Source organism: Gemmatimonadaceae bacterium, from assembly GCA_036496605.1.
In the GTDB taxonomy this organism is placed as follows: domain Bacteria; phylum Gemmatimonadota; class Gemmatimonadetes; order Gemmatimonadales; family Gemmatimonadaceae; genus AG2.
Genome location: DASXKV010000048.1, coordinates 1 through 107844 on the forward strand (window position 1 = coordinate 1; position 107844 = coordinate 107844).

The 107844-nt window shown below is 63.2% G+C and carries 98 protein-coding genes; 50 read left to right on the plus strand and 48 right to left on the minus strand.

Going from position 1 to position 107844, the window contains the following annotated elements; all coding sequences use genetic code 11:
• The first annotated feature begins 43 nt into the window (after positions 1 to 43).
• Positions 44 to 640: a hypothetical protein gene (locus VGH98_17995; GenBank protein HEY2377870.1), complete on the plus strand. Its 597-nt coding sequence runs from the start codon at positions 44 to 46 to the stop codon at positions 638 to 640.
• A 357-nt stretch (positions 641 to 997) separates the two neighbouring features.
• Complete coding sequence (locus tag VGH98_18000; protein HEY2377871.1) at positions 998 to 1789, plus strand: lytic transglycosylase domain-containing protein; 792 nt, start codon at positions 998 to 1000, stop codon at positions 1787 to 1789.
• Between the two features lie 9 nt (positions 1790 to 1798).
• Here the strand turns inward: VGH98_18000 and VGH98_18005 are convergent, their stop codons facing one another.
• A complete protein-coding gene (locus tag VGH98_18005) occupies positions 1799 to 4216 on the minus strand; it encodes an ABC transporter permease (GenBank protein HEY2377872.1) in 2418 nt (805 codons plus the stop codon).
• A gap of 177 nt (positions 4217 to 4393) precedes the next feature.
• Between VGH98_18005 and VGH98_18010 the strand changes: the two genes are divergently transcribed.
• From VGH98_18010 to VGH98_18025, 4 genes are all read left to right on the plus strand, one after another.
• Complete coding sequence (locus VGH98_18010; GenBank protein HEY2377873.1) at positions 4394 to 6922, plus strand: DUF5916 domain-containing protein; 2529 nt, start codon at positions 4394 to 4396, stop codon at positions 6920 to 6922.
• Between the two features lie 85 nt (positions 6923 to 7007).
• Positions 7008 to 7667 (plus strand): DUF305 domain-containing protein, encoded by a 660-nt coding sequence (locus VGH98_18015; GenBank protein ID HEY2377874.1) that lies wholly within the window; start codon positions 7008 to 7010, stop codon positions 7665 to 7667.
• Between the two features lie 153 nt (positions 7668 to 7820).
• Positions 7821 to 9779 carry a hypothetical protein gene (locus VGH98_18020; protein ID HEY2377875.1) on the plus strand — a complete coding sequence of 653 codons (1959 nt, stop codon included), beginning with the start codon at positions 7821 to 7823 and terminating at the stop codon, positions 9777 to 9779.
• A 146-nt stretch (positions 9780 to 9925) separates the two neighbouring features.
• Positions 9926 to 10480 (plus strand): hypothetical protein, encoded by a 555-nt coding sequence (locus tag VGH98_18025; GenBank protein ID HEY2377876.1) that lies wholly within the window; start codon positions 9926 to 9928, stop codon positions 10478 to 10480.
• A gap of 631 nt (positions 10481 to 11111) precedes the next feature.
• Here the strand turns inward: VGH98_18025 and VGH98_18030 are convergent.
• The 3 genes from VGH98_18030 to VGH98_18040 all read right to left on the minus strand — a co-directional run bounded on the left by VGH98_18030 (position 11112) and on the right by VGH98_18040 (position 14434).
• Entirely contained in the window at positions 11112 to 11933 is an 822-nt protein-coding gene (locus VGH98_18030) for a hypothetical protein (protein HEY2377877.1), read from the minus strand.
• A gap of 160 nt (positions 11934 to 12093) precedes the next feature.
• Positions 12094 to 13197 (minus strand): PQQ-binding-like beta-propeller repeat protein, encoded by a 1104-nt coding sequence (locus VGH98_18035; GenBank protein HEY2377878.1) that lies wholly within the window; start codon positions 13195 to 13197, stop codon positions 12094 to 12096.
• Between the two features lie 478 nt (positions 13198 to 13675).
• Positions 13676 to 14434: a CPBP family intramembrane glutamic endopeptidase gene (locus VGH98_18040; protein ID HEY2377879.1), complete on the minus strand. Its 759-nt coding sequence runs from the start codon at positions 14432 to 14434 to the stop codon at positions 13676 to 13678.
• A gap of 78 nt (positions 14435 to 14512) precedes the next feature.
• On the opposite strand from VGH98_18040, the gene VGH98_18045 reads away from it, so the two are divergent.
• The 5 genes from VGH98_18045 (at position 14513) to VGH98_18065 (ending at position 20710) form a co-directional block, all read left to right on the plus strand.
• Positions 14513 to 15124 carry a winged helix-turn-helix domain-containing protein gene (locus VGH98_18045; GenBank protein HEY2377880.1) on the plus strand — a complete coding sequence of 204 codons (612 nt, stop codon included), beginning with the start codon at positions 14513 to 14515 and terminating at the stop codon, positions 15122 to 15124.
• 5 nt (positions 15125 to 15129) lie between these two features.
• Positions 15130 to 16500, plus strand: coding sequence for an ankyrin repeat domain-containing protein (locus VGH98_18050; GenBank protein HEY2377881.1), 1371 nt, complete (start codon positions 15130 to 15132; stop codon positions 16498 to 16500).
• 30 nt (positions 16501 to 16530) lie between these two features.
• Positions 16531 to 17208, plus strand: coding sequence for a sigma-70 family RNA polymerase sigma factor (locus VGH98_18055; GenBank protein HEY2377882.1), 678 nt, complete (start codon positions 16531 to 16533; stop codon positions 17206 to 17208).
• A gap of 23 nt (positions 17209 to 17231) precedes the next feature.
• On the plus strand, positions 17232 to 17846 hold the full coding sequence (locus tag VGH98_18060; GenBank protein HEY2377883.1) for a zf-HC2 domain-containing protein: 615 nt from the start codon (positions 17232 to 17234) through the stop codon (positions 17844 to 17846).
• A 77-nt stretch (positions 17847 to 17923) separates the two neighbouring features.
• A complete protein-coding gene (locus VGH98_18065) occupies positions 17924 to 20710 on the plus strand; it encodes a CHAT domain-containing protein (GenBank protein ID HEY2377884.1) in 2787 nt (928 codons plus the stop codon).
• Between the two features lie 6 nt (positions 20711 to 20716).
• On the opposite strand, the gene VGH98_18070 is transcribed toward VGH98_18065, so the two are convergent.
• Together VGH98_18070 and VGH98_18075 are read right to left on the minus strand one after the other, a co-directional pair.
• On the minus strand, positions 20717 to 22072 hold the full coding sequence (locus VGH98_18070) for a hypothetical protein (GenBank protein ID HEY2377885.1): 1356 nt from the start codon (positions 22070 to 22072) through the stop codon (positions 20717 to 20719).
• A gap of 116 nt (positions 22073 to 22188) precedes the next feature.
• Positions 22189 to 22620 carry a hypothetical protein gene (locus VGH98_18075; protein HEY2377886.1) on the minus strand — a complete coding sequence of 144 codons (432 nt, stop codon included), beginning with the start codon at positions 22618 to 22620 and terminating at the stop codon, positions 22189 to 22191.
• Between the two features lie 113 nt (positions 22621 to 22733).
• Here VGH98_18075 and VGH98_18080 point away from each other — a divergent pair, with 113 nt between their 5' ends.
• Positions 22734 to 23579 (plus strand): ADP-ribosylglycohydrolase family protein, encoded by an 846-nt coding sequence (locus VGH98_18080; GenBank protein ID HEY2377887.1) that lies wholly within the window; start codon positions 22734 to 22736, stop codon positions 23577 to 23579.
• A gap of 415 nt (positions 23580 to 23994) precedes the next feature.
• Here the strand turns inward: VGH98_18080 and VGH98_18085 are convergent, their stop codons facing one another.
• Both VGH98_18085 and VGH98_18090 read right to left on the minus strand, forming a co-directional pair.
• Positions 23995 to 25527, minus strand: coding sequence for a GMC family oxidoreductase (locus tag VGH98_18085; GenBank protein ID HEY2377888.1), 1533 nt, complete (start codon positions 25525 to 25527; stop codon positions 23995 to 23997).
• 12 nt (positions 25528 to 25539) lie between these two features.
• A complete protein-coding gene (locus VGH98_18090; GenBank protein HEY2377889.1) occupies positions 25540 to 25920 on the minus strand; it encodes a hypothetical protein in 381 nt (126 codons plus the stop codon).
• Between the two features lie 168 nt (positions 25921 to 26088).
• Here VGH98_18090 and VGH98_18095 point away from each other — a divergent pair, with 168 nt between their 5' ends.
• From VGH98_18095 to VGH98_18105, 3 genes are all read left to right on the plus strand, one after another.
• The gene (locus VGH98_18095; GenBank protein ID HEY2377890.1) at positions 26089 to 28683 is read left to right on the plus strand and encodes a TonB-dependent receptor plug domain-containing protein; all 2595 of its coding nucleotides are present in this window, start codon (positions 26089 to 26091) and stop codon (positions 28681 to 28683) included.
• A gap of 836 nt (positions 28684 to 29519) precedes the next feature.
• A complete protein-coding gene (locus VGH98_18100; protein HEY2377891.1) occupies positions 29520 to 29948 on the plus strand; it encodes a hypothetical protein in 429 nt (142 codons plus the stop codon).
• A 193-nt stretch (positions 29949 to 30141) separates the two neighbouring features.
• Entirely contained in the window at positions 30142 to 30570 is a 429-nt protein-coding gene (locus tag VGH98_18105) for a hypothetical protein (GenBank protein HEY2377892.1), read from the plus strand.
• A gap of 53 nt (positions 30571 to 30623) precedes the next feature.
• Here VGH98_18105 and VGH98_18110 read toward each other — a convergent pair whose 3' ends face one another.
• Complete coding sequence (locus tag VGH98_18110; GenBank protein ID HEY2377893.1) at positions 30624 to 33272, minus strand: hypothetical protein; 2649 nt, start codon at positions 33270 to 33272, stop codon at positions 30624 to 30626.
• A gap of 99 nt (positions 33273 to 33371) precedes the next feature.
• Positions 33372 to 34940 (minus strand): tannase/feruloyl esterase family alpha/beta hydrolase, encoded by a 1569-nt coding sequence (locus VGH98_18115; protein HEY2377894.1) that lies wholly within the window; start codon positions 34938 to 34940, stop codon positions 33372 to 33374.
• Positions 34941 to 35018: 78 nt separating this feature from the next.
• Between VGH98_18115 and VGH98_18120 the strand changes: the two genes are divergently transcribed.
• Positions 35019 to 36059 carry a DUF933 domain-containing protein gene (locus tag VGH98_18120; GenBank protein HEY2377895.1) on the plus strand — a complete coding sequence of 347 codons (1041 nt, stop codon included), beginning with the start codon at positions 35019 to 35021 and terminating at the stop codon, positions 36057 to 36059.
• A gap of 26 nt (positions 36060 to 36085) precedes the next feature.
• Here the strand turns inward: VGH98_18120 and VGH98_18125 are convergent, their stop codons facing one another.
• Together VGH98_18125 and VGH98_18130 are read right to left on the minus strand one after the other, a co-directional pair.
• The gene (locus VGH98_18125; GenBank protein HEY2377896.1) at positions 36086 to 36394 is read right to left on the minus strand and encodes a HigA family addiction module antitoxin; all 309 of its coding nucleotides are present in this window, start codon (positions 36392 to 36394) and stop codon (positions 36086 to 36088) included.
• Between the two features lie 29 nt (positions 36395 to 36423).
• Positions 36424 to 36705, minus strand: coding sequence for a type II toxin-antitoxin system RelE/ParE family toxin (locus VGH98_18130; protein ID HEY2377897.1), 282 nt, complete (start codon positions 36703 to 36705; stop codon positions 36424 to 36426).
• 112 nt (positions 36706 to 36817) lie between these two features.
• Here VGH98_18130 and VGH98_18135 point away from each other — a divergent pair, with 112 nt between their 5' ends.
• From VGH98_18135 to VGH98_18145, 3 genes are all read left to right on the plus strand, one after another.
• A complete protein-coding gene (locus VGH98_18135; GenBank protein ID HEY2377898.1) occupies positions 36818 to 37054 on the plus strand; it encodes a ribbon-helix-helix domain-containing protein in 237 nt (78 codons plus the stop codon).
• Positions 37051 to 37392, plus strand: a complete 342-nt coding sequence (locus VGH98_18140; GenBank protein ID HEY2377899.1) for a type II toxin-antitoxin system PemK/MazF family toxin — start codon at positions 37051 to 37053, stop codon at positions 37390 to 37392. Before VGH98_18135 ends, VGH98_18140 begins: the two co-directional genes overlap by 4 nt.
• 132 nt (positions 37393 to 37524) lie before the next feature.
• Positions 37525 to 38985: a GH1 family beta-glucosidase gene (locus VGH98_18145; GenBank protein HEY2377900.1), complete on the plus strand. Its 1461-nt coding sequence runs from the start codon at positions 37525 to 37527 to the stop codon at positions 38983 to 38985.
• Between the two features lie 51 nt (positions 38986 to 39036).
• On the opposite strand, the gene VGH98_18150 is transcribed toward VGH98_18145, so the two are convergent.
• Complete coding sequence (locus VGH98_18150) at positions 39037 to 39576, minus strand: Uma2 family endonuclease (GenBank protein HEY2377901.1); 540 nt, start codon at positions 39574 to 39576, stop codon at positions 39037 to 39039.
• Between the two features lie 221 nt (positions 39577 to 39797).
• Between VGH98_18150 and VGH98_18155 the strand changes: the two genes are divergently transcribed.
• A complete protein-coding gene (locus tag VGH98_18155; GenBank protein HEY2377902.1) occupies positions 39798 to 40343 on the plus strand; it encodes a Uma2 family endonuclease in 546 nt (181 codons plus the stop codon).
• Positions 40344 to 40350: 7 nt separating this feature from the next.
• Here the strand turns inward: VGH98_18155 and VGH98_18160 are convergent, their stop codons facing one another.
• Entirely contained in the window at positions 40351 to 41205 is an 855-nt protein-coding gene (locus tag VGH98_18160) for an inositol oxygenase family protein (protein HEY2377903.1), read from the minus strand.
• 77 nt (positions 41206 to 41282) lie between these two features.
• Here VGH98_18160 and VGH98_18165 point away from each other — a divergent pair, with 77 nt between their 5' ends.
• The 3 genes from VGH98_18165 to VGH98_18175 all read left to right on the plus strand — a co-directional run bounded on the left by VGH98_18165 (position 41283) and on the right by VGH98_18175 (position 43090).
• Positions 41283 to 41417, plus strand: coding sequence for a hypothetical protein (locus VGH98_18165; GenBank protein ID HEY2377904.1), 135 nt, complete (start codon positions 41283 to 41285; stop codon positions 41415 to 41417).
• A 248-nt stretch (positions 41418 to 41665) separates the two neighbouring features.
• Positions 41666 to 42022: a cupin domain-containing protein gene (locus tag VGH98_18170; GenBank protein HEY2377905.1), complete on the plus strand. Its 357-nt coding sequence runs from the start codon at positions 41666 to 41668 to the stop codon at positions 42020 to 42022.
• Positions 42023 to 42043: 21 nt separating this feature from the next.
• Positions 42044 to 43090, plus strand: a complete 1047-nt coding sequence (locus tag VGH98_18175) for a PepSY-associated TM helix domain-containing protein (protein ID HEY2377906.1) — start codon at positions 42044 to 42046, stop codon at positions 43088 to 43090.
• A gap of 47 nt (positions 43091 to 43137) precedes the next feature.
• On the opposite strand, the gene VGH98_18180 is transcribed toward VGH98_18175, so the two are convergent.
• The 3 genes from VGH98_18180 to VGH98_18190 form a co-directional block, all read right to left on the minus strand.
• Positions 43138 to 43263, minus strand: a complete 126-nt coding sequence (locus tag VGH98_18180) for a hypothetical protein (GenBank protein HEY2377907.1) — start codon at positions 43261 to 43263, stop codon at positions 43138 to 43140.
• 28 nt (positions 43264 to 43291) lie between these two features.
• Entirely contained in the window at positions 43292 to 43531 is a 240-nt protein-coding gene (locus VGH98_18185; GenBank protein ID HEY2377908.1) for a type II toxin-antitoxin system prevent-host-death family antitoxin, read from the minus strand.
• 137 nt (positions 43532 to 43668) lie between these two features.
• The gene (locus VGH98_18190) at positions 43669 to 44571 is read right to left on the minus strand and encodes an alpha/beta hydrolase (protein HEY2377909.1); all 903 of its coding nucleotides are present in this window, start codon (positions 44569 to 44571) and stop codon (positions 43669 to 43671) included.
• Positions 44572 to 44936: 365 nt separating this feature from the next.
• On the opposite strand from VGH98_18190, the gene VGH98_18195 reads away from it, so the two are divergent.
• Positions 44937 to 45494 (plus strand): Uma2 family endonuclease, encoded by a 558-nt coding sequence (locus tag VGH98_18195; GenBank protein HEY2377910.1) that lies wholly within the window; start codon positions 44937 to 44939, stop codon positions 45492 to 45494.
• Positions 45495 to 45533: 39 nt separating this feature from the next.
• Here the strand turns inward: VGH98_18195 and VGH98_18200 are convergent, their stop codons facing one another.
• The 5 genes from VGH98_18200 to VGH98_18220 form a co-directional block, all read right to left on the minus strand.
• Positions 45534 to 48200 carry an ABC transporter permease gene (locus tag VGH98_18200; GenBank protein ID HEY2377911.1) on the minus strand — a complete coding sequence of 889 codons (2667 nt, stop codon included), beginning with the start codon at positions 48198 to 48200 and terminating at the stop codon, positions 45534 to 45536.
• Between the two features lie 10 nt (positions 48201 to 48210).
• Positions 48211 to 48552, minus strand: a complete 342-nt coding sequence (locus VGH98_18205) for a PadR family transcriptional regulator (GenBank protein ID HEY2377912.1) — start codon at positions 48550 to 48552, stop codon at positions 48211 to 48213.
• Positions 48553 to 48656: 104 nt separating this feature from the next.
• A complete protein-coding gene (locus VGH98_18210; protein ID HEY2377913.1) occupies positions 48657 to 49373 on the minus strand; it encodes a hypothetical protein in 717 nt (238 codons plus the stop codon).
• Positions 49355 to 50701, minus strand: a complete 1347-nt coding sequence (locus tag VGH98_18215; GenBank protein HEY2377914.1) for a RagB/SusD family nutrient uptake outer membrane protein — start codon at positions 50699 to 50701, stop codon at positions 49355 to 49357. Before VGH98_18215 ends, VGH98_18210 begins: the two co-directional genes overlap by 19 nt.
• A gap of 38 nt (positions 50702 to 50739) precedes the next feature.
• Positions 50740 to 53685 (minus strand): TonB-dependent receptor, encoded by a 2946-nt coding sequence (locus tag VGH98_18220; protein HEY2377915.1) that lies wholly within the window; start codon positions 53683 to 53685, stop codon positions 50740 to 50742.
• 498 nt (positions 53686 to 54183) lie between these two features.
• Here VGH98_18220 and VGH98_18225 point away from each other — a divergent pair, with 498 nt between their 5' ends.
• Positions 54184 to 54360, plus strand: a complete 177-nt coding sequence (locus VGH98_18225; protein HEY2377916.1) for a hypothetical protein — start codon at positions 54184 to 54186, stop codon at positions 54358 to 54360.
• Positions 54361 to 54596: 236 nt separating this feature from the next.
• Here VGH98_18225 and VGH98_18230 read toward each other — a convergent pair whose 3' ends face one another.
• The gene (locus VGH98_18230) at positions 54597 to 54956 is read right to left on the minus strand and encodes a hypothetical protein (GenBank protein HEY2377917.1); all 360 of its coding nucleotides are present in this window, start codon (positions 54954 to 54956) and stop codon (positions 54597 to 54599) included.
• 139 nt (positions 54957 to 55095) lie between these two features.
• Here VGH98_18230 and VGH98_18235 point away from each other — a divergent pair, with 139 nt between their 5' ends.
• Entirely contained in the window at positions 55096 to 55560 is a 465-nt protein-coding gene (locus VGH98_18235; GenBank protein ID HEY2377918.1) for a hypothetical protein, read from the plus strand.
• A gap of 21 nt (positions 55561 to 55581) precedes the next feature.
• Here the strand turns inward: VGH98_18235 and VGH98_18240 are convergent, their stop codons facing one another.
• Positions 55582 to 55737, minus strand: coding sequence for a hypothetical protein (locus tag VGH98_18240; protein HEY2377919.1), 156 nt, complete (start codon positions 55735 to 55737; stop codon positions 55582 to 55584).
• Positions 55738 to 55995: 258 nt separating this feature from the next.
• Between VGH98_18240 and VGH98_18245 the strand changes: the two genes are divergently transcribed.
• Positions 55996 to 56922: an aminoglycoside phosphotransferase family protein gene (locus VGH98_18245; protein ID HEY2377920.1), complete on the plus strand. Its 927-nt coding sequence runs from the start codon at positions 55996 to 55998 to the stop codon at positions 56920 to 56922.
• Here VGH98_18245 and VGH98_18250 read toward each other — a convergent pair.
• The 3 genes from VGH98_18250 to VGH98_18260 form a co-directional block, all read right to left on the minus strand.
• Positions 56912 to 58153: a hypothetical protein gene (locus VGH98_18250; GenBank protein HEY2377921.1), complete on the minus strand. Its 1242-nt coding sequence runs from the start codon at positions 58151 to 58153 to the stop codon at positions 56912 to 56914. The two genes, VGH98_18245 and VGH98_18250, sit on opposite strands and share 11 nt — an antisense overlap.
• Positions 58154 to 58286: 133 nt before the next feature.
• Positions 58287 to 59039 (minus strand): hypothetical protein, encoded by a 753-nt coding sequence (locus tag VGH98_18255; GenBank protein HEY2377922.1) that lies wholly within the window; start codon positions 59037 to 59039, stop codon positions 58287 to 58289.
• 191 nt (positions 59040 to 59230) lie between these two features.
• Positions 59231 to 60496, minus strand: a complete 1266-nt coding sequence (locus VGH98_18260; GenBank protein ID HEY2377923.1) for a protein kinase — start codon at positions 60494 to 60496, stop codon at positions 59231 to 59233.
• Between the two features lie 157 nt (positions 60497 to 60653).
• Between VGH98_18260 and VGH98_18265 the strand changes: the two genes are divergently transcribed.
• The 3 genes from VGH98_18265 (at position 60654) to VGH98_18275 (ending at position 62515) form a co-directional block, all read left to right on the plus strand.
• Positions 60654 to 61091: a hypothetical protein gene (locus VGH98_18265; protein ID HEY2377924.1), complete on the plus strand. Its 438-nt coding sequence runs from the start codon at positions 60654 to 60656 to the stop codon at positions 61089 to 61091.
• A gap of 82 nt (positions 61092 to 61173) precedes the next feature.
• Positions 61174 to 61644, plus strand: a complete 471-nt coding sequence (locus tag VGH98_18270; GenBank protein ID HEY2377925.1) for an NIPSNAP family protein — start codon at positions 61174 to 61176, stop codon at positions 61642 to 61644.
• Between the two features lie 37 nt (positions 61645 to 61681).
• On the plus strand, positions 61682 to 62515 hold the full coding sequence (locus tag VGH98_18275; GenBank protein ID HEY2377926.1) for a methyltransferase domain-containing protein: 834 nt from the start codon (positions 61682 to 61684) through the stop codon (positions 62513 to 62515).
• A gap of 64 nt (positions 62516 to 62579) precedes the next feature.
• Here the strand turns inward: VGH98_18275 and VGH98_18280 are convergent, their stop codons facing one another.
• Positions 62580 to 62756, minus strand: a complete 177-nt coding sequence (locus VGH98_18280; protein ID HEY2377927.1) for a hypothetical protein — start codon at positions 62754 to 62756, stop codon at positions 62580 to 62582.
• A gap of 122 nt (positions 62757 to 62878) precedes the next feature.
• Here VGH98_18280 and VGH98_18285 point away from each other — a divergent pair, with 122 nt between their 5' ends.
• Positions 62879 to 63967, plus strand: a complete 1089-nt coding sequence (locus VGH98_18285; protein HEY2377928.1) for a tartrate dehydrogenase — start codon at positions 62879 to 62881, stop codon at positions 63965 to 63967.
• Between the two features lie 307 nt (positions 63968 to 64274).
• On the opposite strand, the gene VGH98_18290 is transcribed toward VGH98_18285, so the two are convergent.
• Positions 64275 to 67334 (minus strand): patatin-like phospholipase family protein, encoded by a 3060-nt coding sequence (locus VGH98_18290; GenBank protein HEY2377929.1) that lies wholly within the window; start codon positions 67332 to 67334, stop codon positions 64275 to 64277.
• A gap of 45 nt (positions 67335 to 67379) precedes the next feature.
• Positions 67380 to 68312 (minus strand): hypothetical protein, encoded by a 933-nt coding sequence (locus VGH98_18295; GenBank protein ID HEY2377930.1) that lies wholly within the window; start codon positions 68310 to 68312, stop codon positions 67380 to 67382.
• Positions 68313 to 68478: 166 nt separating this feature from the next.
• Here VGH98_18295 and VGH98_18300 point away from each other — a divergent pair, with 166 nt between their 5' ends.
• From VGH98_18300 to VGH98_18320, 5 genes are all read left to right on the plus strand, one after another.
• Positions 68479 to 69006, plus strand: coding sequence for an ECF-type sigma factor (locus VGH98_18300; protein ID HEY2377931.1), 528 nt, complete (start codon positions 68479 to 68481; stop codon positions 69004 to 69006).
• A gap of 6 nt (positions 69007 to 69012) precedes the next feature.
• Positions 69013 to 72459, plus strand: a complete 3447-nt coding sequence (locus VGH98_18305; GenBank protein HEY2377932.1) for a serine/threonine-protein kinase — start codon at positions 69013 to 69015, stop codon at positions 72457 to 72459.
• A 123-nt stretch (positions 72460 to 72582) separates the two neighbouring features.
• The gene (locus VGH98_18310; protein HEY2377933.1) at positions 72583 to 73947 is read left to right on the plus strand and encodes a hypothetical protein; all 1365 of its coding nucleotides are present in this window, start codon (positions 72583 to 72585) and stop codon (positions 73945 to 73947) included.
• Between the two features lie 91 nt (positions 73948 to 74038).
• Complete coding sequence (locus tag VGH98_18315; GenBank protein ID HEY2377934.1) at positions 74039 to 74398, plus strand: hypothetical protein; 360 nt, start codon at positions 74039 to 74041, stop codon at positions 74396 to 74398.
• 122 nt (positions 74399 to 74520) lie between these two features.
• On the plus strand, positions 74521 to 77544 hold the full coding sequence (locus tag VGH98_18320) for a patatin-like phospholipase family protein (protein ID HEY2377935.1): 3024 nt from the start codon (positions 74521 to 74523) through the stop codon (positions 77542 to 77544).
• 902 nt (positions 77545 to 78446) lie between these two features.
• On the opposite strand, the gene VGH98_18325 is transcribed toward VGH98_18320, so the two are convergent.
• From VGH98_18325 to VGH98_18335, 3 genes are all read right to left on the minus strand, one after another.
• A complete protein-coding gene (locus VGH98_18325; protein ID HEY2377936.1) occupies positions 78447 to 79541 on the minus strand; it encodes a hypothetical protein in 1095 nt (364 codons plus the stop codon).
• A 51-nt stretch (positions 79542 to 79592) separates the two neighbouring features.
• Positions 79593 to 79913, minus strand: coding sequence for a hypothetical protein (locus VGH98_18330; protein HEY2377937.1), 321 nt, complete (start codon positions 79911 to 79913; stop codon positions 79593 to 79595).
• 73 nt (positions 79914 to 79986) lie between these two features.
• Entirely contained in the window at positions 79987 to 80241 is a 255-nt protein-coding gene (locus VGH98_18335; protein HEY2377938.1) for a hypothetical protein, read from the minus strand.
• Positions 80242 to 80417: 176 nt separating this feature from the next.
• Here VGH98_18335 and VGH98_18340 point away from each other — a divergent pair, with 176 nt between their 5' ends.
• From VGH98_18340 to VGH98_18365, 6 genes are all read left to right on the plus strand, one after another.
• A complete protein-coding gene (locus VGH98_18340; GenBank protein HEY2377939.1) occupies positions 80418 to 80669 on the plus strand; it encodes a hypothetical protein in 252 nt (83 codons plus the stop codon).
• Positions 80670 to 80683: 14 nt separating this feature from the next.
• The gene (locus VGH98_18345) at positions 80684 to 82162 is read left to right on the plus strand and encodes a DUF692 family protein (GenBank protein ID HEY2377940.1); all 1479 of its coding nucleotides are present in this window, start codon (positions 80684 to 80686) and stop codon (positions 82160 to 82162) included.
• 32 nt (positions 82163 to 82194) lie between these two features.
• Positions 82195 to 83061: a hypothetical protein gene (locus VGH98_18350; protein ID HEY2377941.1), complete on the plus strand. Its 867-nt coding sequence runs from the start codon at positions 82195 to 82197 to the stop codon at positions 83059 to 83061.
• A 601-nt stretch (positions 83062 to 83662) separates the two neighbouring features.
• On the plus strand, positions 83663 to 84247 hold the full coding sequence (locus VGH98_18355; GenBank protein HEY2377942.1) for a hypothetical protein: 585 nt from the start codon (positions 83663 to 83665) through the stop codon (positions 84245 to 84247).
• Positions 84248 to 84475: 228 nt separating this feature from the next.
• A complete protein-coding gene (locus tag VGH98_18360) occupies positions 84476 to 84826 on the plus strand; it encodes a hypothetical protein (GenBank protein ID HEY2377943.1) in 351 nt (116 codons plus the stop codon).
• A gap of 35 nt (positions 84827 to 84861) precedes the next feature.
• Positions 84862 to 85518, plus strand: a complete 657-nt coding sequence (locus VGH98_18365) for a hypothetical protein (protein ID HEY2377944.1) — start codon at positions 84862 to 84864, stop codon at positions 85516 to 85518.
• Positions 85519 to 85647: 129 nt separating this feature from the next.
• On the opposite strand, the gene VGH98_18370 is transcribed toward VGH98_18365, so the two are convergent.
• The 8 genes from VGH98_18370 to VGH98_18405 form a co-directional block, all read right to left on the minus strand.
• Entirely contained in the window at positions 85648 to 86814 is a 1167-nt protein-coding gene (locus VGH98_18370) for a Fic family protein (protein ID HEY2377945.1), read from the minus strand.
• A 197-nt stretch (positions 86815 to 87011) separates the two neighbouring features.
• Complete coding sequence (locus VGH98_18375) at positions 87012 to 87686, minus strand: class I SAM-dependent methyltransferase (protein HEY2377946.1); 675 nt, start codon at positions 87684 to 87686, stop codon at positions 87012 to 87014.
• A gap of 5 nt (positions 87687 to 87691) precedes the next feature.
• The gene (locus VGH98_18380) at positions 87692 to 88555 is read right to left on the minus strand and encodes a hypothetical protein (protein ID HEY2377947.1); all 864 of its coding nucleotides are present in this window, start codon (positions 88553 to 88555) and stop codon (positions 87692 to 87694) included.
• Positions 88552 to 88950 (minus strand): hypothetical protein, encoded by a 399-nt coding sequence (locus tag VGH98_18385; GenBank protein HEY2377948.1) that lies wholly within the window; start codon positions 88948 to 88950, stop codon positions 88552 to 88554. The genes VGH98_18380 and VGH98_18385 overlap by 4 nt, the downstream gene beginning before the upstream one ends.
• Complete coding sequence (locus tag VGH98_18390; protein HEY2377949.1) at positions 88947 to 90524, minus strand: hypothetical protein; 1578 nt, start codon at positions 90522 to 90524, stop codon at positions 88947 to 88949. The genes VGH98_18385 and VGH98_18390 overlap by 4 nt, the downstream gene beginning before the upstream one ends.
• A 24-nt stretch (positions 90525 to 90548) precedes the next feature.
• Entirely contained in the window at positions 90549 to 91088 is a 540-nt protein-coding gene (locus VGH98_18395) for a class I SAM-dependent methyltransferase (GenBank protein ID HEY2377950.1), read from the minus strand.
• Positions 91089 to 91298: 210 nt separating this feature from the next.
• Entirely contained in the window at positions 91299 to 91643 is a 345-nt protein-coding gene (locus VGH98_18400; protein HEY2377951.1) for a hypothetical protein, read from the minus strand.
• A 102-nt stretch (positions 91644 to 91745) separates the two neighbouring features.
• Complete coding sequence (locus VGH98_18405) at positions 91746 to 92084, minus strand: hypothetical protein (GenBank protein HEY2377952.1); 339 nt, start codon at positions 92082 to 92084, stop codon at positions 91746 to 91748.
• 258 nt (positions 92085 to 92342) lie between these two features.
• On the opposite strand from VGH98_18405, the gene VGH98_18410 reads away from it, so the two are divergent.
• Complete coding sequence (locus tag VGH98_18410; GenBank protein HEY2377953.1) at positions 92343 to 93488, plus strand: hypothetical protein; 1146 nt, start codon at positions 92343 to 92345, stop codon at positions 93486 to 93488.
• A gap of 38 nt (positions 93489 to 93526) precedes the next feature.
• Here the strand turns inward: VGH98_18410 and VGH98_18415 are convergent, their stop codons facing one another.
• Positions 93527 to 93952, minus strand: coding sequence for a DUF120 domain-containing protein (locus VGH98_18415; protein HEY2377954.1), 426 nt, complete (start codon positions 93950 to 93952; stop codon positions 93527 to 93529).
• A gap of 174 nt (positions 93953 to 94126) precedes the next feature.
• Between VGH98_18415 and VGH98_18420 the strand changes: the two genes are divergently transcribed.
• Positions 94127 to 94384 (plus strand): hypothetical protein, encoded by a 258-nt coding sequence (locus tag VGH98_18420; GenBank protein HEY2377955.1) that lies wholly within the window; start codon positions 94127 to 94129, stop codon positions 94382 to 94384.
• Positions 94385 to 94558: 174 nt separating this feature from the next.
• On the opposite strand, the gene VGH98_18425 is transcribed toward VGH98_18420, so the two are convergent.
• Positions 94559 to 96346 (minus strand): hypothetical protein, encoded by a 1788-nt coding sequence (locus VGH98_18425; GenBank protein ID HEY2377956.1) that lies wholly within the window; start codon positions 96344 to 96346, stop codon positions 94559 to 94561.
• Positions 96347 to 96653: 307 nt separating this feature from the next.
• On the minus strand, positions 96654 to 97292 hold the full coding sequence (locus VGH98_18430) for a YceH family protein (protein HEY2377957.1): 639 nt from the start codon (positions 97290 to 97292) through the stop codon (positions 96654 to 96656).
• Positions 97293 to 97596: 304 nt separating this feature from the next.
• Here VGH98_18430 and VGH98_18435 point away from each other — a divergent pair, with 304 nt between their 5' ends.
• From VGH98_18435 to VGH98_18455, 5 genes are all read left to right on the plus strand, one after another.
• On the plus strand, positions 97597 to 98163 hold the full coding sequence (locus VGH98_18435; protein HEY2377958.1) for a sigma-70 family RNA polymerase sigma factor: 567 nt from the start codon (positions 97597 to 97599) through the stop codon (positions 98161 to 98163).
• Complete coding sequence (locus VGH98_18440; GenBank protein ID HEY2377959.1) at positions 98156 to 98524, plus strand: hypothetical protein; 369 nt, start codon at positions 98156 to 98158, stop codon at positions 98522 to 98524. Before VGH98_18435 ends, VGH98_18440 begins: the two co-directional genes overlap by 8 nt.
• A gap of 14 nt (positions 98525 to 98538) precedes the next feature.
• Positions 98539 to 98934 carry a hypothetical protein gene (locus VGH98_18445; GenBank protein ID HEY2377960.1) on the plus strand — a complete coding sequence of 132 codons (396 nt, stop codon included), beginning with the start codon at positions 98539 to 98541 and terminating at the stop codon, positions 98932 to 98934.
• Positions 98935 to 98960: 26 nt separating this feature from the next.
• A complete protein-coding gene (locus tag VGH98_18450) occupies positions 98961 to 100100 on the plus strand; it encodes a hypothetical protein (protein ID HEY2377961.1) in 1140 nt (379 codons plus the stop codon).
• A 106-nt stretch (positions 100101 to 100206) separates the two neighbouring features.
• Entirely contained in the window at positions 100207 to 100464 is a 258-nt protein-coding gene (locus VGH98_18455) for a Uma2 family endonuclease (protein ID HEY2377962.1), read from the plus strand.
• Positions 100465 to 100516: 52 nt separating this feature from the next.
• On the opposite strand, the gene VGH98_18460 is transcribed toward VGH98_18455, so the two are convergent.
• Complete coding sequence (locus tag VGH98_18460) at positions 100517 to 101734, minus strand: vanadium-dependent haloperoxidase (GenBank protein ID HEY2377963.1); 1218 nt, start codon at positions 101732 to 101734, stop codon at positions 100517 to 100519.
• Between the two features lie 83 nt (positions 101735 to 101817).
• Here VGH98_18460 and VGH98_18465 point away from each other — a divergent pair, with 83 nt between their 5' ends.
• The gene (locus tag VGH98_18465) at positions 101818 to 104118 is read left to right on the plus strand and encodes a BTAD domain-containing putative transcriptional regulator (GenBank protein ID HEY2377964.1); all 2301 of its coding nucleotides are present in this window, start codon (positions 101818 to 101820) and stop codon (positions 104116 to 104118) included.
• Between the two features lie 104 nt (positions 104119 to 104222).
• Here VGH98_18465 and VGH98_18470 read toward each other — a convergent pair whose 3' ends face one another.
• From VGH98_18470 to VGH98_18480, 3 genes are all read right to left on the minus strand, one after another.
• Positions 104223 to 104579, minus strand: coding sequence for a PadR family transcriptional regulator (locus VGH98_18470; protein HEY2377965.1), 357 nt, complete (start codon positions 104577 to 104579; stop codon positions 104223 to 104225).
• Between the two features lie 26 nt (positions 104580 to 104605).
• Positions 104606 to 107341, minus strand: a complete 2736-nt coding sequence (locus VGH98_18475) for an ADOP family duplicated permease (GenBank protein ID HEY2377966.1) — start codon at positions 107339 to 107341, stop codon at positions 104606 to 104608.
• Between the two features lie 170 nt (positions 107342 to 107511).
• Positions 107512 to 107844 (minus strand): type II toxin-antitoxin system VapC family toxin (locus VGH98_18480; GenBank protein HEY2377967.1); only part of this gene is annotated, 333 nt, incomplete at its 5' end.

Consider the following 107844-nt stretch of genomic DNA (forward strand, 5'->3'; position numbering starts at 1 on the left):
GACAGGCGTCATACTTGGTTCACCCCCCCGGAGGGGGGACATTATGAAAGTGCAACAGATTCGGAAGTTCGACATGCTGCGGCGCGTCCAGCAGTTCCTGGACGAGTTTGCGGCGAAGCTGTTCGCCGCGACCGCGGCGGCCGCTCGGCAGGCCCTCGATCAACTCGTGGAGGACATGCGGGTGAACGAGGCAGAGCAGGCGAGCAACACGCTGAACGCCAAGAGCCAGACGGCGGCCCAGGCGGCGTTGCGTCAGGATCTCGTGAAGGACCACATGCGGCCGGTGGCGTTGATCGCGGCCGCGCACCTGCGCGATGTGCCGGAGTTCAAGGCACTGCAGGTGCCGAAGGTCGGTGTGAAGGCCGCGGTGCTCGTGCAGGACGCGAACGCCATGGCCCAAGCAGCGAAGCCGTATCAGCAGGTGTTCGTGGGAAACGGTCGTCCGGAGACGTTCGTCGACGATATGGTGGCGGCGGCGAACGCGGTGCGAGCGTCGATCGATGCGCGTGGCAAGAGCATCGCGACGAAAGCGGCAGCACGAGCCCCGGGTGATGAACCCGGGGCTTCTTTCACTGATTTACTCTTCAGTGCCTCTATCACCTCGGTGTGGAGCATCAGGCCGCGCGATCTCACGAGTTGAGTGAATCCTAAATCGGACTACCCTCTACCCTCTACCTTCTACCCTCTCTCAATCACTGCGTAGGCTCCCTGCGTGAACTCGAGCGGCGTTTCGTTCTAAGATAGGAATGAGGGAGAGCACAACCGGCCTAACGTCTGACTCAAAAGTTCACCAACAACCAGCCCCAACCACCAACAACCAGCCCCAACCACCACCAACCAGCCCCAACCACCACCAACCAGCCGCCAACCACCACCGACAAGCGAGCGCGTCAGTGCTCTGGGAGGGCCCAATCTCCTTTCCGCCGCTTTCGCGAAACTGCCTCCTCCGGAGGGGGTAGAACTGTCATCACCCCTCCAACTTCGGGAGTAGTCACGCATGACCAAGCAAGCCATGCGGAACGCCATCGCATTGCATCGCGACACCATGGTCCGCTGGATCATGACGACGGCGCTGTTCGCGGCCGCCGGTTTTGCCATAACGCAAACGTTAGGCAACACACTGCAGATCGCGATGCGGCCCGCGGCCGAGGCGATCTCCACTCCCGTGAACGCGGCTGCCCCGAAGGACTCGCTGCCCAAAGTGACGGCTGCGGCTCCCGCTCCGACGTGGCAGCTCGCGAACATCGCCAATCCGCGCGTCGACAGCTGGGTACAGCGATTCTCGACCTCGCTCAAAGGAGACATCTCCGCGGCCCTGGATCGCGGCGAAGCGTATCTCCCGATGATCTCGGCGAAACTCGCCGAGCGGAACATGCCGCAGGAGCTCGCTTACTTGCCCCTCATCGAGTCGCAGTACCAGACCCATGCGCGGTCACGGGTCTCGGCCGTCGGCCTCTGGCAATTCATGGCATCGACAGCGCGGAACTTCGGACTTTCTGTCAGCAAGCATGGCGACGACCGCACGAACGCAGCAAAGTCGACCGACGCTGCGCTCACGTACCTGTCGCAGTTGCATAATCGCTTCGGCTCGTGGTATCTCGCCGCGGCAGCGTACAACGCCGGGCCCGGCACCGTCTCGAAAGCGATGCAACGCGTCCTCGGCCGTTCGACGGGAAGCGACTCCGATTTCTATGCGATCTCGAAGCGACTCCCCGCGGAGACGCGCGAGTACGTCCCGAAGCTCATCGCAGCCGCGCGCATCGCAAAGGACACGACGGCGACGGAGTGACCATCGTCATCATTCGTAGCGCAATGCTTCGACCGGATCGACACGCGCGGCACGACGAGCTGGGATATAGCTCGCAAGCAGCGTCAGCGCTCCTAAAACGAGCGATACGCCGATGAAGCTCGCGCCGTCGAGCGGAGATATACCGAACAGCAGCGCACGCAACGTCCGAGTAACCACAAAGGCGCCGGCCAGGCCGATGGCGATGCCAATACTGCCCAGCACCGCGCCCTGACCCACTACGAGACGCACGACATCCAACGTCTGTGCGCCTAACGCGACGCGCACGCCGATCTCCTGGGTCCGCTGCGAGACCGCGTACGAGATCACACCGTAGAGGCCGACGCCCGCCAGCACGAGCGCGATCGCCGCAAAGGCGCCGAACATCTTGCCGTAGAGCGCGCGCTGCCAGTAGGAGCGCTGGATGTTCGCGTCCATGCTCAGAACACGAAACGCGGGCAGAAGCGGATCCATTTGCTTGAGCGCCGAGATCACGACGCCGGTTGCGCGGGTCGGGTCGTCGCGCGTCCGCACGACGATCGCCGCCAGACTCCAGCCACCTTGTTGGTAGGGCATGTACCCCTGCAGATCAGGCGGGGAGCTGAGTTGCTTGTGCTTGATGTCCGCCGCGACGCCGATGATGGTAATCCAACGCCGCGACGTGTCGGTCGGCGAGCCGAAACGGAATCGTTTGCCCAACGCACGTGCCGGAGTCTTCCAGAACTGTCGCGCCATGTACTGATTGATCACGGCGACGCGCCCCCCTGCGCCGCTGTCTGCCCACTCCTGTTGCGTGAACATACGGCCGACAACGAGCGGCACGCGCAGCGTCTCCAAATATCTTGGCGATGACCAACGAATCTCGAGCAACGGCTCCGAGCCGATCTTGACGTCCTGGCCTTCGGGGACGAAGAAGCTGTTGTTGTTGCCGCCGCCGAGTGGAATCCGGTTCGAGATTGCCGCGGAGACGATGCCCGGCTTCGCATTCAGCGTCGCGAGCAACCGATCCCAGAACTGGAATCGCTGATACGTGGAGTCGTACGCGGGTCCCTCGAGGCTGACCTGCATCGTCAACAAGTTGCTGGGATCGAAGCCTGGCCTAACGTCTTGCAGCACGAGGAAGCTGCGAACGAGCAATGTCGCGCCGACGAGGAGCACGAGCGACAGCGCGAGCTCGCCGACCACCAGCGTCGCGCGCAGACGTTGCCACGAGCGTCCCGCGCTCGAGCCGCGCGCGCCGGCATCACGCAGCGTCTCGTTGAGATTGGGCTTCGCGGCTTGAAGTGCCGGCGCGACACCGAAGAGGAGTCCAGTCGCAATCGCGAGTGCGAGAGTGAAGATGAGCACCTCGCCGTCGATCCTGAACTGCATCCAGATTGGTCTCGTCGTAACGATGTTGGCGTTGATCCACCGCAAGAATCCATACGCGAACGCAACGCCGAGTACGCCGCCGAAGAGTCCGAGGACAACGCTCTCCGTGAGCAGCTGCCGCAGGATGCGCGCGCCGTCGGCGCCGAGCGCGACGCGCACACCCATTTCCTTCGCGCGTGCCGACGCGCGCGCGAGGAGCAAGTTGGCAACATTCGCGCAGGCGATGAGCAGCACGAACGCGACCGACGCCATCATAATCATCAGCACGGGGCGAACGTCGCCCACTTCCGCGTCGCGCAGCGTCTCGACGTCGACGCCCCAGCCGGTGTTGGATGCCGGATAGAGAGTCTCGAGACCGGCGGCGATGCGATTGAGATCGATGCGTGCCTGGTCGATCGTCATTCCCGATTTGAGGCGCCCCATCACTTGCCAGGAATGGTTGCCGCGGTACTTGACTGGGTCGAGCTGGAGCGTCGTCCACGCGACGGCAGCGCCTGGGAAGTCGAAGCCGGCTGGCATCACGCCGATGATCGTATGTGGAACACCGTTGACCATCACCTGATGTCCGATCGCATCGGCATGGCCGTCGAATCGCTCGCGCCAGAGACGATCGCTGAGCATGATCACGTGCGGGCCGTTGAGGCGATCCTCCTCCTCGCGAAAGTCGCGTCCGAGCGCCGGCGCGACGCCGAGCGTGTGAAACATGGTCCACGAAACGTCGGCGCCCTGGATGTAGTCGGCGGCGTCACTCGCGGCGAGGTTGAACGAGGAGCCAGTGTAAGCGCCAACGCTCGTCAGCGTGCGGTTGTCCGCCTGCCAGCTCCGGAAATTCGGATAGGACACGGTGTTCATGTGCCATCCGCGCCGCGGATTGGACTCACCCATTGCAACGATGGCATCCGGGTCGTGATACGGAAACGGACGAAGCAGCATCGCGCGGACGCAGCTGAAAATCGTTGTGTTCACACCGATTCCCAGAGTGAGACACAACACCGCGGCGATCGAGAAGGTTGGGTTCTTGATCAGCGTGCGGATGGCGAACCGCAGGTCGTTCAACATGCTCGAGTCCGCGTGATGAGGATCACGCAATCGGACAGTCGTGTACCAGGAATGGTTGGAGTGGCCAATCGAGGACGAGCCCGTTTATGAAACTTTATCCACCCCTATTGCGCGTATGGCTGTCCAATGGGTCGACTCGTCCCTCGTCCCACCAGACTCCCCGAGTGGCACGCCAGAATGCTTTCTTTCCTCCCTCTCGTCAGCCTCCTTGCGCTGGGCACTCAGCGTGACACCGCTCGCGTGCCGGCCGCAACTGTCGCGATTCGCGCTCGGCGGCCACCTGTCATCGACGGACGCGACAACGATCCCGTGTGGCGGGAAGCGCCGCCGATCATCGACTTCACCGAATGGCAGCCAACAGAGGGAAAGCAGCCGCGATTCAAGACGGAAGCGAAGGTCGCATATGATGCGGCGAATCTGTACGTCTTCGTGCGCGCGTACGACCCGCGGCCCGACAGCATCGCGCGCATACTCGAGCGCCGCGACACGTTCACGCCGACGGACAAGATCTGGATCTTCCTCGACTCGTACCACGACAAGCGGACCGGCTACGAGTTCGGCGTCACGCCAGCCGGTGTGAAGCTCGACGGGCAGATCTCCAACGGCGGCAACGAGGATTTCGCGTGGGACGCCGTCTGGGACGTTGCGACGACGGTCGACTCGTTAGGTTGGACGGCCGAATTCAGAATCCCCTTATCACAGCTGCGATACGGGAAGCAACGCCGTCACGACTTCGGCTTCACGATCGATCGGGATATCTATCGGTATACCGAGCGCATGAGCTGGCCCCAGTTCAGTCAAGCGAAGCCGGACATGATCTCGCAGCTCGGGACGCTGGAGGATCTGGAGGATCTGGAAGTTCCGCGGCGGCTCGAGGCCATCCCGTACGTCGTCACGAAGCGCGCGTCGACGATCACCAACAACCTGTACACGAATCCGTCGAGCGCCTCGGCCGGAGGGGACATCAAGTATCGCGTCGCGCCGAACATGACGCTCGACGCAACGATCAATCCCGACTTCGGCCAGGTCGAATCGGATCCGGCGGTACTCAATCTCAGCGCGTACGAGAGCTTCTTCGACGAGCGGCGCCCGTTCTTCGTTGCCGGCCGCGGGGTGTTCTCCTTTCCGGTCAATTGCTCGAACGTGAACTGCTCCAGCGAGAACCTATACTATAGTAGGCGCATTGGCCGGACCCCTCAGCTCGCGCCGACATACGGTGACACCGTTCCGCAGGCGCCGACGACCATTCTCGGCGCGGCGAAGCTCAGCGGTCGCCTAACGAGCGGGACCACGATCGGCGTGCTCGACGCGGTCACACAGCGCGACGCGAGCCCTGGCGACACGACTTTCGAACCGAGGACGAACTACGGCGTCGTGCGCGCGACGCAGGACTTCCGCGGCGGCAATAGCACGATCGGCGGGATGCTCACGGCGGTCGATCGCGCGAACGACAGTTGGACGGCTGGATATCTGCCGACCAACGCGTACGTCGGCGCCGTCGACTTCAGGCATCGCTTCTTCAAGAACACGTACGAGATCTCGGGCTCGTTCGACGAGAGCCGAGTGCAGGGGACGCCGCAAGCGATGGCGGCGCTGCAGACGGATGCCGTGCACTACTATCAGCGTCCCGACGCGGGCCTGCCGCTCGACTCGACTCGCACCGTGCTCGGGGGCGACGCCGAGGAGCTGCATTTCAGTAAAGTCAGCGGTCGGCATCTTTCTTTCGAGTCGGCGCTCCAGCGGCGGTCACCGGGCTTCGAGATCAACGACCTCGGGTATCTCCGTCGCGCCGATCAGACGTCGTGGAACACGTGGGTGGGCTACTTCGACCGCAATGAGCGTTTCTTCTACCAGCGCTTCCAGTGGAACAACAACTGGTGGCAGTACTGGACGACGAACGGTCTCGCACTCGAGGCGGCGTACAATACGAACTTTCAAATCACGCTGAAGAACAATTGGGGTGTGCACTTCGGGAGCACGCTCGGTCAACTCGGCTCGACGTATGACGACCGGAGCGCCCGCGGCGGTCCGGCGATCCGTCAGGACACCTACAACGCGCCGTGGGTCTTCATCAACGGCGACGACCGGCGCGCGGTGGTGCCGTACCTGAGCTGGAGCTTCTACAACGTCGGGAACGGCAAGAACCGCTCATGGAATGTGGGCCCCGAGATCGACTACAAGTCATCGGGCCGATTCAGCTCTGCGTTCAGCCTCAACTTCTCCAAGAATATCGATGACGACCAGTGGTTCGGCTTTTATGCGGACGCGTCAGGCCCACACTACACCTTCGCGCGTTTGAACCAGACCACGACGTCGGCGACGGTGAGACTGAACTACACCTTCACGCCGGCAGTTTCGTTGCAGGCGTACGTGCAGCCGTTCGTCTCGAAGGGTGCGTACGTGAACGTCCGCCAACTCTCGTCGACGCCGCGTGCAATCGACTATGACGCGCGGTTTGCGCCGTTCATCGATCCGTCAGTGACGGGCGATCCGGGCGGGTTCAACTTTAAAGAGTTTCAATCCAATCTGGTTTTTCGGTGGGAGTACAGGCCCGGATCCACCTTGTTCGTGGTGTGGAACGAGGGCCGGCAGGGGTATGCGAATCAGGAAGGGAATACGCCGTTCACTGGGGACATTCGCAACCTGATGTCGCTGCATCCCGCGAATACGATTTTGGTGAAGATGTCGTATTGGCTCAACCGGTAGAGGGTTGAGGGTTGCGGGTAGAGGGTGGGGGACTGACGAACTCCCCCCGCTAGCCGAGCGCCGGGCCGACCGCTACCCTAGAGACATGTTCCGCAAGCCATGTAGTTGGATCGGCGCACTATTCGTCGCGGCCTTCGCCTCGCCAGTCGCGGCGCAGACGCTGACACCGGTACATACCGATGCCGCGGCCATCGCCACGGCGCGCGCCGACAGCGCGCGAAAACCGTATACCACCGCCGACGTCGCCTTCGTGTCGGGAATGATCCATCACCATGCGCAGGCGATCGTGATGGCGAGGTGGGCCCCGACCCACGGCGCGAGCGCGGACGTGCGCACCCTCTGCGGCCGCATCATCAACGCGCAGCTCGACGAGATTCATCGCATGCAGCAATGGTTGGCTGATCGGGGCCAGCCAATTACCATGCCCCGGTTGACTCGGGACACGTCGATGCGGGACATGCCCGGTATGCAGATGGCCGGCGACTCGCTGATGCCGGGCATGCTCTCGAGCGCCCAGCTGGACACGCTCGATCGCGCGCGCGGAAAGGACTTCGACCGGCTCTTTCTCACCTACATGATCCAGCATCACACCGGCGCCGTACACATGGTCCAGCAGCTGTTCTCGACCTACGGCGCCGGCCAGGATGAAACAATTTTCAAGATCGCGACGGACATCAACGTCGATCAGAGAACGGAGATCGACCGCATGCACCGGATGCTCGTCGCCCTCGCGCTCGGAGGGTGATCTCTGGTGGTTGGTGGTTGGTTGTTCGTTGTTAGGGAATAAGGATTGTCGGCGAGCGTAGCTCGCCAACAAATCCGAAATCACCAACTACCAACCACCAATCACCAGCTACCGACCACCACCAACTACCATCAACCCCAACACCCAACCACCATGCATCATCGATTGTTCATTTCCACGCTGGCGATCGCAGCGTCCGTTGTCCTGCCGCTCTCCGCGCAGCAAGTACCGGCGCCTGGCGCCCCGTCGCCGGATCCACGGGTCGGTCTGAAGGCCGGGATCTATGACGCTGGCGAAGCTGCCTGGAACATGCGGCTGGCGTCGCTCACGAAACCCACCGAGAAGTTCGCCAAGAGCATCAACTCCGATGAGGCCTTCTTCGGGCACTATGTCATCCAGGGAAGCTTCGACGGCTTCCAGATCTGGGACATCTCGGATCCGGCGCATCCCACGCTTCGGTCGGCACAGTACTGCCCCGCGTCGCAGAGCGACGTCTCGGTCTACAAGAACCTCCTCGTGGTCTCGTCGGAATCGAACTCAGGCCGCCTGGACTGCGGTGACGAGGGGATCAAGGACACGGTGAGCGCGGAGCGCATCCGTGGCGTGCGCATCTTCGACATCAGCGATCTCGATCATCCGAAGTACGTCACGAACGTCCAGACCTGCCGCGGCTCGCACACGCACTCGCTCCTCGTGGATCCCAAGGATAAGGCCAACGTCTACGTCTACATCTCGGGCTCCGCGCCGCTTCGCTCGCAGAAGGAGCTGGCGGGATGCACGAGCGCGACGCCCGACAGGGATCCGAATTCAGCGCTCATGCGGCTCGAGGTGATCAAGATTCCGCTCGCACATCCGGAGAAGGCGGCAATTGTAAGCGCCGCAAAAATCTTCGAAGGGTTGAAGGAGCCCAAGAGCCACGGCATTACGGCGGCAGACAGTATCGCCGAGGTGCAGAGGCTCGCGGACGCGAAGGCGAATGGGGGTTACACGTACACGGTCGAGGGCCGTGAGCGGGTCGCATCACCTAGGCTCATCACGTCGCAGCTCGACAGTATCGTGAAGGCGCGCAACGGGACTGGCGCGCCGACCGCGGCGGACAGCTCCACGTTGCATGTCGCGCTGCAAGGCATCGTCGACAAGATTGTCGCCGCGCAAGCCGGGGCGAAACAGGAAGGCGATCCGATCATGTATTCGCAGTGCCACGACATCACGCTCGATCCGTCGCTCGGACTCGCCGGCGGCGCATGTGAAGGGCATGGGCTGCTGCTCGACATTCGGGACCCGGTACACCCGATGCGCATGGATGCCGTCGATGACGTGAACTTCTCGTACTGGCACTCGGCGACGTTCAACAACGATGGAACGAAGATCCTGTTCAGCGACGAGTGGGGCGGCGGCGGCGCGCCGAAGTGCCGGTCGACCGATCCGCACGAGTGGGGCGCGGACGCGATCTTCACGATCGATCCGCAGAGCAAGAAGCTGCACTTCGAGAGCTACTACAAGCTCTCCGCGCCGCAGACTCCGGAGGAGAATTGCGTCGCGCATAACGGGTCGCTCATCCCCGTGCCCGGCCGCGATATCATGTCGCAGGCGTGGTACCAGGGCGGCGTCTCCGTATTCGACTGGACGGACGCGAAGCATCCGGAGGAGATCGCATTCTTCGATCGCGGTCCGCTCACGGCCGATCATATGGTCCTCGGCGGCTCCTGGTCGGCGTACTGGTACAACGGCGTGATCGTGAGCTCCGAGATCACCCGTGGGCTCGACATCTTCGAGCTGCTGCCTAACGCGTTGCTGACGCAGAACGAGATCGACGCCGCGAAGACCGCGCATCTGGATTATCTGAACGTGCAGGATCAGCCGCGCTATACCTGGCCGGCGACGTTCGCACTTGCGCGGGCGTATGTCGATCAGCTCGAGCGCTCGAACGGACTGTCGACGGATCGGGTGGCGGCGACTCGTCAGGCGCTGGACGGCGCCGAGCACGCGAGCGGCTCGGCGCGTCGTAGCGCGCTCACGAAGCTTGCGACGCAGCTCGACGGGGACGCAAAGACCTCGAGCGATGCCGCGAAGGTGAGAGTGCTGGCGACGACGCTGCGCAGACTAAAGTAGGGCGATGCCTAACAAAGCGCCTGGCCACGAGCGGTGGCCAGGCGCTTTTCATTGCTAGAATCACTCGTGCGCGACGGATGCGAAGGGCTGTCGGATCTCCAGGCGGCGATGAGCAACAACACTCGAGTGTCGGTGCGAGGATTCGATTGATCGCACGCGTCGCAATCCGCATTGCGCTCGGGGCCGCTCTCGCCACCGCGTGCAATGAGCAAGTGCTCAATGCGCAGTTCGTGCCCGGCGCGCGCGTTCGGGTGCGTCATCTCGCCGGGTGCTGCGAGGTGACGACGACGGGCACGCTCGTCTCGCTCGATCCAGCCTCGATGTCGATGCGCGTCGCGGATGACAGCACGACGGTCACCGTGCCACGCACCGCAATCCGTTCCGTGGAGCAAGCGTTGCGGAGCGAGAGTCATGTCGGCACGGGAATGCTGGTGGGCGCCGTGACGGGCGGCATCGTCGGATCGCAGGTCTACAAGTCACGTAATCGTTGCAAGGGCGAGCAACCGTGTCTCTCGTTCATCGCCGTTGGCGTCGAAACGATCGGCGGCGCTCTCGCGGGTCTCGTCGTTGGCGCGATCGTCGGCTGGCAGATCCGGAGCGAGACGTGGGAGCAGGTCGAGCTCCCGGCGCGAGTGAGCTTTCGTCCGGAATGGGGGCGGGCCAGAAGGAGGTTCGGCGTTGCTCTCAGCGTCAGTTACTGACGGTCGATCGCCGGGCAGCGTCATCGCGTGGACGGATCAGAATGGCCACCGGCGTACATGTCAGTAACGTCGCAGAGGTGTTCGGCGCGAATCTGACCACAATGCCGTCGCTCCGCGGGTGTCTATCGTGGACGACCGATCAGCAGAGAAGCACAGCGCAATGGCCCCGAGGCCGAGTTCCAGCATGTCGCGATAACCACTGCGAACGCTGACCTCGCCGCTCCAGCCCCGAAAACCCATGCCTAGCACGCGGAGCCGCACGTGTCCGTCGCGCATGTGAGTGAACAGCGCGATGCCGGAATCGTTAGCAATCGCGCCAATGGTCGTCCCATCGATTCTGATAAGCGCGTGGGCTAATGGTCGCTGGCTCGTGCTACTGTCAACAATTATGACAAGGCCTGCCTCACCAGTGCGGAGGAGCGCAGTGTCGCGTGCATCGGAACGTCGTAGAACTGGTAGCTTCGGCGACGATTCTCCGTCGCACGAAGGACCGAGATATATCCCGCCATACTGTGGCTTTGGCCTCGCGCAACACGCGAGTGCGATCAAGAGCAGCAACGTCGGTCGCATACCTGTAAAACGGCCCACCACATTCCGACGTCACGGCCGATCAATGATATGAGGCATTTACTCATGGGCACGAGACGACGCTACGGCTCACGCCGGGCGCTCCGAGCTCCTTAGCTTCGTGGACTTCGTCCACCAAACTGTACCAGTGCGGCGGCATTCGGACGCTTCGGACGTCGACGCACACCGCGCCCGACGACTCGGCGAACAACTTCGCCTCGAGGCTCGAGAAAATGTCCGGCGTCAACGAGATCGCCATAGTCTCGCGAACTACTTCTGACGGACCGGTGAGGCGGCGCTCAACCCACTGCACGTAGACGCCGGATTCCGCACTCGGTGAGCCGTGGCTGACGCCAATCAATCGATAGTAGCCTGACCCCCGAGCGTCCGACCATCCGCCGCCTAGCTGCACTCTGTCCTCAGCGCTCGGACCGGTGCAGGTACCACGTGGTCGACCTCGCCAGGTCCATTGAAGGCAATTCAGCGTATCAGCCGCAGACCCTTCGGCGCCGTAGTGCAGCCGGACAAGCCCGTTGTACGTGAGCTCGAGAAGCGAGTCCGCAGGCCCGGCACACACGCCGTACCAGTTGAAAAACCTCTCAACTGCTGGCACGAGCATGACCCAACGCTGAACAAGAGTGGTCGGCGCAAACCGAAAGACACCTGCGGAGTCGGTGAAGGTACGCGCGGTCGCGTGAGCGCACGACGCACGCCCCTGGTCGTTCGTGATCGCGACCTGCACACCAATCGCCGGTCTTCCGTCGTCGCGACGAACGACGCCGACGAGCGCAGGCGACCCTGCCTCCTTGACGTTGAGGGGGAGCACGCAACCCGTAAGGACCAGCGTGAGGATCGGTCGGGTGTGCCGTGCGGTTGCGACTTTCATGAGCGAACCGTGAGGACTGACACGATCAGTCTCTGCTGCATACTCCGCGAAGAGCGCAGGAGCCCGATCGTTGCGAGATAGAGCCAGGCTGCGAGCAGGATTACGACAAGAATGATCGCGAGCCGCATGCGGCTGCTGCAGCACCCATATCGATACCTCCTCACTGACAGCGAAGCGCATAGGCGCCGTGTACGCCCGAGAAGACTACGCGGTCACTCGCGACGGCGAACCCCGAGCTCGGAATCTCGTTAGGGTCAGCGTCGAACAGGGTCGTGATGATCTGTCCGGACGCGGCATCGAGCACGAAAATGCCGAGGTTGTTGGCGAACACTCGCTGACCGCACAACGCCGATTCGTGAATCGACCCTCTGGTCGTCGTGCGCCATGCGACTTTCCCCGTCGTGGCATCGACTTCATATACGTACGTGTCATTCGTGCCAAGGTATAACCGATTCCCGGCAAGCGAAGGGCGCGCGAAGGGACCGAAGAATCCCGGCTCGGTTCTCACGCGCCAGATCTCCTGAAGCGTAAATCGATCGACGGCAAAGAATGCTCCTGCGAGAAGATCGCTCGCGAAGAGCACACGGTCGCGTATGACCGGAGCTGAAGGAACACCGCTCCAGCCAACTGATTGCGGGGCTTGATACTCGAACAGCAGTGCGCCCGTATTGCGGTCGAGGCCCGCGATGATACTCACACTGCTGTCGCCGTTAGGCGTCAAGCGTTTGCAGGCGGCTGCGTAGACGGTGTCGCCGCTGACTGCGAGTCCGCTGATAGCGCTGAGATACGGCCAACTGGGTCCGAGATCCGTCGTCCAGAGCGGCTGACCGGCCTTCGGACTCAAGGCGTAGACTTTGTGCGAGCGGGTTCCGACGTATACCGCGTGATCATCGACAGCAGACTGGGCTTCCGCCGGTTGAGCATCGGGCGTGAACCGCCAGCGAATTGCCCCTGTTGCGGCATCGAGCGAGATCACTTCGACTGCTTCAGCGATGTACACGGCTCCGCCGGCAGCGACGATGTTCGCGGCCGCCGGCGTTGGGCTCATCTTGACCGTGGTTTGCCACCGCCTCGCTCCAGTCGTTAGGTCCAGCGCGAGAACCGTATTCCTCGTCTCGATATAGACCATCGAGCCGGCGATGGCGGGGAGACCGGTCCAGCCAGTACCGCTCTCCGAGAGCGGCGCTCGCCAGAGAATTGCCCGAGCGCCGCCACCGCCGCTGGCGGTGGAACTGGAGCCGGAGCAGCCGTTCTCGAAGTTCATGCAGAGGCTGGTAGGGATACCCTCGCAACCCACGGCCAAGCAGAGGAGGAGCAGGGGCGTGACATGGAGACTACTCTTCGCCGACATTGTGACTCGTCCACTGAGAAAGTAGCGAACGATGGCGCCCACACGGCGAGAGGACTATACGACACTCGACGTAGTCAGATCACGAGTGACGTCAACGTCGCTCACGCTCACCTTGGCGAGCGGTCTGGCCACAACGACGAAGAGTGCTTACGGATCGGCCGGACGGGCACGCCGGAATCGAAGCGATTGTGTTGGACGCGAATCTGAAGATCCGTTTGGGTGGATGCTCTGAGCCGAGTCGTTGCCTAACGTGTGTCGGGATGTCCAGTTTCAACTCAATAGGTGCGGGGTGACAGTATTACCAAAATCACTTCATTAACACACCGAACGCGAAGTTGACGGACTCTTTTTGACGAAACTGTCATCCTCCGTCAAAGCGAACCCGATCGCCTCACGTCTCGACGGCGGCTTCGCTCGGCGCTGCCGCTGCCCGCGGCATCGAGTGGGTCGGATACTCGCGGAGCAGCCAGTAGCCGACCGCACCCCCGCCGATATCGATGAGCGCGTGAACGATCATTGCCGGGATCACTGAACTCGTCGCGAGCACGATTGTCACCATGAACACGCCCACGAGCGTAGCCCGAATCGCGCCCCTCCAGCCCTGGTAGAGGTGACCGGCACCGAAGAGCGCGGCGACGAACAGCAGCGCGCCAACTCGTCCGAGCCACGGTGCGAACAGCCAAGGCAGATAGCCGCGGTAGAGCAGCTCCTCGCAGAAGCCCGCGGTAATCGAGAGAGTGAGAAACCATCGCTGGTCGCGAGCCGTGCGTGGCACCATGAAGGCAACATCGCCGAGCTTGGGCCGCGCGGCGATCCGTCGCTCTACGGGGAGTCGCAGCACGGACCAGAGTTGGGCGCCGAACAGGGCCAGCACGAGAACGACGACGAGGACGCCAAGTGCGAGACGCCAACCATGGGGCATCGCTAGGCCGATGTCATCCCACGTGCGGTGCGCCCTTGCCCAGATGACCAGCGCACAGAACGTAAGTATCCACTCTCCGGCTACGATTCGGCGGTAGAAGTGCGTGCGCGCTCCGGGCCGATCGGCGATGGCGGCGGCGCGGAATTGGGGCCAGAAGTACTTGTACTCGTACACCGTCATGAAGCCGATGAGGACGGCGGCGTACACGGCATCGACGAAAGTGGGCATGTGGACCTCCATTATTCAAATAATATTGAATAATCGCCGGATCTTGGCAAGACCGACCGCGCGCTCTAGACTCCTCACATGCCCCGACCCAAGTCACGACGCACGGCCGGCGCGCCCGCGCTTCGCCCGGCGGTGGCGGACTTGCGCGCGCTCGCGCATCCCCTCCGTCTCCGCATCATGGAGCTCTTCGCCGAATCGCCGAAGACGACGAAGCAAGTCGCGGAGCTACTCGGCGAGCCACCCACGCGTCTCTATCACCACGTCGCCGCGCTCGAGCGCGCCGGGCTCGTCGTAATCAAGGAGACGCGACAAAACCGCGGCGCGATCGAGAAGTGGTACGCCAGCGTTGCCGCGCCGCTGAAGGCCAGTGGGCCGCGCGGGAGGAATGACGCCGCCGGCCGACGTGCGCGTCGCGCTCTCGCGGCGACGGTGTTCGAGCAGGCGAAGCAGGAGGTGATGGCTATACCACCGGGCGCAAAGCAGCGGGCGCTCATTACACGACTCATCATTCCGCTTCATCCCTCGAAAATCGCCGCGCTGCGTCAGCGGCTGTTCGACTCGGTGCAGGCAATCGGACGCGAGTTTCGGAGCGCGCCCCAAACGGACGACGCGCGTGAGGATGCAAGCGAGCGATGGGCGCTGACTCTCTCCTTCACTCCAGTCGCGACGCCGAAGCGCTCGCGCCGGTAACAGCAATGAGCTCTCAACTCAGCACGCACGATCAGTTCATCGAAGCCGCGTTCTGGCACGGCTCCGCGAAAAGGGCGCAAGTGATTCTCGATGCGAATCCCTCCATCGCGAACGACATTTACATCGCAGCCATGCTCGGTGATGACGAAGCCGTACGTCGGTTTCTCGCCAGTGACGCCTCTCTAGCAATAGCGAAGGGTGGTCCGCGACATGTCGATGCGCTGACGCATCTTTGCTTCTCATCGTTTCTGAAGGAGCACCGCGAACGGTCCGACGCGTTCGTCCGTGCCGCGACGGCGCTGCTCGATGCCGGCGCGAGCCCCAACACCGGCTTCGAGGACAAATCGCACCGGCCGCATCCCGAATGGGAGAGCGTGCTGTATGGCGCGGCTGGCGTTGCGTTTCATGCACCGCTCACCCGACTCCTGCTCGAGCGCGGCGCGGACCCTAACGACGAGGAAACGCCGTATCACTCGGTCGAGGCACCCGACAACGACGCTTTCAAGCTGCTACTGAACAGTGGAAAGTTGACGAAGGACAGCTTGAACATGATGCTGCTGCGAAAGTCCGACTGGCATGACTATGAAGGCATACAGCTCGTGCTCGATCAGGGCGCGGACGTCAACCAGATGTCGCGTTTCGGCAAGACGGTGCTGCATCACGCGCTCATCAGCGACAACAGACTCGAGATAATCGACCTGCTGCTCGACCGCAGCGCCGACCCATACGCGGTTGCTAATGATCTCCGCCACGGCGGTGGGTTTCGCGTGGGACGCTCGTCGACGGCGATTGCGGCGCGACGCGGTCGGCGTGACGTGCTCGCATCGATGGCGCGACGGCACATCTCCTTGAAGCTCGACGGCGTCGACGCGTTGATCGCCGCGTGCGCTCGCGGCGACGCGTCGGCGGCGCGTGCCATCGCGGCGCGTGAGCCATCACTCATTGGTGCATTGATCGATCAGGGCGGCGAGCTCCTGGCGGAGTTCGCCGGCAATGACAATCACGACGGCGTCGCGCTGCTCATCGAGCTCGGCGTTCCCGTCGACGTGCGCTACTTCGGCGACGGGTACTATGGGGAAGCTCCCGATAGCACGGCGCTGCACGTTGCCGCGTGGCGCATGTCGAACGACACGCTCGACGTGCTCATTCGTCACGGTGCCGACGTCAACGCAAGAAACAGAAAGGGCGAGACGCCGCTCATGCTGGCCGTGAGGGCCTGCGTCGCTTCATACTGGAGCGCACGTCGTTCGCCGCGGGCGGTGAAAGCGCTGCTCGGCGCAGGCGCAATCACCGACGGCGTACTCATTCCTTCTGGCTACAGCGCCGTTGACGAGCTCCTCACGTCTGGCGCGCAGCAAAGCGGCGGCACATTATGAACACCCCTCCCGCGCCGCGAGCGGAGCTCCATGGCCCAGAATCGCCCACCCGAGTTGGCGCAGCTGCTCGAAGCGACCGATGCGCGCACGAGGGAAGCCAAGTGGGCTCAGTTCCTCGAGCTCCACCACCGAACGCTGTTGCATGTTTGCCGGCTTCGTGCGCGCGACTATGACGCCACGATGGACGCCTACACGTGGGTGCTCGAGCGGCTCCGCGAGAACGACTGTCGGCGATTGCGCGCCTATGCCGCGGACGGGCGAAGTACGTTCACGACATGGTTGGTCGTCGTCGCCAAACGACTCTGCATCGACTTCGCTCGGCAGCGCTACGGCAGAGCGGATCCGCGCCATCCCGAGGAACGCGACAAAGCGCGCGAGCGTCGACGTCTCATCGATCTCACGGCTGAGGAGTTGGACCTCGACACGATTGTCGACCCTTCGGGACGAACACCGGAGAGCGATTTCGAGGCGGCCGCTCTTCGGGAGGCGCTCCGCGAGTCGATCATTCAGCTGAGTCCCCAGGATCGACTGCTGCTTGCGCTGCGGTTCGAGGACGGGTTGACGGCCGAGCGCATCGCGCCCGTACTGAATTTCGCCTCGGTCTTTCACGTCTATCGACGCCTCAACCATGTGCTCGCGGAGTTACGCGAGCGACTCGGCGAAGGGCCATCCAGCAATCGCGCGACTTCTCTCCGTTCAATTAAGTAGATCGTGACAACGCTGGACGGAGAATGAGCACCGATTCAGGATCGTTACCACACGTTTCGAACGAGGATCTGGCTGCCTATCTCGACGGCACGCTCGATCAGGAAAGGCGAGCGATCGTCGAAAGCCATCTAGCCGACTGTGATCGGTGTCGCTGGGACATGCTCGACGTCCGCGGGTTGCTCGCCGATTTGCCAGCAACGGAACAGGCGCCACGTCGCACTCCACGACGGAGGCGCAGTGCAGCCTGGATCGCGACTGGAGCAGTCGCTGCGGGCATCATCTTCTCCGCGGCGCTCCTTCGAATGCCGGCGCGCGATCAGGCGCGCCCGTCCGTCGAGCGTGGCGCTGCAGTCATCGACCGCATAGCCGTTGTGACACCAGCCGCGGATCGCGTCGTCGATGGCCCGAATGCCGTCTTCGTGTGGCGCGCAATCGAGGGCGGCGGTACGTACCGCCTAACGATCATGGATTCGGCTGGCGCTCGCCTCTGGACCACCTCGACGCGCGATACGACGACGTCCATACCAATCAAGCCACCGTTCGCGCGTGGTCGTAACTACTTGTGGTACGTGGATGCACTCGCGAGCGACGGCCATACCGTGACCAGTGGCGCTCGGTCGTTTTCCACCGGACCTTGAGTTTGCATGCACTTCGGCCGCTCATCGCGGTGCTGGTGCTCGGCTGCTCCCAACATTCGCCAGATCCGATTCGATCCTTGGCCGGCGACTCACTGTATGCTCGCGGCGAATTCGGCGCGGCACGCGCTGCATGGCGCGGCGAGCTCGCGAGCACAACGCTCGCGGATCAGCGCCGAGCGCACCTCCTTACCTCAGTCGGCCTCGCTTCGTACCACATTGCGGATTACGAGGAGGCGGAGAGAGTCGCCGACAGCGCGCTCGACATCGAGCATGCGCACGGCATAAACGGCGCGGAGCTGTTCAGAACCGAAAACGCGCTCGGGCTCATTGCCTGGAACCGAGGGCATCTGTCCGTCGCCGAGACGCGATTTCAAGACGCGGTGCGCACGGCGCGGTCGATCAACGACACCGCGTCGATCGCGAAGGCGTTGGCGAATATTGGTCTCGTCCTGACGGATTACGCGGACTTCCAGGCAGCGCGTTCTGCCTTTCTCGAGGCGCAAGCCGCTTCCCATTCAATCGGCGACAGCAGAACGGAAGGCAACGCGCATACAAATCTGGCGATGGTTGCTCTCCGGATGGGCGATCTGTCCACTGCCGAGGAGCAGGCCAACGAGGGATTGCGTCTCTATCACCAGACAGACTTCGAGATCGGCGAACAGAACGCGCTCGGGCAGCTGGCGACGGTCGAGGCAGCGAAAGGGAACCCACGCGCCGCGTTCGCCGCAATCGACAGCGCGATGACGATCGTGAGGCGCCACGGGCTCAAACAGGAGGAAGCGTCGGATCTCGAGATCCTCGGAGATCTATACGCTGAAGCTGGTGATCTGCGCGCGGCGGCACATTACTACGATCAGTCGCAACAGCTGTTCGCTGCGTCCAAGATCGAGCTGGAGGCAGCGAATGTCTTGCGCGATCGCGCCGCCGTGGACGCCGCGCTCGCCGATACAGTCTCGGCGCGCGAGCGAGCCCACCGTGCACGCCTCGCGCACCATGGCCTGGGCGCTATCGGCGAAGAGCTCGATGATCGGTTTCTGGAGATCGAGCTCGCGGCCAATGATAACGTGGGCCTCGACCGGGAGCTCGACGAGGCGGATTCGCTGGCGCGCTCGATAGGCAGCGCGCCGGCACGCGTTCAGTCGGCTCTGGAGCGAGCGACGGTGCTGGAGCGGCGCGGGAAATCACAACAGGCATTGTCCCGCCTCGCGTCCGTGCGGACATTGCTCCGCGAAAGCGGAGCAGAGTATCGATGGCAAGATGACGCGCTCCGTGCACGCGCATTTGCGCAGTTGGCGCTCCTGGATTCCGCTGAGCAGGCCGGACGCGAGGCGATTAGCATCATCGAACACGTCCAGAGCGGGTACCAGTCGGGTCCTCTTCGCACGGCATACGCGGCTCGCCAGAATCAGGTCTACGCGGATCTCGTCGCCGTGCTGTTGCGCGAGGGGAAGACGGCGGCGGCATTCGAGACGGCTGATGCCGCCCGCGGCCGCGCGACAACCGAGCGACTGTCATCCGCACACCGGCAGGGTGAGCGAAAGAGCACGGCCGGTTCGGTGCTGCAGGCGACTTCTCTTCGCGCACAGATCGACACGCTGGCGGCGCACCTCGAGGCGACAGAGAACGGTGACTCGCGAGGAGGGGGAGGGGGAGGGGGAGGCAGCGATCAACGTGTCATCCAACGCGACCTGCGCGATCGGCTGACGCGCGCGCGCACCGAGTACGAAGCATTGCTGGCGCGCGCCGATGTAGGGGATGGAGCCGAGCTCGTTGGCCTGATGCCAACGCGCGCAGCACGAGTGCAGGGGAGCCTCGTGCGCGACGAGGCGTTGCTGACCTACACCGTCGCGCAGGACACGTTGTTCACCTTCGTCCTGAGGCGTGACACCATTCTCGCCTTCTCCACCGCACAGCGGCGTGCCGATCTCGGTTCTCAGGTGCGCGTGCTGCGAGATCTCCTTCAGCAGCCGACGACCAACGGCCGCGGCGCTGCCGCAGCCGAAGCACTTTACGACTTACTGATTGAACCGGCTGTTCGCAGCGGACTGCTCGATGGCGTGAGCCGATTGCTCATCGTCCCTGACGGGGTGCTCACGTATCTCCCGTTCGCCGCGCTGCAGGACCACCGCGACGGAAGATTTCTCATCGAGCGTCATCTCCTCACTTTTCTTCCATCGGCAGCGGCGCTGCCTGTCATGCGCTCGCGTGATCAATCGGCGACACGTACGCCATGGCCGCCGAGGTCTTCCGTCGCGCTCGCACCGTTCCCACGTGACCTGCCGGCCAGCGCCATGGAGGCGGAACGCTTCCGTGCGCGTTTGCCTTCCGCGACGGCGCTCATCGACAATCGGGCAACCGAGCATGCGTTGCGCGAGTCGCTCGCGGCCGGCGGCGTCGTTCACATCGCGAGCCACGCCGAGCTGAATCGGATGAATCCGATGTTCTCGGAGATTCGCCTCGCGCCAGGCGTTCCGGGTGCGAACGACGATGACGGCCGACTCCAGCTCTTCGAGGTATTCGGTTTGGAGATACGGAGTCCCCTCGTCTTTCTCTCGGGATGTGAGACTGGAGTAGGAGCCGCGTCGTCGAGCGACGTCGAGCAAGGCGAGGACTATGCGACGCTCGCGCGCGCTTTTCTCTTCGCCGGAGCGCGCGACGTCGTCGCGACGCTGTGGCGAATCGATGATGCCGGCGCCGCCGAACTGGCCGATCGGTTCTACGCGCACCTGCCAGCGGCCTCGCCGACCGAGGCACTCGCGCTCGCCCAGCGCGAGATGCTGCGTCAGACTCGTTATGCGGCAGCATACTATTGGGCAGGTTATCAGGTCAGCGGTGCCGAGCATCTGGGAAACATGGAGCAGTGACGGCGTTCAGAAGTTCTTCCAGTACACACCGCCTTTGTTCGCCTCCCCGGCGGCGTTTGGACTGGCGAGGTTGTTGACGGCGTTCGCAACGCTCGTATTGGGAGGCCCGAGCCCGCCGAGGTTGAACCTAACGACAGTGCCGTTCCCGATCAGCCAGGCCATCGCCTGGCCGCAGCTCACTCCAACCGCAACCGTGCCGGCGGCATTGACGGCGTTCGCGGCGGATGTGCCACTGCAGTATTGCGGTGTGTTCTCGAGCGCTGTCGCCTGGCTCCACGCGCCGTAGACGCCATTCGCGAGTGTTCGCGTCCACATAACCGCCAGTCCATTGCTGTTGCCGACGATGATCGTACCGTCAGCGTTGATGGACCACGCGGCTGCCTGCGTCGCCCCCGCTACGGGCTGGAGATGTGAGGGCGCGCCACTCGCATCCCAGAAGAACGCATGGCAGCAGGTCACGCCATCCATACCGGTGGCCATCCCGAGTCCATTGATGCCTTGAATCCATCCTCCGTCGAGGATATCGGACGGAAGGGTCAGGAGCGTGACCTGCCAGCCGTTGTCGGTTTGCGTCCATATGGCTGGGTTGTGCCGTTTGAGTGTCAAGTTGCCGCCCAGGATCAGTCGTCCTTGCGCGTTCGTCGCGACGGAGCGGGCGGAGCTCTGCCCCGTACCTAACGAGGGAAGCTCGGTCAGGATCCATGGACCAGCGGCGCCGTTGGCGCTCGTCCAGACAGCGGCGAGGCCGAGGGGATAATTAGTGACGACCTGGCCAGCGATGAGCGAGCCGCTCTGATCGATTGCATACAGTTGGCTTCCGCTTTGAATCGAGACCAGGCCGACCTGTGGATCCCAGAGCGCGCCGAGGGAGCCATTCGAGCGGGCCTGTCCGACGATCTGGCCCCCGTCATTGATCGCCTGCCCGACGACGGGAATTGCCGTCGCGAGCGTGACGGCGAACGCGTCGCTCCCGATTCCCTGCTTCAGTGTCGACGTCGTCACGACGACATCGTAGAGGTCGATCGCGGCATCGCTGGCGATGGAGACGTTCGCGACGAGCTGCGACGAGCTGACGAATGACGTGCGGTTGACGACGATCTTTCCATTGGGCACGCCCCGGAGGTTCCAGCTCGCTTTCGATCCATTATCGAAGCCGGAACCGTTGATCTGCACGTCGAGGTTCGTTCCTTGAAACGCGGACGCGGGATTCGCCGACGATACGCTGGGTGATCCCGACGACACCTTGAATCTCACCGTCGGTTCGCTCGGAGCGCGTGACGCGCTGGAATCGCCGCACCCGGCGAGCATCACCGCGGCAGCGATCACGAGAGGTGTGAAGAAACCGCGACGCATAGGGAACATGATTCCTCGCTGGAGGATGGATCGCGCAGACCCGCGCTATCTCATTGAACGGAGTGATCAGGTCCTTTTGCGCCGAATTGCCAATGGTCGGCGTCAGCTTGTCCTGGCGCCAGCCCTCATGAGCAATGTTTTATCTCGTCGTCGTCGCGATCGACCGATGAACGAATCGTGTTGATCTCGAGCACGGAAGCCCCGTTCACGACCAAGCCGTAGCGTTGTCTTGCTTCCGTGGGGCTCAGGCGACGTACGGAGCGAACTTGGCCGAGCGGGACACTGTGTAGCACGACGCTGGGCTCGGGAGTGAGAATGCCGTCCAGTACGACCGCCGGTAAGGTCTGGCGGCCATGGACGTGTAACATCGTCGGACGGATACTCTCGAGCGCCTCGAAGAGATAAGGGGTCGACACGGAGCGCAGCTCGGCACCAAGAACGAAGCAGGTAGACCCGAAGAGTCGCCGTTCGTAGAAGGCGCGAGGGCGTGCAGGTGCGCACGCCGCAACGGTTGCTGCCAGCGTCACGTGAAGGACAATGGACAGACGGTACCGCATGAGCTCTCCGTCGACGAAGATGGGACGGCGCAGTCACAGCGCGTGATACCATCTTTAACGACAGGCTCGTGCTGGTTTGCGCAGTCGCCCGCCCTCCGGGAACGTTCCCGAGGGTGAAGGACATGATCGGCGGCGGTCCCTTTCACCTGCGACCCGGCGAGTGGACGGATGACACCTCGATGGCGCTGTGTCTCGCCGAGAGCCTGCTCGAGTGCAACGGCTTCGACGCGCGCGACCAGATGCAGCGCTACGTGCGGTGGTGGCGCGAGGGATCCCACTCGAGCACCGGCCACTGCGTCGACATCGGCAACACTGTTCGTCAGGCGCTAACGGCCTTCGAGCGCACGGGCGATCCGCGGTCCGGTCCAACGCACGAGATGTCGGCGGGGAACGGATCCCTCATGCGCCTCGCGCCGGTCGCGATGTTTTTTTCAAAATACAGCGACGTGGACGCCATCGCGATGTGCGGTGAGAGCTCGGTCAACACGCACGGAGCGCCCGTAGCAGTCGATGCATGCCGCTACCTCGGCGCCCTCATCGCCGGCGCGTTGTCTTTCGCGAGCAAGGAGGAGTTGCTCGCTCCTCGTTATGCAGAGCAACGGGGCTACTGGGACGCAAAGCCACTGCACCCCGCCATTGCCGAAATCGCCGATGGCTCGTTCAAGCGCAAGAAGCCGCCGGAAATCCGCGGCAGCGGCTACGCGGCGCACTCGTTGGAGGCTGCGCTGTGGGCGTTTTACAAGAGCTCGAATTTCCGCAAAGGCTGTTTAATGGCCGTGAACCTCGGCGAAGATGCCGACACGACTGGAGCGATCTACGGCCAGCTGGCGGGAGCCTACTACGGCGCGATGGGAATTCCGGAGAAATGGCTGGCGCGTTTGGCAAAGCGGGAGCTGCTGCAGGACTACGCGTACAGGTTGAGTTATGATGCCTGGAGACACCGACGCGGCACCTCATGAGAGGACCCATCCGAAGTCGCAGGCACTCAGACAACGGTCCAGTCGGCAGAAACAACCAATCAGAAGTGTGAGGGGGCTCTCGATTCCGTGCGTAAGCTGCCGCGCGACTTCTAACGCAAAGGCGACGCGGAGACCCGGCGCATGATGGTGCCATCGCTGACCATCAGAGTTCCTGATAGCGAGTCGCGCCCGATCCGGAATCCCTACTCTCGTCGTACCCATGCTGCTAATCACACACGTCCTCGCCTTCCGTATTCTCCTGCAACACCAAAATGAGGCCGCAGCGCGAGAGCGCCAACTAGCCGCATGACGCGCCGTCGACCGTCAACGTAGGTTGACGGCGGCAGTGTGGCAGCGTGCCATCGAGGTTGCATTCGAAGCGAACGACTGAACCGTGGCGGCGCTGCTTCTGTCCTTACGCGCTGCTGTGCTTCAAGTAATCGGACAAGCGCAGCGTGAGGGCGACGAGCGAGAACGTGGGATTCACGCACCCCGCAGTCGGGAACACGGCAGCGCCGGCGACATAGAGGTTCGCGATGCCATGCACTCGGCAATTCACATCGACGACGCCCTGCTTGGGATCGGGGCTCATGCGCGTCGTTCCCATGTGATGCCAGCCGCCACTCAGGGACGGTGGCCATCCGGCGTTAGGCGGCTGCATCACCCAATCGCGCATCTGGAGTCTGCCGACTCCGGCACGCCCGAACTCGCAACCGAGCTCCTCGTAGAACGCGGCGAAGGAGCTGCGATCCAGTTCCGTCAAGCGCCAATCGAGCCGGGTGCGCGGCATGCCTAACGCGTCTCGCTCGGTACTCAGCGTGACGCGCGATGCCGGATTCGGCGCCTGCTCCTGACGCGTCATGAGCTGGAACGTTCGCGGCACGGCGCTGGGCGGCGGCGTCTTCAGCACGTCGTCCGACAACTTCCCGGTGTGAAACATCTCGATCAGTTGCGGATTGATTTGTTGAAACGTGCTCTGTGGCGGATCGCTGAGCGCGGCAGGTGAGAGCGATACCGTCGCGTTCAGGATACGACGCCGGCGCTGCACCTCTTGCGACAGCGCGATCTCGCCGCGTGCCTTCGTCCGGCCCCAGCCCCAATCATACATCTGCACGCTCGGCGGCGTTCTGCCTAACGTGACGAGATTGCCGCTCGGCATCTCGAGGTGTTCCATGAAGTAACGGCCAACGAGATCGTTGGCGTTGCCCAGGCCCGCGCTCGCCTGACCGTTCGACGCGAGGAGCAGCCGCGCATTCTGGATCGTGCAGCAGGCGAGTACAAAACGCTTCGCGCGCACCCGATGCTCCTTTCCCTCGAGTGTGCGCACGCGGAGCTCCTGCACGGCACTGGCGTTCTCGTTGGAAATGATCTCGACGACGTTCGCATGCGTGTACAGATGGACGTCCGGCGCGTCGACGATCGGCTTGCGATACAGGACACCGAAGCGCGCTGGCGCACTGAATTGCCACATCTTCGTCCAGGCAACGTTCCGGTCCAGCGGAAACGGCACGAGCGAAGGGTCGCGTCGTTGCCAGGCCTCGGCAGTCCATTCGTCAGGCCCTATTTGGACAACGCTCAGAGCGCGCTTGTAATAGGGATCGAGCTCGGTGCGCGCGATCGGCCAGCCGCTATGCGGCACCCAGTCGCGCACTGCGAAATCGAGCGGGTCCATCGTGGAGCAGAAGCCCGCCCAGTGACCGGTCGTACCGCCGAAGAAGTGCAGTCGCGCGGACTGAATGGGATAGTACGGCAAGCCGATATTGTCGCCACGGTAGAGGTCCTGCATGTGCGGGTCATAATCGAAACCGCCGCCTTCGAGCAGGAGCACCCGCCGGCCGGCGCCGATCCACTCGAGCGCCATACTGATCCCCGCCGCGCCCGCGCCGACGATGCACAGATCACCTTCGATCAGACTTCCCGGCTCGAGGTCGCGCGCGTCGGTGTGCATGCGCCGTCATCGTTAGGTTGTCAGCGACGCGAGAAGAGCACACTGGCGCGCCTCCGTCACCGACAGGATCCAACCATCGAGCGCCACCGTGCGGCCATGCTCGAAGTCGCCGCGCACCAGCGCAGCGACCGGCGGGTTGATCAAGCCGAGACGCGCCGCCAATGGGCGCGAGCCGAGAATGGCTTCTCGAATCGCGTTGACACTGGCCTCGGAAGGATTGAGGGTGCGGTACCGTTGGCCAATGTTGCGTACTTCGGCGACGCCTAACGTCGCAAGAACCTCTGGCTGAGCCAGTGACCGGACATCATACTCGGATCCGAGCTTGCAGCCCGTCGCGGCAACGCCAAGGGCGGTTGCCCCGAGGTAACGGAGGAACTGTCGGCGAGCGACCATGACTCTGGCATCCTCCCGCTGGATGCGCGACGGTAGCATGTAGCGTCAGAATCGTCAAGTTACCATCTTGCTTACCGAGGCTTCAGCGGCTGTCAGCGGGAGTACCGCACCCGCAGTCCCGTTGCCAGTTTCCCTCTCGCCTCACGAATTCTGGACAGAAGCCGACCGATGAAATTGAAGAAACTGCTCGCGCTCCCGCTGCTCTGCGCCGGAGCGATAGCTTCCGCATCCGCGCAATCATCGACCGACTCGAGTGGCTCCGTGCCCGTGGCGCCGCTGACGCGAGTACGAGCCGACGCCTGGGGCGCGAGTGTGATCAGGATCGATTCCGCCGAGATCGCGCAGTCGACGGCGCCGACCTTCTCTGAGTTGCTACAGGCGCGACGGCCCGGAGTGCGCGTGTTCCGCAGCGGCGGCACGGCAAGCGACGGGGCGCTCGTGATGCTCCGCGGACCGACGAGCGTGAGTGGGACGAACGAGCCGCTGCTCATCATCGACGGCATCCGCGTCGACGCGCGCCAGTACGACCTGGCGCTGTACTCGGGCACGTCGGTCGCCCCGACTCGACTCGACGATCTCGCGCCGGAAGACATCGATCGGATCGAGGTGCTCAGCGGTCCGGCAGCGGCGCTCTACGGCGAGGGCGCGTCAAATGGCGCGATCGTCGTGACGACGAAGTCGGGCGACGGCGGTCCGCTGCGATTGAGCGGCCGCGTGACGTGGGACGCGAGCAAGATGCCCGCCGTCTTCCCGGCCAACTACGGGCGCTCCGGCGTCGTGAACTCGAGCGGCACACCGACCAACAGCTGCAGTCTTCTTAACCAGGCGAATGGCTTTTGCACGCCGACACAGCTCAACTCGTGGAACCCACTCGAGCAAGCGAGCCCGTTTCGCGTCGGCAATTCGGCGCGAGCGCATCTCGAGATGAGCGGCAAGCCGTTAGGCACGTCGATCTACGCCGCCGTCACCGCCGACGAGCGGCAGGGCACGCTGCCCCACGACGAGGGTTCCCGGCTCGGCGTTCGCGCCAAGGTCCGACGGCTGCTGCCGGCACATCTCAGTGTCGAGGCAGTCGGTTCATGGCTGCGCGACGATGCGCGGCTCGACATGAATGGCAACATCGCCACGGCGTCGAACGTGATCGGCGCTGGTTTGCTCGGCGACGTCACGAACGACGCGAACCGTGGCTATAACACCTTCGGCACGCCCGGAGACTCGATCTACCCCGACCAGCGCATTCGCCATGCGACCCTGGGTGTCACGCTCGGCTGGCAGCCGGTCCCGTGGCTCGACGCGGCCGTCATGACCGGAGACGATCGCGTCATCGGTCACTGGCGAAACGACCAGGTCGGCCCCGTGACCAATTCGTCGTTCACCGCCGACACCGGCTATGAGCGCAACGTACAGCGGACCACCGGCGCGCGTTTGAGCGCGTCTTATCATGCCGGCGCGGCGATCGGCGGGACGACGGAGCTCGGGTGGGAGCGCGCCGATCAGCGGACGACGGCTCCGCTACTGTTGTTCCTCGAAGGCAACAACCCGTTTCTCGGCGCCTTTCGAGATCGCTCAACATCGTTTCGCGTCGGCGAGCACGTGAGCGTGTTCGACCAGCTTTTCGCCACCGTCGCAGCACAGCGCCTGTCGGCGCCTGTCTTCAATCAGGACCGGAGCGAGTGGTTTCCATCCGCGAATGTTTCGTGGACCGTTCCGGTTCGGTCAGCCGCCGTCTCCGACGTGCGACTGCGTGCCGCGTACGCGGACGCTGCCGGCTCGATGTCGTCGTTATGGGCTCTCTCTGGGTTCGTCCCGTTCCCGCAGCAACGCCCGTTGAAAATGGAACGTACGCGCGAGGAGGAGGTCGGCCTTGAGGCAACGTTAGGCGGCGCAGCACACGTGAGCGCGACCGCATTCCGCTCGCGGTCGACTCATCTCTGGGTCGCGAACGAACTGCCTCCACCTGGAATCTACGGCTGTTGCTTAGGCGCGTTCGACGCCCAGTACGCCGAGATGATCAACAGCGGCCTCGAGACCTCGATCGCGACGCCGCTGCTCGTGGTCCGGGATATTCGCTGGACAGGCAGCTTGTCATTGGCGCTACTGCACAATCGAGTGAGCAGCCTCATTGGTCCGCCGGAGATTTCGGCGTACGGACGCATCGAACAGGGTTATCCGTTAGGCGGGATCTGGACTGTGCCGTACACCTACGAAGACGCGAATCAGGATGGGCTCATCGCGTCGAACGAGGTGGTGATCGGACAAGGAGCGCAATACGCGGGTCCTGCGCTTCCCACAATCGAGTCGGCGTTCGAAACGGAAATCGAATTACCAGGTCACATCGCGTTCACCGCCCACTTCGATTATCGCGGCGGCAATCGTGTGGTGAATTTCACCGAAGCTGAGCGTTGCAAATTCTCAATCTGTCGCGACGCGGTGGATCCGGCGACGCCGCTCGACGAGCAGGCCGCAGCGGTCGCAGCACACCAAGGGCCGGCTGGGGTCGAAGGCTACACACGGGACGCAGCCTTCTTGAGAGTTCGTGAAATTGCCGTGCACTGGACACTGCCATCACAGTGGTCCGGCCCTTTCGGTGCCACGCCTACGATCACGGTCGCCGGGCGCAATATCGCCACCTGGACCAACTACCCAGGCCTCGATCCCGAAGTCAACTCTCTCCGCCCCAGTGGGCTTCCGCGGCAGGAGTTTCTGATACCACCCTTGCCGCGTGTCCTGGTCGTGCGACTCGACATCGGCCGACGTGACTGAGATAGAGCCTTCTGCGAATCCTTGGACTGGAATGTCGGGGCGACGAGCGGCGCCAAGTTCCGAACGGCGCTGAGCTCCGAACAGCGCTGAGCTCCTGACGCGATCAAAGCCTCGTTAGGCCAGACGTCGGTTCCTTGTCGGGCGGCGTCCCGGTCTAGCGTCGAGGTACGGCGACCGATACAATAGCCATCCCTCTTGGAATCTCGAGCGAGGCAACGTGCAACGCACGATCGGCCGAATTATCGCAGCTGTCGCATGCATCGCGCTTGGCGCGTTGATCCAGAGATACTACGATGCCAACCATCTGCACGGCAGCTCGGCGCTCGCGGCGAGTGCACTACCGAGCAAGGCCTCCGAGACAACATCGGTGCATCTTGCCGGTACCGACTTTCAGCACGAGCCACTGTGGGCGTATGGCTTCGATGCGCCTCCAGCTCCTGGCGATACAGCAATCCCGCAGGGTCTGCCGAGCAGGAGCTTGCGGCATAACGAGGACTCCGTCGAGCAAACGAAGCCTCAGCATGTCGCGGGAAGCAATGCCACGTATTCGCTCGTGGACGCGCGTGACTTGCAAACGGTGGCGGACTGGTTTCCGAACGACCACCCACCCATGCCACCAGTCGTGTCGCGCGGGCCGGTTGCACTTGGTAAGGCAGCGCGCGCGTGTGGATCCTGTCATTTACCAACCGGACGTGGGCGACCGGAGAATGCGCCCGTGTCTGGTCTTCCGGTCGCGTACTTCAAGCGGCAGATCCAGGACTTTCGGACCGGCGAGCGTCGCAGCGCGGATCCACGAAAGCCGAATACCAACACAATGATTCTGCTCGCGCGAGGGAATGAGCGACGAGGAACTGGCGGCGGCAGCGAACTACTTCGGATCGATCGCATGGAGGCCGTGGATTCGCGTCGTCGAGACAGACATGGTGCCGCGCACGCGAATCAGCGGCAATCTCTTCCTGCCATTGGAAGAAACGAAAACCGTGCCGATCGCGGGACGGATCATCGAGATGCCGGAGGACCCGGAGCAATCCGAGAAGTATCGTAGTGCGCGCTCGGGCTTTGTTGCGTACGTACCCCGTGGCAGCATCGCGAGAGGCAAGCAGCTCGTGACGACCGGACGTGGCAGCGCCCTGGGCAATCAGGCCTCCCCCTCCCCGCCGAAGACAACTCCGTGTACCACGTGTCACGATCCCGACCTGATGGGCGCCGCCGACGTGCCTCCGATTGCCGGCCGATCGCCGAGCTATCTCGTTAGGCAGCTGTGAGACATGAAGCAGGGGACACGCAATGGCGATCTGGCCAGCTCATGAAACCCGTGCTGGCGAACTTGACCGCGGACGACTTGGCTGCCATTGCCGCCTACGTTTCCTCCCGCCTACCTCCCGGCTCAGCGGCATCAGGAAGGAGGCGATGAGCGTATGCACATCGTTTCCGTGACACTTTAGTAGGAGGTGAGCGATGCAAGCCGTTCGTTGGCTGTTCGCCCTTACTGTTCTGGCTGTCTCGACTCGCGGTGCGGCGGCGCAGGCTCGACCGCGAGGTGCCGCACACAGTATCCGAGACACGCTCGCCGAGCGCGTCGCGCAACGCGCCTACGAGGCCTTCAGACGGCATGATCTCGACGCCACGTACGCGAACTTCGACTCTGTCTTCACGTACGAGCGGTTCGGTGGCCCCGCTGGCTCGCACCAGCTACGGCGCGATGACAATCTGCGGAAGATGAAGGCTGACACGACGGTCTTGCGCATAATCAACGGCCAGCGAATCGTGCTGGTCCGCAGCGACGTATATGGCGCCTTCGTCAATCAGGAGTGGAGGAGCGGTTCGCGGATGGCAGAGAGTTCAAGCACTTCGAGCTGCTCGAGGTGCGCGGGGACAAGATCGTGAGAGAGATCGAGGGAGACCGACTGCTGAACCCGAATCGGTGACGGTCCCCCTTCTTACTTGCCCCTCCCAGGGTTCGAACCAGGAACAGGCTCTCGTTCCTCACCATGTCTCATCCGATGTGCAAGCGCCGCTTGCCCCATCGCACTCGGTGTCGCGATGAGTTGGTCCAACTCTTCGGCGACGTCTTCGCTTTCCCAGTAGTGGGTGTGCGTGCCCGCCCCGAGGCAGCGCTCTCGGCGCCGGTCCCCAACGATCGCCTGATCCACCGAACGTCGTTCCCAGATCCCGTTCCAGGAGTCGTCGCACCAGAGATTGCGCCCGACGTAGTCGCCGCTCGTGTAGAGATTCACCCAACACTCGACCAGCAACTCGTTAGGGTCCGGGCAGCGGGACGAGATCGTCGGCAGTTCTTCTGTGCGCAGCGGATTGTTCTTTCGCGCCTGCTCCTCTTCCGGCGTCGGATCGGTTGCGTTCACCCAGCCGTAGAGGTGCGGGAAGTTGGCTCCATACAATTGTCGTAAGGGCGAGCCCATCGTGACAAGGCGACACTGGAGGTCGGACACCAGGTCGTGATCCGGCGAAGCCTTGGGTACGCCATGATGGAGGAATCGCAGTAGATCGGTCGTGATCACCGTTCCCTGACTGTGCGACACGATGACGATGCGATCGAAGCGCTGCTCGCGGACATGGCGAAGGAGCGAGACAAAGCGCTCCGCGATGCGCGCGCGGGGTGTGCTCTCTCGCGGCGTCTCCCGGAGATAGTTGTCGACGTCGAGCACCACGCCCACGGCCGGGCGCGCGCGCTTGGCCAGTGTCTCGAGCCGCAATCGCGCCGCGCCGGCGGTCGCCGCCGACGCGAGCACCGCAAAGGTCACGGTGTCGATCGCGTTCTGCGTCCACTGTTCCGTCATCTTCGCCGCCAACCAGTGTCCGGCGTGACTGGCGACCCAACCCTGGAAGGCCGGCGAAAGATTGAAAAGGGCACCGACGACCACCGCGACGAGCACGCTGATCGCGAGCGCCGTCCCTGCGATCCGCAGCCACCAGAAACCGTCGGTCATCCACAAACCGAGCCGGCGGCCACTCCATGTCCTGGGATCAGGCTTCTTGACCGACGTGAACGCGATGAGCGCGATGAACCAGGAGATGAGTACTAGTACAATCGTTAGGCCGAGCACTGCGATGATGAGGCCGGACGTGGCGCCCTGCGCGATGAGCGCGACGAAGAAGCGCTCGGAGCACGCCACCGCAGGATCGGTTCCGCATGCGAAACCCGCCGGAACAATCCCGGGTGCGTGAATGATCGGGAGCTGACCGGACGCCAGGGCACGCGGGAACAGGTCGAAGGTCCCGCGCGCTTTGTTCGTGAGATAGACGAGGGATCGATACAGGACGAGAGCCGCGACCATGAACGAGAACACGGAGCTACCGAGCGTCACACGCGCCGTCCACACCGCGCGATTGGCGCGCCGCCGTGCCGTCCCTGTTGTGCGCAGCCACAGATAGAAGCGGACGCCGAGGGTGATCGCGACGGTGATCCACAACAACAGCCAGGTCACCATCACCAGGGCATAGCCCCACTCGAATCCGATGAGCGCGAAGTCGCGAACGCGATCGGCGTTCGCCATGTCGAGCGAACCAACGAGGCTGCTGCCGCTCTGCAGCGTTCGAGCAACGATTGCAAGCACGGCCACGGCACCGAAGACCAATGCTCCCGACCGCGTCTTATTGTACTCTCGGAAGACAAGGATCAAGCTGCCGAAGCTGAGCAGGGAGATCGAAGTCGTGAGCAGAACAGTGCCAAGGCGCACATCGTCCGCCGGCGGGTTGTTGTTCAGCACGAGCGCGCCCGCGACGATGAGAACCATATAGTAGACGAAGAACGATGCCGCTTTGCGGTCTGGCGGAGAGCGATAGATCGCAATGCCACCGCCGACAACGAGCAGCGTCGCGACGATGACGATTCCCACGTGCAGTCGGTATGGGTCCGCGATGGCGGCCGGGATGAAGAGCGGTAGGAACGCAAACATCACGAGAGCGGCAACCGGCACGACAACGGTGAAGATCCGGATGGCCCAGCTGTGACACCACGCATAGGCGGCCCATGGCGCGTAGGGCCCCGCGTCGGGACCGGGATTCTGCGGTCCCAACCGCATCTTCTCCCGAGCTCGGGCGACCGCCGCGGCGATGTCCACCGTCTTTCGGCCGAGTTGACTGACGTGCTGCACGAGCTGATAGGTGGCTCCGAGGATCCGGAGCAGGCCTGATCCGAGCCGCGAGAGGTCCGCCCAGTACATCTCGAAGACGTGGACCTCCGTCTCGTCGCCGCGGCTCCGCCTAACGCCGACGGTTTCGGTGGTCTGATAGGGCTCGTTCTGGCTCTCGTACGGGTGGAGCAGCTCCCGCATGAACGCGATGTCGGGGCGCAACGCGGTTTCCTCTGTGCCGACGAGTCGGGTGCGATCGCGTGGACCACCGGTGACGGCGCGCAGGATCTGTTCGCTCTTGCTCGAACGGATTTCCGGAACGTGGCCGGCGCTGACGGGCGCCGTCGAAATGGTGAGGCGCCGCTCTTCGTTCCACTCGTATCTGACGCCGGCTGGGGCACGCTGCATCAACAGCTCGGCGACGGCTCGGCCGGTTTCGTCGCGCGGGGGGCTTCCGACTCCGTGAACGGCGATGACGGCGACGCGTCCACTCATGATGCACTCAATGAAGGATGGACTTCAACCGTACATCGGATTGTGAACAACGGCTAGAGGGACAAATATGAGAAGACTTTAATGATTCGGCCGTCTGGCTCACGGGTCGCGGCAGGCGAAGCTGTTCGCCTCGTCCGGACTGCCGCTTCCGTTGTAGACAGCGCGCTTCGGATACGCGCACAACGGACGCGCGAGAACCACCTGACCCGTGGAATTCTGTTTCGTCGCGACCACCTGCTCCGGCGCGACGCCGTTCTCCACCCACTTCGCGATCGTCGCCAACCACGCCACGTTCGACGGACCGTTCCCGCCGGCGCAGTGCAACACGCCCGGCTCCATGAATAGACGCACGTAGTCGCGCGCGTTGGCATTCTTCGCAAGCACCTGCTCGTAGTACCTGATCGTCTCGAGCGGATTCAGCGCGGGGTCTGCCCAGCCGTGCCACAGAATCAGCTTTGCCTTCCGCGCGCCGAACTTCGAGATGTTTGGATCGTCCGCGCCATACATCGGCGAGATGCGACGCCCTTCCTTATATAGGTCAGCGTGACTCTGGGTGTAGTCCCACGAGGGATCGTTGAAGACCAGATAGCGCGCGCCTTCGATCGCGAAGAACGGCTGCAGGCTCGGGTAGTGAAAGTCGTGCACGATGACGCTGTCGGAGCCGGCGATCCAGACTGCCCAGCCACCGCGGAGGTTTTCACCGCCTAACGGCTGGCCCGGATAGATCACGTTCCCCTCGGCGTCCGTGAGCGGCGAATAGATGGTTTCGATCGCGTGCCGCTGCGCCCTGGTCAGGCAGCTCGCGGCCGCCTTGTCGTCAGGGCACGCGGGCAGCGACGACAACTTGAACCTGCAGTCGCGCGGATCGCCGAGCACGCCGTCTTTCACACCGTCGAGTGCGTCGCAGGCGTCGAGCACGCGGGCGGCGAGCAGGTCGAGGTTCGCCTGCGTCACGAGGGGCTTCGCGAAATACGCCGGAGTCGGATACGCGGCGCGCACGTTGCGAGCAAACGACGCGAAGATGTTCGTGAACGGAATCGCCGGTGCGCCTGCGACCACGCCGTCGAAGTCTTCGGGATACCGCTCGACTTCCATGAGGGCCTGGCGTCCACCGTTGGAGCAGCCGTCGAAGTAGGAGTAGCGCGGCTCGGCGCCGTAGAAGGCCTTCGTGAGTACCTTCGCAACTTCCACCGTGCGATGCACGCCGAGGAAGGCGTAGTTGATCTGTCGCTCGGGGTTGTTCAGGGCCCATTTGGCGCCCGCGCCGTCGGCCGGATCCGCATGGCCGGTGTTGGTGCTGACGGTGACGTAGCCGTACGTCGCGTTGCGGGCGACGTCGCGATTGATCGAGCCGGCGAATCCACCGTTGCCGCCCATGAGTAAACGCTGATTCCATTTGTCCGGCAGCGTGACGACGAAGAGGATCTCCTTGCTGATCACCCCCGTCACTCTGCAGTGCGGCGTCCGCGCCAGATCGCCGTGGTCGAGCGGGTCGGGCGCGTCGACGACTTCCGTTAGTCTGACGTCGGGGAGGCGCAAGCTTCGGAGCGCGGCGCACGCGCCGCCGGGTGCGGTGACGGTGGCGGGCGCCTGTGCGCGAATCGGCGCCGCAGCGAAGAGCATGGCGGCGAGCGTGAGCCCGAGGTGGGCGTGGGATCTTTCAGGCATAGGAGGTCTACCGATTCAGGTATCGTATCCTTCGAGGTACTGGTTGACGTCTATGAAGTCGCGAGCCACGCTTCGGCGATGAAGATTGGTCTCGTTGGATTCGCCGGCTCGGGGAAATCGACGGTGTTCAACACGATGACCGGACTCGTCGTCCCCGTTGGGTACGGGAGCGAGGTCCGGCTCGGTGCGGTTCGCGTGCCTGACGAGAGGATCGACGCGCTGTCAAAGATCTTCTCGCCGAAGAAGACAACGTACGCCGAGATGAGCTTCTGCGACATACCGGGCGAGCGCGGCGCGGAGCGGAAGGGGCTGTCCGCCAAGGCGCTCCAACCGATTCGGGAGCAGGACGCGCTCTGTCTCGTGCTGAGAGACTTCACGAATCCGGCGATCGAGGACGACCCGAACCCTCTTCGTGACCTCGACGCCTTTCACCTCGAGTGTGTATTCGCCGACCTCGATATCGTCGAGCGTCGCTTGCGGCGCGGGCAGAAGGACCACGCGACGCCGCGGGAACTGGCCCAGTTCGATCTGATGAGGAACGTTCTCGAAGATGGCCGGCCACTCCGCAGCGTCCCGGCCTCGGAGTTGGACCGCGGCGCGCTGAAGGGATACGGTTTCCTCAGCGACCTGCCGCTGCTCGTCGCGGTCAACCGTGACGAGGAACGCGCGGCGGCGCCGCTGCCTAACGACCTTGCCGCCCGAATCGGAGCGCTGAACGCTGGGGGCTTGGTGCTCTCCGCCAGCGTCGAGGCCGAGATCGCGACGATCGATGCGGCAGAGCAGGCAGCATTTCTCGAGGATTTGGGTTTATACGAGTCGGCACTCGCGCGCTTTATTCGTGCGGCGTACGACCTATTGGATTTGATCTCGTTCTTCACCGTCGGCGCGGACGAGGTGCGCGCGTGGCCGATTCGTCGCGGCACGCTGGCTCGTCAGGCGGCCGGCCGAATTCACTCGGATCTGGAGCGGGGCTTCATTCGAGCAGAGGTCATTCCGTACGCGACGTTCATGAGGCTCGGCTCGGAGCAGGCGGTCAAGGACGCGGGGCTGCTCCAGATCGAGGGAAAGGACCACGCCGTGCACGACGGCGACATCATGCACATTCGGTTCAACGTGTAGACAATGGCGAGGGCGCGCGACGTTCGTCAGCTAGCGCGGTCGAGAACTCGAACTTCTTTCTCGAGTCTCGCGCCGAGGTGATCACGCTCCACCTCGAGATCGTAACGCGCCTGCAGATTGAGCCAGAAGCGATCACTGGTGCCGAAATACCGCGCCAGCCTCAGCGCCGTGTCCGCCGAAATCGCTCGCGTGCCATGGACGATCTCATTGATCCGGCGCGCCGGTACGCTGATGTCCTTCGCCAATCGGTACTGGGAAACACCAAGCGGCTCGAGAAAATCGAGCGCGAGTACTTCGCCAGGATGGATTGGTGTGAGTTTGCGATGTGCCGCCATAGTTACCGTCCTTCGCTTTGCCGCCTTGATTACCGATGGTAATCCACCAGTTCGATGTCGTGTGCCCCGTCCTTCCACCGAAAACAGATTCGCCATTGGTCGTTGACGCCAATACTGTGCTGACCGGCGCGATCGCCCTCGAGCTTTTCCAGGCGGTTGCCGGGCGGGACCCTCAGGTCCGCCAAATACTCGGCGGCATCAACGAGCCCCAGTTTGCGTAGCATGAGTCGGTGGAGTTCGGCCGGGAAACGCCGAACTCGTTCTCGGCGGAAGAGCCGTTCCGTGTCGCGATCGCCGAAACTGTGGATCACTGGTAATAATAACGCGTGGCGATCATAACGTCAACCGTTACTATAGGCGCCAGCCTTCCCGCGCGTGCGGTCGCTATTTGCAGCAGAGGTATAACTGCGGTATACTGAGGGTATGAAAACAGCGATTTCCCTCCCGGACGATCTCTTCGCGGCGGTCGATGTGCTCGCGCGCAAGCTCGGCATTCCCCGCAGCCGACTGGTCGCCGAGGCGCTGGCGGAGTACGTCGCCAAACATCGGCACGGCCGAGTGACCGAGCAGCTCGATGCGGTCTACACCGCCGAATCGTCGGCCGTCGATGAGCCGGTTCGTCGCGCGCAGCGACGCGTCGTGAAGCGAAACGATTGGTGATCGAGCGCGGTGACGTGTGGTGGGCGGAGCTCGAGGAGCCGCGTGGATCAGCGCCGGGATTTCGCCGGCCGCTCGTCGTCGTTCAGATCAATGCGTTCAACAGGAGCCGCATTCAGACCGTCGTGTGTGTCGTGTTGAGCTCCAACCTTCGCCTCGCGGATGCACCGGGGAACGTCGTCGTGGCCAAGCGAGACGCTGGCCTTCCCAAAGATTCAGTGGCCAATATCTCGCAGATCGTCACGGTCGATCGAGAGGTGCTGACGGAGCGCGCCGGCAAACTACCGCCGCTCGTGCGCGAGCGGATCGACCGCGGCTTACGACTCGTCCTGGGGCTCTGAGCATCTGCTGAAGCGCAGAGTTCCCAAACGGCTCGCGCAGTCTGGAACTTCGCGCTCTTTCGCACTTCGCGCCTTTACAGAGATTGACTGATCGCGAGAATATGCGTCCTTCCCTCCGCCAAGGCCCCGCCGATGACCGACCAGCTCTCCCGCCGAACCTTCGCCAAGCTCACGGGTGCCGCCGCGCTCGGCGCCGCGAACGTCCCCCTCGTCAGGCAGGCGGCACACGCCGCCCAGGCGGCCGCGTCGCCGCGCTCGTTCCCGACGGGCTTCCTCTGGGGAACCGCAACCGCGTCCTATCAAGTCGAGGGCGCCGTCGCCGAAGACGGACGCCTGCCGTCGATCTGGGACAGCTTCTCCCATACGCCCGGGAAAGTCGCCAACAACGCCACCGGTGACGTCGCCGACGACCACTACCATCGCTACAAGGACGACGTCCAGCTCATGAAAGCGCTCGGCGTCAAGGCATACAGATTCTCAATCGCATGGCCACGGGTGTTCCCCAAGGGAAGCGGCGCGCCTAACGCCAAGGGCCTCGACTTCTACAACCGCCTCGTGGACGAGCTGTTGGCCAACGGCATCGAGCCCTTCGCCACGCTCTACCACTGGGACTTGCCGCAGGCGCTCCAGGATCGTGTCGGCGGCTGGGAGTCGCGTGAAACGTCGGAAGCGTTCGGAAAGTACGCCGGCTATGTCGCTCAGCACCTCACCGATCGCGTGAAGCGCATTTTCACGATCAATGAATTCGGCGCTTTCATGGAGCTGGGGTACGGCATCGGCATCCACGCGCCGGGAATCAAGCTGCCGCCCGCGCGCCTCTATCAGGCGCGTCATAACGGTGTGCTCGGCCACGGGCTCGCGGTGCAAGCCATCCGCGCCAACGGCAAATCGGGCACACGGGTAGGGTTGGCGGAGAACCTCGTGGTGGGCGTGCCGGTGATCGAGAGCGCGGAACACATTGCCGCGGCGGAGAAGGCGACGCGCGACATCAACTCCCAGTACCTCACCGTCATCATGGAAGGGAAGTACACGGATGCATACGTCGCGCGCATGGGCGCTGATGCGCCGCGAGTCACGCGGGAAGACCTAACGACGATCTCTACACCTATGGATTTCGTCGGCATCAACATCTATCAGCCAACGTTCGTGCGCGCCGACGCGGGTCCGAGCGGTTATGCCGTCGTGCCGAATCCGCCGTCGTACCCGCACATGATCTCGCCGTGGCTGTTTATAGGACCAGAGGTGTTGTACTGGGGCCCGCACCATGTCGCGAAGATCTGGAACGTGAAGGAAATTTATATCACAGAAAACGGGACTTCCTCGTCGGACCTTCCCGCCGCGGACGGGAAGGTGTACGACACCGACCGCATCATGTTCCTGCGCAACTATCTCAGTCAGCTCCAGCGCGCCGTGGCCGACGGCGTGCCCGTGCAGGGCTACTTCCTCTGGAGCCTGATGGACAACTTCGAGTGGGCCGACGGGTACGGGAACCGGTTCGGCCTCCACTATGTGGACTACGCCACACAGCGTCGCACGCCCAAGTTGAGCGCCGCGTTCTACCGCGAGGTCATCGCCCAGAACGCGGTGGCGTAGCGTTCGGAGCGTAGGCGCCGACGACGTCGAACAACGACACGAGGTCGATCGTCAGCGACTCGTTAGGCCCGGGCGGGGCCAGAGCAACGACGAGGCGAGCACTTCGGCGTGGCGATCGCCAGGCCGCCATCGCTCGACCAGCCGGCGAGACAGGTCGACGACCCAGTACTCCGGCACGGCGACGCGCTGAAGGAAGCGCCGCTTGATCACTCGGTCTCGCGTCCGGCTGCTGGGCGAGAGAACTTCGATGGCGAGGAGCAACGTTGTGATCTCGACCCAGTCGCGTGCGTGCGAGAGCGCGGCAGGCACGACGAAGAGGTCGGGCTGGATGATCGAGTCTTTCTCGAGCTCGAGATCGGCCGGACTGCCGAGGACGCGGCCGAGTGCGTGGTGCGCGACGTACGGCTTGAGTACATCACGGAGCAGTTCGAGCATTTCCTGGTGAGCGAGCCGCGGTGCCGGCGTCACGATCAACTCGCCGTCGATCGCCTCGTAGCGAGGCCAATGTGTCGGCGACGCTTCCATGAGCGCGCGAACGTCGTACGCGGTCCAGCGCTTCGGATAGGTTCGATGCGTGAGAGGCATTGCCATACAATGCTCGGCACTCCGCGAACGTGGCAAGAGACGGAACGAGTCACGCCGCATATTGCTGAGGTCGCGAAAGTGTGGTGGCATCATTCGGATTCGGCCAAGCGCTGAAACGCATCGTTACTTCGCGCCGTTCCGAACTGATTCGGTGACGGACCGGACTCTGCGCAGTGCCAGTGTCTGCCGATGCCGAGTAGACAGGTGCAGCGCCGAGGAGGTAGTGTATGGCCATGGCGATCAGCGTCCCGCGGTACACCATTGCCGATCTCGAGCGGTTCCCTAACGACGGAAGCCGCTACGAGCTGCTGGACGGAGTTCTGATTGTGACTCCGGCGCCATCGCACGCGCATCAGATCATTGCGAATCGCTTGCATTTTCGCCTTACGCAAGCGCTAATGGTCCCGGGTTTCGCGCAGGTCGTCGGTCCGGGAGCCATAACGGTGCCTCCGAGAACGCAACTGGAGCCGGACATTCTGGTTCACCCGGCGCGCTTCCCAGTCGACTCCAAGTGGGAAGAGATCGACGAGCACTGGCTCGCCGTGGAGGTGTTGAGCCGGTCATCCCGCGTCTATGATCGCGAGATCAAACGCGACGCCTACATCGCGCTCGGTGTGCAAGAAGTTTGGCTCGTCGATCGCTGGAGGAAAGTGGTGGAGGTGTCGCGCGCGAGCGCGCCAGCGAAGATCGTACGCGACGTCCTGCACTGGCATATGCCAACGCTCGAGTTGGACATCGACATTCTGCTCACCGAGACTTTTGCGGGACTCTGATGCCGACTTACCAATCGAGTACTGGCGGGAAGTACTCAGCGATCAGTTCCTCATAGTACGGGCGCAAGCTACGCACGTTGGGCCGTTCGTGACCCTTGGAGTAGAGATCGTAGGAATTGAACGCCCGCACCCATTTTAGCATCTGGCGATCCTGCTCGTTCAGCAGATGGGTGTACCCGCCTTCGCGGTGGATCGCATAGCACGAGTGATAGCGGATCATCGCGAGCGCCTCGGCTGGCAGGTAATCCTTCGCGACGTGATACATGTACTCGTCATGCCCCCAAGAGAGGTGCACGTCGTCGAGGCCGCATCCCTCGGAGTAGATGCCGCAGGCCGTCTGGTACTCGGGCGTCTGTTTGTCCGGGTTCTCGGCGAAGAACTCGGGGAACACCACCTTGTCGCTGAATGCGCAACCCACCGGGAACGTATCGCCGACCACTGCCCACTGGGGTTCGCCGAATAGATACAGAATCTTGCCGAGGTCGTGCACGAGTCCGGTGAGGACGAACCACCGTGGGTGGCCATCCTGGCGGATCGCCTCCGCTGTCTGGAGCAGGTGCTCGATTTGGCTGAAATCCGCGTCCGGATCGCTGTCATCGATCAGCGTATTCAGGAACTCCATACCCTCCCAGACGCCCATGCGCTTGGTGCGCAGAGGCAGGTATTGCCGCTTCTTGGCTTCGACGAAGTCGACTGTCTGATGGCGATGGTTCAATCGATAGAACTCGCGAATCCCCGGACGGACGTTCTGCGAGTAGTCGCGGAACGCGGCGCCTGCACTGCTGCTATCATGCGCCGGGAGCGAGTCAGCAGCCGGGTAGCGAGCAGCCAGCGACTCTTCCCAATCGTCGACGTGATGCATGGGCCCATCGTTCTTCATGGCGCGACCAAACTGAGCAAGCGCCAGACCACGTCGCACGGTGAACCGAGTTTGGTCGAGTGAACATCTCGATCCCGGCACTGCTGTTCACGATGTCGACGCAGCCATGGAAGAAGGATTCGACCAAAGTCGTGAGTGCGAAGATCAATTTCGTCCGCGTGCACGACCGTATGCAGTTAGGCAGCAACGGATGACGACTAGAAGATTGCCAACGTTGAGGGGGACATCCGAGGTGAAAATGCGAAGAGTCCATCTGCCGGGCCCTATTCTCGCGTTCGTTTTGGGCTGTCATCCTGGCGGCGCCCTTTCCGGCTCCCAGACGAATCCTATGCCGCCGCAACCGACCGTGATTCCAGCCGGCGGAGGTGAAAGACGTTTTCTGCGCGGTGGTACGGCGCCACTGCTCATAAAAGTGGATCCAGTAAATACGGGCTCTCAGCGCATGGTACTCGGATTCTCCGAGCTGCCGCCCGGCGATGCCATCGGCATTCATCGACATCTCCAAGAGGATGAGATTATTGTCATCACTCGTGGAACCGCACGAGTGCAGCTAGGGAACAAGTTCATGACGGCGTCAGCGGGAGCAACGGTCTACATACCACAGGGGACGTGCATCGGCGTAACCAATGCCGGCCCCGACACGTTATCCAACTTCTTCGTGTTTTCGTCGCCGGGGTTCGAGCGCGCGCTCCGCGCGGTTTCTTCTGCGCCTGGCGAGCCGCCGAAAGCATTGACGCCGCAGCTTCGACACACAGCATTCGAAGACGCTCATGCCGTCGCAGATCCATTGGATTGCTGATCGGCCGGTCCGGAGACGAGCATGCATCGCGCCTTCTTGATCGCTCATCGCTGCCTCGGACTCGTCGTCGCGGTCTTTCTCGTGGTCGTCGCGGTAAGCGGCGGCCTGCTCGTGCTCGAAGGACCCGTCAGCCGCGCGCGACAGCCGCACGTGGTGCCGGCCGGTTCTCCCTTGCCGCTCGACACACTGGTTATGCGTGCGCGCGCGACAGCGGGCGGCGGCGATGTGGTGATGATGAGCTTGGGCGACTCGCCCGACGTCGCTTGGGGCGTCGTCCTCTCGACGTCTAACATCTTGGTTAACCCATACACCGGCGCGATCCTAACGAGCCCGCCGGGCCCCGATCCGCTGGTGGCGTTCATGCGGAAGGTGCACCTCCTCCACACGCAACTCCTCGGCGGCCGAGTTGGCAATGCGATTGTCGTTGGCGTGACCTTCGTCGCCCTCTTCCTCGTCCTCAGCGGCGTCGTCGTCTGGTGGCGGGACAAGCTCTGGCGCGTGAACACGAGCGGGTCGTGGAAACGGATCAACTTCGATCTCCACCACTCGCTCGGAATCTGGGCGGCGGTGGTCCTGCTCATCATCACGTCCACCGGCATCTGGGTTCGTTATGCGACCGTCGATGAGTGGATGCGAAAGTTGACCAGTTCGCCGACGCCTCGCATTCCTTCTCAGCCGGCAGCCGATCCGGGGATGCCACTGCTGTCTCTGGATTCCATCGCGGCGGCGGCGCGAGCATCTGTCCCCGGTGCCGCGATTATGAACATTCAGCTGCCGCCCGGGCCGAAGCTTCCGGCGATGGTGCAGCTCAAGTATCCAGAGGACCACACGCCCGCGGGACGCAGCCGAGTGTTCGTCGACAAGTACCGGGGGACGGTGCTGCTGGCGATGAGTACGCGAACGGCGGAAGCTGGACAGCACATGATCGACATCAAACGATCGTTGCACACAGGCGATATCTACGGCATGCCGACGCAGATTCTCTGGATGCTGGGCGCGTTCCTTCTCGCCACGCAGGCTGTCACGGGCGTGTTGATGTGGTGGAACGCGAAGCGCAGACTGGTTTAGCCATCGCTGGCTGACGTCGCCGGAGTCGTGAAAGGATGGGCAAGACCTCACGCTTCGATGACATCGACGCCGTACTGAGCAAAGGCCGGATCGTGCGTGGCGATGGTGTAGCCTTCGTCGAGCGCGTGCGCGATGAGCAGGCGATCGAATGGATCACGGCAGTGATGGCCCACAGGAGAACATGCGTGTCGACGAATACCTTCACGACGGCTCGTCACCGAAGGCGCTGGTGATGTCGGGGGGAAGCTGGTCGAAGTCAGCATGAATGACGATTCGTCCGCGAGCCAGCCCGAGGCGGCGGCGGCGAATGGCAGTCCGGAACGGCACGAGGACGGCTACGGGCGTGCCAGCGCGTGCGATCACGACGCGCTCGCCAGCCTGAACCTCTTCGAGCAGCTTGGACAGGTTCGTCCTGGCCTCGTGCACACTCACTTTGCGCATGGACTAAGGTCAGCTAATCTCGATCGATAGCGCAAGCCGTTCGGTCATGGGCGGCGAGGGCAGTTTAGCCGGGCCGACGGGACTGCTCGCGATCAGCGTGAATGGGCGCACGTTGCAGGAAGCAGTCGCCGCTCCGTTCATAGGCGATTGCGCTGTAACCACGACACGATCGCACTGGCGGTGCCCTCAGGGTTGGAAATCTGAAGCCAGTGATTACCGGTGAGCGTCACGAATTCAGCACGCGGAAACAGCGCTCGGTGAGCAGTTTCAAAAACACTACTCGGCGCGCTCAGTACGAGGACCGGTGCCGGTATGCTCGACACATCCCGTGTCAGATCGGTTGCCAACGTTTGGATGATGGCTGCTCCCTTCTGGCGCGTCAGCAGCGGAACGACCCGTCCATTAGGTTGAACGACAACCGCTCGACGGAACGCTATCTCCACATCGGGCGTCCAAGGAGAGAACTGCGGAAGGTTGCGGACTGCGGCGAGCGCTGAATCGAGATTCGGCCACGGGTCGAGCTCACCGACGAATCGTTGATTCACTGCTGCGACGGGATCCGCGATTGAGAGTGGCGATGCTTGCACTGCATCGACGAGAACGACGCCGCGTGTGTGTGCGCTGTCGGCTGCTGCGGCGGCGACGGCGAGCTTCCCGCCCCACGAGTGCCCAATCCAGATGTGCTCACCCGGCCATTCCCTATCAACCGCCGTTACGATGTCACGCGCAAGCAGATGAAAATCCCAGCTCGCTGGAGTTGGACTCGCGCCGTGACCCGGAAGGTCCAAGGCGATCACGTGTCGTCCTGAAAGTCGAGAGATGATCGGGCCCCAGGACGCGGCGTTGCCGCCCAACCCATGAAGCATTATGAGCGGCGTCCCGTCACCAGGCCACTCGAATGCGTCGAGCTCGAGCGATCCGCCGCCAATGACGCGCTCTCGTGCGCCGATCGGGATGACGACTGTTTCTGGCTTATGCGAACGGCATGATGCAGCGAGTGCGAGTGTTGTCAGCAGGCCGACACCTCGCCAAGTGCGCATCGTGACTCCCGAATGCAATCTGCCGTCCAGCATGATTTGCTCCTCCGCCTTGGTTGACGTGCTCTCAAGAGACCTGGTGTGACAGCACTGTCAAAATCACTCCATTAACACGCCTAACGTGATGTTTACTGACTCGTTTTGACAGAACTGTCACACTGCGCCAGACGGAGAAAGGCGGACTGCCGGTCGCCTTTGACGCGCAGCCACGTGAGCAAGTCGATGTCCGAGGACGAGAAGGCAACCGGGCGGCAGACGCTTGCCGCCAATTGGTGCGGATCGCAGTGATTCGGTGCCGGGCCCGGCCGAGCAGCGCGTGACTCTTCCGCGATGCCGAGTGGACAGGATCATTGCCGAGGAGGTAGTGTATGGCCATGGCCGTCAGCGTCCCCCGATACACCATCGCCGACCTCGAGCGACTCCCTAACGACGGGAATCGCTATGAGCTGCTGGACGGCGTACTGCTGGTGACGCCTGCTCCATCGTATGCGCATCAGATCATCGTGAGTCGCCTGCAATTTCGGCTGATGAAGGCAGTTATGGTCTCGGGTGACGCACACGTTGTGGGTCCGGGTGCCATCACGGTGCCACCGAAAACGCAACTCGAGCCGGACATTCTAGTTTTCCCAGCGCGCTACCCCATCGATGCGAAGTGGGAAGCGATCGACGAGCATTGGCTCGCGGTCGAGGTGCTGAGCCGGTCGTCTCGGGTTTACGATCGTGAAATCAAGCGCGACGCCTACATTGCGCTCGGTGTGCAGGAAGTGTGGTTGGTCGATCGCTGGAACAAGTCGGTGGAGGTCTCGCGCGCTGGTGGACGGGGGGACAGGGAGGGGGACATCGCTCTGGATGTGCTGCGCTGGCGCGTGCCGACGCTTTCGTTGGAAGTTGAGATTTCACTCACGGAAGTTTTTGCGGGCCTTTGAGTGCGATGCGGTCGGCTGCCGGCACCGTCGACACGCGCGTCAGCCATCGCGCAGTGCGACGCTCGGATCGACTCGGGACGCACGCATCGCCGGAACGTAGCCCGCCACGAGAGCAACGCCGACGAGGATCACCAGCGCGCTGCTGTAGCTCGTCAGATCGAACGTACCGATCCCGAACAACAAGCCGCGCAGCAACCGGCCGAAGGCGACCGCCATGAGAACGCCAAGCGCCAATCCAGTCGCAGCGAGCGTGAGCGTTTGCGATAGGATGCTGGTGCGGACTCGGCGCGCCGAGGCGCCAAGAGCGATGCGGATGCCGATCTCTCGAGTGCGCTGCGTGACGCCATAGGACACGAGCGCATAAACGCCGAGCGCGGCAAGCAACAGTGCGAAAATCGCGAAACCGCTGACGAGCAATACGACAAACCGGCGTGGCGACGCGACGCTATCGACGAGATCCTGCAGCGATCGCCATTCGCTCTTGGGCAGGTTTGGCGCAACGGGGAGGAGCGTCGATCGAACGGCCGTGGCGAGCTCGCCGACAGGGAGCACGCCACGCACAATCAGATTAGCGCTCCCATAATCCGGCATCTGCCGCATTGGGAAGTACACTTCGTTCGTAAAGGCGTGCTCCAATGCCTGATGCCGAACGTCGCCCACGACGGCGATTACCCGCGCTCCACCCGGGAGCGCGTCGGTCATCTGGCCGATCGGATCGAGATGAGGCCACAACGTGCGCGCGAGCGTCTCGTTAACGGCCACCACATGCCCGCTTTCAGGTGTGTCGCCGACACTGAAGTCGCGTCCTGCGCGGATGGGAATACCCATCGTTTTGAAATAGTCGTCGCTGACGACGCGAACGAATGTTTCGGGTTCCTGCCCGCGTTCGTAGACGTGGCCGGCGGCGCCGACGCTCCAGCTGCGGTCGCCCGAAAACGGAAGCACATCGGCCAGCGCGGCATTGGTCACACCCGGCAGCACGCGCACGCGACGCAACACTTCGTCGTAGTACAGAGTGGCGCGCGCAAGATCGGGAAACCCGGACGCCGGATCGACGCGAACCGTCGCGAGATGTTCTGGGCGATAGCCCAGCTGCTGGTTGATGACGTTTTCGAAACTTCTGACGAGGAGTCCAGCGCCGACGAGCAGTACGCATGCGGCGGCAATTTCCGCCATCACGAGCGCGCTCCGCGCGCGCGTGTGGCTTCGATCCCCCGCCGCGCCGCGCTGCCCGTGCTTGAGCGTATCGCTGACATCGTTCGGTGCTCGCAGCGCGGGCAACAGCCCAATCGCCAACCCAACACTGACTGATAGGCCGATTGTCATCGCCAGGGTCGAGCCGTCAACCTGAACGCGACTCAGCAGCGGGAGACTGAACGCGCTGAGGTACGAGACGAAGCGCGTTGCGAACACGCTCATCGCGAAGCCTAACAGTGCTCCTCCGCCCGACACGAGCAGACTCTCGGTGAACGCCTGGCGAGCGAGGCGGCTGCGCGCCGCACCGAGTGCGAGCCGCACGGCAAACTCACGCTGCCGGCCGACGCTGCGCGCGTACTGCAGGCTCGAAAGATTCGCACAGACGATGAGCATCACTACCGCGACTGCACCAGCCAGTGTCCACAGCGCCGGCCGGAACGCGCCTTTGATTCGCGCATCGAGCGCAACGACTTTCGGCCGAAGTGTATTGCGACGTGGGTTGTTTGCGGTGAGCTCCTTTCCGAGCGACGTGAGCTCCCCGCGCGCCTGATCGATGGACACGCCCGGTTTCAGTCGACCGACCAGAGCGAGCGTATTGCCCTGGCGGCTCGTCTCGTCGCTGAGCGGAAATGCGCTGAAGAGGTCAGCCGGGGTGCCCGGGCTGAACACGGAAGCGAAGTCGAACGAGCCGGGCAGCACACCGATGACTGTCGCCGGAGCGTTGTCCAGGGTGATGCGTTGCCCAACGATGTCGCGATCGGCTCCGAACCGGCGACGCCAGAGATCCTCTGTCAACAGGATCGCAGCGCCGGCTCCGTAGCGGCATTCGTCCGTGGTGAACGACCGGCCGAGGATGGGAGTGACTCCAAGAAATGGAAAGAAGTTGCAGGTTACGGAGACGTTCGTGAAACGCTGAACGTCGCTTCCGCTTGTGAGTGCCGAATTGCCGATGCTGTAGAACGCGTAATAGCCGGCGAGGTCCGAGAGCGACCGACTTCGCGCGCGCATGTCGAGAGCGTGTGCGACCTGTGTGCGCCACTCGGACACGCCATCGTCCGCGACGTTCGAGATCCAGACGAGGTGCCTGGCATCGCGAAAGGGCAGAGGGCGCAACAGTAATCCATTCACGAGGCTGAAGACCGTGACGCTCGCCCCGATGCCAAACGCAATGGTTGCGATGGCGAACGTCGTAAAGCTCACGTCTCGTCGCAGCGTGCGAATCGCATACCGAAGGTCCTGCCTAACGTCTTCGAGCCAGTCACGCAGTCGCGCGCTGAGGTCGCGCCGCTCGTTCGACTGACGAAACAGGATGCGTGCGTCGTGGACGACGCCGAATCGCCGTTCGGCTTCGGCGCGTGCATCCTGTGGCGCCATGCCGTCGGCTATCAGCTGCTGTGTGCGGAGCTCGAGATGAAGGCGGATCTCGTCGTCGGCCTCGCGCTGCGCGTCGCGCCGGCCTGGCAATCGAAAGAGACGACGAATACCTGGGCGAATTTCGGGAGTGCGCATGATGATCCTCTCAACCTCCGCGCGGAGAGGAGGTGAGAATAGCAGTCACCGCGCCGGCATAGCGCACCCACTGCGCGGTTTCGTCCGCGAGCCACTTGCGGCCGGCTCTCGTGGTCTTGTAATAGCGGGCGCGTTGATTGTTGGCGGTGACGCCCCAATCGCTGGCGACGAGGCCGCGCTCTTCCATGCGATGGAGGGCCTGATACAGCGCGCTGTCCCGGACGCCGACGGCGCCGGCCGATCGCGCCTCGAGCCACTGCGTGATCTCGAATCCGTGCATTGGCGTCCAGGTGAGCGCCTTGAGCAGCAGCACGTCGAGAGTGCCTTTGACGATCGCGGAGGCCTCGGCCATTTGTCCTCAGAGTAAGAGCACAGACTCTGAGGACAATATATGAGATCCGGCGCGGGCTGCGTCAAGCGCGCAGCCGGAACTAAGTCGAAACAAACCGCTGCCAGTTACGGAATGATCTGTAGCGCTGCGATCATCTGAGTTCCGTGATAACGGCAGCGGTACGGAAATGTCCCGACCTGATCCGACGTCCACATGAAGTTGCCGTCCAGCGCGATCGGTCCGGAGTCACCCCACGGCCCGCCGGTGACGCTGTGCACCATTTGACCGACGTTGTACCAGCAAATGGTCGTACCGAGCTTTGCCACGACGGTGCCGTTCGCTTCACCGACCGGCTGGCTCTGAAAAAAATAGTCGCCGGCGTAGATGTCGACGTCCGTATCGTCGCTCGATCCGACCTGGATCTGAAACGGCACCACCGTTGGCTCGTTAGGCTTCACCGTGACGCGCACCGGGTTGGGGAGTGGTTCTGGCACGCTGGCCAGGTTGGCGCCCCAGAACCGCACCTGATACTCGCCCACCGCAACCGAACCAAAGTCGTAGTCTCCAGAGGCGTCGACGTCGGCGTAGACGCCGGAGTTGAAGCCGCTCTTTGCCAATAGATAAATGCGCCCGATCCCCTGCGCTCGACCGCTCAGGTCCACGACGGTGCCGCGCACCGTTCCGGCGGGACCCGGCGCCGTTAGGCGGTTGGACTCACCGCCGCCGCACGCGTCGGCGAATGCAAGCATCGCGCTCCCGCCGGCGGCCGCGCCGAGCCGCGCGATGAACCGTCGCCGGTTCATCGCGTGACTCGTCAGGCAGCTCAGCTCACCGCCGGACATGTCTCCTTTCCTTGGCCGATGTGCGGATTGGTCAGTTGCTCGGTGCGCGAAAGGGGAAGCTTGGTCGCGCGGCCGGGACCGAGGCGCGCGTTCACGAGACCGAAGCGATAGAGATCTTGCATGCGTGACCCCTCGGCGAACATCACTGCGAAGCGCTCCTGCAGAATCATGTCGCGGACCTGCGTCGGGACATCGCCACTCGTAGGAACCGTGAGGTCAGGAAGGGAAACGTTCGGGAGCTCGCGATTGATGTTCATCGCCGCCACCGCGCCCGCGTTGTCCTGGTTGCGCCACTTCACCTCGGCGATGATCAGATTCATCTCCTCGGACTTGGTGAGCGCGATCGGCGAAGCGAGGCTTGGATACTTCCCGATGCTGTAGAACACCGTCACCCCGTCCGAGCCGCGCGCGTAGCCGAGCACGTTGTTGTTGTCGTGTCCGAGCTGCACACGCTGGTCCGGTTTGCCGCTGTACGGGTCGAGCATGGCGAAGTTCACCGTATCGATCAGGCTCCCCCACACGCTGGCACGGATCGAAAAGGAGCGGTTGTAGTTCGCGTTCCCCTGGTTGGCCATCTGGTTGTTCTGAAAATCGCTGTTGTTCGAGTACACGGCGTCGTACCGGAAACCGGCGGGCACCAGCTGTGCGCTGGCCATCGCGGCGGCGTAGTTGCCGAGCATCAACTCTGCGCGAGCGAGTCCGGCGCGCGCCTGGTTGAGCCGGGCCAGCCGTGCGAGCGAGTCCGTCCCGAAGTGCGCGGCTTGAATGAGCGGAATCAGCATCGTGAACGTATCCGCCGCCTGCTTGAAGATGACGCTGTCGGACACGGGCGCCGCACCAGCCGTCGACGGCATCTGGCAGATAGCCATCGCCAGCTCGAGATCGGCCCAGGCGCGAGCCATCTCCGAGGTGATGAAGAGCGGGCTGACGTGCGCCGTATCTTTGAGCACGTTCTCAAATCGCCGCGATGCGGATTCCGCCGCGCCGCGAGCCTGGAGCATCTGGTTCTCCGGCCGGCTGAATGCACCATCGAAGGGCCAGTTCTTTCTGATCAAGCCCTTCGAGACATCGAGCCAGTCGCTCCACGTCCCGGTATGCCAGAGCTCATCGGACAACATTCCCGTCATCGTTGCCAACTCGCCGACGGACACTTGCATGTCGCCCTCCGCTCCCGCAGCAACCGCCGGGAGGAGCGTCGCGCTGTTTGCCGCGTCGTTGGTGAATGCCTGTGGATTCTGTACGGTGAGGAGGTCGTGGCAGCCGATCGCGGCGAGGAGCATCGCTCCGGCCCACGCACAACGGACTGCCTGGTTCTTTATCTGTCGCATGTGAGATATCTCGTTGAGAAAGAAGTCGTGGCAGTCGATCAAAAGCGCGACCGGACGGTCATCCGGAACAGACGCGGCGACGGATCGGTGAGGAATGCGCCGTTGTTGCCAAACGAGTCTGCACCGGCCCAATTGGAATTCGGATCGTTGCAGTGGCAGTGATCCCACCACATGACGTTCTCGGCCGACAGCATCATCGACGTGCGGCCCAAGCGAACGTATTGCGCGTACCGATCTGGAACGTCGAACGCGAGCGAGATCGTGCGCAGACGAACGTTGTCGCGTTTGTCGAACGCGTCGAAGGTGTGCCAGTAGTTCACGGCCGAATCGGACGCGAACGTGTCGGCGCCATTCGGGCCGAGCAGCCTGAGGAAATCGTCGCCGGTGTGCTGGCGGAAGCGATACGGATAGTCGCCGTTATTGAACCACGCCCCGCGCTCCATCGTGATCAGCGAATAGAGCGAGAACCGGCGCCATTTGATCGTCGGTCCGTACGAGAGGTTGAACGTGGGCAGCGGTGGTCCGAAGTAGACGGCGGTATCCGTGCCCGTCCATGTGCCGTACGGAGCGCTCGCGGTGGGCGGCGCGTACGACACCGGTTTGATGCCGAACACCGCACCCACCGGATAGCCGACTCTGATCGGATTACCAAAGGCGTCGACAACACCACTGTTCCCGCCAAGGCTCGTCACCTTGTTCTTCAGCCCGTCCATTCGGAGCTCGTTGCGCCAGCTGAAGCTCCCGCGCTCGAACGTGAGCAGGCTGACGCTGGCCTCCCACCCCTTGTTCGTGATGCCGCCGATGTTCTGCGACTGGGTGGTGGTGAAGCCCTGCGATGGCGGCAACGCCACGGGTACGATCGCGTTGTTCACCTTCGTATTGAACACCGACGCCTCGATGCCAAGCCGGTCGGCGAAGAAACCAGCGTCGAAGCCAAAGTCCGTCTCCGTCGATTTTTCCGGACCGAGCTTGACGTTGCCCGGGCCCTGTGGAATGAGTGCCGGCGAGTTCTGATATACGGCGACCGGTTGGTACGTCTGAAACGAATCGAATGGGCCGGGCGCCTTGCCAGCGGTGCCGAGCGCCCCGCGCAATTTGAGACTGCTAATCGTCTTGGGCAGCCAGCTGTAGTTGTCGAGGTTGTAGGCGGCGTCGATCTTGGGATAGGTCTGGTATCCAAAGCTTTTACCGAACGCACTGTTTCCGTCCACGCGCACGCCCACCGTCACGAACAGTCGGTCGCCGAACGCAAAGCGGTTCTGCGCCAGCCCACCAATCTGCACGGAGTGGTTGTACTGCTCGGCGCCGAAGGTCTGGGAAGCCGCGCTCACCGTCGAGATGCCGGGACCGGCGAACTGCTTCCCGATCGCCGCGGTGAGCACTTCTGTCTGGTAGAAGCCCTGGCCGCCGAAGGAGAACGTGGAGCCGATCCCCATCGGCAGGTGGAGGTTCACCGTGCCGAGATAGTCCACTGTGTAGACCGAGTAGTTGCGCGACGCGTTCGTCTTTTCGCCGTTCGAGACGTACGCCGAGCCATAGTTTCCGTCCTGTGGAAAGAACCGCTCTTTCTGCTCGTCAACGACATCGGCGCCCACCGTGAGGTGGTTGGAGAAGGCGGACGACACCGCGTAGTTCGCGGTGGTGCTGCCCGTCCATCGGTTCGCGTCACTCGTCGTCTTGATCCGCTCGATGTCCGCGACGGAGATCCAGGCTTCGCCATAGGGGCGGAGCGCCGACGCCTGCCGCGGATCACCGTTCTCGGCGTTGCCGGTGAGCGTCGCCCAGTTGTTGCCCGACTGCAGCGCGTCGATGAAGTCGCGACTGAACGCCGAGTGCACGTCGAAGCTCAGCTTGTTCGACGCGTTCCAGTTCACGTTCGCGCGAAGATTGCCCTTCGATTGATCGTTAGGCTGGATGCTGCCGACTTCCTTGGAGTAGCCGCCCGACACGAAATAGGTCGCTTGGGTCGCGCCGCCTTGCACTTCGGCGTTGTACGATTGGAACGGTCCACTCTTTATCAGCGTCTTGTTCATATCCAGGGCACGCGTCCCATCCGGCCCGACGAAAAGCGGATAGAGTTTCGTCTGATAATTCGGGCGCTGACGATCGAAGCCCGTGCCCAGATTGAACGACCACTGCGGAGCGCTCTCGGTTTTGCCGCGTTTCGTGAAGATCTGAATGACGCCGTTCGAGGCTTCGGAGCCGTAGAGCGTTGCCGCGGCCGCGCCTTTCAGGACTTCGACGCGGTCGATGTCATCGGGATTCAGGTCGGAGAGGCGGTCTTCACCCGTGCCGCCATTGAAGTTGCAGCACGCCTGGTTGCCGAGGTTGGCCGTCCAGTCGGTGGCGCGCGTGTCGAGGCGAACACCGTCGACGTACACCACGGGACGCTGATCGAGCGTGAAGCTCGCCGTGCCGCGGATGCGGAGGTCCTTGGCACCACCAACGCCGCCGCCGACGCTCGTGGACCGCACGCCGGCGACCTGGCTTTCGAGAATGGAGCCGACGTCCGAGGACGGCTTCACGTCCTCGATCTTGGCGGCATCGACGACGCCGATTGGAGCGCCGAGCTCGCGCTTGGAGACCGCGCCGCCAGTGCCGGTGGTGACGACTGTGCTCAGCGTGACAGCGCTCTGCAGCAGCGCAAAGTTCACGTTCACCGAGTCGCCCGCGTTCACGGCGATCGGTTTCGCCTCGGGGCGATAGCCGAGGCGTTGCGCGCGTACGGTCGCCGGCCCGCTCTGGACGCCGCGAATGATGAAGCGCCCACGTCCATCCGTCTGCGCCCCGAGCAGCGACCCGGCGATTGAGATCGCGACGCTACTCAGCGGCTGGCCGGTGGCCCCGTCGGTGACGACACCGACGACAATACCAGTTTGTTGTGCGTGGAGGAGGACGGGTGAGGCGGCGAGGGCGAGTACGATCGCCCACCGCACGCGACCCAAAGAACGGGGAGGCGTTCGCTGCGCGGCATCGGTTTTCATGGGGCCCTTGAGGAACGAGAATCCAGTGGCTTCGATCGGGAGCGCGCTACGCGTTGCGCGCTCCTCGATCGCCACGGGTGAGAGACGTGGAGTCAGGGCACTCGTCGCCCGGCGTTAGAAACTTGCTTATAAGTGTGTTGCGTCACCAGATGCGGGGGATTTCGCCACTGCGCATCGCGCAACGAGGAGGCCGCGCACGGGACGACCGAGTGAATCGTCGGACGGACGTGCTGAGGCGCGGTGTCAGCGGGCCTGCGCCGGTGACCGACGGCTGGGTCGGAGTCATTACGGTGAGGCATGCCCATCGACAAGCCGGGGAACGGGCAGCTTTATCCGTATCAGTCGAACAGGCTCACATATGCCCCATACTAAAGCGCGCAGCCACGGACAAGATGACGTCGGATATGGCCGTCGAGCTAAAAGCGCACGGTTGCAGCGATTGCTCTCTATCCGGGCCTCGTTAGGACGGAAAAGGGCATGGAGGCGCCGTTCCTGGACATGAGCAACTCTGAATCACCTGAGTTCATCGGAGGAGCCGTGATTGCGGTCGCGAACGATCCCGGTGTGATGCGACATACGGGAAAAGTGCTCGTCGCGGTGGCGCTCGCCGCTGACTATGGCTTTACGGATGTCGATGGCAACGTGCCGTGTCCGCTGACAATCGCCGACGTTTGAACAGCACCCGGATTCATTTGTCGGAGCCGCAGAGTGTGATTTGCTGCTTCGCCTGAGTGGATGTGCTCTCGATAGGTGCGGTGTGACAGTACGGTCACAATCACCCCATTAAGGCGCGTCAACGAGCGGTTTACCAACTCGTTGTGACAGCTGTGTCACACACGTCGATTCTTGAACGAACCTCGAGGCAGGTCGCGTCGCGGGTCACCGATGACCTAACGACCCTCGCCCCGCTGTCAGTGCGTCGTCGACGCGTGGCAGCGACGAATGCGCATGAGGTCGCCGTGGTCAGAGCGAACCATCTCGATCGACTCGATGGTCGCCGGGTCGATTCCACGCAAGACATTCGCTGCCGCGTGTGGATCGGCATTATGGACGAGAGCGACGATGTGGTCGTCCAACACGACCGTGTAGGGTCCTCGCACGAGCGGCGACGGGTGGCTGTCGAGGCTAACGTGTCCGACGAGCCGGGCGTCCAGGGTATCCGGTGCAGGTGCCGGCGGACACTTCACCGGCGATGGACCACTGGCGCGGTGTGGTATGCAGCCAGCGAAGAGGAGGGCGAGCATGGGGGCAAGCGCAAGGCAACGTCTCATGCCTCTGTAACACACGTTGGCGCGCCGACGGTCACAGGTCGGCGCATAACGAGCCCTCCGCGTCCGGCTCAGCACGCTGCGGGTGACTTCTCGTCACCCTGCGCGGGTTTGGCTAACTCACGCCTCTCCGGGACCATTCATGCAACCGAGCTCGCGACGCAGTGGCGCACTCGCACTCACAGTTGCCCTTCTCTCAGCCGGCTGTCGGGACGCCGCGTCGCCACTCCAGCGGCTTTCGGGGCTCTACGTCCTCGAGAGCATCAACGGCGCTCCGCTTCCCGCCATCGCAGCGGAAGGTGGCGGACAGCGGTACACAGTGCTCGCCGATTCGATGACCTTCGATCTGAGCGGCAGCGTGAGACGGAGCTTCACGGTTCGATGGATCAGCAGCGCGCCACCTGTTACGGACACGACATTCAGCGAAACGGGGACGTTTTCATATTCGATCGAGCGAAACCGCTTGACCATTGGAGCACGCGTGTCGTGTCCTGCGAACGCGAACTGCGTTGGGGGTTGGGAGGAAGGTACGATCGACGCCAAAACAGCACGCGTCATTGAGAAGATCTTCTGGCCAGGACCAGAGTTCGTGTTCGCTCGCCGTTAGTGGAAGGCGGATGTGGCGGGCCTAACGGCGCGAGCGCCGCGAGCGGTCCTTGCCCTTCAGCTCAGTATCGGCGACGTAGAGTGACATCTTGAGCGACATCGCGATCATCGGCATTTTGTACTTGTGCACCTCCCGAGTCAGTTCGTCTGCGACACCACGACCTGATGTCGATCCCATCCACGGATTCGGGACGAGGCCCGATCATCGGTCGCGGACGTCTCCAGTACTCGGTCGACACGGGGGAAGTTCGCGTCACCTCTGTGGATTCGCTAAAGACCGTTCACGTCGACGTAACACAAAAATGGCCGAGTCATCGCGAGCGGCGACGGCGCAGCGCCGCGATGTTCGAGTTGCAGTCTCGTTAGGTCAATGAAGCAATAGTATCTTTGTGGCTCGCGACAATGAATGAGTCGAGGGTCCGTGCCGGACGCGTCGATGAATGAGTCAAACGTCGCAGCCTTTGCGGAGAGGCAGGAAGACGATCCCGAGCTGCCGCTCGACATTGTCCGCGACACGGTTCGCGAAGGATTCCCGGAATTTGCGGCTCGCTCGGTCGAACATCTCGGATCTGGATGGTCGTTCGATGCCTACCTTGTCGACGACGCGATGCTCTTCAAGTTCCCGCGCCATGCTGCAGCAGCGGGCGACCTGGATCGCATAGATCGGATTCAGACGGTCGTCGCTTCAGCAGTCGGCACGGAAGTCGGCATCCCGAAAATCACGTTGTGGGGAACGCCGAGCGCTCGCTTTCCGCACCGATTCGTTGGACACCTGCCGATTCGTGGCGTCGGGGCGTGGGGCGCTTCCGAGAAAACGCTGGAGCTCGCCGACGACATCGGTCACGCGCTGGCGCTGATCCATGCGATTCCCGCGTTGGCCATGCGCGAGCTCGATCTCCGGCCCGACGAGGAGGATTGCCAGGCGGCGCTCGACCAGGCGCGGCGCAAGGTACAAGCCGCGCCGGAGGTCGAGCGTGTTGCGCCAACGGAGTGCGAATGGCTAAGTCGACTCACGACGCTGCCTAACGATTATGCCGGAGTGCCGCGTGTGGTCCACGGAGACCTGGTGCCGCGCCACCTCATCGTGAGCGAGACCACCGGCCGGCTGTCAGGCATCATCGACTGGACACCGATGTTGGGCGACCCGGCACAGGACTTCAGCTGGCTGTTTTTCTGCCGTAATCTCTCCTTCGTGCGGCGAGCGCTGGATACGTACCGGCTGGACGTCGACGCGGCGTTTCTCGAGCGCACGATATTCTTTGCTCGATGTCGCGCCCTGGACTGGGTGGCGGGTGCCATGAGGACTCCCTGGGGCCCGGACCTGTATCTACCGATACTTCGCCGCGCCTTTGCTACGGATTAGGTCCGGTCATCGCTGCCTTACTGGGCGTCACCGATTGCCACGCGTTGTGAATTGCGGTGTAGGTCGATTCTTCGTGCACGGCGTGCGCGATGCGAGAGCCCGTGTCGAGGACGGCGGCCGCGGACGCGCTCTGTCCTTGCGATCGCAATACTGCCGCCAGCTCCTCGGCGGCGAAGATGTACGTCAAAGGGATGCCGACAGAGGGCCGATCGACCCAATCGCCTTTCTTCTCGATCGCACTCGGCCCTTGAAACACGTCAATGAACAGCGCCTTGGAGCGCGGCAGATCGAACCATCCCGCGCCGCGAAGGTGAACGGTATCGCGCGAGGCGGTGGCGGGTGGCAGAAAGAGCTTGCCCGCCAGCCCCTGTGACAGGAGGAAGCGATCGAGGCCTAACGACTGTGCATAGTTGCCGGTGGTGCGGCTGAAATAGATCGGCCGTTGCGGCCAGCTGTCGGCGACCATGCGCAGCACGGCGATGTCTTTGCGCTCGAGAATTCCCGAGCCGTCTCCTGTCTGTGGGAGATTCTGCGGGGTCACCATCGCGGTGATCCCCGCCTTGCGCAGCAACATTGGCTGTCGCAGCAGCACGTAATCCGGAATCGAGTCTGCTTGGGCGACAGTCATGTGGATTGGCGATCCAATTGGCTTGGGCCACGACCTGCCGCGATAAATCGACGGCCCCTTGGGGACGTCGTAGCTATAGATCGGCCGACGAATGATGCCGCGCACGTACCAATCGGTGTTGAGCAGCGACAGCACCGCTACCGTCACATCCTTCCGAACGCCCTCGACCTCCTGCGCGTACCAGAGCGGAAACGTATCGTTGTCGCCATAGGTCACGAGCACGCTATACGGCTCGACGGAGTCGAGGAGATCGTGCGCGAACGCGATCGTCGTGTAGTCGCCGCGACGCTCGGCCGGGTGCCAGTTCGCGACGAGCGGCACGAAGGCGACGAGCAGCACGGGCGAGGCGAGCAACAGCCCGCGCTGATTGCTCGTTAGGCGGCGGTCCGCCGCACGGGGTTGACGTTTGACCCGGGGCGAGGGAGCATCCTGTCGACCTCCGAACCGCAATGAAAGCGGAACGAGTACGAGATACCCAACGACGAGCAGGATCGGCGCGAGCGTCACACCGCCTCGTACCAGGTCGGCGAAGCCGAGCAGCAGCACCACCGCTCCCGCGACCGGCAACAGTGTATTTCTGGTGAGGAGCGACCGAGGCGTCATCGGCGCAATGTGTAAATGCTAACGACAGGAATGAGATGTATCTTATGTCCGTCGAGCGCTCAACAAGTCAGAGAGTTGTCAGGAACCACATACATGGGAGTCACCCGTTGCGCGAAGGCGTAGGAAGCTGTTCCTATCGTCGCTCAGCCTGCTGTGAGAGCAAGGCCGGCCAATCCATGACGACGCCGACGTGCATGCCCACCAGATTTGTCTGAATCATGAGCAGCTCCTTTCCGCTCGGAAACACGTCGTAATCGGTCATTTCCTGCTGGTCGTACCTGTCCTCGAAGAGGACGTCGCGACGCCTAACGCTCATGGGCGCGCCACGCGCGACGTTCGCCCGCATCATTTGCAATGGACCACGATAGTAGACGTCGCGATCGTCCGTGCTCCAAACCGGCTGTGTGCCGCCGCCCTCCGATATTCGAAGCGGCGGAGCGGAGTCGGTGAGCGATCGCACGTACACCTCGTTCCGGCCGCTCTCGTTGCTTGTGTACGCGAGAAGCTGCCCGTCGTGCGACATACGGGGCTCGACCGCGTAGGCCCTTGTCGCAATGAACGGTCGGGCCGCACTCGGCGTGTCGAGTGGGACAAGCCATATATCGCCTCGCTGCGCATTTGCCCGGACGTCGTACACACTGAATGCTGCATAGCCGTGCGGTGGCCCCATCGTGAACGTCAGCGCGGGTAAATGAAGTCGTATCAACTCGCGGGGCGGCGCCGTGCCGTCCCACGGCTGTGTGACGACGCGGAACGTCGAGCTCGACGTCGCACTATCCGGCGCGAGAAACACGACTCCGCGCGAATCCGGCGTCCATCCGACTGGCCGTAACCCAGAGATGTGATTCGTTAACCTCGTTAGGCGATGGGCCGCGAGATCGTACACCCAGATATCCCAGGCTAACAGTTGCCGGTCTCTGAGCTCGAGTGCTACCCGCTTCCCGTCCGGTGACACGCGAGGCCACGCGTAGAACACAGAGTCGAGACGAGTCCCACTTCTTCCGACCGACGATAGCGAGTCGTAAATGGTCGCTGACAGAGGTCGCGCGCGCCCGCCGTGCGTCACGCCGACCATGCTCAGAAAGCCAACACCTCGGCCGCCGTCGTCCATATACGCCATCCGGCCGTTTGCAGACGTCGCAAACGGCGAGTTCGAGGGAACCAGTTGTGCCTCGGGTCCTGTAACACGCAGCTCGTGTACAGCAGGTATCCATCGGCGTAGCGAGGGGTGACGCCGTTCCTTCGCAGCCGGGTGACTTTGCCATCTGTCAGCGACAGAACTCCGAGCTCCCAGTTGGTAGGCAGGCTGGTTGCAACGAAAAAGACCAACACTGCCTTTCCCCCGGGCAGAGCCTGCGAGAGCTGCAACTGGTAGATGTCGTTGAGGGTGTCGATTCGAGCGACGAGTGATTGCGGTCCGCCGTCAGAGGACACGGTGAAGAAACTCGCCCTGCGCCCGAAGAGAATCCGTCTCTCTCCTATCCAGAGTGCGCACTGATTGACCGTCGAATCGACGACGGCTGTCGGCGTCCCGCCGCTGACCGCCACTTTGACCAACTGGTAATTCGTGGTGAAGACGATCGACTGACCGTCGGGCGAAAACGATGGACAGCGCGCGTTGTCACTGTATTCGATCTTCCGTGGGCCTCGTCGATCGCCGAGTGATCGGACGAAGAGAGAGTTCCGCGGCCCGCCGACATAAGCGATCTGTGAGCCGTCCGGTGAGAGGTTGATCGGAGCCCACCCCCAGGAGCGCGCGGAGGCACTGTCAGGCGCGTCGAGATCGAGCCAGGTCGGCGCGATGGCCGGTTTGTCGCGCCGCAGCTCGAAGGCGGCGAGAGCAATTATCAGTACGCTCAACAAGAGAGCCGCGATTGTTGCAGAGACGCGGAGGCCCGGCAAGCGCCACGTCGTGTTCGACACGGATGCAGTCTCGAGCAACCGCAGCACCTCTTGCGCGTCGCGCGGCCTGTCTGCCGGGCGCTTCTCGAGACACTGCATAACGAGCGTAGCCAGCCACGCCGGTGTGCTCGAGCGGAGCTCGCCAACAGGGCGTGGCTGCTGGGCGGCATGGGCCGCCATAATCTGTTGCGCGGAACGCCCCTCGAAGGGCGGTCGGCCGGCAAGCATCTCGTAGGCGACCACACCGAGCGAATAGAGGTCGGCGCGGTCATCCGTCTTCGCCTCGCCCGCTGCCTGCTCCGGCGCCATGTAGAGCGGTGTTCCGAGCACCAGCCCGCGCTCGGTCAGTGTCGACGTCGGCGCATCACCCGATGGAAGTGACGCTTTCAATGCCTTCGCGATGCCGAAGTCGGTGACGACGGCGCCTCCATCGCAGAGCAATACATTCTATAGCTCGTGCATTCGTAAGTGAGCTGGACTTGCGGTCCAGTCCCTATTCCGGTTTTGACAATTTCTCATCATATACTCGCCTTGCGATGTCGTCGCGAGGCCAGCTGGTCGTTCCGGAGACATCACGTCCCCTTCTCTCGGTGGGGCCATGACCATTCAGAGGTGGCTGGGCGTGCTTGTCTCCGTGTCGGTTGCGGTAAACGCCGTTGCCTCGTTTTGGCTGGAGAAGAAGCGTAAGGCGCGGATGCCAGGTACCAAGCCCTACACGTGGGGCATCTACGTGGGCCTAACGAGCATGTTCTGGGGGACTCTTCTGTGCGTTGGTACGGTCGTTATGGCTCTGGCAGCGCAAAGCCGCTACATGGTCAGCATAATCGTCTTCGCGATGTTCGTTGGGTGGGTGCACGCCTGGTCTGGCTACTATACGATCCAGCGCCGACGCACCGCATTCGTCGTCGCGACTCTCATATCGCTGAATTTCGTGTGGTGGATTGCCAACACGATTTATGGGTGGAAGCGCTGGAGTGAGTTGACACCCCGGAGCACGCCATCACCTCGCGACGAACATCCGCAAGCAGTGAGCTGAGTGATGCAGGCGGCTCGGGCCTGACCTCGCCGCCGCCAAATCACACACGAGGCGCTTTGACCCGCCGAATCACGGAGACGCGATGAACACACGGCTGATATACCTGACCATCGCCATGATCGGCTCGACCGCCGCTCTCGCATCCCACGAGATTCCGGCGCGACAGCGCGCGTTGCCGGCGCGGCCCGCGACACCGCCATGCGGTCCCGGGCTAGACATCAAGAACGCCGCGAGAGATTCGCGCTGCTTCGAGCTCCGCACGTACACGGTGGCCCAAGGCGGCTCGGCCGACGTGCTGCACGCCCGGTTTCGTGAACGCACGATCGCACTGTTCCGAAAGCACGGAATGACCGTGATCGGATTCTGGCAGCCCGTCGCCAGGCTCGATCAACTCGTGTACATGCTCGCCTATCGTGATGCGGCTGCCAGAGATTCGGCTTGGGCGGCGTTCAACGCGGATCCGGAGTGGGTGAAAGCTCACACCGAGATGCAGGTAAGCGTTGACGTCGACAACACCTTCATGGTGGCCACCAACTACAGCCCGCTGAAGTGAGAGGGCCAGCTTACGAGACGCGTTAGGCCGACAGTATATGTCAACGACACTTGCACCTGAGCAACGCGCCGACGCGTGGAGCGCCGTTGCCGAGGCGTACGATCGGTTCTCGCAGCAGGTCACGCTGCCATTCGCCGAGGACGCGGCTCGGCTCGTCCGCATCGGTCCGGGGTCGCGCGTGCTCGACGTGGCTGCTGGCACCGGCAATTTCGCCTTCGCCGCGGCGCGCCGAGGCGCGCGCGTGCTTGCCACCGACTTCGCGCAGGGCATGATCGACCGTCTTCGAGAAAGGGCGCGCGAGGAGCACCTAACGGTGGAGTCGACCGTGATGGATGGGCAGGCGCTCGAGCTCCCCGACCGTTCATTCGACGTGGCCGCGTCAATATTTGGATTGCTGTTCTTTCCCGATCACGACAAGGGAATCCGCGAGCTCCTGAGAGTCGTGGTGCCGGGCGGCCGCGCGCTGATCGCGACGTGGGCGCCGCCGCCTCGCGGCGAGATGTCGCGCATCATGAGCCTGGCGATGGCGGCGGCGATGCCCGATGCGCCCGCGCCCGGCTCACCGCCAGCGCCGCCGCCGTGGGCGAGACTTGGCGACGCCGAGGCGTTGCGCGCGAGACCCGTTGATAATGGTTTCGCAAATGCTTACGTGGTCGACCTGCGGCACGTCTGGGTCTTCGACAAGCTCGAGGAGTTTACGAGGACGATGCCGCAGGCAGCACCGCAGGCCGTCGCACTGTTCGAGTCGATGACGTCGGCGCAGCGCACAGCATTCGTGAGTGCAATCGAAGAAGATTTCCGCGCGCGGCAAGGCGACGGGCCATACGCGCTCACCCACGAGGCGATGGTCGCCGTTGGGATTGCACCATAACGAGACGACAGCGAGTTCTAAGGCGGTGCGCGTCACCGATGACCTAACGAGCCTCGCCCCGCTATCAGTGCGTCGTCGCCGCGTGGCAGCGACGAATGCGCATGATGTCGCCGTGGTCAGAGCGAACCATCTCGGTCGACTCGATCGTCGCCGGGTCGATTCCACTCAAGACATTCGCAACGCCACTACCGCCGGGTGACGCGGCGGTGAATTGTCTGGCGTATGTGGACAGAGCGACCATGATCGTGGCTATCGACGAGGGGGCACGGCGCGTTTAGAGTGGTGCCTCAATCTCCGCGCCGTGGCACCGACGTGCAGCGTCGAGGACACTACCCTTGTGACGCGATACGGGTGGCCGAGCAGATGAAGCGCCACATACTGGCCGTGATCCCGGGCGATGGCATCGGCCCTGAGATCGTCCCGGAGGCGATCGGGACTCTCCGCACCGTCGCCGAGCGGTGTGGAGGTTTCCAGATCGACGTTCGACAGTTCGACTGGGGCACTCAGCACTATCTGACCACCGGCGCGATGATGCCCGCGGACGGCCTCGATCAGATCCTCGCCGCGAAGGCCGATGCCATCCTTCTCGGACCGGTGGGCGATCCGCGCGTACCCGATCATGTGACCCTCTGGGGGCTGCTCTTGCCCCTTCGTCAGAGATTCCAGCAGTACATCAATCTCCGGCCGGCCCGTCTCCTGGCCGGTGTACTCAGCCCCCTCGTCGGGGCCGAGGGCCGCATCGACATCGTCTGCGTGCGGGAGAACACTGAGGGTGAGTACGCGGGTGCTGGCGGGCGTGTCCATCGGGGCACTGCGGAGGAAGTCGCGATCCAATCCTCCGTCTACACAAGGACGGGGACGGAGCGCGTCATCCGCTTCGCCTTCGAGTACGCCCGTGCGCATGGCCGCGCGAAGGTCACGAGTGCAACGAAGTCGAACGCCATGCAGCACGGTATGGTGTTCTGGGACGACGTGTTCGCCGAGGTGGCCGCGAAATTCCCCGATATCACGTCCGAACGACAACTGGTTGATTCGCTCGCCGCCCGCATTGTGGCCAAGCCGCATACGCTCGACGTGGTCGTCGCGTCGAATCTCTTCGGCGATATCCTAACCGACATTTGTGCCGCCGTCACCGGGAGCATGGGCCTAGCTCCCAGTGCCAATCTCAATCCGGAGCGACAGTACCCGAGCTTGTTCCAGGGCGTGCATGGCTCCGCGCCGGACATCGCTGGCCAGGGCATCGCCAACCCGATCGCCATCCTCTGGTCCACGGCACTGATGCTCGAACATCTCGGCGAGGAGGAGAGTGCAGGGGCACTGATGCGGGCGATCGAGCGAGTGCTTGCCGAGGGACGGATCCGCACACCGGACCTCGGCGGGACGTCGACAACGCGCGAGATGGGAGAGGCGATTCGCCGCGCGGTCAGCGGCCGCCGAGCTGAGCGCTATTGACAATTCCTTCGGGCCGAGACAAGATGTGCCGCCCGATACCGTATATCGGATTCTGTATACGATATACGATCCGTCCCGTGGCGGCGAGGTCCGGGAGCGGGCACCGCAGCAGGTCAGGTAAGGATGAGGTGACCGATGCGCAGCTACCGCCTGCGCATCGTTGTTTGCATCCGCTAAACGCCTTCGTCACGTTTGGCGGCTTGTCACAGGTGCGTTCAGTTGCGAGCTCCCGACGCTCGTGCATGCCTAACGGCTTGTGGATCACCGCAGCAGCTGACTTTGAGGCGGTTGTCGCCGCGCGCGGCGGCTATGCCGGCCGTCCCCCCGCGGGGATTGCGTCCGTCCGGACAGGCGCTCTGGGTTTGAAGAGTGCCTCTACGTCCAGTTTCGGATCCTGACATATGATGTCACCGATGTACTCGCCGAGTGCGCGGTAGCTCTCGAACTGCGACTCGCCGAAGAACTGATCGGCTGTCGATTCGTGCGGGAAGCTCGGGCTCTCGATTGCGTAATTGTATACGTCGCGCGGCTCCTTGCCGTAGAAGCTTGGCTTCACGTACAGCAGCACGCCATCGTACTCCCGCTTTGCTTCGTCATCGCTCAGTCCCGCACGCCTATCCACGGCCGAGTAGCGAATGCGTGCCGTTGCCCAGTACGCGCCATCGGCAACGACCTTGCCATCGATTGAGCGCTTCTGAATCTTGAAGTCGTTGTAGTCGAACTCGATGGGGATCTGCATGTCGGCGCGAATCGCGCGAATCGCGTGGCCGAGATCGGCGAGATTGCACTCTTTGTCGGCGCTGGCGTCGCTCACGATGATGAACCGACACCGACGGAGAACCATTTCGTACAATCCGAGATTATCGAAGTGGCCACCGTCGGAAAGGTACACGTACTTGTGATTCGCATCGGTGAGACCGAATAGCTCACTCCACAGCGTAAGCAGGCTCACACGTGGAGCGTGCCGGTAGTACACACCGTTGCCCGCTGCTCGCGGATTCCCGAGCCACCAGCCAAGACGCGCGTTGAACAGGGTCATGAGGAACGTCACGGTTGCCGACGAGTGATAGCCCATGTTCGGGCTAGCCGCGGCACCCGAGATCGCCATCGCCGTACCTAACGACACGCCGCATTCGCCACCATAGTATCGGGGCGAGTAACGGCGCTTTCTCCATTGCCACAAACCTGCGCCGGCCGGCCCGGCCAGCGCGACCTCGAGCTCGCGCTGTTCCTTGCTCGGACTGGTGCGGCGGTAGCCGAGGCGACAGTTGCCGGCATGAAGCGGTGAGATCGTAAATGACTCGGCCTTGCGATCCTGCCAAGCCAGCTCCGCTCCGTGCACGAGATTGAGGGCAACGTTCACGATGTGCAGAGGGCGGTGTTCCGAGGACCGAGCCAGGGCCGAGTCGTCGCAATCGGCTCTTCCGGACGTGTCCTCGTCTCGCTTCGGGCGGAGATCTCGCATGAGCATGTTGTCACGCATGTCGAATCCGGTGAACGGATTCACATCACGCTCGCTCTCCTTTCGTGAAGCGCCGAGGTAGGCTCGGATGAGACGAATGCGATAGAGGCCGTGCAATGAGAACTTGTTCATGTCGATGAAGAAGCCAGCGATCAGTGAGACGAAGAGGAGCTTGACCGCTAGCTCAACGATGAGAAGTGGGGAAACCGCGAGCGTCTCGCGAAACGAGCAACTCGAGGCAGCGCAGCCGACCGCACGAATCAACCAGAGACCTGCTTCCGCGAGGACGATTGGCAGCAGAAGGCAGAATCCCGTCGTCGCCAGGGCGAGCGCGAGACTCGGCGACAGCGACTTCAATGTCTTCGCGACGCCAGCGCCCGCACTTCCCGAGGTCGACCCCGTTTTCGAGGCGAAGCCCAACCACGATGCGACCGCGCCAAGCGCATACGTGCCGAGCGACGACCAGCGAAGCCATGTACCGGTTACGCCATCGATGTACGACGGTACGAGGACCGTAAGAGTGCTCGCGACTATCCAGGCGGAAGAGACGATGAGCACCCACGCGTTGAATCGGGCACCCCACTCGCGCTCAGCGTCTGCCGAGCGGCGCGGAAGAATGCTCACCGCACCAAGGTGAAGGTCGCCGAAAAAGAGCAGCATCGCGGCAAAGGCGGGAAGCGCGAACACCGTGTACGGCTCGATGTTCTCGGAAGTGCTCGACCATGGGTCCGAGGTCCACGCTGCCCACCCGAGGGCAAACCCACACGCCGCACCCGTGAGCAGGACGACGAAAAATTCGAGAATGGCCGCTATTCGCGCCGAGCGCCTGAAGACTCGGCCTGAGGACGCCCAGCCCGCGACGTGAACGAACATGCCCAGATACATCATCGGCAGCTCGAACGACCAGTGCATGGATGGGTCGCTCGGCTGCGCACTGAATCGCGGCAGCGGGATCCAGCGAGGAATGGCCGCGAACGATTGGAGAAGGGACGCGGCGTCGAGGTGCGCGATCCAGAGCCAGGATGTCGTTAGGCAAATACCGGCGCAGACGAACGGCGCAAGACCAAGCAGGAGGAAATTCCGCTGATTCGATTTCGTAGAAGACGTTGCCTTTGCGGCATCGTCTCCCTCGGGGTTTCGAGGCCGGTGGCCATGAACGTATCGTACCGCCTGCACAGCGAGTGCTACGCCGACCAGGACGATCGTCATCAACCCCCAATGCGGTGCACTGCTCGCATTGCGTTCGATCCACAGCGTCGTCGAGACCGCAATGAGAGGAATCGTCGCCATCGCGGCAAGTGCCGGAAGCAGCACGAGCCAGGTGAGTAAGAGATTGCGAATGTAGGCGGCGGCGAGGGTCCAGGTGTCCGCCGAGAACAGGCCGACGCGCGGGCTCAGATATCGACTGAAGGAGCGCAGGTGGTGAATCGGCTCGGGCTCGTTGTCGATCGGGTGCAGCGGACCCTTTGCACCGGTGTCACGGCCGAAGGCGAGGCACTCACACGCCTCCTTGAATCCTCCGCGAGCGATCCAGCTGCTGAGCCACGAGCCGATGTAGCCGCCGCCCGATACCGTGGACAGGTAATGAAATCGCTGCAGGAATCTGCGCTTCGCGAGTGCCTGCAGCATCCCCAGATTGAATGTGGCACTTCGAATGCCTCCACCCGAAAGACACACTGCCGCGTGCCGCCGGCCGTGGATCTGCTCGATGATGTTTCCCAGATCGTCGCTGGCCGGCGGATTCTCGCCCGCAATGGCGGCGTACTCTTCGCGAAGGACATCACCGAGCGTGAGAGGCTTCTCGGTTTCCCTCGCGCTCTCCACCAGCTTGTTCAGCTCTTTCTTATCTGTGGGGCGCGATGTCGAGGGCGAATACTCCGGGGCGTTTCCGACGGATTGCGTCATGGGTTCGCTCCTAGGCTGCACGCGTCCGAGTTTCGACGACGCGCGTCAGTAGATGATATTGGCATTTGCATCGACGTGAGGACAGAGGCCAGCCGCCATCATGAGGGGTCGCGAATGCGTCAACCGGCTGCGAAGCATGGTTAGCGTCTGCTGATCGCTCGCGGGACGGTTGCCGCTGGGCATGAATGCGTACCAGGGAGTCGCGTCGCGAAGCGCCACGCCAGTTATCGTCGGCTCGGCGCGCCCGCCCGTGCACAAGCTGAGGTCGAACGCCAGCACCATTTCGCCGTCGACCCAGTGCTCTCTCGGCCGCACAAGGGCGACGGTGGCGCTTATCGTGCTATCATTGCGCCGCCGCAGGTGGATCGCGTCGGGCATTCCCGGTTTCCACGCTACCTGGAGATCGTGCATCGCCTTCGCGACACAGGTTTGGAGACGCTGCACCAACTCCGGTCGCGCAATCGCCCCGCCCGTCGATGCGATCCACTCGGAAAGGGACCACGTATACGCCTGCCATGCAGCGTTCGTCCGCAGTTCCGCGCGCGTGCTGCGCAGCTCGTTTCGCGTCGTAGCGTTCAGCCAGACTCCATCGGGAAACGTTCGCACGAAGATGGGCTTCTGGTTTACGATGAGCCGCAGCTCACGGAGGCAGAGAGCGTCGTTTCCGGACTTTGAAACGCGCAGGTCGGCGACATCGGCCAGCGTGTGAACGCTCTCGAGCGAGAGGTCGTACGTGTATCGGTTGCCGCGCCCGAAGTTGCGGCCCGGGCCATCGAGCCAGGTCAACTCGCCTTCGATGTCGTTCGCCAACGTCGCTGCGACCGGGTCGGTCGTGCCGGCATCTGGTGCATCACAAACGCTCAATTCAATCTGGGCACGAAGAACGACCATCGATTCGTCGGGCGCGCCGCGACCATATGACACCCATATGGTGGCGATGGTTAGCGTGGCAAGACGCAACACGCGACCGTGCGACATGGGTTCCTCGGTGTGGGTTTGACGCCCGCGCAGGTTGCGCGGTGCCCTAACTGGGCCGCATGTTTGACCGCCCTTGCTCGGCGATGCTTTCCCTACCCGCCGACCCCCTGTTCGGGAGTGATCCTCTTGAGGATTACGGAAACGGGTGCCGAATCACGACAGCGCGATGACTAGCGAATCGCGCGAGAGCCTGGGGCAGCTAGTGCCCGCGGTCTATGACGAGCTGCGCCTGATCGCGCACCGTCACTTGCGCGGTCGGGTAAGAGCCTTTGAAACGACCCTGGCCACGACGGGCCTCGTCAACGAAGCCTATCTGCGCCTTGTTGATCGAGCGGACCGGCACTCGTACGTGCGATCGCATCTTCTCGCGCTTGCCTCGGTCGTGATGCGACAAATTCTCATCGATAAGGCACGGGCGCGGCTGGCTCACAAGCGAGGCGGCGGACGCGTGCGCGTCACGCTCGATGAAGAGGAGCATCCGCACAATCGATCGCCGAATGAGCTACTCGAGATCAACGACGCGCTAGCCGAGCTCGAAGACATCGACGCCCGGCTCGCACGCGTCGTGGAATTGCGCTACTTCGCCGGCTACTCCGAAGAGGAGATCGCCGAAGCGCACGGCGTGAATGTTCGGACGGTGCAGCGCGATTGGCAGAAGGCGCGTGCATTCCTTCGGCGCGCCTTAGCCTCCTGACCGACGATGACCGACGACTTCCGGGGCCCCGCCGATCCGGCGCCAATAGACAGGAAGGAATGGCTCCGCCTCGAGCCGCTCGTCGACCATGCACTCGAGCTGCCGGCGGCAGAGCGCGCGAGTTACATCGCGGAGACTCGCGCACGCGACCCGGTGCTGGCGGCGGCGCTGGAGCGGTTCATCGCCGATTGCGAGGTCCCAGATCCGCGCGTCGACGTCCCGGCGCCCGAATTGTTCGCGTACCTGCTCGACCACCAGCTCCCATCGGCGCTGCCTCCGAACACGGTGCTTGCCGACCGGTATTTGATTCACCACGAGATCGGTCGCGGCGGCATGGCCATCGTCTATTTGGCCAACGACGTGAAGCTCAACAATGCGCAGGTGGCGGTCAAGCTGATGCGTCGCGGTAACCTAACGACGAACGCAAAACGATTCGACGAAGAGATCCGCCTCACGAGCAAGTTGCATCATCCGAACATCGTCCTGGCGTACGACAAGGGCGAATTCGACGACAGCGCCTTCTTCGTGATGCCCTACGTCGAGGGGGAGACGCTTCGCGCGCGGCTCGAGCGGGAGCCGTCCGGTCGGCTGCCAATTCCCGAAGCCCTCCGCATCGGAATCGAGGTCGCCCGCGCGCTCGATTACGCTCACCGAAAGAAGGTCATTCACCGCGACGTCAAACCGTCGAATCTGTTGCTGACCAGTGGCGTGGCGATGCTCGCGGACTTCGGCATCGCGCGCGCCCTCGCCAGTGCAGGGGAAGGGGAAGGGGGTGATCCACTCACGGATGCGGGGGTTCGGCTAGGCACGCCCGCGTACATGAGCCCCGAGCAGAGCGACGCCGGCGAGGAGGTCGACAATCAGACCGACATCTATAGTCTGGGCTGCGTGCTCTATGAGATGATCGCGGGCGAGAAGCCAACCGCCGCGGCGACGCGGGTACGCGAAGGGCATCGAGGCGTCGATTCCGTCCGCCCACTTCGCAACATGCGCGGCGATGTCTCGCCGAGGCTGGAGGCATCTGTCGCGGCGGCGATCGGCATCGTGAAGGCCGATCGGACGCGAACAGCCGCCGACCTGGCGCGCGTGCTCGAGCTGTGCGCTCGCGAGTACGGAGTCTCGATCACGCCGTGGCGGCGGCTGTACTGGCGCGCTCCTCGGCGAGTGACCAGCGCGCTGATCGTCTCGGCCGCCGCGATCGTCATTGGCGGGTCGTGGGTCGTTAGGCGTGCGATCTCCGCTCCGAGCGTTGGCCAAGCTGCCGCCGAGGTGACGCTCGCCGGCGGCGCGATGGACACGTCGCGCGTCGTCGTTCTGCCCTTCGCCCACCGCGGTATCGTGACGGCACCGATCGGCGAGGACGACCGGCTTCGCGACGCGCTCAAGCGTTGGGAGGGCGTGGACGCCGTCGACCGACTGGAGACACGCGACGAGCTCGCCCATCACGATACGGCGCACCTGACGGCAACCGTTGCCCGCGATATCGGCCGCGCGCTACGCGCCGCTCGCTACATCCGTGGCGAGATCACGCGCGCGGGCGACAGCTCGATCGTTCGTCTCGGTTTGTACGATACGCGCACCGGCGTCGCCCTCGCCAACGCGACGAGTGGGGCCGGACGTGCGCGTGGCGATTCCGTCTTCGGTGCGTTGGCCGTGCAACTGCTCTTTCCAGGGATTGCCGAATCGACGGTCGCCGAGCTGCGTTCGGCGACGCGTTCGCGGCCCGCGCTCCAGGCATACGCACGGAGCCAGGCGGCGATCGCGAGTTGGGATCTCGCTCGGGCGGACACGGCCCTAACGAGTGCCATCAATTACGATCAGCGTTTCGCGCTTGCCTATCTCTGGCTGGCCCAGGTCCGGTCGTGGCGCGAGATGAGTCCCGCGACGTGGCAGTTTGCCGCTCGCCGCGCGTCGGCGGCCCGCGTCACGCTTGGGCCGCGCGATCGTCGTGTCGCTGACGCGCTCACCGCGATGGCGGCGCTCGATTCGCTGAAAGCGTGCAACGTTTGGCGCGGCCTAACGACGACCCGCGTTGGAGCGAGCGACTTCGCGGCCTGGTACGGCGTCGCGCGCTGCGAGTACTTCGATCGCACCGTCGTGCGAGACCCGCGAAGCCCGAGCGGATGGGGCTTTCGGTCGAGCTATCATCACGCCACCGACGCCTATCGTCGCGCCTTCCAGATACTCCCGGCGATCCATCGCGAATTCCGCTCGAGCTGGTATTCGAGTCTCAAGCGCACCCTGCGCACGCAGCGCACGCAACTCCGTTTGGGCGTGGCACAGCGCCCCGACACCGGACAATTCCTGGCTTATCCAGCGTGGTCCGAGGCCGGCGACACGCTGGCATTTGTGCCCTACCCGATGCGCGCCTTCGAGGAGGGACGCGTCGAGGTCGTACCGGCGACTTCCGGTCAAGCCGCCGAGCATCAGCGGCAGGTCTTTCTGGACATCGCGACGACTTGGCGAGCGGCATTCCGGCCGAGCGCCGACGCGCTGTTGGCGGTCGCGGTGGCCCTGGACGAGGCAGGGGACAGCACCGCGGTGGACTCGGTACGCGCCGCGCGCCGCCTGGCCGATGAAGCCGGCGACGCCCCGGCTCGCTTGCGCACCGGTGCGGAAGAAGTCTGGATGCTCGTGAAGCGGTCGGTACCTCACGACCCGCACCGGCTCGCGGCGGCGCGTCTCCTCGCCGACACCCTCATTCGTGACGCGGGCGATCGCGTCACAGACTCGACGCAGGCTCTGGCGCTGGCGAGCCTCGCGGCGCTCACCGGACGCGTGCACCGGGCCGCGTGGTATGCACGGGGCGCAGAGGATCTAGTGCGAGCTCCAGCGGAGCTTCAGGCCACCGTGCGCGCCCTTCAGGCGTATGCGGCGTTAGGCGCTCCGCCGGACAGTATAAGCGCGCTCGCCAGTGCGCTGTGGACGGCGCCGGCGAAGACGGCGACCATCAGCGATCGGGCGCGCTGGATGCGTCGCGCCGCAACGATCGCTTTCCCAGTCTATCACGACTCGGCAGTGCGTGAGCTCGCGCGGAGCGGTGATTTTCTCGCGGTGGTAGAGAGCGCGTGGCTCGATCGCGACACGGTAATGATCCGCCAGCGGCTTTCCACGTTGCGCACGGCGAGGACGGTGACGGCGCCGGAAGAGTTGAAGCTGGAGACGTTATATCCCGAAGCCTGGCTGCTGGCGTCGATGGGTGACGCGCCAACGGCGCTGGGGTGGATCACGCCCACGCTCGACGCCCAGGCCCGCTCCAGTATCGAGAATCTGCACAGCGTCGTGGCGGTCGGTGCGCTCGTGCGAGCGATGGCGTTGCGCGCCCAGCTCGCGAGCCGCGCGGGTCGTACTGCGGAAGCAGCAACCTGGGCGCGCGCGGTGATCGCGCTGTGGAGCGACTCGGACCGCGAGCTCCAAGGCGTCGTGCGAGAAATGAAACGGCTGGCGAAGTAAAGCCTGTCGGGTTTCGCCGGCGGCTCGCGTGATAGCTCCAAGGGGGCAGAGACCCCGTCAGTCGCAACCCGCGAAATTGACCCTCGCTTGGGAGGAACCATGGGACATCGAGGTAGGAAGTGGTTGACCATCGATCGTGCCATCATCGCGACGATGTTGGTGTTGGTCGGCGCCTGGGCGTGCCACCGATCGAACTTACCGGTCCTGACGACCGAGGCCTTCGTGGACCTCCCCGAGTGTCCGAGAGGCGGCAACTGGGCCCCGCGGTTCAATCAAAAGAAGTACGAGATAGCTGGCTTCGTCGCCGGGCAGTTGAGTCTCGCCCGACGACGCACCAACGTGCCCGAGTTCAACGACTGCCAGCAATTCATCAAGGTCGATGGGAATGGCACGTCATCGTACTTACCGCTGTTTGCAATCTTCTCACGCGACGATTTGGCGCTGTTTGCCTCGCGTCTCGATGAGGTTCCGACTCTCATCACAGCAGCTGATTCGTCGGTCGCTCTCGCGGCGGGACGGCCGCTTCCCGTCGGCGAGATCTACGCGCTCAACCAGGGCTATGCGACGCTCGGAATCGAACCAGAGTTCAATTGCCTGTTCTTGTACGCAAAGTACGGAACCCCGAGTGGTCTCGAGGCGAAGGTCGTCCCCGTCGGCGTCGACGAGAAGAAGTGCTCAGCAGCGGGGACGGATACGCTCAAGGGAAAAGCGCTCGAAGTGCATCGCCAATTCTTCGGAAAGAGCGGGGGGAATGTTCCTGACGTCGCACGTTGGGATTGGGATTCCAAAAAGAACGAACAACACATGGGCATCGGTTGCGGCAAGGCGTGGTGCGACATTGGCGCCTCAGCGTTCACGCCATCGTCGGCCCATGCCGCAACGATCATTTCCCCCGACGACCGCGTACGCGCTGTGAAGGGCTGGTATGACGAACAGACGCTCGCATTCCCTCTCATTCCACCGAGCGTGGGTCCGCCCCATGTTGGCACGGTCGTCGGTACACTCGTACCGGCGCCGGACCTTGGCGACGAGAGTGGTGATCCGCAATTGACCCACTTCGCGAGCAGCTGGAAACCGGTCGCGACGGTCGCCATTCCGTTGACCACCACATATATGAATAAGCTAAACCTGCAAGAGAGCAGCTTTCCGCGAATGACCGACAGCGTCTTTCTCTGTTGGGGTAATCAGCGGAAGGACTGTATCGCTGACTCGGTCACCTACAAGCCACAGTGTACTCCCGGCGACACGCTGCAGGGGAAATGGTGGTCGAAAATTGTCTCCCGGTCTGGTTCCGTCGCGTTGTCGGGCGCCGGTGCGACGGCCGCCCCGCCCAGCATTCGTTATTACTGTGTCTCGCGACGGGGTCACGAGGATATGCTGAACTTTCATATCCCGGGCGTCGTTAGGTGGCGGTGGGACATCAAGGACGAAACGATGTGGGTCCGCTGCCTCGAAGGGTGCTGCGAGGTCGAGGCGGGCCACTCCTGAGGAGACGGGGCGTGTCGGCCTTTTCCCCGTCCGTCCGTGTTAACGAGTGAGCACCGCGCACGCGGTGCCACTCTTTTACCCGGAGCTTTATATGATCCTCATCCAGAGCGAGTTCGGAATCGTGATTCAGGACGGCAAGCTTTATCCGATTCCGTCTCACATCCCCGATCCGCCGCTCGAGAAGTTCCGCGCCGTTAGCCAACTGCTGCGCGTGTCGCAGAGTGAGGGCAGACCGATCAGCGCCGAGGAACGCTCCCTCGCCGATCGATACGCTGCCGAAGGTATCGAAGCCGTGGCCGGCGCCGGCGTGATCGCCGACGGTCACGCTCAGGTGCGCGTCACCGACAGAAGTGTCGCCTTCTTCGACGAGGATGGCGGGTTCTTCTGCGGCAGCACAGGCCGGCCGATTCCATTTCCGCCGCGGCGCACGACCGAGCTCGCCGAGCTGTAAGTGCAGCGGCTTTGACCCAGGGCGCCTCGTGCGACGCAGCATGAGGCGTTCTGGCATTGAGGTGGTGACTCTGTCGGGTTTTGGCGCCAGCGCACGTGATAAGAGCAAACGGGTCAGGAGTCATGATGAGAATGTTTGAATACTGCGCTCGCGCCGTCCGCGCGTGGCCGGCGGCCGTGTTGATCACGATGCTCTCGACGCAACTCGGCGCACAGACCTCGCGGCTGCCGTCGGCGGACGCAACCTGCGCCCCCACCGAACCACAGAATGTCGTCCTCACCGTGCAGGGGGGCGGAAGCCTCGGTGTCTACGAAGGCGGCATGACGTGGGCCTTCCTCGAGATCTTCAAGCGACGCACCGCACTCCAGGAGGGCGAGGGCGCCCTGCTCGGGAGCGAGCATCCGGGTGAGACCTTGTTACGCTGTCTACCCTGGTTCAGACTTGCCGCGACAACTGGCTCGTCGGCTGGAAGCATCAACGCATTTCTTGCCGCGAGCGACTGGTGCGACCGGCGGCTCACGACGCGTCCGGATTCCTCGTCATTCTGGCTCGCCTGGGTGAACACCGGTGTCGAGCAGTTGCTGCCGCGCAGCGACACTGGGCGGCGCGAGAAGGGCGTTTTCGCACGCGAGCACTTTCGACGCAACATTTTCCCCGCGCTCGTCAACGACTACTGGAAGGACGCGAAGTGGAAGCCGTCGTGCAACGTGGCATTCGGTGCCGCGATCACTCGGCTCCGCGCCGACTCGTTCCCCATCGGCGCCATTTACGCGCGCACCCAACGATACGCAGCGACGTTCGACGTCAGCGGCGATGCGATGGACGGTCAGCCGCCACACCTCCGCGCGCGCAAAGAGGATGTCGGCAAGCCCGACATGGGCAGCGTCATCGCGCTGCAAGGGGGAGACAGCGTCATCGCCATCGAAAGCGCCTTCGATGTCCTGGAAGCGTCGAGCGGCTATCCGCTGATCTTCGCGACGAAGCCGTTGAGCGTTTGCAAAATGTCGCACAGCTGTCAACCGTGCGCGAACAGCGCAACGGCGGTGCAGGACTGCGCGGATCAGACAGAATTCCTCGATGGTGGTGTTTTCGACAATTCACCTCTTGCACTCGCGTTCGCGCTCGGCAAAAACCCGAATGGCCCACCGATCGCCGTCTATCTGGCTCCCGAGAACAGGCGACATCAGGGGTTCGGTCCGGTCGCCACAACACTGACGCCGCGGACGCGCCAGCGCGCTGGCAAAGGTGATCCGTTGGTGTCCGACGGACTGAACGAGCTGATCGTCCTTGCACCGGAACTTGTCTCGACAGCGCGTGCCTACGAGCTGCAAATCACCAGCCGGATGCTGCCGGGCAGCCAACGAGAGCTCATGCTCGAGCGCGCAAAGAAGGCGCTGGCCGAGCAGCTCGCGGAGTTGAGCAATCGCAAAGCCGAAGAGACAAGGCGTGCCGACAGCCTGGAGCGAGACAATGCGTCGCTCGAAAGCGATGCCCGTACAGCTCGCACCGCGATCGCGCTGTTCTCGATGCGCATCGATTCTCTGAAACGCGAGCTCGAGTACGCGCGCGGTGTCGCATCCGTGGACTCGGCGATTCCGGCGGCGCTTGTCGCCGCGCCTGGCTCGGACAGCATTGTCCGCAGCCAAAGATTCCGAGAGCTCATGTCGAGCGTGCGCCTCGCGAGCGCGAGCGGTGACGTCGACCAACGTGGCGTGAAAGCCTTCGCGGTCGGTCCAGTGTTGACTGGTGAAGCGACCCCCCAGTCGATGCGCCCGGTGAGCGCATCGGCTAACGGCGCGGCGTCGGACACATCGATGCTGCCGATCATACGCGAGACCGGACGCTTTCATCCGATCGCGGGCGAATGGCTCGCCGGATTCGGCGCGTTTCTCGGTCGCCCGCTTCGAGAGTACGACTTCTATGTCGGCGTGTACGACGCATTCATAGTAGTGGCGCGAAATACGCGATGCCCCGCAGCAGCGCCGGCGGATCTGCAGGAATGCGTGCGAACCTCCATGCGCGATCTGCTTCGCGCCCGTGTCGTGTCGATTGGCCCAGTCGCCGAGCGACTGATGAATGGCCTTTACGCGAGTGAATTCGGCGGCGAAGTCTGGTCCGAGGGCGAGCTGTCCCCGCTAACGCACACGGACTCGACACACTCCCTCATTCTCGACGGAATCCGTCGCGCGATGCTGGCACCTGGGCACGAGCAGTGCGAAGACCGGAATCTCCTCAGCGCACAGATGTGCCGCGATCGAATGACGGCGGCGTTCGAAGCGTTGCGAGCGAATAGCTCGGTGATGTCGTTGCTTCGCCGCGAAGCGGACGCCGCGGCTTGTGACCCAAAGGCGGAGTTGAGCGTATCGATGCACTGTGCCGTCGAGCGCCGCTTCCTCGAGATGGTCGAGGATCCGGAAGGCAGCTTCGACGTTCTCGGGCGCCAAGTTCTGGCCCGCCTGGTGGAAACCACACCGCGCGGTGGCGTGGGCGCGAAAGCCACCGACGTCATGTCCCTCTTCTATTACTCCACGAATGATCGCGATCGCCGCGGCACCGACATGGGCTCGATCTCGCTGCCTTCCTATCTGCCATGGTCCTGGAGGCCGGTGTGGCTGCTGCCGAGCTCCATCACCTACACTCGTAAGGCAGGGTCAGTCGATCTCGGCTGGGAAGTGCGCCAGCATCTGCGGACGCTGCCCTTCGCGATCGCCGCTCCCCTCCGACTCGACTTCAGTCACGTCGGCGAGTACGGTGGGCAGGGCAATCCGACGCGCGTCATCGCCGGCGGTCGACTCGATCTCAAGAACTGCTTTCCCGGCTGCTTCCCCGATTGGCTCCCGTTGCGAGACATGCTTCCATCGGCGCTCGTGAGTCGAATCGGCTACGAGTGGGATTTTTGGTGGCGTTATACAAGTACTCATCCCTGGACACCAAGCGGCGAGTGGCCGTACACCGGACTGAGTCATGGTGTGGACGTCCTTCTGCTTGGCGGAAAGATCGAGATCTCGGTGATGACGGTGCCGCATTGGCTGCGAGGTCAAGGGCTCGTCAGCTCGAAGATTGCCGGGACGCCGGTCTTCGTGCGCCTCGGCGCAGCCGATGTCAACGGGATGCTGTACTGGTTGTCGAGGATGATGCTGATGTAAGGGCTACCGCCGCGCTTCGGAAGTTTCTGCTTCCCTCTGGCCTCGGCCTTCGAATCGCAGCGTCAAATGAATGGCGCACCGTGCCATGCACCTTGGTCAGGCGGCGATGTCTGCAGGGCATCATCGTCGTCCGGAATCAGCTATTGGCCTCTGGCCCCGCGTCGCACGAACTGACGTCAGGTGCTCACGAAACCTCGTCAGCGTGTCCGTCATGTCGATTGCGTCGCCGCGAGCATAGCCGATCATCAGTGCCGCAAACGAGTTCTGTAACGGATCCGTCGCTCCAGCGAGTTGTGCTTCGAGCGCCGCTTTGGGGGCGAAACGTTACGTATGCGTCTGGATCGCGAAGGCCGTATTCCAATCACAGAGGCGCTGTCGATCAGGCATCGAGATCGCGACGGCACTCGAGTACGCCGATCAGCTTCATGTGATTCACCGTGATGTCAAACCTTCGAATGTCTTGCTAACCGAGCCGAGCGTGATGCTCGGCGACTTTGGTGTTGCACGCCACGAGGAGAGTGAGCGATTTACCGATGCCGGTGTGAGCGTCGGCACGCCGGCATATATGAGTCCCGAGCAAATCACGCGACATCGTCGACTCTCAGACGGATGTCTACAGCCTCGGATCCGTTCTCTATGAGATGATTGCTGGAACGTCGCCATACGCGGCGGACGTGCGTCTGCGTGCTTTGCTTCGCGGGCGCGATCCGGTGGTGCAACTGCGAGGACTTAGAGAGGACGTATCTTCGGAGATCGAGCACTGCATCCTCGGCGCCATCGCGGTCGACAAACGACTTCGTACACGAAGCTGTCACGATCTCGCTGAGGCGCTCAGCGCGTGTGCTATCCACGTGCAGGGCCGCCAGTCACCTCGATGACTCAGCACAGTCGAGGCGCGCTAACTACTCTTGCGGAATTTTCGGACGGAACGGCAGATCGTGACCCAATAGCCGCGGATCGGGCTCCGCCCAGGGATTGCCGCCCGCGGGTTCCAAAGACAACTCCATTCCGCCCCAGCCTCGCTTGCGCCACTCATTCAATCTCGAGCGCGCGTCGTAAGCGCTGACTTGCGAGTAATTGAATTGTTCTTGTCCTGAAATTCCGCTCTGTGTGTAGAAGCCGGCGCTGGGAAAGAGACTGTGCCGCACGAGCTCACCCTTCGTACTGCCATCCGTGGATACGGTAAGTGCGACCTCGGTCCAGATCGGCGGAAAGACGCGCCAATTCTCCGCCGCCTTCACACCCAACTCGGCGCCCAATCGCTCAACCTGAACTCCGACGGGACCGCCCCAACCGGGGTGAATTCCGAGAATACTGTCCGTCGTCTTGACTGCTTCTCTCGCTCCCAGCGTCTGCGGGCTCACCGTCTTGCACCCAACCACCTGCGTGAACCGGATCGATCTGCCGTCGATGGCGATTGCTGTTTGCCGAATCGGATATGGCCTTGGGAGTATGCCGCGAAAGGAGTGGCCGTAGTAGAGACCACTCTCGGCAGTGAAGCCATATGAGGCAATCTGTTGATTCGAGTTCGTTTCGACGTACACCTCCAGAAAATTGACGAATCGGTAGCCGCTCCGCGCCAGAAACTGCTGACGAGTGCGCGATGGTCCGGCATTCGAATACTGATCGACCTCTGGTAGATCTTCCGGATCATAAAGACGTTGATCGATGAAGCTGATCGTTGCGATGCTTCGCACAATCCGCTTGCTCGTGGGGCCGAGAGGCACGTAGATCACGCCTGGCGAAGCATCGGAGCTGAACATCCAGTTCTTGCCATCACGAGTGGCCTTTCGGCAGCCGACGTTGGACCTGAGGTACCAATTCACCTCTTCGGGCACATGCGTGTTGAAGTTGAAGTCGATGAGCGCAGTCGTTTCGATGTGAAACAGACGGGCGACCGAGTGCCAATCGTCGCCGTCTTTCACTCGATAAGCGCGCGCATTCTGTGGAGAAAAGTTAGGCGGCAGTGGCTTGATTGGGCGTCGCTCAATCGGCATGGCTCTCTCACCTCGAGTAGGCAGCAACTGCGTCATTCAACCCGATCTCGGTCACACTTCAGCGGGGGAAGGACCAGGACTCCGCGGTCGTGTCGGCAGCGCATACGCACCAACCGTCGGTTGGCCGAGAGGCGCCATTTCCGGCACCAAGCGTTGGCCGTCGTTGTTCCGAGGAGCACTGACAGGGGTGACTTGGCCCCTGGCCCAGAGAATCTTGAGCAGGTTGCCTAACGCGACGACAACCGCCATGACGAGCGCCAGCTCCTTCGAGTCCAAATTCAGCCCGGCGAAATGAAAGCCGACCGCACACGAAACGGCCGCTTCGACCAGGGCGACTGAGCTGTTGACGACGGCGACTGGTTCCTGTGTCATCGTGATGATCCTCATCGTTATTAACGAGAGCGCAGAGCGCTCCTGCGCGGAGCGCTCTGCAGCCGAAGTGCGCCTAGCCGACGCGCACTGCGAGGCCCGGCATCGGGTCCGAGGCGAGCTTCCCAGCAAGGCGGCCCACCTCCTCTCGCGCAGTTCTGTCGGAGAGCCGGGTTGCCAACGCGGCGACGGCGACCGCAGCGAAGTGGGCGTCGAGTCGATTGAGAAGACCCTTATCGATTGGGCCAGGGTCCGGCCCCGGGCCGTGCGGATGATGCAGCAGCCACCAAAGCAGATTCGGCCACCACGGTGGGCAAATGTCAGGTTCCATATAACCTCCCGCTGACGTTGGCGTTTGACTGTGTCGCTCAATACAGAACACGGCAACGACAGGCGAAACGCGACACGCATCAGACGTGAGATAAGCACTCGTTAATGCATGTCGTGTTCAGCGCTCGGTTTCCGTGTTCACTCTAGAGCAGCCAAAACCAACATCTGGAGGACATCATGTCACGCGGACCCTTGGCAATCGACACCGTACCGCTTCCCGAACGTCCCATTCGAATCTCGATTCCAGCCAGCGTTGCATTCGACATCGATCGCTTTCACAAAGCCGTTGTGAACATTGGCGAGCGACTCGGTTGCAAGGGCTGCGTCTCCGGAGCCGACTGCCTGTTCACGTTCCAACGCGACTATGTGATCAATCCGCAGACGCTCGCCGCCCAAGCGGTCCAGGGTGGCGTGATCATCGACGGTTGACGGAACGAACAGTCATGATCAACGAGCTCCCTGCGTTAGGCGTCGGTCTCACGTATTGTGACGGTCTGCATACGTTCGTTCTCGAGCACCAGGACCTCATCGATATCGTCGAGGTCGAGCCGCAGACGCTGTGGTTCGCGGACCGCTACGCAGACGACGCATATCACCTGGACGAAAACACGGCGAGTCAAATCGACGCGTTGCCGATGCCGAAGCTTGTTCACGGCGTGGGGTTTCCCGTGGGGGGCTCGCGGCCACCGCGGCGCGGCCAGCTCGGTCCACTGAACTGCCTGCTGTCGAGGTGGCACGCGCCCTGGATGAGTGAGCATCTGAGCTTCAATCGCGCGAACCTGAGTGGATGCGAGTTCAACACCGGCTTTCTCCTGCCGCCTCTTCAAACCGAGGAGGGAATCGAAGCGGCCGTGCGGTCGATTCGATCTTTCGCGTCGGAGGTCGGCGTTCCGCTTGCCGTGGAGACGGGAGTCAGCTACTTCGCTCCCCTCCCCGGCGAGATGCCGGACGGCGAGTTCGTCGCCGAGGTGACGCGGCGGGCGAACTGTGGGATTCTCCTCGACCTACACAATCTCTACGCGAACGAGCACAATGGTCGCCAGCCCATCACGTCATTCCTCGACCAGATTCCACTCGAGCGCGTTTGGGAAGTCCACGTAGCGGGCGGACAGGAGCATCGCGGCTACTGGCTCGACGCGCATTCGGGCGCGATGTCTAACGATCTCTTCTGCCTGGCGCGGGAGATCATCGGCAGTCTGCCTAACGTACGCGCGATCATCTTCGAGCTGTTTTCGTCGTATGTCCACCAGGTCGGCGGCGGGGTGGTGCTCGCGGAGCTGGAGCGCCTGCACGAGATCTGGGAGGCGCATGGGCGCGAGCAGCCGCGGCGGCTCGCGGCCGCGGCGCGAGACCCGCGCGCTGCACTGGCCATCGGTCTCTCGCCCGAGCCGCGCGAATGGGAGGATACACTGGGCGCGCTCGTCGCTGGACAGGACGCGCACGGGCCACTCGCGGACCATCTGCAACAGGATCCCGGTCTCGCGATCACTCGAGAGCTCGTTGGTGATTTCCGTGCATCCATGCTTGCGAGCACGGTCAAGCTGACGATCCGACTGTTGCTCCTCACCCTTGGTGAAACGAGTCTCTCGGATCTGCTCAATCGATTCTGGCGATTGTCGCCGCCCCAGCTCTTTGCGTCCACTGAGGCCGAGGTGTTCGGCCAATTCGTGAGGCGGCAGCAGCTCGAGATTCCTTACCTTGACGATGTTTTGTCGTTCGAGCTCGCGACCGTCGCGGCTCTTATCGACAAGAAACCGCAGATCGTTCCATTCGAGCATGATCCGGTCGTCGTCTTGCGAGCGCTCGGTGAGGGACGCCTACCGGATTCGCCGTCGGAAGGAAGGTTCGAGATCGAGCTATCGGTCGGCGATCTTCCGGAGTCGGCGCGGATCCCGCTCAGCGCGCATCCAGTACTGCACTAGTCCAGAGCCACTAATCCGGTCGGAGGTGCTCGATGAGTCTCTGGGGATCGATCAAGCACGCGGTGTCGAAGGCCGCGAGCGTGGTCGTCGATACAGTCTCGGACAACCTGGAAGCGGCTGCAGGCGCGGTCGCCGCACCGATCCAGGACGTTGGGCACGAGATCGAGCACGTTGCCAAAGGAGTCATCAAAACGATTCAGGGCGACAGAAAGGGAGCAGCCGAGGAATTCGACAAGGCAAAAGATGCTGCGCGCGAGATCGGGGGCGATATTCTTGGCGCCGTACCGAAGGTCGCATTGATCGTCGGTGTCAATTACGTCAGCGCGGTTCAGCGAATCATCGGAGTCGAGGGCGAGAGCCGACGACTCACCGACAAGGAGCATAAATCGCTCGAGCCGATCTTTCGAGATTCAGTGGACTATGATGCCGTTGAGATTACCGAGGGCAATCTCGGGCTTCTCGGATCGACGAACTCTGTGTTCACTCTCTGCCACAAGATCCGAGTTGCTTCTGGGAGCGGCTTCGTGCCACTCGAGCAGCACCGTCACGTGCTGGTTCACGAGATGGTACACGTGTGGCAGTTCGAGGCCGGCGGGCCGGACTATGTTGCAGAGTCACTCGCCGCGCAGGCGACAGGCGACGACGGATATTGGTTGGACGACAAGGGCACTCCTGTGGCCGCGCCCAAGGGATACGCGTTCGACGTGGCCGTGGCGGGCGGCGAGCATTGGAGCGACTTCAACCCGGAGCAGCAGGCCACGTTCATCGAGGTAGCATTCCAGCTCGGTGTCGATTTCGCCAATCCTGACAGCACGCCGATGATCTTTCGCGGCGTCGACTATACGGCCGAGCTCAAGCTCGCCCTAGCCGCGATCCGTGCGCGTGAAGGTACACCATAGGCGTTGACATGACTGGGATTCTCGCGGCGTGGCGCCGGCCGTTAGGCGTGTGTCCGATCGCCGCAAAAGTAGACATAGACGAACCGTTTTAGGATGGTTCCCGCCGTCGAGTCACCCAGACGCGCGGACGTGCTGTGGATCAGCAGCTCGCCGGCGTCCACCATCACATTCAGTCGCATGATCTCCCCCGCCCGATTTTACAATCCGGAGCCCAGCGCATGGTCGCGGTGACGCACCGGTCGCGTGGGCCGGCCACGTATTCCTCGCCGCCGACGGAACCCGAATCGAGGCGCGAACCAACCGTTCGTGGGCGCTGTGGCCGGCGGCAGCCTTTCTCCTGTTCGCTGCAATCGTAATTGCGTTTGGGGCCCTCGCAGGAGACGATGCAGCTCCGTCCCCGGCGAAGACCCTCGCATTGCCGGCACTCATTATGGTCGGAATCGCCTGGTACCGGTCTTCTCATCTATCTGAGCGCGATCAACGATGCGCGGCCCTTCTCCGAGACGTACTTCTTGAAAGGCTTCCAAACAGTACCCTGCTCGATGCGTCCGAAGTCGTCTATGCGAGGCAATTCCCCCATTGATACACGGCCATGCTTGCCATGATGAGACATTACTTTCTTCGCCGGATTGCTCTTTCTCTCTTCAGACCTGCGTGCATTCTCGGCGTGGTGACGACATCGTCAGTGAAGCCGGTCGGTGCACAAGTGAATCACCCGCGCGCTCGGAGCGATCAGGACTCGGCGGTTCTGGTCAAGTACCTTCGCGCTCGGAAAGAGAAGCTTCGGCGAGTGGCCGCCCACAACGATTTGTTGTGGGCGGTGGTTTCCGGTCGTGATCGCGAGCAGCTCGTTCTTCATTACTTGAAGATTGCTTCGGGCAAAGTGATCCCGCTTCACGCACCGGATTCCATCGGGACGTTCAAACCTAACGAGATTCGTTGGGTATCTCTGGGAGATCTGACTGCTCCGTTTGGCTTGCTCGTTAGGGAAGAGTACCCATCGGCGGGCGTCATCGGCAGCAGCTTTCTGCGGCTGGATCGGGACTCCTTGGCCACCGTGTTCAAAGACAATGAACAGGCATGCCGAGCGGCAGAGATCGAGCGTCTTCAACCGAGCGGCAGTCCCGTTTTGATCGTTTATGAGGGGGACTTGTCGGGGGCATTTGCGATTCGAATTGCCACATGAGAATCGAGGAACTCTTTCATGCAACGCTCGCGTGGCCCCACGTCCTTGCTTGGCAGGGGAACGCCTGGGCCGACGCCGAGCGCTCCGCGGGGAGTTTTTATGTGACGGTGGCCCAGAGGTACCAGCATGTGGCGGACTGGATGGATTCAAAGGCGGGCAAAGAAGCATGCCCTGAGAGCTGGGCGTCATCGGCTCATATCAGAGAGTGGTCGGCACGCGCAGACAGCCTTGCCACCAGCACATGATGTCGACGTGCGAGCGTTCAACGATTCATTCATGTACTTCCTAGTGCTCGAGGTACACCCCAAGCCGGATCACGACGAGTATGGTATCGTCGACGGTGCGTTTGCCTCGTGCTTTGCAGACGCTGCTTCGGCGTCGGATGCCGAAGACTTGGCCCGTGAGTTCCTCGCCGACGTTGGGTGGGATACAGAGCAGATCGACGAAGCACCGCGGTGGATCGACCGCGCGGAACTGGACGGCAACGCTGAGAGTCTCGAACGATATGATCAAGCCGGCACCGACAAGATCGTCGTCACGCTGCACAAATGGCCTGTCGGCGCGTCTGATGACGAGTAGACCGGCCTCCCGTACGCTGCCGAACTGTCGACGGAATGAATAGCGAGCGCACAACGACTGTGCAGACTCGGCATCCCCCGCTGTTGACCATTGTCGCGGCGTGGATACTCCTCGGCATCCTGATCGCATTCTTTCAGCGGCCGATCTGGGACGCGATTTGGGTGCTCGCGCTCGGCGTGTGGCCGCTCTACGCGCTAGCTGGCGTGGCACTGCTCGTCGTCGCCGCACTGCGCGCACGGGCCGGCGCTCGAGACGCGCGGGCGGCGATCGCTCTCATTCTCCTCGCTGGCATCGGTCTCTGGTTCGGCGAGGCGCGCATCGCGTGGATTGGCGACGAGTGGGTTTTCAAACTGCACTTCGCGCGCATGCGCGCGGAGTACGAGCGCATCGTCGCCGAGGTGCAGCGGCAACCGGCTGGTGACACTACGAGTGAGGGAGCGCTGCACGGCGTCCGCTATCAGATCGATCGCGGTCCACCGATGCGAGTCGCGTTTCTGCAGCCCGGCGGTATGCTCGACAATTGGGAGGGCGTCGTCTACGATCCGACCGGAGCCGTTGCGTCGGCGACGGGTTGGCAACAGGGCGTCGCCGGACGCTTCAGCGCACCGCCCAACGTTCGCGTGCTCTTCGGCGGCGACTTGGTGGGGTGCGAGCGGATCGAGAACGCATTCTATCGTTGCTGGTTCACCTAACGCGGATCGAGCGCGGAGTCTCATAGAGACGCATGATCCCGTAGCGGGGAGTCAGAGAGGCTTATTTACACTTCGTTACCAGCGGACAACCTTATTTAACGATACTGCCAGAACGTTAAATAAGGCAGTTCACAGCGGCTCCGTGCCTTCGCTCAAGATCTTCACGTAGCCGTCATAGCTGAACACGCGATTGCGGCGGCGCCCTGTGATTTCGCGAACAATGCCAATACTCTCGAGGGCCGTGAGTACTCGCGTGATGGCCGGCATCGATAGTTTGGTGCGCTTGGCGATCTGGGACGTGTTGACAACCGGCCGTTCCTGCATCGCATGATGAATCCGCATCGCGGAACCGGCGGCCCGGCCAAGTGAGGCGATTCGGTCGCGATCCGCTTCGGCGAGTTTCACGAGACGGCGTACGGTCGCAACGGCGCCCGAGGCGCTTTCGCGAACGCCATCGGCAAAGAAGCCTAGCCACTCCTCCCATTCACCGGTCGACCGAACACGGTCGTGCAGCGCATAGTATTCGTCACGGTGCCGCTTGAGGTAGAGGCTCAGGTACAAAAGCGGTTCGCGCAGCATTCCCTCGGCGCAAAGCAGGAGCGTCACCAGCAGACGGCCGACGCGGCCATTCCCGTCGAGAAAAGGATGAATGGTCTCGAACTGCACATGGGCGAGAGCAGCCTTGACCAGCGTCGGCGTGCGCTCTGGCTCGTCGTGCAGAAAAGTCTCGAGCGCGCCCATGCAGTGAGCGACCTCCTGTGGCGGCGCAGGAACGAATACGGCGTCACCGGGACGGGACCCGCCGATCCAATTCTGTGAGCGACGAAACTCACCTGGCTGCTTGTCGGATCCGCGACCACGCGACAACAACTTGGCGTGGATCTCTCGCATCAAGCGGCTCGACAACGGGAAGTCGCCGCGTATCCGTCGCAGCCCGTGCTGCATTGCCGAGACGTAATTGGAAACTTCCGTGACATCATCAATCGGGACGCCGGGAATCCCATCGGCCTCGAAGAGCAGCAGATCAGAAAGAGACGATTGCGTACCCTCGATTTGCGACGAGAGCACCGCCTCCTTTCGCACGTACATATAGAGAAAGAGCTGCGTATCCGGCAGCAACGTCGTTACGCTATCCAGTCGGCCCAGGTCAAGCAGCGCCGCATCGAGGCGATCCCGCAACTGCGGGTCGATTGTGAGAGGTGGCTTGGGAGGAAGCGGCTTCGGCACAAATGCGCGAACGCGCTCCCCGCCGACTGTCGAGGTCGTGACGTAGTGCCCTGTCGAGCCGCGCTTCACTCTACTCCTAATTTACCGTTCGTTAGTAATGCCCAACGTTATTTAACGATAATGCCTGAACGTTAAATTACGCGAGCAAGAAAGGATTTCCTATAGGCGGGAACGCCGAAATTCCATTTGTCGTTAGGCCCGCGCAGGACGAGCGCGTCGAGGAAGGGCGAGTGGAGTGGAGAGGTCGTGTTGACAGTGTCCTCCGCTCAAGGTGACATGCGGACCGAGTACTCGACACCGTAACGCATGAAGAGCGTCTCGGATTGAAAGCCGTTCGACGCGTCGCGGAGGAACTGGCGGTAGGGCCGGAGCAGCCGCAGATGGGTGAAAATGTTGTCGGCGATCACGACGGCGCCGGGGCGGAGGTGCGGCAAGAGCAATTTGACGAGTGGTAAATAAAGCGGCGGAAAGCCGTCGAGGAACAGCAGATCGATTTTGGCGTCGATCGTGACGAAGGTCTCGAGAGCGTTCCCCTCTCGGATCTCGACGAGATCGGCGAGCCCCGCGGCAGCGATGTTATCGCGAGCGGCGGCGAGCTTGCCATGATTCATCTCCGAGCCGATCACCCGGCCGCCGCCGTTGTCGCGCACCGCCGTCGCCAGGTAGATCGTCGAGATGGCAACGGACGTCCCGAACTCGACAATCCATCGGGCGCGAATCGAGCGAGCTACCATATATAGGAAACGGCCCTGTCGCGGCGAGACCGAGGCGTAGTGGGCGCTCAGCCGCTCGACCTCTTCGTCGAGCGAAGGCTCACGGCCGAGCACCCGATCGACGATAGAGCGCGCGACATGACTCACGACACGGGAGCGCTGCGCCGCACGCTCGGCGAACAGGCGGTCGAGTACGCGCCGTACCTCCGGACGCTCGAGCGCGGTCACACGCCCTATGGGTCGAGCACGCGCGCGAGTCGCTCGGCGCTCGCGGGGCGGACGGAATGGGTGATGGCATCGGCGAGGTCAGTCCAGATCTTCTCTAGACGGGCCAGATCTGCAGCTGAGACAGGGTCGGCGGGGTTCCGCGCCTCGAGCCAGCCCTGCACGATGCCGCGGCTGTGCTCGAGGGCGTCGAGTACGGCGTCGGATTCGCGATCGTCGAGCTGACCGACGGCTGCGAAGAGTCGCGCAAAGTACGGCACGCTCGTCGGCAGCGCGACGGCACGCGCGGCCCGTGGCGACGCATTGGCCGGCGCGGGAATGCCAAGTCGAGCGAAGGGTAGTGCCCAGTTGTCGGTGGCGAACGTGCCGGCGGGATTGGGGAGCCAGACCCAAGCGTGCATCACCGCGAGGCGCGGCCCATCGGTGCTGCCGCCGAGGTGAGTGTGGCCGAGCAGGAGACTTTCTTCGTCGATCGTGCCGACGTGGTCGTGCCATTCTGCTGACGGCGGCATGTCGGGCGCCTTTTCGCCAGCGCGAAGGATGAGGGTGTAGACGACGCCGGTGAAAGTGCGGCGGCCATCGATCGTCGCGTACGTCAAGATCGATGGCATTGGTGTGGATTCGCTGCGCATGACGCTCTCCCCGCGGACCCAGTGCTCGCCCATCGCCGGGAAGTCGGGGCCGATGCGCACGTAATTCTCGGCGATGGCGACGTTGATGTCCTGAAAGCGCGCAGTCGTCGCGCGAGCCTGAGCGACGAATCTGGCAACGCTGGCGCTGTCCGGACGCTGGGCCCCGACGTTCCTCGCGGCTACAGTTGCCGCGACAGCTGAGACCAACGCCTTCGCTGCGCTCAGAGTGACACGTTTCATCGAATGAAGACCAGGAAGTCCTGGCGCTTGTCGGCGAGAATGCGGCGCAGAGCGTCGGGTGGGATGCCTTGGGGATATCGACTCAGCAGCCGGATCGAATCGAAATCTTCGGGCGAAGGCCTGCGGCGATGGCGAATAGCGACGTTCGAATGAGCGAACGCGCCGGAGTCGATGACACTGAAAGGCACCAGCATTACGCGATCGTGGGTGAGGATCACGAGCGCGGTGTCGCGCGCCTCGAGCAACTCGCCGTCAAGGCGGGAGGTCGCCAGGACAAGCCACGCGGTCACCCCGGCGGCGCTGTGCGCCGGCGGATATGTCTCCGGACCCGGACCGGCGTGAATGACACACGCGGACACCGACAACACGATGACGATCAGCGCGAGGCGCTTCATGACTTCCTCACCGGAATGCGCGTCGAATAGAACTTCTGATCGGCCGAATCGCGTTGCGAGGCCCAGAGGCGTAGCGCCTTCTCTAACGACGCCGACGATGGAACGAAGGTCGCCACGTCGCCACTGTCGCGTCTGAGCCAGTTGCCTCTGATCCACTCGATGTAGTAACCCTGCGAGGCCAGAAGAAAGGTGCGCGCCGAATCCTTTGGCGCTCGACCGACGTCGAAGGAGACCCAGAAGCGATCGCCGGGCTGGGTGCGCACGTAACGATCGTCGGCGGCGCGCAGGTTGCGCTTCGCCAGGGTCGCGAGGCTGTCGTTGTCGGCGCGGACACGCGTCACGCCGATCAACCGGGGACGCGGCCGGGTGAAGGCGGTTGACAGCCCGACCCAATCGATGCGCCATTCGTCGGCGGTGAAGGAGAGACGGACGCGCAGACTGTCCTCCTCCAGCACGGGGACGACGGTCGCGGCACGTCGCCAGGCGACGGGTCCATACGTAGGATGTCGCTCGATGTCGCGCCAATGCTTGCCATCGCGAACCGCCACGCGCAAACCAAAGTTCTTGCGATACCATAGGCCGAACTGGATCATCGGGCCGATGCGGTGCATGTCGCGCTGGAGCCAGTCGATCGACCGAGCACCCGGCTCGGCGAGCATGAGATCATACAACAGCACGGTGTTGAGCAGACTGCTACGGAGCTCGAGACCGATGACGGCGCTGTCCCCTCGCGGACGCGGAAAGGCGAGGTCTATGTAATCGCCAGGATCCTCTCCGGTGGCCCGGGCGAGGGTCACGCTGTCGGTGGCGAAGACGTTTCGGTCCGCTCGCGCGAGTGTCGCGCGAACGTCCCGGCCGGCGCGATCGCGCGCCGAAGCCGCCGCGGAGAAGTCACCGACGACAATCGGCCGCCCGTGCTCGTCGGGAAATACCTGGCTGCGCGGATCGTGGCGGACCTCGAGCAGCTCGAGGTGATTGATGTAGTGGGTCTCGAGAGCCTCATTGCGGACATCCAGGGTGACGACGCCGGCGCTGTCGCCGTGCGTGTGGAGGAGGTCGATGTCGCGCGCCTCGAGCAACGGCGAAATCCGTCTCGCGAAAATCTCCGCTTCGAGCGCAGGCTTGCCGCCGCTATCGGCATATATGGTGGGGCAGGAGCCGAAGATGAGCACGGCGGCAGCGACGTCGACAACGAAGGACGCCGACATCGTCACCGCCGACACGAGCGTGCTGGCCGGCGCATTGATGTCGCGCTCGAAGGTCTCGAGTCCGACGACGCTGTCGAAGGGAATTGGCTCGAGAGGGAGGGATTCATTAAGGGCGCCGACGCGACGGCCGCCGCCGCGCGCGGTGAGCGTATGCCCCTGGACGCGGATGCCGTCGTCGTAGACGACGGTGGATCCGTCTCTCAGATGCGCTTTGACGGGCGACTTGACGTCGTACGGGTTGCGCGGATCGAGGGCGCGGACCTGCGTGCCGCGCGAGATGCTAACGAGAACGCAAGCTGCGCCGGCTAGCGGCAGACAGGCGACCAGCGTGCGACGGAGCAATGTCCAGCGGAACTCTGATGACACGCGAGCGTCTCCTTTCGTTCGTAGTTAGGTGACTACCGCTTTCCGGCGCGAGCCCCACAGCCCGGCGCGCCTCTCGCCGGTGAGCTCGGCGCATTCGCTCCAGGGCAGGTCACGACCGCCACTCCGAAGCGGATGGGCGATAAGCTGCGCCAGGGGCAATTCATGGATGAACACCCCGCCGGCGGCGAGCACGCGGGCGATCTGGCGCAGCGCCGCGCCGGGTTGGTCGATGTGATAACAAGTGCCGAAGTCGATCACGACGTTAAACTCGCCGTCGGCAAATGGCAGCTGCCGAACGTCGCCGACCTGGAGCTCGGCGCTCACGCCGAAGTGCGCAAGGCGCGCTTGCGCCAGGGCGATGAGATCGGGGGCGATGTCGATGCCCACCAGTCGCGATGGCTGGCAGCGCCGCGCGAGCTCGGTGAGGGCGACCCCCCTTCCGCAGCCCACCTCGAGCAGGCGGCACCCGCGCGCGACGGGAAGGGCGCGGAGCAGGGCTGGGATCTCCACCCAGCTCTGGAGCGCGTTGCGATACTCCTGATTGGCAAAGCGGCGATAGGGCATACAACTGGAACGCGGAATAACAGGCCAGATCGGCTCATTTCAAGCCGAAGCGTGCGCTTCACATGTGGCCGTCCTTATGCCCGCTGAATACTCGGGGCGCGAAATCCGCGCTGTCGCCTTCAAAGAGCTTCGCTTTGATGACCGAGTGCGTACCCTCGCTACTGCGCGCGCTGACGACGGCCATCGAGCCCACTGAGAGACGAACGCCGGCTACTGAGACTCGCTTGCCGAGCGTGGCATGACGACAGCAGACGCGTTTTGCAGGAGCGCTTTGGCGCGGTTCCGGCGCGTATTGGAGCGCGCGGCCTGGATGATACCGAAACCAATAATGCCTAACGCGAAGTAATACCGTCCTCCACCAACTGACGCCATTGCGTATGTACTGATCGTGACTCCCAGTCCGATCACGAGAAACAGCACTGCGGCGTTGCCTTGGCGCCTCGCGCGATCTAGTTCGATGTTCAGGTCGTCGACACTGGGGAGTGGATCGGCGTCGCTTGCATCCTGAACCGACAACTCCTCCATGTTTTTGTTTGGACGAAATGTGGCGCGCACCAGGGGTGAAAAGTTCCAATACGCTGCCCACGCGATTGACACTGCCGCCGTGGGTAGCGCGAAGGACCAGGCGATCAAATGGATCGCCGCAGCAACACCATATTAACCGGCGGCAACAATCAATACGCCGCGCCAGAAAGTCGGCGCTAGAGGATCTCGACGGTACACCAGCACGAGTCCGATCACCAGAATGACATCATGCAGACCATACTTGACTCCCGTCCAGGATAGCGCGACGGACGCTGCCAGGGTTTGGTAGGTCAGGGTGATCACGTTCAGCGCGACCAGCACGACGAACAAGGCAAGCCAGCCGTCGACACCGGGTGTAATTACAGGCTCGGCATGGCTTGCTGGCTCGCTTCCAGGTAATTCGGAGTTCGTCGTTATGGAGGCGTCTGGCCGACTCGACGCGAGAGCTTCGTCTTCGGGCTTCAACTCCATGCCACGCTTCCCCAGCTCGTTTTTCAGGGATAGCCAAGCCTCTGGCCGCAAGCTGTTCTCTCCAGCTCGGACAAGCTCGAATAGTTCTGCATCAAGCTCCGAGACGTCCAGGTAGCCATCATTATCGTTTGCTCACATCACTCCGCGTGGCGATCAGTACTGGATTTTTTGCGCCTTGGTCACATCTTCGGCGAGACCGGCAAAGTCTTGGCGCGCACGTCTGACGCGCAGATTCGATTCTGCTTTCGGAGGGTGACAATGTGGAGCGCGAGTGATTTAGCAGACTCCTGGGAGGCCAATCGGCAGTACCTTGCCAACCATACGCGTCAATCGCTCGACCAGTTCGTGGATGAGCATCCCGGTTGGTTCGGTGTGGTGCTTGCGACGACGGCGCAGACTCTCGTCGAAGCACCGATGGCAATTGGCTCCGGCTTTGTCGACGTGCTGAACCTCGGCAAAGGCGCTGCAGAAGGTGGTTGGGGCTATCTCCAGGACGGACTCCGCTTCATTACGATCGTCGCGCCGCTTGCTCGCGGTGGTCAGGCAGTCCTCTCTCGCATTCTCGCTGTTGGACAGGGGGAGAACTGCACCTGGATTGCTGCCACGAAAGCGTTGCAGATAACCGGCACGCGTCCGTTCGCGGCGCTGTCGGATCTGGCGAACGCCGCGGGACGTCCTGTATCGGCCACCGGACCGGCATTCATCGACGAGCTTGTCGCGGCGCTCCGCGCGTTAGGCGCTCGCCTCCGGCTGCTGCCAAATCCCGGAACGCTCGCCGACGTGGAACGCGCGGTGGCGGCAAATCGGAACGGGGTTACCCTGTTCAGCGTCGAGTGGAGCAACCCTGCCTATCGAGGCGGTGTTGGCCACACACTCGCGGCGGCGTGGAACGCCGCTCGTGGTTGTGTGGTGTTCGTGGACCGTTCCGGGAACGTTGTCGCAGGCCTCGCTGAATTGGAGCGACTCTACCCCGGTATCGGTGGTGCGACACCCTACGGTACCATGGCGTTCATCCAAAACGGCCTGATCCCGCAAGCCAGCTTGCTCAAGGGCACAGTGGTGAGCAGCATCGCCGATGCGGTGTTTCTCGAGCTCAAAACTGTTTTCGCCCCACCGCCCGCGGTCGCCGACAAGATCAAACAGGGCCCAACTCCACAGGCCTCGGCCCCTTCGCTGATGCACATGGTGTCAGGCGGCGAGTCGCTCTCGAAGATTGCCCTGGCGAGCTATGGAGACATGTTCCTTTGGCCGCTCCTGTTCGACGCGAATCGTGGCGCGATCGGTGCGAATCCCGACGTGATTCGCCCTGGCCAATCGTTGAAGGTGCCGCCTCTCTCTTCGTTCACGAGCTCTCAAATCCACGACGCGCATGTGCGCGGCAAGGCGTGGAGGCCCCATCGGTGAAAGCTTGGCCCGGTTCGTGACTCCTGCCTAACAAATCATCATTCTATTTCCGGGCCGATAGCATGCGGAGCGTCATTGAGCAGTTCGACCTCGACGATCGATCCGTTCGCTAGATGGAATGTACGGCGGAGACTCCGACTGGCGACGATCTCGACGACCCAAGGGTCGGGCCGATCCTTTGCCGCTGTCGTCGGTGTCCACAACCAGGCCGGTTCGTTATCGAGGTTCGCGAGCCGACATGGCACGAGCAGGATATCTCGCTCGCCCCCGTATTCAGAACGATCGAACCAGATCGAACGGCGGCGGATCTCAGGGTCAAACCAGTCGAAGTGATACGGCAGTGCGAGGTTCAGCGATCCCGGGAAAACGGGTACGCCGAGCTTCCGCGAGTACTCGGCGTTGAACACCGAGAGCCAGTGAGAGGCGTCGCCCTCGCCATCCTGAACGCTGCCGATCAATCGCATCGCGAAGTGTTGAGCTAAGGTCTGCTGAGTGGCTTTTTGGTGGCTAACGCTATGCGCCGGTCGAATGGTCCGCCCTCGTGTTGTGAATCAGCGCACACTCGGGAAGGGCATAGTCGTGACCTCGAACGCAGGGTAAAGTCTATCCCGAAGAGCGACTCCTCCGAGGAGGTTCAAGTGTCAACATCCCTCGTGATGCGTGCGATACTAGCGGCGATCGTGCTCTCAGCGGTCCCCGCAATTGCCAACGCGCAAGCTCCACAGACGAAGCCCGCAAAATCGACGGCGCACAAGCAATCACAAGCGTGGGTTCATCACGCCAAAGTCGATCACCGTGAGGCGCACGTGGGCAAGAAGGCGAAGAAGGCCAAAAAGCGCGCGAGCTCTTCTCGTCTACCGGTTCCCGAGCATCCGAACGGACGGGCCAGATGGTAACTAGGGAGCGATCTCTCGCTAATTACAGTCTGTAACTAACGCGTTCCGCTAATTACAGATGTGGCCTGATCGTTAAATAAGGGATTGAACGGTTCAGAGCGGCTCCGTGCTCCAGGTCTCAGACTGCGCCGTTTCGGGACCTCGCGCCGTCCGGGACTTCGCGCCGTTCGGAACTCAGCGCTGTAAGCCTCTGAGCCAGGCACCGCGACGCGCGCGTTCCGTCGGTGTCACGATTGCCGCATCCATGAGCCGCACCCGTGCGCGCCGGTATCCCGAGACAGCTACGCTCACCCGCATTCGTTGACCTTGACGCTCGATCTCGACCGGTATGGCCGAAGTCCCCTCGGTGTCGTCGACGCGAACGCGTGAGACGGCGCGCCGGAAATCCTGAAACGCGCGAACCGGCTCACCGCCGATCGTGAGCAGATGGTCCCCTGTCCGAAGCCCGGCTCTTGCCCACGGCGTGGTGGAATCCCGAATGACCAATCGCGGTGCGGCGGGAACGGTGAAATCGATCAGCAGGCGAAGGTCCGGAAGCGCATTGCCGGCGGAATCCGTGGCGGGAATGGAGTCGACGACCTCGCGCAGCCCGAGTCGCCCGAGGACTGGGCGCATGTCGATAGGTTCTGCGCCGCGCACCTCGCGCGCAAAGAACGAGTCGAGGCGACAGCCGCACACGGAGTCGGCGACCTGTTCGAACTCGCCTGGGGCGTAGCCGCGTTTGGCGCTCGTTAGGCTGCGCGCGAACATCGCGCGCATGATGTCGTCGAGCCCGCGCGTCTCGTGCGTGGAGTCGCGCACCATCGCATCGAGCACGTTCCCGAGGAGCTCGCCCTGGAGATAATACCCGCCGGTCGCGTCTGGGTTGTCGGCGGGCGCATCGCCAAAGGCGAGGCTGGCGCGTTCCGGCGACACCACGTGGTAGACGGGCGACCCGTAGTACCGCTCGAGCAAGCGCGTGAGATGCGCGAGTCGTGAGGCGCCGGCGCTCGTGTCGACGAGGCCAGCGCGACGCTGGAGGAGATCGGCGTAATACAACGTGATTCCCTCGCCGATCCACAAACTCGGCGTCCGCCGAGGCGCGCGGTAACTCAGCTCGTTGTAACCGGCGGGCCGGATGGCGACGAGATTCCACGCGTGAAAGAACTCGTGCGCGATTTCCTGCATCGAGAAGCTCGGAGCGCGCACTCCAAGGACGACCGATGCCGCATGCTCGAGCGCATCGCCGCCCCCATCCTCGATGAGGAACCAGTAATCGCGTGCCGGTGCCGCGCCAAAGACTCCGGCCGCGGCACGGACGAGACGATGGAGACGGTCCAGGAAGGCGAGCGTGTCGAACGCGTTGCCGTTAGGCAGCGGCCAATAGGCGACGTGATAGTGTGTCGTGCCCTCGGTGAATGACCATTGATGCAGGTTGCCGAGGAGGAGGGGAGAGTCGAGCAGAGTCGCGGCGTCGGGGACGCGCGTGGGTAGCGCGGTCGCGACGCGCCACGCCGGCGGGATGTCGAGGTGGAGGCTGACCGCCTCTTGCGACAGCTCGGGCGAATAGAGGAAGAAATCGGGCGGGTTGATCATCATGCCGTCGGCGCGTGCTTGCGGTTTCCAGACGCGCAGTTCGGTCGACAATTGCGCCTGAATCGCGACGCGGTATCGCACCACGCCCGATCCTCCGGGGAGGTCGACTCGCCAGAGCGTGCTGTCGAGCCGAGTTATCCGGGCGTTGGATTTCGACTCGATCGAGAGCTCCTGGATATAGCGCCAGTATTGCGCGTCGTACTCACCGTGCACTCTCATCGCGAGATGAAAGGTGTCGGGCGCGTTCCGAAACGTGATCGAGACTTCCGGCAGGTCGACGTGCGCCGGATCGATCGTCAGGTCATAAGCGATCGAAACGCGAGGCGAGCGGTCGCCGAGCAATGCGATTGCCGCGATCAGCGCGAGCGTGTGGACTGTCGTTCGCATCCCTCTCTCCGCGATGTGTTTGCGATGAGATGCCGGCGAGGGCAATAACGCTTGAAGCGTTGCGGCTACCGCACACAGATGGTAGCGCCAGTGATCGCGGGCGGGGGCTCCTCCGGGGCACTATGACAATGCTGCCATTGGCTCCGTGTGTAGTTAGGCATCCTCGGCCGAATGACAGCATTGCCGATAGCTGCCCCTCCGGAACCCCCGCCCGCGATCACCCAACTTTCGTTGCGTGATAAGCAGTCTGCACAGGCGCGGAACGCCCCGGAGCGACCCCGCTCCTGCTATCGTGCGCGACTCCACTCTAGCTGAACTGCCGTGTGAAGTCCTCGAAGCGCGCGCGGAGCTCCGCGAGCTCGCGGCGCACCTCGTCGAGCGATGCCTCGAGCTCGGCGACGCGATCGCGCCGTGGCTCGGCCGCGGCGATGTCGATTGGCGCTTCCGCCGGCGTCTCGGCTGGTGGGCCGGAGAGGAGGTGCGCATACCGTGTTTCCTTTTGCCCCGCCCGTCGCGCCACCTCCACCGCGAGCTCTTGAGCGATCAATCCGTTCACGGCCGCCTCGACATCTGCCAGACTCGTGAACTCAGCGAGTCGGTTCGTGCGCGTTTTGATTTCACTCAACGTCTGCGGCCAGCGCAGCATGAGGACACACAACACTGCGCGCGCGGGCTGGTCGAGCTCGAGCTTGTCCGTCACCAGGTGTTGGAACTTCATGACGCGCGCATCGCTCGGCGTGATTGCGCGGACGAGTGACTGCTGGCGGAGGCTGTTGACGGCCCACTTCACCTGGTCCTCGCTGAGCGACATCACCGGCTCGCGGTTCGAGAGCTGATTGCAGGCGTTGGTGAGCGCGTTGAGCGACAGCGGATAGTTGTCGGGTGTCGTCGCTTCCTTCTCGATCAGGCATCCGAGGATGCGAACTTCGACGTCCGAGAGCTGCATCGTTCTTAGTAGCGCAAAGGGGAGGATAATGTCAATTCGGAGGATATGCAGCGGCTCACGCTCGCGAGTCGCTTCCGAGCTACTCATTACTCCGAACTGCATTACCGTCGAACTGAGGGCTAGTGGTCGAGATCTCGACCACCAGCCCTCAGTTCGACAGTAAGACAGTACCAAGTCTCGAGTAGCTCTCGAAAGCGAGAGCCGTCGGAACTGAAGCCGCTAGTTCGGGTTCGCGCGACGTCCGGCGCCGAGCCGGGGTCGTTTCTAACGTCCCGGCGGACTCGCGTGTCCCTGTGGTGGGCGCATGGCCGACGATCGCGTTGCATCGGATGCACGACTGGTGAACGCCGCGCGGCTCGGGGATGCCGCGGCGTTCGACGCGCTCGTCCGTCGATACGTGCGGCCGGCGTACGCGGTGGCCTTCTCGATCGTGCACGACCATCTCGAAGCGGAGGATATTTGCCAGGACGTGTTCGTGCGCGCGCTCGAGCGGCTGGACGACTGCCGGACGGCGGCACGTTTCGGCGGATGGCTCCTCGCCATCGTACGGAGCACGGCGCTGAACGCGGTCCGTCGCGAGCGCCTGCGACAGGGCGAGCCGCTCGAGCGTGTCGACGCGCCGAGCGAGGAGAGTCCGGCACGGGACGCGGAGCGGCGGGAGCTACGCGCTCGATTGGCCGCGGAGTTGGCGCGGCTCTCCGAGCGAGAGAGCGAGGTCGTCCTGCTCCACGATCTCGAGGGCCGGAGCCACGCCGAGATCGCGTCGGCATTGGGAATCTCGGAGGTAAGCTCGCGTCAGTATCTGTTCGTCGCGCGCCAGAAGTTGCGCGTAGCGCTCGCCGACCTCCAGCCACGAACCGGGCATGACTGACGACCCGATCGACTTCAGCGCCTTCGATGTGCAGCTCGATGACGTGGCGCAGAACGTCGCGACGCGCTGCGCGCCACTGCTTGCGGAGCGCCGGCGCGCGCGGACCGTCGTGCAGATCGTCGAGTGGCGGCGGCCGATGATCGCGGCCGCTCTGGTGATCGCGGCGGCGTCGGCGTTCGCGCTCTCCCGCGACGTGCCTGAAGAGCACGTCCGTGCGGCGCTCGCGGTGCGGTCGGCGCCTTCGCGCCTTGCGCCGCTGCCGCGGCTGGGGGAGTCGCTCGGCGTCCCGACCGAGCTGGCGTCGCGCCTAACGATGCGCGTGCCGCCGACGATGGCCGATCTGCTGGGGCAACCGCGGTGACGACGCCCGCGCCCATGCTGCGCCGAACGCGAGTCACGGGCGCCGCGGTGATCATCGTCGTGTTCGTGAGCGGGGCGCTCACTGGCGCCGCTGTCGAGCATCTGGGGCGCGACACGCGTCGCGAGCGCGACGTTGTGGGAGCGGTGCCGACGGCCAGCGCCATCGAGAACCTGAAATTCGGCAACACCGGTGTCCCACTCATGTACGAGGAGCTCGGGTTGAGCCCGGAGCAGAGGGCGCGGATCCGGGGAATCGTCGCCGCGCGGCGCCCGGAGGTGGATTCGCTGCTGCGCGACAGTTGGCCGCGACTTCGGGCGGTCGTGGACACGGTGCGGCTGCAGGTTGAGCAAGTACTAACGCCGGAGCAGCGGACGCGTCTGACGGAGATCCGCCGCCGCGGCCTGCGGTGAAATGCAGCTTTGAATGGGAGGAAATCATGAAGCGAGCACTCGTTGCACTCGGCGTGATGGGCATGTTCGCCGCGGGCCTCGGCGCGCGTTGGGAGGGGCAGGCGCGCAAGGCGCCACTCGTCGTCCACGAGTGGGGAACGATCACGACCCGCCACGCCCCCGATGGCACACCGCAGGGACGACTCAACCGCATCGAGTCTGCGGACACACTGCCGGCGTTCGTGCACCGGTACGAGCCGGCGCAGACGGCGAGCAATCCGGAGAAGACGCTCGTGAAGACGCCGCTGATTCCCGGCCGACCGGACGTGACGATGCGTCTCGAGACGCCAGTGATCTACTTCTACCTGCCCCGCGGCTCGTCGCCTCCCGCTCCGTTCGATGTCACCGTGCGCTTCCGGGGCGGAGTGTTGAACGAGTTCTATCCCGATGCGGAGCCGTCGGTGACGGTGGACGTCGACCGCATTGCGGCGAAGATGGACGCCGGTGTGATCCCGGCGCAGTGGACGGGCGAGGTTCTCGACAACTATGTCGTCGGCCGATTGTTGTGGCGCGGCATCTCACTGGCGGACAGCGCGCCGGGGCCAGCCACGTCGAGCAACGTGTGGCTCGCGCCCCGACGTGTCGCGTCGAAGAGTGTGCTTTCCCCGTTAGGCGAAGGCGAGCGCTTTCTCTTCTATCGCGGCGTGGCGCATCTGGAGGCGCTCCTGCAGACTGGGCTCACGGCGAACGAAGTGCGGCTTCTTGCGCCCCAGCGACTCCAATGGATGACCCAGAGCTCGATGACGATCGCCAGACTCTGGCTAGTGGACGTGCGGGGCGACGGAGCAGTCGCCTTTCGCGACCACGCGCCAGTCACGATCGAGAAGGACGCGCCGTCTGGCGAGCTGGCTCGGCTGCCGCTCTTCGCGGCGGGCGACTACGCCACTGCCAACGTCGCCGCGCTGCGGAACGCGCTGAAGGAGTCGCTCGTCTCCGCCGGCCTCTACGCGCCCGAAGCCGAGGCCATGCTCGAGACGTGGAAGCAGAGCTACTTCCGGACGCCGGGGCTGCGCCTGTTCTACCTCGTGCCGGACGAGTGGCTCGGGTATTTCCTGCCGCTGCAGCTGTCGGTGCCCCACGAGCTAACGCGCGTGATCGTGGGACGGATAGATCTGGCGCGACGCTGAGGCAGCCTAACGACGAAGGATGACGAAGGAGGCTCGTGGCTGCCCGATGTTCGGAGGTTCACTCGTGAGTAGCGCTAGAGCAGCTCCACGACGTGCCGAGAAACGGGTGCGGTATCTTCGCGGATCGATGGTTGGTCGCGCGCTGATCTCGTTGTACGACTATCAAACGAAGCGCACGCTCTACATCGCAAACGGCATCCCGGAGTACTGGGTGCTCAACGCCGAGGCGAGGAATCTCTCCCGCTGGCGCGGCGCGGCGGATCCGGGCGACGTGTTGAGCGCGCGAGCCGAATGGCAACCAGCCGGAATGCCGGAGCCATTCGTGCTCGACCTGCCGCGCTTCTTCGACGAAGCGGTCGCGTGAGCTGGTAGTCGGCCGTGCCGGCGCACTTCCTTGCGTAGCCCGCACGTCGCCCTCACTTCAACGCATACGCTTCGTGACCGTTCACATCATGTTCGAGCGCGTAGCTTGCGACCGTTCGTCCGAGCGTCAGTCCCGCGTCCATGTCGAATCGATAGTGGATCCCAGCGTAAATCCGCGAGATCGCGGCTTGATCGGCGAGCCCGTTCAGATAATTCGCATCACTCGGAAAGTGCGCCGCGAGAACTGCCATTGACGATCCCGTGACCGAGGCGTGGTTCGACGGATACGAAGGATGGTTAGGCAAAGGGATATCCGGGACGATGCCTGGATCGGCTTGCGGCGGCCGGATCATCCAATACGTGTACTTGGCGTCGTGCGAGGCGATGAACGCGTCCATCGCCGCCATGTTCATGATGGCGAGGACGCGCGCCGCTCGTACCTCGTCGAGATGAAACTTGGTGATCTCGTCGGTGGCAACCTGGTTGGTGTACGACTGTGCCACGTTGGTGAAACCATTCGGACTCGCCCAGAATTTCGCGAGCGAATCCTGCTCGTGCGTGCGGTTGTCCGAGTAGAAGCGCACTTCCGCCAGCGCCGTCTCGAACGCCGGTGAGCCGAACGCTGGCGGCGGGGCTGGTCGGAACTGGCTGGAGCTCGTCAGGAAAAAAGTTCGCATCTCAGCGAGACGCGGAAAGACGGGGACCTTGCCCGGAGCGCTGACCCAACAACCGGGACACACGGGGATGGTGACGCCGGCGACGGAGCTCGTGAATCGGTCCGTTGCGGCGCTGGCGACGACGGCAGCGCCCACAGCACGGCCAACGGCTTCGCCGGCGCCAAAGTCGTCGTGGTTCTCACCGGGCCATTGCGCCTCGGACTCCTGATCGGCCACTTGTGCATCGAAGTACGCCGCCTGGTCAGGATAGAAAGAGCCAAGCACGGTGGACGATGCCGCTGCAACCGCCGCTGCCACCGACGCATGATCCCCACGGTCTTTGGCTTCTTCTGCGGTGACCGCCGCGTTGTATTGGGCGAGCGACAGGTAAGCGAAGGTCCTGGTGCCGGACTGCTGGCTGACAACGTGTGTTAGCGTTTGCGTACGCGCGATTTCGTTCCATCGAACGGTCGCGCTTGCCTCCCAGAACTTGATCGCATCGGCACTGAGTTGCGGGCGTAGGGCAGCCCTTGGAGTGCTGGCCCCATCGGAGCAGCCGCCTAACGCGAGGCCGCCCAGCGCAATGCTCGAGATGTAAAATCGTAACCGGCACATGAGTGTCTCCTTGCTCGGGTTAGAGTGGCCGGTACATTAGGCCTGGGCCTCAGAAGGCCCTCATCTTTTCCTCATCGAGCCTCATGTTGCGGCTGCGAACACTCGGTGGGCTCGCTTTGCTGGACGAAACTGGGGCGGCTGTCGCGACCCAGCGTCGCCGAGTCGCGCTGTTGGCATTGCTTGCCGTTGCCGGAAAGCACGGTCTGACGCGCGACAAGCTCGTTGGCTATCTCTGGCCCGAGAGCTCGGCCGAGCATGCGCGTCACGCGCTCGAGCAACTGCTATACGCTCTGCGCCGTCAGGCGAGCGATAAGCTGTTCCTCGGCAGCGATCCCATTTGCTTGAATCCAGAGATCGTCGAGAGTGATCTGGGGCTGTTCGAGGCCTTGCTCGCGCGCGGCGCGCCCGCGGATGCCGTTGCGCAGTACGGCGGGCCATTTCTCGACGGCTTTTCCCTGCGCGCTGCCGAGGACTTCGAGCGCTGGACGGAATCGCAACGTGCTCGATTGGCGACGGACTATCGGCGCGCCCTCGAGAAATTGGCTCGCGCCGAAGCAGAGCAGGGGAATTACCAGCGCGAAATCGAGTGGCGGCGCAGAATCGTGATGCTCGATCCGCTCGGCACTCAGGGCGCACTCGATCTGATGCGTGCCTTCGCGGCCGCGGGAGACCGAGGCGGTGCGTTGCAGCACGCTCGAGTGTACGAGGCGCTCGTGCGGGCGGAGCTTTCGAGCGCGCCGGATAGTGCGATCACGGAACTGGCACAGCAGCTACAGGGCGGCGGACGCCCCACTGCCGACCGAGCTGACGCGGTATCCATACTGCAGCCGAAGCTTCCCGACCCGCCCTCCGTCGTTGCTTCGATTCGCACCAACGCCACACCGTCGTCAATAGCACTGACGCGAAAGATGCTCGCTGCGTGCGGACTTGCACTCGTGCTGGCTGGAGCCACGGCGGCAGTTCTTGCCCGCGAACGCAACGCGCACCCGACGCCTGCGAGAAGCGTCGCCGTGTTGCCGTGCGCCAATCTCAGTAGCAACAAGGACGACGAGTACTTCTCCGATGGTATGACCGATGAGCTTATCACGGCTTTGGGCAAGATCAGGGAGCTCCGTGTGCCGGCTCGTACGTCCGCCTTCGTCTTCAAGGGCAGGAACGTGCCTGCGCGACAAATCGGGCAGGAGCTGCACGTGAGCTCGCTCGTCGAGTGCACCGTTATGCGCGGAGGCGGCCGACTCCGTATTACGGCGCGGCTCATCGATGCGGCCGATGGCTACCAACTCTGGTCGCAGGAGTACGAGCGCGACGTCGGCGATGTGTTGGCCGTCCAGGACGAGATCTCGCGCGCGGTCGCGCGCGCGTTACAAGTAACGTTGGCGGCGGGGAACGATACCCTCCCAGTACGTCGCCTAACGACGAGCCAGGAAGTGCGAGACCTCTATCTGCAGGGCCGCTCCTTTTTCGGTCTGCGAACCGACGAGAAGAGCCTGCGAAATAGCGTCGAGTATTTCAAACGTGCAGTTCAGCTGGACTCGCTATATGCGCCGGCCTATTCCGGCCTGAGTGATGCCCAAAGCCTCCTTTCGATCTGGGGCTTCGATCCGCCAAGCGAGGGATTTGCTCGCGCGAAGGAGGCGGCGCTTCGCGCCCTCGCGCTCAACGACGCTCTCGCCGAGGCGCATACATCACTCGGGATCGTGAGTATGTTCTTCGACCTCGATGGGGAAAAAGCTCGCCGTGAGCTGAGGCGCGCGATGGAGCTCGATCCACGCTATCCGTCTACGCATCTGTTTTATGCCTGGTATCTCACGAGTCACGGCTCAGGCGATTCCGCCGTGGCGGAAGCTCGGGTCGCGCGCGACCTGGACCCTCTCTCGATCATCGTCAACATCCGCGTCGGAACGATGCTCTTATTCGCCGGGCACTATCCGGAAGCGCTCACCGAGCTACGCACGACACTCGAGCTGGATTCCACAAATGCGATGACGCACGCGGAGCTGGCGCGCGTTTTGGTGTTGTTGAATCACTGTTCTGACGCCCTTACGGAGATCCGGTATCTGCCGGCGTCCTTCCAGAATGTCGAGCGCGGAGTTGCCGGATATGTCGATGCGATGTGTGGTCGTCGGGCCGAGGCGGTAGCCATGCTGAAGAACCTCGAGGATCAGTCGAAAGAAAGGTTCGTCTTCGCGTCGCGGATCGCCCTGCTGCATGTAGCGCTGGGCAAGGGCGAGTACGACTACGCCTTCGACTGGCTCGAGCGAGCAATTACTCAACGCGACCCGACGAGCCAGTTGCTCGAGGCGGATCCGCTATATAGTCCTCTTCGCAACGATCCGCGATTCCACCGGCTGCTCGTTGAGGCTGGCCTGGAGCATCGCCGCTGATCCCGCCGCGGCGCGGTCCGCGCGATCTTCAAGACTGGGCGTACTGAGACTGAGGTGCACCGGACCCACAGGGTCTGCGATGGCAAGTTCGTTCAGAACTCGTCTCACGCTCCCAGCGGCTCGGGGCCGAGTACCCGAGTGATTGACTCGACGAGCCGGTTCCAGCGGTCTGCCTCGACTGCCAGTTGACGGCGCCCGCTCGGCGTGATGGCGTAGTACCTCGCGCGGCGATTGTTCGACGAGGTGCCCCACGCGCCCTTGATCCACCGCTGATCCTCGAGTCGCTGCAACGCCGGATAGAGCGAGCCGTGGTCCACGATGAGGGTGTCGGCTGATCGAAGTTGAATCTCGCGGGCGATGCCTTGGCCGTGTTCGTCACCGAGCATCAAGATGCGCAGGATGAGGAGGTCGAGCGTGCCTTGCAGGAGCGGGTCGCGTTCTTTCGCGCTTCGACTGGGCATGAGTGTCCGCTTGCTCGTGCAACGCGTTAGGCGCCACCGCGCAGCACCGCGGCGGGATCCGTGGAGGCGGCTTGCCGGCCCGAGACCAAAGCCGCGATGACGGCGAGAGCGACGAGAGCTGCGGGAACGACGAGAAGCGCGATTGGATCGAACGTGCTCGCGGTCGCGGATGCCGTTCCAAGCGCCGCATTGGCGACTCGAATGCCGCCAATCCCGAGGACGATGCCGACGGCGACGCCGCGCGCGATCCAGACGATCGCATCGCCGACCGACGCCGCGAGCACGTGTCGGGTATTCGCGCCGAGCGCCATGCGAATGGCGATCTCCCGCTCGCGCTGCCGCACGCTGAAGGACACCAAGCCGTACACGCCGACCCACGCGAGCACGAGACCGATCGCGCCGATGAGCGCGAGGATTGCTCCACTCACCCGCGCCGTCATGACGCTCCCGTCCGACGCGACGATCCGATCCATGCGCTCGACCGCGACCGGCAGCATTGGCTCCGCCGTCGCGACGACTCGCGGCACCGCGCGTATGACGGCAGCCCCGTTGCCGTCGACGGCCAGCACAATGCGGCTCGTCCAACCATTGGTCAGCTTCGGCAAATAAATGTCGCCGCCGTCGACACTCGTCATCGACACACCGCGGATGTCCCGCACCACACCGATTACCTCGATCGATCCTGCGAACCTGGGTGCTGTGGGGCCGAACCCAGTCTCGGGCGCGGTTCCCATGACGAGCTTTCGTCCGATCGGATCCTTGCCCGGCCAAAACGCTCGAGCGAGTGAATCGCTGATGACGGTGACGGGCACGCTGTCTCGAACCTCCTGTGCAGAGAAGGTGCGACCACGCGCGAGCGGGATCCCGAGCGTCGCGAAATACTCCGCCGACACGAAGGCATACGAATATCGCGCCGCGTGCTCGCGAGCGTCCGGATCGCCTGCGACCTCGGCCGGCAACGTGGCTGACGCCGCGACGTTGCCGCCTAACGGTACATGAGAGGTGACGGCGAGCGAGCGCACGCCGGGAAGCGCGTGGAGTCGATCGCGGATCACGGTCTCGATCTGGCGGGACCGATCGGGCGAGAATCCCAATTCTTCGGGGTTCGTGAGCCACACAGAGATCACGTCACGGGTGTGAAAGCCAGGATCAGTGCCTAACAAGTTGGCGGCCGACCGCGTGAAGCTGGTGGCGCCGAGGAGCAGCGCCACAGAGGTCGCCATCTGTCCAGCCATCAACCACCCTTGCAGCCGACGCGTACCTGTGCCCGCGGAGATCCCCATGGAGCTCCTCAGCGCCAAGGCCAGATCCGCTCGGCTGGCCTGCAGGGCCGGTGCGAGCGCGACCAGTATCCCCGCGCCGACGCTCAGGATGCCGACATAGATCAGGACGCGCGCGTTAGGCGCCGTCGTGAGCGCAAGAGTGCCACCGCCTTCTCGCGACAGGAAAGCCGCTCCCAATCGGCTGCCCGTGGCGAGCGCATAGATCGTGATCGCGGCGGTGACTGCACCAGCGAGCAGCGAGACGACAACGCCCTCCGTCAGGAGCTGGCGTATCAGTCGTGCGCGGCTCGCTCCGGTCGCCATCCGGATGGTAATCTCGCGCTCACGGGCGGCAGCGCGGCCCAGCAACACACCGGCGACATTTGCGCAGGCGATCAAGAGCACGAGGAGCATCACGACCTGCAGAGCCACGTACAACGGATGGATTTGCTCGCCAATTGCTCCGAAGGGCCTGCCGCGCGTGGCCGACACGGTCACCCTTTGCTCGGAAGCGGGGAGCGCTTTCCGCCACAGCGCGGCGAGTGCCGCGAGCTCCGATTGCGCCTGCGCCAGCGAGGCCTCTGGCGTTAGGCGTCCCACCAGCTCGCAACATGCGGTCGTCTCGCGGCTGGCACGCACACGCAGATCGCCGAGTGCCGAGAGCGGAATCCAGAGGTCAGGCACTTCCTGCCGAATACCGGCGAAGTTGTGCGGCGTGACGCCAACGATCGTCGCGCGAATGCCGCTGACGATCAACGTGGATCCAAGAATGCCAAGATCACGCGCGAAGCGGCGCTCCCAGTAGTTGTCGCTGATCAACGCGTTCACAGGAGCGTCGACGACTTCGTCGTCTGGGCGCAGCCCGCGGCCAACGACGGGTCTGATGCCGAACGTCTCGAAATAGTTCGTCGTCACGAACAGCGCGATGACTGGCTCCGCGACGGTGGCGCTCGTGGCAAACGTGTGCGGCGCCGTGGAGGACGCCGACCCCGCGAGCCGCAAGTGCGCCGGTTGCGCCGCCGCGACCGCGCCTAACGTTCGCGCGTTGTCGCGATAGAAGAGAAATTCCGCCATGGAGAAAGCGCCGAAGCGATTCGGCGGTTTCACACGCCAGATGGCGAGGATTCGATCTGGCTTCGGCACCGGAAGGGGTTGGAGCGCCACGGCATTGAAAAGCGCGAAGAGTGCGATATTCGCGGCGAGACCGATGCCGAGTGCCGAGACGGCGGCCAGGAGGTACGTCTTGTCACGCCAGAGCGTGCGAACCGCATAGCGTACGTCCCCCGCGATACCCTCGATCAGCGAGAGATGCGTCGAGTCGTAGCGGCGCTCCTGCACCGTGCCGACGTTTCCGAACTGTCGGCGCGCTTCGTACTCGGCGTCGTGCGGATCCCAGCCTTCGGCGACGAGGCGGTCGGTCTCGAGCGCGAGATGAGCCGTGATTTCGGCGCCGAAATCATCGCGCCGGTTGTACCGGCGGAGCCAGGCGATGGGATGCACGACTCACCTCTTTGGGTCGATTGTCTACCCAAGTTACGATCTTCGGGTAGAATGTCAACCCAGCCACGCTCGACGGCGAGTTGTGCTTCGAGCGATGCCTCGGGTACGGTAGTAGCGAGGCAGTGTTTGCGCTACCGAACGGACCTCAAGCGCGTTTATGCCTAATAGCGCTAGAGCAGCTCCGCGACATTCCGAGCAACGGGTGCGGTCGCAAGATGTTGGTCGCGCGTGAGCAGCTTGCAGCCGAGGCCCTCGGCGAGGGCAACATACGTCGCATCATAGGCGGTGAGGTTGGCGCGGAGTGTCCAGATGCGCGGAAGAAGGGACTCGTGCCCGTACCGCGTTATGGGAAACTGGGACAAGAGCGTGACGGCGAGAAGGGCGCGTCGAGAAGGGCGCGTCGAGAAGGGCGCGTCGAGAAGGGCGCGTCGAGAAGGGCGCGTCGAGAAGGGCGCGTCGAGAAGGGCGCGTCGAGAAGGGCGCGTCGAGAAGGGCGCGTCGAG

Bases quoted from the DNA above. Each gene is read 5' to 3' on its own strand.
- VGH98_17995 (HEY2377870.1), top strand. From the start codon at position 44: ATGAAAGTGCAACAGATTCGGAAGTTCGACATGCTGCGGCGCGTCCAG.
- VGH98_18000 (HEY2377871.1), top strand. From the start codon at position 998: ATGACCAAGCAAGCCATGCGGAACGCCATCGCATTGCATCGCGACACC.
- VGH98_18005 (HEY2377872.1), bottom strand. From the start codon at position 4,216: ATGTTGAACGACCTGCGGTTCGCCATCCGCACGCTGATCAAGAACCCA.
- VGH98_18010 (HEY2377873.1), top strand. From the start codon at position 4,394: ATGCTTTCTTTCCTCCCTCTCGTCAGCCTCCTTGCGCTGGGCACTCAG.
- VGH98_18015 (HEY2377874.1), top strand. From the start codon at position 7,008: ATGTTCCGCAAGCCATGTAGTTGGATCGGCGCACTATTCGTCGCGGCC.
- VGH98_18020 (HEY2377875.1), top strand. From the start codon at position 7,821: ATGCATCATCGATTGTTCATTTCCACGCTGGCGATCGCAGCGTCCGTT.
- VGH98_18030 (HEY2377877.1), bottom strand. From the start codon at position 11,933: ATGAAAGTCGCAACCGCACGGCACACCCGACCGATCCTCACGCTGGTC.
- VGH98_18035 (HEY2377878.1), bottom strand. From the start codon at position 13,197: ATGAACTTCGAGAACGGCTGCTCCGGCTCCAGTTCCACCGCCAGCGGC.
- VGH98_18040 (HEY2377879.1), bottom strand. From the start codon at position 14,434: ATGCCCACTTTCGTCGATGCCGTGTACGCCGCCGTCCTCATCGGCTTC.
- VGH98_18045 (HEY2377880.1), top strand. From the start codon at position 14,513: ATGCCCCGACCCAAGTCACGACGCACGGCCGGCGCGCCCGCGCTTCGC.
- VGH98_18050 (HEY2377881.1), top strand. From the start codon at position 15,130: ATGAGCTCTCAACTCAGCACGCACGATCAGTTCATCGAAGCCGCGTTC.
- VGH98_18055 (HEY2377882.1), top strand. From the start codon at position 16,531: ATGGCCCAGAATCGCCCACCCGAGTTGGCGCAGCTGCTCGAAGCGACC.
- VGH98_18060 (HEY2377883.1), top strand. From the start codon at position 17,232: ATGAGCACCGATTCAGGATCGTTACCACACGTTTCGAACGAGGATCTG.
- VGH98_18070 (HEY2377885.1), bottom strand. From the start codon at position 22,072: ATGTTCCCTATGCGTCGCGGTTTCTTCACACCTCTCGTGATCGCTGCC.
- VGH98_18075 (HEY2377886.1), bottom strand. From the start codon at position 22,620: ATGCGGTACCGTCTGTCCATTGTCCTTCACGTGACGCTGGCAGCAACC.
- VGH98_18085 (HEY2377888.1), bottom strand. From the start codon at position 25,527: ATGCACACCGACGCGCGCGACCTCGAGCCGGGAAGTCTGATCGAAGGT.
- VGH98_18090 (HEY2377889.1), bottom strand. From the start codon at position 25,920: ATGGTCGCTCGCCGACAGTTCCTCCGTTACCTCGGGGCAACCGCCCTT.
- VGH98_18095 (HEY2377890.1), top strand. From the start codon at position 26,089: ATGAAATTGAAGAAACTGCTCGCGCTCCCGCTGCTCTGCGCCGGAGCG.
- VGH98_18100 (HEY2377891.1), top strand. From the start codon at position 29,520: ATGAGCGACGAGGAACTGGCGGCGGCAGCGAACTACTTCGGATCGATC.
- VGH98_18105 (HEY2377892.1), top strand. From the start codon at position 30,142: ATGCAAGCCGTTCGTTGGCTGTTCGCCCTTACTGTTCTGGCTGTCTCG.
- VGH98_18110 (HEY2377893.1), bottom strand. From the start codon at position 33,272: ATGAGTGGACGCGTCGCCGTCATCGCCGTTCACGGAGTCGGAAGCCCC.
- VGH98_18115 (HEY2377894.1), bottom strand. From the start codon at position 34,940: ATGCCTGAAAGATCCCACGCCCACCTCGGGCTCACGCTCGCCGCCATG.
- VGH98_18120 (HEY2377895.1), top strand. From the start codon at position 35,019: ATGAAGATTGGTCTCGTTGGATTCGCCGGCTCGGGGAAATCGACGGTG.
- VGH98_18125 (HEY2377896.1), bottom strand. From the start codon at position 36,394: ATGGCGGCACATCGCAAACTCACACCAATCCATCCTGGCGAAGTACTC.
- VGH98_18135 (HEY2377898.1), top strand. From the start codon at position 36,818: ATGAAAACAGCGATTTCCCTCCCGGACGATCTCTTCGCGGCGGTCGAT.
- VGH98_18145 (HEY2377900.1), top strand. From the start codon at position 37,525: ATGACCGACCAGCTCTCCCGCCGAACCTTCGCCAAGCTCACGGGTGCC.
- VGH98_18150 (HEY2377901.1), bottom strand. From the start codon at position 39,576: ATGGCAATGCCTCTCACGCATCGAACCTATCCGAAGCGCTGGACCGCG.
- VGH98_18155 (HEY2377902.1), top strand. From the start codon at position 39,798: ATGGCCATGGCGATCAGCGTCCCGCGGTACACCATTGCCGATCTCGAG.
- VGH98_18160 (HEY2377903.1), bottom strand. From the start codon at position 41,205: ATGCATCACGTCGACGATTGGGAAGAGTCGCTGGCTGCTCGCTACCCG.
- VGH98_18170 (HEY2377905.1), top strand. From the start codon at position 41,666: ATGGTACTCGGATTCTCCGAGCTGCCGCCCGGCGATGCCATCGGCATT.
- VGH98_18175 (HEY2377906.1), top strand. From the start codon at position 42,044: ATGCATCGCGCCTTCTTGATCGCTCATCGCTGCCTCGGACTCGTCGTC.
- VGH98_18185 (HEY2377908.1), bottom strand. From the start codon at position 43,531: ATGCGCAAAGTGAGTGTGCACGAGGCCAGGACGAACCTGTCCAAGCTG.
- VGH98_18190 (HEY2377909.1), bottom strand. From the start codon at position 44,571: ATGCGCACTTGGCGAGGTGTCGGCCTGCTGACAACACTCGCACTCGCT.
- VGH98_18195 (HEY2377910.1), top strand. From the start codon at position 44,937: ATGGCCATGGCCGTCAGCGTCCCCCGATACACCATCGCCGACCTCGAG.
- VGH98_18200 (HEY2377911.1), bottom strand. From the start codon at position 48,200: ATGCGCACTCCCGAAATTCGCCCAGGTATTCGTCGTCTCTTTCGATTG.
- VGH98_18205 (HEY2377912.1), bottom strand. From the start codon at position 48,552: ATGGCCGAGGCCTCCGCGATCGTCAAAGGCACTCTCGACGTGCTGCTG.
- VGH98_18210 (HEY2377913.1), bottom strand. From the start codon at position 49,373: ATGTCCGGCGGTGAGCTGAGCTGCCTGACGAGTCACGCGATGAACCGG.
- VGH98_18215 (HEY2377914.1), bottom strand. From the start codon at position 50,701: ATGCGACAGATAAAGAACCAGGCAGTCCGTTGTGCGTGGGCCGGAGCG.
- VGH98_18220 (HEY2377915.1), bottom strand. From the start codon at position 53,685: ATGAAAACCGATGCCGCGCAGCGAACGCCTCCCCGTTCTTTGGGTCGC.
- VGH98_18225 (HEY2377916.1), top strand. From the start codon at position 54,184: ATGAGCAACTCTGAATCACCTGAGTTCATCGGAGGAGCCGTGATTGCG.
- VGH98_18230 (HEY2377917.1), bottom strand. From the start codon at position 54,956: ATGAGACGTTGCCTTGCGCTTGCCCCCATGCTCGCCCTCCTCTTCGCT.
- VGH98_18235 (HEY2377918.1), top strand. From the start codon at position 55,096: ATGCAACCGAGCTCGCGACGCAGTGGCGCACTCGCACTCACAGTTGCC.
- VGH98_18240 (HEY2377919.1), bottom strand. From the start codon at position 55,737: ATGGGATCGACATCAGGTCGTGGTGTCGCAGACGAACTGACTCGGGAG.
- VGH98_18245 (HEY2377920.1), top strand. From the start codon at position 55,996: ATGAATGAGTCAAACGTCGCAGCCTTTGCGGAGAGGCAGGAAGACGAT.
- VGH98_18250 (HEY2377921.1), bottom strand. From the start codon at position 58,153: ATGACGCCTCGGTCGCTCCTCACCAGAAATACACTGTTGCCGGTCGCG.
- VGH98_18265 (HEY2377924.1), top strand. From the start codon at position 60,654: ATGACCATTCAGAGGTGGCTGGGCGTGCTTGTCTCCGTGTCGGTTGCG.
- VGH98_18270 (HEY2377925.1), top strand. From the start codon at position 61,174: ATGAACACACGGCTGATATACCTGACCATCGCCATGATCGGCTCGACC.
- VGH98_18275 (HEY2377926.1), top strand. From the start codon at position 61,682: ATGTCAACGACACTTGCACCTGAGCAACGCGCCGACGCGTGGAGCGCC.
- VGH98_18280 (HEY2377927.1), bottom strand. From the start codon at position 62,756: ATGGTCGCTCTGTCCACATACGCCAGACAATTCACCGCCGCGTCACCC.
- VGH98_18285 (HEY2377928.1), top strand. From the start codon at position 62,879: ATGAAGCGCCACATACTGGCCGTGATCCCGGGCGATGGCATCGGCCCT.
- VGH98_18290 (HEY2377929.1), bottom strand. From the start codon at position 67,334: ATGACGCAATCCGTCGGAAACGCCCCGGAGTATTCGCCCTCGACATCG.
- VGH98_18295 (HEY2377930.1), bottom strand. From the start codon at position 68,312: ATGTCGCACGGTCGCGTGTTGCGTCTTGCCACGCTAACCATCGCCACC.
- VGH98_18300 (HEY2377931.1), top strand. From the start codon at position 68,479: ATGACTAGCGAATCGCGCGAGAGCCTGGGGCAGCTAGTGCCCGCGGTC.
- VGH98_18305 (HEY2377932.1), top strand. From the start codon at position 69,013: ATGACCGACGACTTCCGGGGCCCCGCCGATCCGGCGCCAATAGACAGG.
- VGH98_18315 (HEY2377934.1), top strand. From the start codon at position 74,039: ATGATCCTCATCCAGAGCGAGTTCGGAATCGTGATTCAGGACGGCAAG.
- VGH98_18320 (HEY2377935.1), top strand. From the start codon at position 74,521: ATGATGAGAATGTTTGAATACTGCGCTCGCGCCGTCCGCGCGTGGCCG.
- VGH98_18325 (HEY2377936.1), bottom strand. From the start codon at position 79,541: ATGCCGATTGAGCGACGCCCAATCAAGCCACTGCCGCCTAACTTTTCT.
- VGH98_18330 (HEY2377937.1), bottom strand. From the start codon at position 79,913: ATGACACAGGAACCAGTCGCCGTCGTCAACAGCTCAGTCGCCCTGGTC.
- VGH98_18335 (HEY2377938.1), bottom strand. From the start codon at position 80,241: ATGGAACCTGACATTTGCCCACCGTGGTGGCCGAATCTGCTTTGGTGG.
- VGH98_18340 (HEY2377939.1), top strand. From the start codon at position 80,418: ATGTCACGCGGACCCTTGGCAATCGACACCGTACCGCTTCCCGAACGT.
- VGH98_18345 (HEY2377940.1), top strand. From the start codon at position 80,684: ATGATCAACGAGCTCCCTGCGTTAGGCGTCGGTCTCACGTATTGTGAC.
- VGH98_18350 (HEY2377941.1), top strand. From the start codon at position 82,195: ATGAGTCTCTGGGGATCGATCAAGCACGCGGTGTCGAAGGCCGCGAGC.
- VGH98_18355 (HEY2377942.1), top strand. From the start codon at position 83,663: ATGATGAGACATTACTTTCTTCGCCGGATTGCTCTTTCTCTCTTCAGA.
- VGH98_18365 (HEY2377944.1), top strand. From the start codon at position 84,862: ATGAATAGCGAGCGCACAACGACTGTGCAGACTCGGCATCCCCCGCTG.
- VGH98_18380 (HEY2377947.1), bottom strand. From the start codon at position 88,555: ATGAAACGTGTCACTCTGAGCGCAGCGAAGGCGTTGGTCTCAGCTGTC.
- VGH98_18385 (HEY2377948.1), bottom strand. From the start codon at position 88,950: ATGAAGCGCCTCGCGCTGATCGTCATCGTGTTGTCGGTGTCCGCGTGT.
- VGH98_18395 (HEY2377950.1), bottom strand. From the start codon at position 91,088: ATGCCCTATCGCCGCTTTGCCAATCAGGAGTATCGCAACGCGCTCCAG.
- VGH98_18405 (HEY2377952.1), bottom strand. From the start codon at position 92,084: ATGGAGTTGAAGCCCGAAGACGAAGCTCTCGCGTCGAGTCGGCCAGAC.
- VGH98_18410 (HEY2377953.1), top strand. From the start codon at position 92,343: ATGTGGAGCGCGAGTGATTTAGCAGACTCCTGGGAGGCCAATCGGCAG.
- VGH98_18415 (HEY2377954.1), bottom strand. From the start codon at position 93,952: ATGCGATTGATCGGCAGCGTTCAGGATGGCGAGGGCGACGCCTCTCAC.
- VGH98_18425 (HEY2377956.1), bottom strand. From the start codon at position 96,346: ATGCGAACGACAGTCCACACGCTCGCGCTGATCGCGGCAATCGCATTG.
- VGH98_18430 (HEY2377957.1), bottom strand. From the start codon at position 97,292: ATGCAGCTCTCGGACGTCGAAGTTCGCATCCTCGGATGCCTGATCGAG.
- VGH98_18435 (HEY2377958.1), top strand. From the start codon at position 97,597: ATGGCCGACGATCGCGTTGCATCGGATGCACGACTGGTGAACGCCGCG.
- VGH98_18440 (HEY2377959.1), top strand. From the start codon at position 98,156: ATGACTGACGACCCGATCGACTTCAGCGCCTTCGATGTGCAGCTCGAT.
- VGH98_18445 (HEY2377960.1), top strand. From the start codon at position 98,539: ATGCTGCGCCGAACGCGAGTCACGGGCGCCGCGGTGATCATCGTCGTG.
- VGH98_18450 (HEY2377961.1), top strand. From the start codon at position 98,961: ATGAAGCGAGCACTCGTTGCACTCGGCGTGATGGGCATGTTCGCCGCG.
- VGH98_18460 (HEY2377963.1), bottom strand. From the start codon at position 101,734: ATGTGCCGGTTACGATTTTACATCTCGAGCATTGCGCTGGGCGGCCTC.
- VGH98_18465 (HEY2377964.1), top strand. From the start codon at position 101,818: ATGTTGCGGCTGCGAACACTCGGTGGGCTCGCTTTGCTGGACGAAACT.
- VGH98_18470 (HEY2377965.1), bottom strand. From the start codon at position 104,579: ATGCCCAGTCGAAGCGCGAAAGAACGCGACCCGCTCCTGCAAGGCACG.